This window comes from Streptomyces sp. NBC_00005, assembly GCF_045160215.1.
Classification (GTDB): Bacteria; Actinomycetota; Actinomycetes; order Streptomycetales; family Streptomycetaceae; genus Streptomyces.
In genome coordinates, this window is the sequence record NZ_CP108316.1 from 2,549,468 (window position 1) to 2,663,432 (window position 113,965).

Consider the following 113,965-nt stretch of genomic DNA (forward strand, 5'->3'; position numbering starts at 1 on the left):
CCAGCGCCGTGCCGTTCACGTGGGTGCCCCAGACGTCGGGGTGGAACGCGCCGTCCTCCACCTCGTCCTCGGGTGCGACCAGGACCGGCAGCCCGAGGGCCACCGCCATGCCCGCCTCCAGTTGCAGCCAGGGAGAGGTCCACCAGGCCGCCGACGGAGCCTCCTCCTTGGTGTCCGGACGCCAGACCGCCGTCCGTGCGTCGAGTTGTCTGAAGCCGAGCAACAACACGCCGTCGGCATGGGAGAGGAGCCGGGTCAGGACGCGCCAGGGGTCATCGCCGTAGCTGTCCCGGCCCAGGCGGACGACGTCGCACGGCCGACGCTCCAGCCAGGCCACCCACCGCTCCAGCTCCGACTGCTGCTCCGGGGTGAGGAGGGACGGCGTCCCGAGGAAGACGCGGGGGAGTTCGGTGGTGCTCATTTTCATACGGGTTCTTCGCTGACTACTCTGCCGTTCGAATCCATCAGACCCATTATGTTCGGCGGAATGTCCGAGGCCCCGGAGAACTGCGCGCCGTCGAGCCGTGCCGCGGAGAAGTTGGCACCGGCCAGCCGGGCTTCCCTGAAATCCGCACCGGTCAGGACAGCGTCGGACAGTACCGCGTCCACCAGAGTCGCGCGGTAGAAGACCGCCCCGGTCGCGACGACCCCTTTCAGGGAAGCGCCCGTGAGATCGGCCTCGAAGAGGTCGGCATGGGTGAGGTCGACTTTCTTCCTGTCGCCCTCCTTGCGACCGAGATAGGCGCGGGTCAGGTTGCAGCCCTGCAGGTCCGCCCGAGCCAGGGAGGGGGCGTAGCGCAGGCCGTCGGCGAGAACCTTCTGGATGTGGCCCGCCTCGGATTCCCTGAGCAGTCCGGTGATCACCGCGATCGCCTCGTTCGCGTAGGGGGTGCGGCCCGCGCCCTGTTCCGAGTTGGTGTCGAAGAACCGGCGCATCAGGATCGCCGCGGCCATCTGCTGGGTCGAGTTGTCCGACGCCAGAGCTTCCATGACGTCCCTGAACGCGGTCCCGACCGCTGCGGACCTGTCGCGCTTGCGCTGGAAGTTGAGCACTCCCAGCACACTGACGCCGACGGTGGCGAAGGTTCCGACGATTCCGGTCCATACCTGCACGTCGCTGCCCGCCATCTCACCCCTGTGGTCGAATGCCCCTCTTCACGCGCGTGACCATACAAGGTGCAGGAGGCCGAAGTACCGGTCTCGGGCCAGGGGTTCAGAAGAGGCCCGCACCTCGCTCGAGGTCCAGCAGCCGCTGCTTGCGTTCCAGCCCGCCGCCGTAGCCCGTCAGGCTGCCGTTCGCGCCGACGACGCGGTGGCAGGGCACGATGATGCCGATCGGATTCCTGCCGTTGGCGAGGCCGACGGCGCGGGAGGCGGACGGGTTGCCGAGGGCGTCGGCGAGTTCGCCGTAGGAGCGGGTCTCGCCGTAGGGGATTCGCTGGAGTTGCTCCCACACCGTGCGTTGGAACGGGGTTCCGTTCAGGTGGAGTTCGAGGGTGAACTCCTTCAACTCGCTTGCGAAATAGGCCTGTAGTTGGTCCTCCGCCTCGTCGAAGAGTGTGTCGTCGCGGGTGCCGAAGGTTTCCTCCGGTGGGCGGTGGCGTTGTTCGGTCATGTAGAGGCCGCACAGCACGCCGTCGTCGGCGACGAGGGTGAGGGGGCCGTAGGGGCTGGCGATGACCTTGTACTGCTTCATGGTCGTTGAACGTCCTTATACGGGAAGGAAGTTGATCGGGTGGCTCTCGGTCGCCCACAGGTACTGGACCGCGTACGCCCGCCAGGGGCGCCAGGCCGCCGCGCGAGCGGTGAGAGCCGCCGGGGTGGAGGGGAGGCCCAGCTCCTGGGCGGCGCGGCGGATTCCGAGATCGGTGGGGAGGAAGGCGTCGGGGTCGCCAAGGGCGCGCATGGCGATGGCGTCGACCGTCCAGGGGCCGAAGCCGGGGAGGGCGAGGAGTTGGGTGCGGGTTGCGGGCCAGTCGCTCTCCGGGCCCAAGTGGATGCTTCCGTCGGCGAGTTGGCGTACGAGGGTGGTGAAAGTGGTGCGGCGGGTGCGGGGCATCGCCAGGGTCTCGGGGGCGACGGCGGCCAGGGCCTCGGGGGTCGGGAAGAGGTGGGTGAGGCCGCCTTCCGGGTCGTCCACCGGATCGCCGTGTGCCGTGACCAGGCGGGCCGCGTGTGTGCGGGCCGCGGCCGTGGAGACCTGCTGGCCGAGGACGGCGCGGACGGCGAACTCCGCCTCGTCGACCGTGCGCGGGACGCGTCGGCCGGGAGCCTTGTCGACCAGCGGGGCGAGCAGGGGGTCGGTGCGGAGCTGGTCGTCGATCGCGACCGGGTCGGCGTCCAGGTCGAGCATGCGGCGGCAGCGGCTGATGGCGACGGGCAGGTCGCGCAGGTCGCTGAGGGTGAGGCGGCAGGCGATGTGGTCGGGTTCGGGGGTGAGGGACGCGATGCCGTGGCCGTAGGGGAGGCGGAGGGTTCGGCGGTAGGCGCCGTCCCGCCACTCCTCCACGCCGGGTACGGCGGTCGCCGCGAGGTGGCCGAAGAGGTTGTCGGGGTTGAGCGGGGTGCGGAAGGGCAGCCGGAGGGCGAGCGCGCCCGGGGTCGCGGCACGCGGGGTCGTCTTCGGCAGCCGGGCCCGCAGTTCGCTCGGGGCCAGGGCGAAGACCTCGCGCACGGTGTCGTTGAAGGTACGGATCGAGGAGAAGCCGGCGGCGAAGGCGATCTCCGCCATCGGGAGCAGGGTCGTCTCGATCAACAGGCGTGCGGTCTGGGCGCGTTGGGCGCGGGCCAGCGCGAGGGGGCCGGCGCCCAGCTCGGCGAGCAGCTGACGCTCGACCTGCCGGGTGCTGTAGCCGAGGCGGGCGGCGAGGCCGGGCACGCCGTCGCGGTCCACGACGCCGTCGGCGATCAGGCGCATCGCGCGGGCCACGAGGTCGGCGCGCTGGTTCCACTCGGGGGAGCCCGGGCTGGTGTCGGGGCGGCAGCGCTTGCAGGCCCGGAAGCCGGCCTGCTGGCAGGCGGCCGCGCTCGGGTGGAAGACCATGTTCTGGGGCTTGGGCGGTACGACCGGGCAGCTGGGGCGGCAGTAGATCCGGGTCGTCAGGACCGCCGTGAAGAACCACCCGTCGAAGCGGGCGTCCTTGGACTGGACGGCGCGTACGCAGCGCTCTCGGTCGGTGTGCATCCCGTTCTGCATGCGTCCAGCATCGGCGACGGGCCGGGCCGGAGCTGGCGAGAATCCGACATCAACCTCGCGTGTGCTGGACCGGCCCGGATTCCGGCCCGCGGTTCATCTCACACCAGACTGCCGCCGGGCGTCTGCTGCCGTGCGGCCAGCGACCAGATCACGAACACGTCGATCGCCATCATGACGACGGCCCAGACCGGCGCGTACGGCAGGAAAAGGAACTGGGAGATCAGGCTGAGCGAGACGAGGAAAATGCCTGTGAACCTGGCCCAGGACATCCCCTTGAGCACGCCCCAGCCGGTGACCGCGACCAGTGCGCCGAGGATGACGTGGATCCAGCCCCAGCCGGTGAGGTCGAGCTCGTAGACGTAGTTGCCGACCCGGCCGTAGACGTCGTCGTCGTTGATCGCCGCGATGCCCTGGAGGACGGCGAGGATGCCGCCGCACAGCATCAGCACCCCGGCGAACACGACACCGCCGGTCGACCAGCCGTGGCCGCCGTCCCCCGGGGGACGTGGAGGGCGGGCGGACCAGGCGCTGCCGACCTCGCCCGACGGGTTTCCGGACGGTTGTGCTGCGTGCTGACTCATGGGCGGTGATCCCTTCTACGGCCCCGCTGTCGGCTGACTCCGAGCCTTCGGGCACCGAGGGCGGGATGCCATCCCGGTTGCACCGACCGGGTGAAGGGGGCACACGCCGTTCCGTCAGGGACGGGACCGCCGGTGGTGGCCGCCGCCTCACGCCCCGCTCTCGCCGAGGAGTTCACGCAGCGCGGCCTCCTGCACCGGGCTCAGGCCCGTCACGAACTGCCGGAGGGCGGCGATCGGGTCGGGGCCGCGGTCAAGGGCGCGATGCATGGCCTCGGCGGTCATCTGGGCCGCGTTCTTCGCCGGGCGGTAGGCGCCGCGCCGGCCGCCGGCGTCCCGCAGGACGAGGCCCTTGTCGTGCAGTCGCCGCAGGATCGTGTGCACGGTGTTGTAGGCGAGGTCGCCGCGGAGCCCGGCCTGGACCTCGGCCGGCGTGAGCGCACGGTCCGTCGCCCAGAGGGTGGCGAGGACCTCGCTCTCCAGCTCGCCGGGGCTGCGTCGCTCGGCCCTGCCGCGAGGGGTCGTGCCTGCCATGGCCACCACCTTACGGTGCGTAGGGTCACCGAGGAACCGAGTGCCCGCACCGGCACGTCGACTGCCGCCAAGGCGCCCCCTCTCATACTGGAACGTGGACGGAACGGGCACGAATCCGAGCCGAGCGACTACAGTCACGTAGACCGTCTACTGCACTGTAGACGAATGACAGCCGAGGAGCGTTCCCATGCCCGAGGGGCAGAATGACGAGCCGGTCGGCGGGCGCGCGGACCGGCGGCCGGCCGGCGAGCTGGAGGCGAGCGTGCTGGCCGCACTGTGGGCCGCCGACGGACCGCGCACGCCGGGCGCCGTCCAACTGGAGCTCGGTGGCGGCCTCGCCCGCACCACCGTGACCACGATCCTCACGCGCCTGCACGCCAAGGGGGCGGTCACCCGCGCACGCTCGGGCCGCGGCTACGCCTATGCGCCGGCCCAGGACTCCCCCGGCCTCACCGCCCGCCGTATGCACGCCGAACTCGACAAGGACGAGGACCGCGGCACCGTCCTCGCCCGCTTCGTCTCCGACCTGAGCCCCGAGGACGAACAGCTCCTGCGCACCTTGCTGGACACCGGTCCCCCGGAGGGCGGCCCGGCCACCACGGGCGACACCCCGTGACCGGCACCGCGGGACTCCCCCACGGTCGGGCGGCCCGTGGAGGAACCCCGTGATCTACGCCGTGTGGCTCCCGCTGCTCATGCCATTGCTCGCAGTGCCCGTCGCCCGGCGCGGCGCCGAGCAGCTGCGTGGTCCTGTCGGCGGCCGCCACCGTCGACGCGGCCGCAGACCTGCACACTGGCATCGAGATCGCCCAAGGTGAACGGGGGCCAGTGCCCGGCGACGGCCACTGACCCGGGCGGGCTACCCGGTGAACTCCGTCGCCGTGGGCCGCCGCGAGACCGCCGTCGCTACGTCGACGTCGGTGAGCGGGCGCAGCCGGTAGGTGTACGCGTAGTCCCGGTCGGCGAAGAGCTTGTACTCGTCGTGCGTGTGCGCACCCCAGCTGTTGTCGCCGCCGACGCCCATCTGCCGGTGGTTCAGGCGCAGTACGACCTCTTTGCGGGGCGTGAGCTGGTAGTCGTGGCGGGCCCCGACCGACAGGTCCTCGGGGGTGAAGTGCGAGGCGTTGACCTCCAGGAGCGGTTCGCCGGAGACGAGCAGGCCCTTGCCGCGCCCGTCCGTCAGCGCGACCCAGCGGACGTCGGTCCTGTTGCCGTTCTCCTGCGGGCGCAGGTAGGAGGTCCACTGGCCGGTGACGGTGCCGGAGTACCGGCCCACGTCGGTGGCGTCGTTGCGGTCCCAGTGGTTCTCCTCGGGACCGCGGCCGTAGTAGTGCAGGTTCTCCAGCCGGCCGGGCAGCGACAGCAGCGTGCCGACCTCCGGGATGTACGGCAGCGAGGCGGCGCCCGGGTGCAGGGTGTTGTCGACCTTGATCTCACCGTTTCCGAAGACGGTGTAGGTGGTGGTGTACGTCGATTCCGTCGTCGTGGGCAGGGTGCCGGCGACCTTGATCTCCACGGCCCGGTCGCGCAGCGCCCGCACGCTCACGTCGGTCACCCTGCGGCGGGCGCCGGCGTCGCGCCAGGTCTGGTTGCGGGTGTGCTGGCCGTTGCCCCGGTCGTTGTCGGTGGGGGCACGCCAGAAGTTCGGGGCCGGTCCGGAGGCGATGAGTTGGGCGCCGTAGGCCTCGTACGAGGTGATGACGCCGGTCTTCTTGTCGACGGTGACAGAGAAGTCCTTGCCCTTGACGGTGACCGCCGCGTCGCCGTCCTGGTGGCTGAGCGCCGGGACACCGTCCAGCGGCACGGGCTTGACGGCGGGGCTGCCGGCGTCGACGGCGAGTTGGTGCCTGGCCACCTCGAAGCCGGACTTCGCCCACTTCGTCGACTCCCTGATGGTGAAGGAGAGTTGCAGGAAGTACTCCTCGCCCGGCGCCGGGTCGCCCGGCAGTGCGAACGGCACGGTGATGTCCTTGGCCGACAGCGGTGCCACGTCGAGCTGGGCACGGCTCAACTGTCCGCGCCGCACCACTTCTGAGTCGCGGACGAGCTCCCAACGCCCGTCGAATTCACGGAGGTTGGTGAAGAGGTACTCGTTGGTGAGGGTGACCGCCGCTCCGGGGGCGAGACGGTCACCGGAGGCCGGTGCGGCGTTGATCGCCTGGTAGATCCGCTTGACCTCGGCGGACTTGCCGGTGAGCCCTCGGTCGGCGGTGACGATGCCGTCGCCGGAGAACGCCCCGTCGTTGGGGTTGTCGCCCCAGTCGCCGCCGTAGGCGTAGAACGTCTTCTCGCGGGGCTGTTTCTCGGTGAGGCCGACGGTGGCGGCGTCGAACCAGAACCGTACGCCGTCGTCGCCGGGGCCGCGGCTGTCGGAGGCCAGTTCGGCGGCGGTCAGCGCCCTGGCGTAGACCCGGGCCCGTCTCACGGTGCCGCTGAACTCCCGGGTGGGGTTGTCGACATCGGTGGCCAGGGACAGGGGCGCGGTGTTGACGGCGGGGCGCACCGTGGTCGTCCGGGTGGCCCGGACCGAGCCGTCGACGTGCAGGGTCAGGGTGCCGGCCGCCGCGTCGAAGACACCCGCCACGTGGTGTTCGGTGCCGGTCCAGTCGTCCGGGAGCGCCCAACTCGCCGTGATCCACTGGCCGTTGCCGTAGATGAAGAACTCCACGGTCCTGTTGGTCTGCTTGAGGGCGTACTGGGTGTCGCCCTTGGCGAGGATCGGCTGGTGGTAGCCGGTCACGTGCGGCGTGACCCAGGCTTCCAAGGTGAGGGACCCGGTGAGGTCGAGCGATGTGTCACGGGCGAAGACGGTGCCGCCGGAAACACCCTTGTCGCGAGTGAAGGCGCCGCTGGGGGCGATGACTTCGCCGCGGAGTGCGGCGGGCCCGATCTCGGTGAGCAGCCGGCGGGTCGGGGTCGGCCAGTCGAGGGCCTGGTCGACGAAGTCCCAGATCCAGCCGCCCTGGAGCACGTCGTAGCGGCGGACGAGATCCCAGTACTTCTTGAAGTTCCCGCTGGAGTTCCCCATCGCGTGGGAGTACTCGATCATCACGTACGGCCGGGTGTCGGCGGTGTCCTTCGCCCGTGTCTCGACGCGGGAGGGGCTGTCGTACATCTCGGAACGGATGTCGCTGATCCCGGGGCGGTCGTCGCCCTCGTACTGGATGACGCGTGTGGTGTCGTAGGAGCGGATCCAGTCGTGCATGGCGGTGAACGTGGTGCCGCCGCCCGCCTCGTTGCCGAGCGACCAGATGACGACGGAGGCGTGGTTCTTGTCGCGGTGGACCATGTTCTGGGCGCGGGCCACGCACGCCTGCGTCCACTCGGCGTGGTTGCCGGGGTACTCGCCGCGGATGCCGTGGGTCTCGAGGTTGGTCTCGTCGACGAGGTACAGGCCGTACTCGTCGGCGAGTTCGAGCCACAGCGGGTTGTTGGGGTAGTGCGAGGTGCGGACGGTGTTGATGTTCAGCCGCTTGATGATGCCGATGTCCTCGACCAGGTCCGCGCGGGTGAGGGCCGAGCCGTGGACCGGGTGCATCTCGTGGCGGTTGGTGCCGCGGAGGGAGACCGGTCTGCCGTTGATGCGCATCAGACCGTCCTTGAGCGCGAACTCGCGCAGACCGACCCGGTGGGAGACGGTTTCGATCACCTGGCCTGCCGGGTCGCGCAGGCGGAGCACGGCCGTGTAGAGGTCCGGGTGTTCGGCCGACCACAGGCGTGGCGCGGGCACCGCCTTCGCCGCCTGTACGGTCTTCTCGCCGCCGGAGGCGATGTCCAGGGTCTGCTGCAGGGGCCGGGACCAGACCGCGTGTCCGCCGGCGTCGTACAGCTGGGTCTCGACGGAGTACCGGCCTGCGCCCTGTCCGCCGTAGTCCCGCACGCCGGCGGTGACCGACAGTTCGGCCGCCTTGTAGTCGTCGCTCAGCGGGGTGTCCAGCCTGAAGTCGCGCAGGTGCACGGACGGGGTGGAGTAGAGGTAGACCGAGCGGAAGATGCCGCTCAGCCGGATCATGTCCTGGTCCTCCAGCCAGTCGCCGTCGGAGTAGCGGTAGACCTCGACGGCGATCTGGTTGGTGCCCGGCTTGAGGTGCGGGGTGATGTCGTACTCGGCGGGGTCGTACGAGTCCTCGTGGTAGCCGGCCAACTCGCCGTTGATCCACACGTAGTGGGCGGACTTGACCCCCTCGAAGTGCAGGAACGTCCGCCGCCCCGCCCAGTCGCGCGGGACCGTGAAGGTGCGCCGGTACTGGCCCACGGGGTTGTAGCGGGTGGGGGCGGCCGGCGGCTGCGCCTCCTCGCCCAGGCCGTTGGGGCCCCACCACGGGTAGGTGATGTTGATGTAGATGGGGCTGTCGTAGCCGTGCAGCTGCCACGCGGAGGGGACGGGGATGGTGTCCCAGTCGCTGTCGTCGAGGTCGGTGCGGTGGAAGTCGACGTCCCGGTCGTCGGGGCGGTCGGCATGCGCGAACCGCCACTTCCCGTCGAGGCTGAGCCGGTACGGGGAGCGCGTGCGGTCGGCGGCCAGGGCCTGGCCGAGGTCCGCGTAGGGCATCAGCGTGGTGTGCGGCGGCTCGGTGCCCAGCCGGAAGACGGCGATCTTGCCGTTCCACTCGGGCGTGCCGTCCGCCGCCGCGCCCGGATCGGCCGCGTACGCGGTCCCCGACGGCGCGGACAGGGCGAGCGTGCCGAGGACGGCGGCCCCGCCTTCGAGGAGACGGCGACGGCTGACGAGCCGGTCGGCGGGGGACGGGTGCGCGTGGGGGTGCGGCATGATCGTGGCCTTCCTCGGGACGACAGTGCGGGTGCGCGTACTGAGGGTGCGTCAGATCTTGTCGGATGCTGTTGGGATACGGGAGTTGATTTGATCGCAGCGTGTCTGACGGTGACTGTGCGGCTACGGAGACAGCTGAACCTTAAGGACCCGGGCACAGTCGAGGCAATGATCCTGTCGGACTCTGTTCGGTCCTGGGGGCGCGCGGCGAGAGCGGGTGCGGTGTCACCCTCCGAAACGACGAGTGCGGCGACGCCGATGGGCGCCGCCGCACTGGACAGACCCTCGCGGGAGGCGGGGCATGTCTGTCAGGGCTCAGCCGTAGAGCGCCACTCTCGGGGCCACCGTGCCCTTGGCCTGCGGGTTGACGACGGTGAGCCGGTAGACCTGGGTGAGGGTGTCACCCGCGTGCAGGGTGCGCTGCGCGGTCGAGAGGTCGGTGAACAGCGTGCCGCTCTGAGTGCCGACCTGTACCGCCTCCCAGCAGCCGTGCGTGGTGCGCCGCTCCAGCTTGATGTCCGCCGGGGTCAGGAACGGCCCGGCGTCCGGGGACTCCACCAGGAGCTGGGGGGCGACGGTCCGGTCCACCGACGACTCGTTGCGGTAGGTGACGGTGAACTCGTGCGACGCGCTGTCGGCCGACAGAGGGCTCGTGGGCAGATCCACGAAGTCGGTGGGTATGGCGACTGCCTGCCCCTGCACACCCGCGGAGGCTCCCGCGACGGTCTGCTGCGTGGCAGCCACGGCGGGTCCCGCGGTGGCCAGGCCGGCGAGCGCCACGGTGACGGCCACGGAAGCAAGCCTGAGCCGGTTGTTCTTCAACGACACGTTCGCAGATCCTTCTGGTTCGCTCGGGTGAACTGGCCTGCCCGGTAGGGCAGTCGGCCACGGACGTCCTCGACGTTACGCAGTGCAGTCTAGGCACCGGACGGCGCCCGGCGGATCGGCCGAACGGCCGAGGCGGGCGCGGTCGATCTCCGACCGAACGGATGAGGGAGGAGCGTTCGACTTCTGGCCGAACGGGCGAAGCGGAACGCGTGAGCGCTGTGCTCCGACCGGATGCACATGTGAAGGCCGTGCGCAGAACGCACCGCAGCAGCCTCATGGACGACGAGCAGGACCTGTACGGCGTGGTCCTCTCGTGCCGGTCAGCCGAGTTGTCCGGCGAACGCCTTGTACGCCCGGTCGTCGAAGAGGACGAACCGCACCTCTTCGACCTTGGTCCGGGCCGCCCGCACCGTCTCCACCGCGATGCGCGCCGCGTCCTCGATCGGCCATCTGTACACGCCGGCGGAGATCGCCGGGAAGGCGACCGTCCGGGCACCCAGCTCGTCGGCCACGCGGAGGGACTCCCGGTAGCAGGAGGCAAGGAGCGACGGGTCGGCCCCGGAGACCTGCCAGACCGGGCCCACCGTGTGGATCACCCACTGTGCGTCCAGGTCGCCCGCGGTGGTGGCGACCGCCTTGCCCGTGGGCAGACCCTTGCCGTAGTGGGAGGCGCGGAGTCTGCGGCAGTCCTCGAGGATCGCGGGGCCGCCGCGGCGGTGGATGGCGCCGTCGACGCCTCCGCCGCCGAGCAGGGAGGAGTTCGCCGCGTTGACGATCGCGTCGGCCTTCTCGCGGGTGATGTCGCCGCGGGCGAGCGTGATGGTGGTCGTCATGTCTGCCTCAGCCTCCTCCAGACGGCCTTCGCCGCGTTGTGCCCCGACATGCCGTGTACCCCGGGGCCGGGCGGGGTCGCCGACGAGCAGATGAAGACCGCCGGGTGGGGGGTGGTGTACGGGGACAGGGAGAGCTTGGGGCGCAGGAGGATCTGAAGGCCACAGACCGCGCCGGAGCCGATGTCGCCGCCTACGTAGTTGGCGTTGCGGGCGGCGAGCTCGGGTGGTCCCGCGGTGGCGCGGGCGAGGACGCGGTCGCGGAACCCCGGGGCGAAGCGCTCCAGTTGGCGTTCCATGGCGTCCGTGAGGTCTCCGGTCCAGCCGCTCGGGACATGGCCGTAGGCCCAGAAGACGTGCTTGCCCTCGGGTGCGCGGGAGGGGTCGGCGACGCTGGGCTGGACCGTGATCATGAACGGCTTCTCGGGCGCACGGCCCGCCCGGGAGGCGTCGCGCAGGGCGGTGCCGATCTCCGCGCTGTCCGCGCCGATCTGCACGGTGCCGGCGGCGCGGGCCGCCTCGGCGGTCCACGGCACCGGGCCGTCCAGCGCGTAGTCGACCTTGAAGACGCCGGGGCCGTACTTGTAGCCCTCGTAGTAGCGGCCGAAGCCGGCGATGCGGGCCAGGGCGGTGGGTGAGGTGTCGAAGACGTACGCGCGCGCGGGCGGCAGGTCGTCGAGGCGCTTGACCTCGTAGTCGGTGTGGACGAGGCCGCCGAGGTCCTTCAGGTACGCGGTGAGCGCGTCGGAGATGGACTGGGAGCCGCCGCGGGCCACGGGCCAGCCGCGGGCGTGTGCGGCGAGGGCGAAGATCAGGCCGACGGCGCCCGTGGCGAAGCCGCCGAGCGGGGCCATCACGTGCGCGACGAGGCCGGCGAAGAGGGTCTTGGCCGGCTCGTCGTGGAAGCGGCGGGTCAGCCAGGTCGACGGGGGCAGGCCTACCAGGCCGAAGCGGGCGAGGGTCACCGGGTCGCGCGGGAGCGCGGTGAGCGGCAGGGACATGAAGTCGCGGGCCAGGGTGTCCCACTTGGGGAGGAACGGCTCGACCAGCCTGCGGTACGCGCCCGCGTCCCGTGGGCCGAACGAGGCTGCCGTCTCGGCGACCGAGCGGGACAGCACGGCGGCGGTGCCGTCGGTGAAGGGATGCGCCATGGGCAGCTCGGGGTGCATCCACTCGAGGCCGTACCGCTCCAGGGGCAGGGCGCGGAACGCCGGGGAGTTGATGCCGAGCGGGTGGGCCGCGGAGCACGGGTCGTGCCGGAAGCCGGGCAGGGTGAGCTCTTCGGTGCGGGCTCCCCCGCCGACGGTGTCCCGGGCCTCGAACACGGCCACGGAGAAACCGCGGCGGGCCAGCTCCACGGCGGCCGTCAGTCCGTTCGGCCCCGCACCCACTACGACAGCATCGAGCATCGACGGCACCTTCGGACCCCTTCGTCAGCCGATGGCCTGTACGGATCAGGATATGCCGCGGGACCGACAGTCTCCGGCGGCGGGTGGTCCACGTCTGAACCGTTTACCGGTTCAGGCTGTGCCCGACAGCAGCCCCCGCACCCGGTGGGCCGTCGCCTCGTCGCGGGCAACTGTGAACGGAAGCGCGTTGCCCCCCGTGATGCGGAAGGGCTCCCCGGCGACCGTCAGATGCGCGCCACCCGCCTCCTCGACCAGCAGGAGGCCGGCCGCGTGGTCCCAGGCGGCTTCCCAGGAGAAGGCCGTGGCGTCCAACTCGCCGCGGGCGATGGCGAGATACTCCAGGCCGGCCGAGCCGCAGGCCCGGGGCGCGATGCCGTCGGTCCACAGGCCGAGCAGGGCGCGCTTCTGCTCGTCGGTCGTGTAGTCCGGGTGCGAGGTGGCCACTTGGAGGTCGCGGCCGGGGGCGGGCGGCCCTGCGTGCAGCCGCTCGCCGTCGAGGAAGGCGCCCTGGCCCCTTACCGCGGTGGCGAGTTGGTCGCGGGCCGGTGCGTACGTCCACGAGGCGAGCAGGACTCCGCGCAGGGCGAGCGCGACCAGCGTGCAGAATCCGGAGTCGCCGTGCACGAACTGACGTGTCCCGTCGACCGGGTCGACTATCCAGACCGGTGCGTCGCCCTGTATCGCCTCGTACGTCGCGGGGTCGGCGTGCACCGCCTCCTCGCCGACGACGACGGAACCGGGCAGGAGGGCGCCGAGGGTTTCCGTGAGGTACTGCTCGGCGAGGCGGTCGGCGTCGGTCACCAGGTCGTGCGGTCCGCTCTTCTCGTCGACCTCGTGCGCGGCGAGCTGACGGAAGCGGGGCATGATCTCGGCCGCGGCGGCCTTGCGGACCGCCTCCTCAACGTCGGCCGAGTGGCGGGCGAGAAACTCGTCGATGGTTTCCTTGTCTTCGATCATGGCTCCATGAGAGCACGCACCACTGACAAACCCCACCCTGCCGGTGGAGTCCCGGTGGAATCGGCATGAACTCCGGGTGCGGGATCAGCGGCCCACCGCGTAGCCCTGCATGCCCCGCGGGTTCGCGGCCGCCGACAGGACGCCGGTGCGCGGGTCCCGGGCGACCGCGCACAGCCGGCCTTCCGACCAGGGATCGCCGACGGTCACGTCATGACCTCGGCGCCGCAGCTCCTCGACGACGTGGGCGTCCGTGCGGGACTCGACCGTCACGCGGCCCGGCCGCATGCCGCGCGGGTAGAACGATCCTGGGAAGCTGTCGTTGTGCCAGTTCGGGGCGTCGATCGCGCCCTGGAGGTCGAGGCCCCCGCGGACCTGCCCGCGCAGGGCGACAGCCAGGAAGAAGTGCAGCTGCCACTGGTCCTGCTGGTCCCCGCCGGGCGTCCCGAACGCCATGACCGGGACTCCGTCGCGCAGGGCGATCGAGGGGGTGAGGGTGGTCCGGGGCCGGCGGCCGGGCGTCAGCGAGTTCGGCAGGCCCTCCTCCAGCCAGGTCATCTGCAGCCGGGTGCCGAGCGGGAAGCCCAGTTCGGGCACGACAGGGTTGGACTGCAGCCAGCCGCCGCTGGGCGTGGCCGCGACCATGTTGCCCCAGCGGTCGACGACATCGAGGTGGCAGGTGTCGCCGCGGGTGGTGCCGTCGGCGGCGACCTCGGGCTCGCCCGGCACCGGGGAGACCGGCGGCTTGGCGACGGTCGGCTCACCGGCGCCCATCGGGTCGAAACCGGGGTCGTCGCCGATCACCACGTGCGCGTGCGCGCTGAGCCGCGGGGATCGCCCGCCGGGGCTGCCGGGGCGCAGCTCGTGCGAGGCCTTGTCGCCGACGAGCGTGCGCCGGGCCGCGTTGTAGTCCGCCGACAGCAGCTCGCCCAGCGGGACTTCGGCCGCGTCCCCGTACCAGGCCTCCCGGTCGGCCATCGCGAGCTTGCAGCCCTCGATCAGCAGGTGGACGTAGTCGGCGGACCCGTACGCGGGCAGTTCGGGCGGCAGCAGCGCGAGCTGCTGGAGGAGGACCGGGCCCTGGCTCCAGGGGCCGGCCTTGCACAGGGTCCAGCCGTTCCAGTCGTACGTCGCCGGTGTCTCGTAGGTCACGGACCAGCCGGCGAGGTCGGCGGCCGTGAGCGTGCCGGTGTGGCGCTCGCCGCTGGTGTCCATGGTGGGCCGCTGGGCCTGCCGCGCCAGGGCCTCGGCGATGAACCCGCAGCGCCAGACCTCCCGCGCGGCCTCGATCTGCGCGACCCGGTCCCCGGCCCCGGCGACCTCGGCGAGCAGTCGCTTCCAGGTGGCGGCGAGGGCGGGATTGCGCAGCAGCTCGCCGGGGCGCGGGGCCTTCCCGTCCGGCAGGTAGACGTCCGCCGAGGAGGTCCACTCCGTCTCGAAGAGCTCCCGTACCGCCTCGACCGTCGCGCCCACGTTCTCCACGGGCGCGTGCCCGTGCTCGGCGTATCCGACGGCGTACTTGAGGACGTCGGCGAGGGGCTTGGTGCCGTGGTCGCGCAGCAGGAGCATCCAGGCGTCGAACGCGCCGGGCACGGCGGCGGCGAGCGGCCCGGTACCGGGGACGAGATCCAGACCGAGTGCCCTGTAGTGCGCGACCGTGGCCCCGGCCGGCGCGACACCCTGGCCGCACAGCACCCGCACCTCGCCGCCCGCCGGGGCGAGCAGGATCGGCACCTCGCCGGCCGGCCCGTTGAGGTGCGGCTCGACGACGTGCAGCACGAACGCACCTGCCACGGCCGCGTCGTACGCGTTGCCGCCGTCCTCCAGCACGGCCATCGCCGACTGCGAGGCCAGCCAGTGGGTGGAGGACACCATGCCGAAGGTGCCCTGCAGAGTCGGCCGGGTCGTGAACTGCATCTCTCACCTCTCTGTTCGCGTGCCTCACTCGCTCCGAAGCATGCACAACTTCAGAGCATCGCATTCCGCGACGAGCACCCTACGAAGATTTTGCGAACTCGCGGGGACCGCATGAACCGCCTTCCACCTGCATGAAGTCCCCTATGTCCGGCCGAACCGCCGGGCGGTAATCCCAAGTTCACCGGGCTCCTCTTCCTCGGCGTTCTACGCGCGTGGTGTCATGCGCACGCTCACCACCCCCCACGTGGGCATCAACTCGACTAGGAGTCACGCATGCTGTGGAAGGTCATCGGCCGCGCGGGTGTCGCGCTGGCGGCCGGCGCCGCCGTCGTCGCCACCGCTGTTCCCGCGAACGCCGCGAGCTACTCCGCGTTCGCCTTCTCGCAGAGCGGCGGCCAGCCCGCCATCTACGACTTCATCGACTCGGCCACCAAGTCCCTCGACATGACCATGTACGAGCTCGAGGACACCACGGCCGTCAACGACCTCATAGCCCTGCAGAACAAGGGCGTCACGGTGCGGGTGGTCCTGGACCGCGCCCACCAGTCCGCCAACAGCTCGGCGTACAGCGCCCTGACGAGCGCGGGCGTCGGGGTGGTGTGGTCGCCGTCGAGCTTCGTCTACACGCACCAGAAGACGATCACGGTGGACGGCACCAAATCGCTGGTCCTCACGGGCAATCTGACCTCGCAGTACTACGCGACCGGCCGTGACTACGGCGTGTTCACCGACGACACCCGGGACGTCGCCGCGATCGAGAAGGTCTTCAACGCGGACTACGCCGGCACGTCGGTCACCCCGACCGACGGCGACCACCTGCTCTGGTCGCCCACCGACTCCCGCAACCGCCTGCTGTCCGTGATCAACGCCGCCACCAAGACGCTCGACGTCGAGGAACTGGAGTTCAGCGACAGCACGGTGGTCAACGCGATCGTGGCGAGAGCGAAGACGGGCGTCAACGTGCGGGTGGTCCTGGAGACCCCGGGCGACTACTCCAGCGAGGTGTCCGCGATCAAGGCGGCGGGCGGCACCGTCGTCGGCTACTCCGACCCCGACGGGTTCTACATCCACGCCAAGGCCATGGTCGCCGACTACGGGCTGTCCACCCAGGAGGTGGAGGCGGGCTCCATGAACATCAGCAGCAACTCGCTCTCCAACAACCGGGAGTTGGGCATCATCCTCACGGGAACGGGAGTGGCGCAGTCCGTGGCCACGACCGTCGAGACCACGTTCAACAGCGACTACGCGGGCGGTACGGCAGCCTAACCTCGCCGGGCAGACGGCCGCCTCGTCAGGGCCGCCGTCTGCCCACGGTGAGCAGGTGCCCGCTCGCGCCGAGAAGCGTCGGCTCCGACTCGATGCGTCGGCTCGCCGCCAGGACGACCTCGCGCCGCTCCGGATCGTCCAGCCAGTCCTCGACGCCGCCCATCAGCCAGGCGACGCCCTCCAGTCCGTACTGGCCCTCCGGGGCGAGCCCGGCGTCGGTGAACTCGCCCGGCACCTCCCCCGGTTGGGCGAAGTAGGCGACGGTGAACAGGCCGCCCTCGCCGCCGTGCCGGCCATGGTCGTTGACCGCATCGGTGCGGGCCCGCTGGGCGGGGTCGAAGTAGCGCTCCTCGCGCAGCAGGTCGTGCAGCCCCGCGAACCGGTTGATGGTGGCCGCGACGACGGGCCCGCCAGGCCGGACCACCCGGTGCGCCTCGGCCAACGCCCGTACCCGGTCGGCCCGTTCGGGCAGGTGGTACAGCGGGCCCAGCAGCAGCACCGCGTCGTACGCGGCGTCCTCCTCCGTCAGGGACCGGGCGTCCCCGGATCGCGCGCTCACTCCGGGCAGCCGGGCTGCCTGCTCGACGTGCAGCGGTACCGGGTCGACGAGTTGGACCTCGTACCCGTCCCGGGCCAGCCACTCCGCGTGCACCCCGCTGCCGCCACCGATGTCCAGCACCCGGGCGGGGGCCGCGGGCAGAACCCGCCGCAGCACGTCCTGCGTACGCCAGAACTCCAGCCGCCCGGCGGGCGCTCCGCCCTGTCTGAGACGGGCGTCCTCCTTGCCGTGTGCGTAGTAGGCGAGGATCTCCTCACGAACGGCCGGGCCCTGCGCGCGTGTCGTCTCCGTCATCACCTCATGGTGCTGACCTGCACGCACCCCCTGCAACGGGTTATGTGGCGCGCAGGGTCATCAGCCCCAACTCGTAGGTGAACAACACCAGTTGAGCCCGGCTCAGTGCGGCCGAGCTTCGTCATCGTCTCATGGTGCTGACCGCACGCACCCCCTGCAACGCGTCATGTGGCGCGCGGCGCCACCAGCCCCGACTCATAGGCGAACACCACCAGTTGGGCCCGGTCCCGTGCCCCGAGCTTCGTCATCGCCCGGCTGATGTGCGTCTTGGCCGTGAAGGGGCTGATCACCATGTGCGCGGCGATCTCCTCATTGCTCAGCCCCCGAGCCGCCAGGCCCGTCACTTCACGTTCGCGGCGCGTCAGGCAGTCGAGTCCGGGAGCCGTCGCCCGGTCCGGCGGCCGGGACACGAACTCACCGATCAGGGTGCGGGTCACCGACGGCGAGAGCAGGGCCTCGCCGCGGGCCACCACCTCGATGGCCTGGAGAAGGTCCGCCGGTTCCGTGTCCTTGAGCAGGAAGCCGCTCGCACCCGCACGCAGCGCCTCGAAGACGTACTCGTCCAGGCCGTAGTTGGTGAGCATCACCACGTGCACGGCCGCCAGCGCGGGATCCGCGGCGATCCGGCGGGTCGCCTCGATGCCCGTCATCACCGGCATCTGTACATCGATCAACGCGATGTCCGGCACCTGCGCGCGCACCAGCGCCAGACCCTGCTCGCCGTCCGCCGCCTCCCCCACCACCTCGATACCGTCCTCCGCCTCCAACAGCGCCCGGAAACCGGCCCGCATCAACGCCTGATCGTCGACAAGAGCGACCCTGGTCATCCCGCCTCCCCCAATGGCAGCCGGGCCCGCACCGCGAAACCGCCCTCCGCGCGCGGGGCGGCGTCAAGGGTGCCGCCGAGAGCCGAGACGCGCTCGCGCATGCCGGTGAGGCCCACGCCGGGGGTGGGCGGACGGACCGGGTCGGCGGTGCCGTCGTCCTCGACGCGTATCGTCAAGTCGTCCTCCCCATAGGCGAGTTGGACGCAGACCTGGGCGGATCCCGCGTGGCGGGCCGCGTTGGTCAAGGCCTCCTGGACGATGCGGTACACCGCACGGTCGACCGTCGCCGGAAGCGGCCGTTCCGCGCCGCTCACCGTGAGCTCGACGGCGAGGCCCGCCGCGCAGGCCCGCTCCACCAGCAGCGCCGGAGTGCCGGTCGGTTCGTCGCTGCGCAGAATCTCCAGGGTGGAGCGCAGTTCGCGCATGGCCTCGCCGCTCGCGTCCTGGATGGCGAGCAGCGCGGGCGGTATCTCCTCGCCGCGCTTGCGCGCCAGGTGCACCGCGACTCCCGCCTGGAGCTTGACGATCGAGATGCTGTGGGTGAGCGAGTCGTGCAACTCGCGGGCTATGCGCAGGCGTTCCTCGCCCGCGCGGCGCAGGGCCGCCTCCTCGCGGGTGCGCTCCGCCTCCAGGGCGCGCTGCTCCGTCTGGCGCAGATACGCCTGCCAGTTGCGGTCGGCCAGTCCCGTGACCAGCGCGCTCACGAACCAGCCGGCGAGCAGTGCCGTTCTCTCGAGCACCTCCTGGGTGGTCGGGCCGGTCGCGATGTAGGCGACCAGGAACACTCCGCTCGCCGCGGCCGCGAACCCGCGGTGGCCGACGCGGGACGCCGTGTGTACGGCGGCGAAGACGGGCAGCGCGGAGGCCGGTCCCGGCTGGGCGTGCAGGACGTATGTGCTGCCGCTCGCCGTCGCCACCGCAAGCACCGCCCGCGGAGCCGTACGGTAGAAGGCCACGGCGGCCGAACTCACCGCGATCAGCGCGTAGTCGACGGCTGTGGTGCCCGCCTCGAAGGCGGCCGTGGTCATGACGAGGGCGCCGACGACGACCGCGAGTGCCACGTCGGCGAGCCCTCTGCGTGAGACCGGGTGCCCGCTCATGCACGCACAGTAGACGGCCGCACCGACAACGGCGTCAGCCCTGTGGACGGCTCCCCGACTACTCCCCACGCAGTAGTTCCCGGGCCCGCCGTGCCCGGCGGTCGCAGCGCGGACTGTCTTCGGCCGTACGACGACCGCGCCCACCCCCGAGGCGCACGCTGCTGACCATGTCCACACCCTTCCGTTTCACCGCACCCCTGCCGCCCAAGGCGGCCACCGGCCGGGTCGCCGAGGTGTACGAGCAGCTCGCCCGCGACTTCGGCATCGACAAGGCGGTCACCTTCGTGGTGCTGTCCTCCGCGCCCGAAATCCTCGCGCCCACCTGGGCGTTGATGCGCGAGTCGCTGATCGCGGGCGCGGGTGACCGCACCGGCAAGGAGCTGGCTGCCTACGGTGTGTCGCTCGTCAACAAGTGCCCGTTCTGCGTGGACGCGCACACGGTCCTGCTGCACGCCACGGGCGACCACGCCCTCGCCGAACGGCTGGCCCGGGGCGAGCATCCGGACAACGCGGAGCACGCGCGCGTGCTCACCTGGGGGCAGCACACGCGCGTGCCGGGCGCCGGCCTGATGCCGTACCCGTTCCCGCTCGAGCACGCCCCCGGCTACATCGGCACCGCGCTCGCCTTCCACTTCATCAACCGGATCGTGTCGGCCCTGCTGACCGAGCAGTTGCTGCCGGGCAACGCCCAGCGGTGGCGGCCGGTACGGAGCCTCGCGGGCCGCGCGCTCGCCAGGACCGTACGCCGTACCGCCGTGCCCGGCGCGGCTCTCGCCCTCCTCGACGATCCGGCCCCGGGACCGGCGTGGGCGGCCGGCACGACCGTCGGCCCGGCCTACGCCGCACTCCGCTCGGCGACCGCGGCCGGCGAGGCGCTCCTCGACGCCGACGAGCAGGCCCTCGTACGGGAGACGATGTGGGAATGGGACGGGTCGCATCCGCCCCTCGCCTGGGCCGGGCTCCCGGACCGCCGCGAGCGCCCCGGTGCGCGCCTCGCCCTGCTGGCCGCCCTCGCGCCGTACCGCATCACGGAGGAGGACGTGACGGCCTGGCGCCGGCCGGAGCACACCGACCACTGCCTCGTCCACCTCGTCGCCTACGGCGCGTTCGCCGCCGTGGACCGCATCGAGAGCTCCTTCACCCTGCACGCCGCCCGGGAGGCGTCATGACCACGATCACCAACACCCGCCAGGCACACGCCTGGAACGGCCTCGTCGGCTCCCACTGGGCCACCCACCACCAGCGCTACGACGCCCTGCTCGCCGGCGTCGACGACGCGCTGTTCACGGCGGCGGCCATCACGCCCGCCGACCGTGTGCTCGACGTCGGCTGCGGCACCGGGGCCACGACCCGGACCGCCGCCCGGCTGGCCTCCCGCGGGCACGCGGTCGGCGTCGACATCTCGGGGCAACTGCTGCGCCGGGCCCAGGAGTTGACGGCCGTCGAGAAGATCGGGAACGTCACGTACAAGGAGGCGGACGCGCAGGTCCATGCGTTCCCGTCCTGCGGCTACGACGTGATCGTCAGCCGGGGCGGCGTGATGTTCTTCGCGGACCCGGCGGCCGCCTTCCGCAATCTGGCGCGGGCGCTGATGCCGGGCGGCCGACTGGCGTTCGTGTGCCCCCAGCCGGCCGGCCCGCACACCGAGGAGGCGCAGGCCTTCCGCCTCTTCGGCGAACTCCTCGGCGGACCGGACCCCGACACCGCCGCCGCGCTCGCGGCCATGCCGTCCCTCTCCGACCCCGACCGCATCCGGACGGTGCTGGAGGGCTGGGAGAACGTCGAGATCGAGCCGGTCGCCCTGCAGACGGTGTGGGGCCGGGACGCGGCGGACGCGGTCGACTTCGTCCTGTCCCGCACACCCGGCCGCCGTGTCCGCGCCGACACCCGCGCGGCCCTCGAGGACTCCCTGCGCCCGTACGAGTCGAGGCACGGCGTGCGGCTGCGCGGCGGCGTCCGGCTCGTGACCGCGAACCGGCGGCGCCGAGTGCCCGTCACCCCTTGAGTCTCAGTAACCGCACAGGCACGGAGCGAGTTGACACTTCCGTCTCACAGGGACTCATGTGAGACTGGCGCCCCGTCCGCAGTGCGGACCCCCTCCGCACACCGTCCCCCACCGAGAAGTGTGCCTGTGCGCGATTTTCCTCTGCCGCTCGCTTTGACCGCGCGTCTCTCCCCGGTCGTCGTACTGGCCGCGGCCGGCTGGGCGTTGACGTCCGGCCCGCTCGCCGCGACGCCGACCGCCGAGCACAAGGAGGCGCAGAAGACCGCCACCCAGTCGGCCACCGCCCCTTCCACGACCGCGGTGTCCAAGTCGTACGCCGCCGCCCCCGCACCGTGTGGCAGCGTGGCGACAAAGACGCTCAAGTCGCTCGTTCCGGGCGCCAAGACGGCGGGCAAGGAGATCGAGTCGACGGACGAGAAACTGCGCCGCACCTGCTCCTGGAACGCGCTCAAGGGCTACGACTACCGCTGGCTCGACGTCTCCTTCGAAGTCATGGACTCGGACGAAGCGGCACAGAAGGAGTACAAGGACAGGATCACGGAGAAGAGCGGCGGAGGAGCGGTTCCCGGACTCGGCAACTCGGCCTACTCCGTTGTGAACCTCACCACCGAGAAAAAGCAGCAGACGCGTGAGGGCGTGGTGATCGCCCAGGTGTCCAACGTGCTGGTGGTCGTCACCTACAACGGCAGCGACTTCGAGAACAAGAAGGCGCCCAGCACCGACGAGATCAACAAGGGTGCCATCAAGGCCGCCAGAGATGCGGTGGCGGCCTTGGGGGACGGCCAGAAGAACTGACCGCCCCCGGTCCCGCGGCTGTCGGTTCAGACCTCGAGGCGGTCCTTGCCGCGCAGCAGCATCAGCACCACGTACAGCACCATCGAGGTGCCGAGGCCGACTGCCCAGCCGTAGTCGGCGAGCGACCTCAGCGCCGGGATCGGCCGCCCGTCGATCAGCGGCTTGAAGCTGGCGCCGCCGACGGCCAGGACACCGCCGACCACGAAGGCGACGACGGCCCGCCAGTTCCAGCCGCCCTCGTACCAGTAGCGGCCGCCCGCCCGGTACAGGTCGACGAGATCGAGCTTGCCGCGGCGCAGGATCCAGTAGTCGGCGATGAGGATGCCGGCAACCGTGCCGAGCAGACCGCCCACCAGACCGAGCCAGGTGAAGATGTAGCCCTGCGGGTCGGAGTACAGCTTCCACGGGAAGATCAGCACGCCGAGCACACAGGTGGCGAGGGCGCCGGTGCGGAAACTGACCTTCCGGGGCGCGATGTTGGAGAAGTCGAAGGCCGGCGAGACCAGGTTGGCCGCGATGTTCACGGACAGGGTCGCCACCAGGACCGTCACCAGCGCGAACAGCAGACCGAAGACGTTGTCCGTCTTTGCGGCGAGCTGTACCGGGTCCCAGATCGTCTCGCCGTACACGGCCTGCGAACCGGAGGTGACCATCACGGACAGCAGCGCGAACAGCGTCATGGTCGTGGGCAGGCCGAGGGCCTGCCCCCAGGTCTGCGCCTTCTGCGACTTGCCGTAGCGGGTGAAGTCGGGGATGTTCAGCGACAGCGTCGACCAGAAACCGATCATGCCCATCAGCGACGGCCAGAACAGCTTCCAGAAGTCACCGCCCCAGCCGAGCTTGGAGGGCTGGTCGAGCAGCGGGCCGAAGCCGCCGGCCTTGTTGCTCATCCAGATCAGCATCACGACCGCGCCGACGATGACGAAGGGCGCCGCCCAGTTCTCGAAGCGGCGGATCGTCTCCATGCCCCGGTAGATGATGGCCACTTGGATGACCCAGAAGATCGCGAACGACAGCCACATCGTCCAGGGGTAGCCGCCGACCTTCCCGGCGTCGCTCCAGCCGTTGCCGATGAGCTTGCCGGCGAGGAAGTAGATGGCCTCGCCGCCGATCCAGGTCTGGATGCCGAACCAGCCGCACGCCACCAACGCCCGTACGACAGCGGGGAGGTTGGCGCCGCGGACACCGAAGGAGGCGCGGGCGAAGACCGGGAAGGGAATGCCGTACTTCGGTCCCGCGTGCCCGGTGAGCAGCATCGGGACCAGCACGATGAGGTTGGCCAGGGCGATGGTGAACACCGCCTGCTTCCAGTCCATGCCGACGGCGATCAGACCGGAGGCCAGGGTCCAGGAGGCCGTGTTGTGGGCCATGCCGACCCACAGTGCGGAGAAGTTGTACGTGGTCCAGGTGCGCTTCTCGACGGGGACCGGAAGCAGGTCCTCGTTGGCGTACGGACCGCTGGGCAGCGGGGAACCCGGGGCGATCTCCACGCGCCCGTCGTCGAGGGTGACTTGAGCGGTCGGCGGTATGGCCGTGGGAGCGGTGTCGGTCATGGGCAGGCCAATCAATGAGGGGTGGGTCCGGAAAGGCCGTGCGGGTCTCCGGTCCCCTCCCCCGGGACGGCGAGGGAGGGGAGAACTGGAGTGGGGGGACGGTGGGTTGAGCGGTTCCTCCGAGGTTTCCGCGAGCGTCAGGCGTTGATGGCCGGGATGACCTTCGTGCCGTACGCGTCGATCACGGTTTCCTGGGCGTCGTGCATGTCGTACACGGCGAACTGGTCGACGCCCAGCGCGCGCAGCGCGTTGAGCTTCTCGATGTGCTTCTCGACCGGACCGATCAGGCAGAACCGGTCGACGATCTCGTCGGGTACGAACTGGGTGTCGGGGTTGTCGGCGCGTCCGTGATGCGAATAGTCGTACCCCTCACGGGCCTTGATGTAGTCCGTGAGCTCGTCGGGTACGGCGGCGGAGTGCTCGCCGTACTTGGAGACGAGGTCGGCGACGTGGTTGCCGACCATCCCGCCGAACCAGCGGCACTGCTCGCGCGCGTGGGCGAGCGCCTCGGGCGAGTCGTCCTCGGTGACGTAGGCGGGGGCGGCGACGCAGATCTTGACGTCGTCGGGGTTGCGGCCGGCCGCGACCGCCGCGTCCTTGACGGCCTTGACCATGTACTCGGTGAGGTAGAGGTCGGCCAGCTGAAGGATGAACCCGTCGGCCTCCTCGCCGGTCATCTTCAGGGCCTTCGGGCCGTACGCCGCCATCCATACGGGGAGTTCGGCACCCGGCTTGATCCAGGGGAACTTGACGACCGTGCCGCCACCGAGGTCGGCCTCCTCGCCGCGCCCGAGGGCCCGGATGACCTTCATGGCCTCGCTGATGCGGGCCAGGGTGTTGGGCTTGCGGCCCGCGACGCGCATCGCGGAGTCGCCGCGGCCGATGCCGCAGACGGTGCGGTTGCCGAACATGTCGTTGAGGGTGGCGAAGGTGGAGGCGGTGACCTCCCAGGTGCGGGTGCCCGGGTTGGTGACCATTGTGCCGACCGTCAACTTCGTGGTGTTCGACAGGATCTGACTGTAGATCACGAACGGCTCCTGCCACAGCACGGCGGAGTCGAAGGTCCAGCCGTAGGTGAAGCCGTTGCGCTCGGCCCGCTTCATGAGGCTGACGACCTTCGAGGCCGGCGGGTCGGTCTGCAGGACGAGTCCGAAGTCCATGGGCGCCACTCCTAGTTGAGGTACTGACAGGTGGAGCGCGGGGTGTAGACGCCGTGGCCGGCGTGTCCGGTGTACTCCCGCTCGGTGATGACGAGTTCGCCGCGCGAGAGGACCGTCTCGACGCGGCCGGTGAGGCGCTTGCCCTCGTACGCCGAGTAGTCGACGTTCATGTGGTGCGTCTCGGCGGAGATGGTCTGCTCGGCGTGCGGGTCGTAGATGACGACGTCGGCGTCGGCGCCCGGTGCGATGGTGCCCTTCTTCGGGTACATGCCGAACATACGGGCCGGGCCGGCGCAGGCGATCTCGATCCAGCGGCGGCGGCTGATGTGCCCGTCGACGACAGCCTGGTGGAGCAGGTCCATGCGGTTCTCGACGCCCGGCAGGCCGTTGGGGATCTTGGAGAAGTCGCCCCGGCCGAGCTCCTTCTGACCCACGAAGCAGAAGGGGCAGTGGTCGGTGGAGACAACCTGCAGGTCGTTGGTGCGCAGGCCCTGCCACAGCTTGGCCTGGTGCTCCTTGGGCCGAAGAGGCGTGCTGCACACATACTTCGAGCCCTCGAAGTCCGGCTCGGCGAGGTTGTCGGTGGACAGGAACAGGTACTGCGGGCAGGTCTCGCCGAAGACGGGCAGCCCCTCGTCGCGCGCCCGCGCCAGCTCGGCCACCGCTTCCATCGCCGAGACGTGCACGACGTAGAGCGGAGCACCCGCGACCTGCGCGAGTTTGATGGCCCGGTGGGTGGCCTCGGCCTCCAACAGGGCCTTGCGCACCTCCCCGTGGTAACGCGGGTCGGTCTCGCCGCGGGCCAGCGCCTGCTCGACGAGGACGTCGATCGCGATGCCGTTCTCGGCGTGCATCATGATCAGGCCGCCGTTCTCGGCGGAGCGCTGCATGGCGCGCAGGATCTGGCCGTCGTCGGAGTAGAACACCCCCGGGTAGGCCATGAACTGCTTGAAGGAGGTCACGCCCTCCTCCACCAGCAGGTCCATCTCCTTGAGCGTCTCCTCGTTCACATCCGAGACGATCATGTGGAAGCCGTAGTCGATCGCGCAGTTGCCCTCCGCCTTGGCGTGCCAGGTGTCGAGGCCCTCGCGCAGGGAGTGGCCGACGCTCTGCACGGCGAAGTCGACGATCGTGGTCGTACCGCCCCAGGCGGCCGCCCGGGTGCCGGTCTCGAAGGTGTCGGAGGCGAAGGTGCCGCCGAAGGGCAGCTCCATGTGGGTGTGGGCGTCGACGCCGCCCGGGATCACGTACTTGCCGGTGGCGTCGATGGTGCGGTCGGCCGTCCAGGCCTCGGCGGCGGAGGTGCCTGCGGCAGCGAGGGCGGTGATGCGGCCGTCCTCGATCAGGACGTCCGCGTGGAGTTCGTCGGATGCGGTGATGACTAGGCCCCCGCGGATGACGGTACGGCTGCTCATGCTCCCTCTCCTACCTTGACGCTCCGCTGGGAAGCGGTCCGAATAGTGCGGGTGATCTGTGGCTGGTCGCGCCCTGCGGCGAAGCCGCCCATGGACGCTGCCCCGCGCCCCTGAAGGGGCGCGGGTACAGCCTGTTCCTACGGTGCGGTCAGCGGGGCGTACGCGTCCGGGCGGCGGTCGCGGTAGAACTGCCAGCGGTCGCGGACCTCGCGCAGTTTGGCCAAGTCGATGTCGCGGACGACGAGTTCGGTCTCCTTGTCGGAGGCCACCTCGCCGACGAACTGGGCCTCCGGGTCGACGAAGTACGTCGTGCCGTAGAAGTCGTTGTCGCCCAACTCCTCGACGCCCACCCGGTTGATCGCGCCGACGAAGTACTCGTTGGCAGCGGCCGCGGCCGGCTGCTCCAGCTGCCACAGGTAGGCGGACAGACCGCGCGAGGTGGCCGACGGGTTGAAGACGATCTCGGCACCCGCGAGCCCCAACGCCCGCCAGCCCTCCGGGAAGTGGCGGTCGTAGCAGATGTACACGCCGATCTTGCCGACGGCCGTCTCGAAGACCGGCCAACCGCTGTTGCCGGGACGGAAGTAGAACTTCTCCCAGAAGCCGGGCACCTGCGGGATGTGGTGCTTGCGGTACTTTCCGAGGTACGAACCGTCCGCGTCGATCACGGCCGCGGTGTTGTAGAGGATGCCGGGCTGCTCCTCCTCGTACATCGGCAGGACCAGGACGATGCCCAACTCCTTGGCGAGCGCCTGGAAGCGCTTGACGATCGGACCGTCCGGGATCTGCTCGGCGTACTCGTAGAACGCCTTGTCCTGGACCTGGCAGAAGTAGGGCCCGTAGAACAGCTCCTGGAAGCACAGGACCTGAGCACCCTGCGCGGCCGCGTCGCGGGCCGCCTGCTCGTGTACCTGGATCATCGATTCCTTGTCGCCCGTCCACGCGGTCTGGAAGAGGGCGGCACGAATCACTCTGCTCATCGGGACCTCCGGTCGCTGGGTGTGCGAGAAGACTAGGAAGTCCGAAATCAGGCTTTGAGTTGCACGGTGTCACGTCTGCGGGCATCCGGCGTGCCACGGTGTCACCCTCTCCCAGGCCCATGTTTCACCACCGTTTTCCCAGGTCGTGGCATGTTTCAGCCCTGTTGCGCGTCGTGTGCGAGGAGCGCGATGTGCACCGAGGCGGCCTGCTCGAAGTCGTCGAGGTCCACGCCGAGCCGACCCTGTATGGCCTCCAGGCGGCGGTACAGCGCAGGCCGGGAGACGTGGTGGAGCTGGGCGGTGCGGGACTTGTTGCGGCCGGTGGCGAGATAGGTGCGCAGCACGGACAGCAGGTCCTCGTCGGCCGCGCACAGCAGCCCGTCCAACTCCCGCTCGGCGAAGGACTGCACATGCGGGTCGTCCCGCAGCAGCCGGATCAGGCCGCGCAGATGTACGTCCCGGAGGCGTACGACGGCCGGGAGGTCGAGGGCGGCCGAGGAGTCCGCGACGGCGTCGGCGACGTGCTGGGCCTCGCGCAGACCGGCGGGCACGTCGTCCCAGGCGATACGCGGGTCGGCGGCGGCCACCACGGCCTTCAGCGAACCGGACTCGGTGCGCAGCCGGGCCGCGAAGTGCGCGGTGAGCGCCGCCGCGTCCTGGTCACGGGCGAGGCTGAGCAGGACGGCGGTGGCCTCGTCGGCGAGCTCGGCGACCAGCCCGGACAGGCCCAACATGCGCAGCACGCGGTCGAGTTGGGCGGGTTCGCCGTGGCGGACGACCAGCGGCACGAAGGTCCGCCGGTTGACCGGGAGTCCCGCCGCACGCGCGCGGGGCAGCAGCTGCCTGGCCGGTACGACACCGCTGACCAGGTCGGTGAGCAGGCTCTGCGCGGACTGTTCCTCCCAGGTGTGCGCGGAGTTGCCGCCGAGCATGCGGTGCAGGACGAGGGCCTCGGCGGCCCGGTCGGCGAGCAGGCGCCCGGTGGCGGTGTCGCCGCGGTGACCGCACAGCATGATCTGGCCCCAGCGCTCGCCGCGCCCGGCGAGTTCGGCGCGGATCCAGCCGTCGCCCTCGCTGCCGCCGGCCTGCCGGGCGATGCGCTCCCAGTCGCGCAGCACGTCGTCCACGGCGGGGCGCTCCCCCGCCGTGGCGAGGACGCGGTGGGCGAGGTTGGTGACGACGACCGGGCAGGCGCTGTGCTGGGCGATCTCGTCGAGCAGGCGTTGCAGCGGGGCGCCCGCGGTGATGAGCCCGGTGAGCGCCGTGCGTACGGACTCCGAGAGGCTGACGGCGGCGAACTTCCGCCGTACGAGCCGGGCTTGGACCTCCTCCGTCAACTCCGCGAAGGGGAAGGGCCGGTGCAGGACGATCATGGGCAGCCCGCAGCGCTCGGCGGCCCGGCGCATCACGTCCGGCGGGGCGGGGAAGGCGCGCCCGAGGCCGAGCACCACGGCCGCGGCCTCCGCGCGGTGCAGCGACCGGATGTACTCGGCCTGCTTCTCCTCGTCGCCGGCGAGCAGCACGCCGGTGGTGAGCACCATCTCGCCGCCGGTGAGCATCACGCCCACGTCGGGCGCCTCCGCGACATGCACCCAGCGCACCGGCCGGTCGAGCTGGGCCGCGCCGGCCACCACCTCGGGTTCCCCGGCGAGCACGCGTTCCAGGTTCAGCACCTGGCGCACGGACAGCGCGGGTTCGAGCGTCCCGAAGGTGGTGGTCATGGCGGTCTTCCCTTGCTCAGTTCACTACTGCGTCAGGCTCCTCAGAGCGCGTTCGAGGATCGCGGCGCCCTCCTCGGCCTCGGCGACCGTGAGGGACAGGGGTGGGGCGACGCGCAGGGCGCTGGTGTTGTGGCCGCCGCCCTTGCCGATGAGCAGTCCGCCTTCGCGGGCCGCTTCGAGCACGGCGGACGCGGCGTCCGGATCGGCCTCGTCCGTACCGGGCTTGACCAGCTCGACGCCGAGCATCAGCCCGCGGCCGCGCACCTCCCGTACGTGCGGAACCTGCGCCGCGACGGCCCGCAGCCGCTCGATGAGCAGTCCGCCGACGCGCCGGGCGTTGCCCTGGAGGTCGTGTTCCAGCAGGTACGTGAGGTTGGCGAGGCCGGCGGCCATGGTGATCTGGGTGCCGCCGAAGGTCGAAATGCTGTTGGAATCGAGGCAGTTCATGATCTCGGCGCGGGCGACGACCCCGCCGATGGACGTGCCGTTGCCGATGCCCTTGGCGAAGGTGAGGATGTCCGGCGGGCCGCTGCGGTCGTGTGCCTGCCAGCCCCAGAAGTGGTCGCCGGTACGGCCCCAGCCCGTCTGCACCTCGTCGGCGATCCAGAGGATGCCGCGCTCGGCGAGGACGTCGCGGAAGGCCGCGTACAGGCCGTCGGGCGGGGAGGTGAAGCCGCCGACGCCCTGGATGGGCTCGGCGATCAGGGCCGCGGGCGGGCGCGTGTGGCCGAGCAGGTCCTTGAGGTCGTCGACGCAGGCCGCGATGAAGTCGGCGTCGCTCAGGGAGGCGTACGGGCCGCGCGTGCGGACGCCTCCGTGGACGTACATAGTCTGGAGCGGTGACAGCGAGGTGGGCGACCAGCCGCGGTTTCCGGTGATGCCGACCGCGCTGAAGGAACGGCCGTGGTAGCTGTTGCGCATCGCCAGGATCGTGTTGCTGCGCCGGTGGGTGGTGGCGAGCAGCAGGGCGGTGTCGTTGGCCTCGGTGCCGGAGGTCGTGAAGAAGACGCGGGCGTCCGGGATGCCGCTCAACTGGGCGATGCGCTCGGCCAGTTCGACCATCGGCCGGTTGAGGTAGAGGGTCGAGGAGTGGATGATCCGCCCGGCCTGCTCGCTGACCGCCTTGGTGATCTCGGGCAGGGCGTGCGCGGTCATCGTCGTCAGGATGCCGCCGAAGAAGTCGAGGTACTTGTTGCCCTCGGCGTCCCAGACGTAGCGGCCCTCGCCGTGCGTGATCTCGAGCGGGTCCTCGTAGTAGAGGGCGAGCCAGTCGGGCAGGACCGAACGGTGGCGTGCGTACAGGTCGTTCACGGCTGCACCAGCCCCTCGTAGGCGTCGGGCCGTCGGTCGCGGTAGAACGCCCACTGCTGCCGTACTTCCTCGATCAGGTCGAAGTCGAGGTCGCGGACGACGAGTTCCTCGGCCTTGTCGCTGGCGGTCTCGCCGACGAACTGCCCGCGCGGGTCGACGAAGTACGACGTCCCGTAGAAGTCGTTCTCGCCGTACTCCTCCTGACCGACCCGGTTGATCGCGGCGATGAAGTACTCGTTGGCGACGGCGGCGGCGGGCTGCTCCAGCTGCCAGAGGTGGGCGGACAGGCCACGCGAGGTGGCCGACGGGTTGTACACCAACTGGGCGCCGTTGAGCCCGAGTTGACGCCAGCCCTCCGGGAAGTGACGGTCGTAGCAGATGTAGACGCCGACCTTCCCGACGGCCGTGTCGAACACGGGCCAGCCGACGTTGCCGGGCTTGAAGTAGTACTTCTCCCAGAAGCCCTTGACCTGCGGGATGTGGTGCTTGCGGTACTTGCCGAGGAAGGTGCCGTCGGCGTCGATCACGGCCGCGGTGTTGTAGTAGAAGCCGGACTGCTCGACCTCGAAGACCGGCACGACGATCACCATGCCGGTTTCGCGCGCGAGCTCCTGCATACGACTCACGGTCGGCCCTTCGGGCACCGGCTCGGCCCAGCGGTAGTGCTCCGGTTCCTGGACCTGACAGAAGTAGGGGGCGTTGAAGACTTCCTGGAATCCGATGACCTTGGCACCCTGGCGGGCCGCCTCGCGGGCGTGCTCCACGTGTTTCGCCACCATGGACTCGGTGTCGCCGGTCCAGGTGGCCTGGACCAGAGCGGCACGTACGACGTTGGCCATGAGCTGCTCCTTCGGCGGGACGTCAGAGCCTCTACGCCCGTAGATGAGGCCGTAGAGGGATGAACGTAAGCCTCCGGGAGAGCCTTGCCAAGACCATCGCCGTTAACCCGCGGAGTCGATCACGTTTCGCACTCCGGTGGGTGAGCGGAGGGGCCGGTGGGAGGAGTGGTCCGGGGTGTGTCAGGCGGCGAATCCGGCGACCCGGAGGGCGTGCACCAGGTCCCAGTGTCGCTCTTCGGAGACGCCCTGTGCGGCCTCCAGCAGGAGCGGTACGAGGGTCTGGGGGTCGGGCTCGGCGCTGCGGGCCGCCTCCTCGGGGGTGCGGACGCGGACGTACGCGTCGAGCAGCGCGCGCACCTCGCGGCGGCGCCCCTCGCCGGTCAGCCCCAGCACGGCCTGCCCTATCTCGGTGGCGGGCCGTGCGACACCCTGCCGCAGGATCTTCTCCCCGTCGGGCCCGCGCCCGGCCGCGACCAGCGCGTCCGCGGCGGCCACGAGCTTGTCGGCGGGCAGCGAGGCGGCCTCCCACAGGAGGGTCGCCCAGTCGGCGCCGAGCCCGGCGCGCTGCAGTTCGGCGGCGAGCAGCGGGAAACGGGCGGCGGGCCAGTGGGCGGCCTCGACGAGCAGGGCGTGCGCCTCACCGCTCCGCCCCTCGGCACGCAGCCGCACCAGCCCCTCGACGGCCCCGACGACCGCCCGCGCCCCGTCCGAGTCCAAGGGCTCTTCCTTCACCTGCCGGGACTGCGCAGGGACCTCGGCGGCTCCGGCGAACCGGGCTCCGCGCGGGGTACGACCGGTCACTTCCGGAGCGGGCAGGGTGGGTGCGGCGGTCGGCGCCACGACCGGGGCGGCCTCCTCCTCGGCCATACCGGCGAAGCGGGCACTGCCTCGGCGGCGCTTGCGCTGCTTGGGGGCGGGGGCGGTTTGCTCCGGGGCGGACGCTTCCGGAGCGGAGTGCGGGGCGAGCCCGGGACTCGTGCCGTGCGCGTCGCCCTGCCGGGGCGGGCTCGGGAAGCCGACGTCGTACGAGGCAGGGCGCATCGCCCCGCCCGGGTTCGCGGCCTCGAACGGCGCGCGGTGCTGCCGCGCGCCGGTCTCGTACCCCCACTGCCCGTCGCCGGACTCGGAGTCGTAGAGCCCGCTCTGCGTCCCGGCAGGGCTGCGGCCGTACGGGTCGTGCGACTCGCCTGCGGCATCGACCTCGTAGGGGCCCCGCTGCGCGGCCGCGGACTCGGGGGCATACGAGCCATCCCGCATCCCTGCGGAACCAGAACCGGGGCCCGGACCGGGACCGGGCGAGCCTTGTCGCGTCCCCGCAGGGACGCGGCCGTACACGTCGTGCGACTCGCCTGCGGCATCGGCCTCGTACAGGGGCCGCTGCCCGTCTGCGCCGCCAGGGGCATACGAGCCGCTCCGCATCCCCGCGGAACCGGGGCCGGCCGAGCCCTGCCGCGTCCCCGCAGGGGCACGGCCGTACGGATCGCGCGGCTCGCCTGCGGGATCGGCCTCATACAGGGGCCGACGCCCGTCTTCGCTGCCGCGGTCGTACGCGTACGAGTCGCGCTGCTGCGGGAAGCCGGAACCGTGGGTTTCCCGGCCGCCCGCGTGCGTTTCGGCCGGTGGGAAGTTCCTGTCGATGCGGAACACGGCGCCTTCCCCGGCGGGCCCGCGGCGGATCGCCGCTGCCTGGGCGCCCGTCTCGTGGTGGTCCAGCTCGGCCATCCGGGAACGGAGTTCCGCGCACCGGGCGGTGGCCCGTTCGTGGTCGTCGCGGGCCCAGGCGAGGTCGAGGCGGTGGGCGTCGGCCTCCTGCTGGGTGGCGGCGGAGGCGAGCAAGTGGCTCAGTTCCGCCTGGCGTTCGGCGGCATAGCGCTGCTCGCGGAGCATGACGTCGAGCCGGTCGCCGAGGGCCTCCCGGCCGCCGGGCCGGGCGTCGTACGCGGTGAGCGCGGCAGCGTGCAGCGCGCGGGCCCGTTCCTTCTCCTGGGCCGCGACACCCGGTCCGTACTGGGCGGCGAGATCCTGCAGAACCGCCTCCACCACGTCCCAGGGCGGCACTTCGCGCCCTTCGAGACAGGCCCGCATGCCGTCGGGGTCGCGCTGCCAGAACACCGCGCACCAGCCGACGCCCTGATCCAGGCGCGCCAGCAGGTCGTTCAGGTAGTTCACGAACTCCCGCATCCGGCCCGGGAGTTGATCCACAGCCATTGCCCAACTCCCGCCAGACCGGAGCACTCCGGTCCGTAAGACAACACGAGCCGTGTTACAGGAGCGCTACGAGAAGTTTTCCGACTGGCCGCAGAGTACGCCCTCCGTGCCGGAACGTGACGTGCGCGGGGACCGCCCGTCGGGACTCACACCGCAAGCGGCGCGCAGGCGCCGGCGATCTCGTCCATCGACAGGCCGAGGGCCCGGGCCAGCGCGGCGACCGTGAAGAAGGCCGGCGTCGGGGCCCGGCCGGTCTCGATCTTCCGCAGGGTCTCGGCGGAGATGCCGGCGTCCGCAGCGACGTCCGTCATGCTGCGGCCGCCACGGGCCGTGCGGAGCAGCCGCCCGAGCCGTTCGCCGCGTTCGCGTTCTTCGGGAGTGAGAGGGGTGCGCACCATGCCGTCATTCTAATACCGGTATAGTAATTGGCATGGTGGAGCTGAAGACAGACACATCGATCGACGCCATGTACGCGGCCGGGCAGGTCGTCGGACAGGCCCTGACGGCCGCACGACAGGCCGCTGACGTGGGAGTTTCCCTGCTGGAGCTGGACGAGGTCGCACGCGGGGTGCTGCGCGCGGCGGGGGCGACCTCCCCCTTCCTCGGCTACCGCCCCTCCTTCGCCCCGGTCCCCTTCCCGGCCGTCATCTGCACCTCCGTGAACGACGCGATCGTGCACGGCATCCCGACCGGCCACCGGCTGCGCGACGGCGATCTGGTCTCCCTCGACTGCGGCGCCGAACTGGCCGGCTGGGTCGGCGACTCGGCGATCAGCTTCGTCGTGGGCGAGCCGCGCCCGGCCGACGTACGACTGATCGAGACGGCGGAGCGCGCACTGGCGGCAGCCATCGAGGCCGCGGTGGTCGGCAACCGCATCGGCGACATCGCCCACGCGATCGGCACGGTGTGCCGATCGGCGGGGTACGGCATCCCCGAGGGTTTCGGAGGACATGGCATCGGGCGCCGTATGCACGAGGACCCGGGCGTCCCGAACGAGGGCCGTCCGAGGCGCGGCCTTCCCCTACGCCATGGCATGGCCATCGCCATCGAGCCCATGCTCATCGCGAGCGGCCGGGACGACTATCACGCGGCAGCGGACGGCTGGACCCTGCGCACGAACGACGGGTCACGCGCGGCCCACGTGGAGCACACGGTGGCGATCACGGACGCCGGTCCGCGCATCCTCACCGAGCGATCCGACGGGTAATTCAAAGCATTGCCACAGCTCGCTCTTGAGTATTTCTTAAAACGGCATGCCCGCCTGTGCGTCACCCCATGAATTGTCCGGACCGCTGAGCAGCCGCCGCGCGCCGCCCGTATACACATCCGAGACGGGCGGAGAAATAGCCGCCGGAAATCAGCGAAGGAGTTTCAGATGGAAATCGTGCGCATGCGAGTACCCGTCCCCCGGCCTCCGCGGCGGCGGCCCGTTCCGCCTCCGCCGCCCCCGCAGGGCCCGCGCCCGCCACGGCCGAATGCCGCCGGACGTTAGTCCGCGCTGACGCCGATCGCGCCGACTCCGGTCGCGTGACGCGGCAACTTCCCGTGTGGCGCGGGCCGAGCGAAGGGTGCCCGCCTTCGCCGGTCCGCGCTCCGGGGCAGGCGGGACAGGCAGCGGACGCGGAGGGGAAGGCGGGACGTGCACCACAGTGTCCTCAGCTCACTGCTGAGTCCGGCCGGATTCCGGATCCGGCGGCACGCGAAGATCTCACCGGCCACCGCATTTCGGCGACTGTGGCCGCTCACCCGGCCGGAAAGAGTTCATCTCTGGACCGCTGTATTGTGTCAGACGATATCCGTCGGATGCGATACGGCGGCAATTCAGGTGTTCTCCTATTTGACCGACACGGTTCTCACCTCGGCCGAGCCGGCGAAATTCTGGAAACCCGCGGGATGGTGGTTCGCGGTGGCTCTGCTGGGTGCGGCCGTGACGTTCGCGGCCCATCAGCTGACCAGCCGCGCCGAGGAGGGCTTCCGGCTGCGCTGCCGCGACGAGGTGTTCCAGCACGCGCAGCGGCTGCCCCCGCACTACTACGAGAACAACCCGCCCGGTGACCTGCTGGCCCGGTTCACCGGTGACATCGACGAGGCGGAGCACGTGGTCGCCTCGGGCCCGCTGCAGTTGCTCAACACCGCCGTCAGCCTGGTCTTCTTCGCGGGCGCCGCGCTGTGGCTGCGCTGGGAGCTGGCCCTGCTGACCTTCGCCGCGACCCCGGTGCTGTGGCTGGCCACGCGCCGCCTGTCCCGCCCGATCAGGGCGCTGTCCCGTACGGAGCGCGACCGGTACGGCGAGCTGGTCGACGCGCTCGACGAGAACCTCATGAACATGCCCGTGGTGCAGGCCTACAACCGGCAGGAGACCGAAAGCCTGCGGGTGCACCGGCGGGGCGCCGCCCGGATGCGCAGCAGCCTGGACCGCGCCCGGCTGGCCAACGCCTACCAGCCGCTGGCCAACGTCGTCGAGTCGGTGACCGTCCTGGCCGTGGTCGGGGCGGGCGCCTGGGAGATCGCGGAGGGACGGCTGACCGTGGGCGGACTGCTGGCCTTCGCCGCCTACCTCGGCTACCTCTACCCGCAGGTGCAGTCCCTCGGCTCACTCGCCGTGAGCGTCTCCTCCGCCACGGCGGCCTGCGAACGGCTCTTCGAGGTGCTCGACACCCGCCCTGCCGTAAGCCGCGCCGCGCCGCGCGCCGACACCGCCACGGCGCCGCCGCACGCCGGCGGGCCGGGCGTGGTGACCCTGGACAACGTCGGCTTCACCTACCCCGGCGGCAACCGGCGGATCGTCGACGGCCTCGACTTCACCGCGTACCCCGGCCGGCTGGTCCTCGTCGCCGGTCCCAGCGGGGCGGGCAAGTCCACGCTGGCCAAACTGCTGCTGCGCTTCTACGACCCGACCGAGGGCCGGATCCTCCTGGACGGCCGGGACATCGCCGGGATCCCGCTGCGCAGGCTCCGCGAGATGATCACGCTGGTGCCGCAGGACCCCATGCTGCTGGACGGCACGATCCGCGAGAACATCGCCTACGGCCGCCCCGGCGCCGACGAGCGCCGCATCCTCGCCGCGGCAGCGGCCGCCGACGTGGACGGATTCGCCCGCCATCTGCCCCACGGCTACGACTCCGCCGTGGGACCCGGGGGACGGCAGCTGTCGGGCGGACAGCGCCGCCGGGTGGCCATCGCACGGGCGCTCGTCCGCGACACCCCCGTCCTCGTGCTGGACGAGCCGACGACGGGCCTGGACGGCGAATCCGCCCGACGGGTGATGGATCCGCTGCGCCGCCTCATGGCGTCCCGCACCACGTTCCTCATCACGCACGACCCCCGACTGGCTGCTCAGGCCGACGTCGTCCTGTCCGTGGGACAACTGCCCGAGTTCCTGGACGTGCCCCCTTCCGGCGGTCGTGCGAAGGTGGTGTGACCGGGCCCTGTTGGGGCACCCGCGTGGGCCAGCACGTCGATCAGCGAGCGCGTCCCGGGCCGCCCGTCGGGATGCCGGAACGGAAGGCCATGACCAGCGGCTTCAGTGGCTCTGAGGGCTACGACCCCTTCGGTGAATTCCTCGCCCGCTTCTTCGGGGGCCCGCGCACGGGCCCCCGGCAGATCGACATAGGGAGGCTGCTCAGTCAGCCGGCCCGGGAACTGGTCCGCGGGGCCGCCCAGTACGCGGCCGAGCACGGCAGCCGCGACCTCGACACCCAGCATCTGCTGCGGGCCGCGCTGGCCGCCGAGCCGACCCGGAGTCTGCTGAGCCGGGCCGGCGCGGATCCCGACTCGCTCGCGTCGGAGATCGACGAGCGTTCCGGCCCCGCCCAGCACACGCCGGAGGAGGCGCCGCCGCCCACCTCGCTCTCCCTCACCCCCGCCGTCAAGCGGGCCCTGCTCGACGCCCACGACCTGGCGCGGGCGAGCGGCAACGGCTACATCGGCCCGGAGCACGTGCTCAGCGCCCTGGCCGCGAACCCCGACTCGGCCGCGGGACACATCCTCAACTCGGCCCGTTTCGCGCCCCCCGGGCTGCCGCCCGAGGCACCGGACACCGCGCAGAGCCGTACCGAGCAGTCCCGCGCCACGGGCACGCCCACCCTCGACAAGTACGGGCGCGATCTCACCGACCTGGCCCGGCAGGGACGTATCGACCCGGTGATCGGCCGCGACGAGGAGATCGAGCAGACCATCGAGGTGCTGTCGCGGCGCGGCAAGAACAACCCGGTGCTCATCGGGGACGCCGGCGTCGGCAAGACCGCCATCGTGGAGGGGCTCGCGCAGCGGATCACCGACGGGGACGTACCCGACGTGCTGATCGGGCGGCGGGTCGTCGCCCTCGACCTGACGGGTGTCGTCGCGGGCACCCGTTACCGCGGTGACTTCGAGGAACGCCTGAACAACATCGTCGGTGAAATCCGCGCCCACTCCGACCAGTTGATCGTCTTCATCGACGAGGTGCACACCGTCGTCGGCGCCGGTGGCGGCGGCGAGGGCGGCGGGACGATGGACGCCGGCAACATCCTCAAGCCGGCCCTCGCCCGCGGCGAGCTGCACATCGTCGGGGCCACCACGCTGGAGGAGTTCCGCCGGATCGAGAAGGACGCGGCGCTGGCCCGCCGCTTCCAGCCGATCCTGGTGCCCGAACCGACCGTGCCCGACACCATCGAGATCCTGCGCGGGCTGCGCGACCGCTACGAGGCCCACCACCAGGTCAGTTACAGCGACGAGGCGCTGGTGGCCGCCGTGGAGCTGTCCGACCGCTATCTCACCGACCGCCGGCTGCCCGACAAGGCCATCGACCTGATCGACCAGGCCGCTGCGCGGGTACGGCTGCGCGCGCGGACCAAGGGCACGGACGTACGCACTCTGGAACGCGAGATCGGGCAGCTGACCTGTGACAAGGACCAGGCGGTCGCGGACGAGCAGTACGAGCGGGCGACCCAACTGCGCGACCGCATCGCCGAGTTGAATCAGCGGATCACGGACACCACCGGCGACGAGGAGGCCGACGAGGGGCAGCTGGAGGTGACCGCCGAGGCGATCGCCGAGGTCGTGTCCCGGCAGACCGGCATCCCGGTCAGCAGCCTCACCCAGGAGGAGAAGGAACGCCTGCTGGGCCTGGAGGAGCACCTCCACGAGCGGATCGTCGGTCAGGACGAGGCGGTGAGCGTGGTCGCCGAGGCGGTCATGCGCTCCCGTGCCGGGCTCGCCAGCCCGGACCGGCCGATCGGCAGCTTCCTCTTCCTCGGGCCGACCGGCGTCGGCAAGACCGAGCTGGCCCGCACCCTCGCCGAGGCCCTGTTCGGCAGCGAGGAGCGCATGGTCCGCCTGGACATGAGCGAGTACCAGGAACGGCACACCGTCAGCCGCCTGGTCGGCGCCCCGCCCGGCTATGTCGGCCACGAGGAGGCGGGTCAGCTCACCGAGGTCGTCAGGCGACACCCGTACTCGCTCCTGCTGTTGGACGAGGTGGAGAAGGCACACCCGGACGTCTTCAACATCCTGCTCCAGGTGCTCGACGACGGACGGCTGACCGACTCCCAGGGCCGCACGGTCGACTTCACCAACACGGTCATCGTGATGACCAGCAACCTCGGCTCCGAGGCGATCACCCGGCGCGGCGGGGGAATCGGGTTCGGGGCGGGCGGTGCCGACGCGGACGAGGAGGCGCGGCGCGAGCAGATCCTGCGGCCGCTGCGCGAGCACTTCCGGCCGGAGTTCCTCAACCGCATCGACGAGGTCGTCGTCTTCCGTCAGCTCACCGGCGACCAACTGCGCCGGATCACCGACCTGTTGCTGGAGAAGACCCGCCGCCTGCTGCACGCGCAGGGCATCACAGTCGAGTTCACCGCACCGGCCGTCAACTGGCTGGCCGAGCGCGGCTACCAGCCCGAGTACGGCGCCCGCCCCCTGCGCCGCACCATCCAGCGCGAGGTCGACAACCAGCTGTCCCGGCTGCTGCTCGACGGCACGATCACAGAGGGCACCGGTGTGACGGTGGATGAGGAAGACGGCCGCCTGGCCTTCCGCTCGGACAAGGCGCCCCTGTAGGGGCGCGGGGCTGTATCGATATGCGGCTCCGCCGCGTGCGCGCGACCAGCCCCCGCGCACCCGCAGACGACTACGGCGCCGGGTACACCACCTGCGCCGACCCACCACCCCGCCGCACGGTCTCGGCGGCGGCCAACCACTTGCCGTCAGGCAACCGCTGCACGCCGGTCGCCGCACCGATCTCCGGATTCAACGAGAACGAGTGACCGATGGCCTCCAACTGCGCCCTCAACCCCGTCGCGCTAGTGTCGTTGTAGAGCGCCGGTTCCATCTCCGTCTTGGCCGCGTTGCGCTGGCTGACCCGCGGCGCGGCGATCGCGTCGACGAGCGGCAGCCCCCGGTCCAGGAACTCGGTGAGCGTCTGCAGGACAGTGGTGATGATGGTCGCTCCGCCGGGCGAACCGAGCGCCACCACCGGCTTGTTGTGCCGGTCGAGCACGATCGTCGGAGAGATCGACGACCGCGGCCGCTTGCCGGGACCCGGCAGGTTCGGGTCGTGCACGGCCGGGTTGGCCGGGGTGAAGGAGAAGTCCGTCAGCTCGTTGTTGAGAAGGAACCCGCGGCCGGGCACGGTGATCGCGCTGCCACCGGTCTGCTCGATGGTGAGCGTGTAGGAGACGACGTTCCCCCACTTGTCGGCGACCGTGAGGTGAGTGGTGTTCTCGCCCTCGTACGTCGTGGGGGCCGCCGTGCCGCCCGTGTTGCAGGCCGCCGGATGGCGCGGATCACCGGGCGCCACCGGGCTGGTGAGAACCGCGTCGTCCTTGATCAGGCACGCCCGCGAGTCGGCGTACTTCTGCGACAGCAGTTCCTTCGTCGGTACGTCCTCGAAGGCGGGGTCGCCGACCCAGCGCCCGCGGTCCGCGAACGCGATGCGGCTGGCCTCGATGTAGTGGTGCAGGTACTGGACCTCGCTCGCCTTCGAAAGGTCCGTCTTCTCAAGGATGTTGAGCGCCTCGCCGACGGTCGTGCCGCCCGAGGAGGAGGGCGCGATGGAGTAGACGCCGAGACCGCGGTACGAGGTCTTCGTGGGCGCCTGGAGCTTGGCGCGGTAGACCGCGAGATCCTTGGCGGACAGCTTGCCCGGACGCGCGTTCCAGCCCGAACCGGGTTCCACCGGCGGGTTGTTCACGGTGCGGACGATGTCCTTACCGAGGTCGCCGTGGTAGATCGCACCGACGCCCTTCTTCGCCAACTCCTCGTAAGTGCGGGCGAGTTCGGGGTTCTTGAAGGTGGAGCCGACCGCCGGGAGCTGTCCGCCCGGCAGGAACAGCTTGGCCGTGTCCGGGAAGTAGCGGAAGCGCGTCTCGTTCGAGGCGGTCTGCGAGCGGAAGGTGTCGTCCACGGTGAAGCCGTCGCGGGCGATCCGCTCGGCGGGCTTCAGCACCGTGCCGAGTCTCCTGCTGCCCCAGTTGTCGAGCGCCGTCTGCCAGGTGGCCGGTGTACCGGGCGTGCCGACGCTCAGGCCGCTGCTGACGGCGTCGGCGAAGGCGAGCGGCTGACCGTTCTCCACGAACAGGTTGGAGTCCGCGGTCAGCGGTGCGGTCTCGCGGCCGTCGATGGTGTGCACCGTACGGGACTTGGCGTTGTAGTAGACGAAGTAGCCGCCTCCGCCGACGCCGGAGGAGTAGGGCTCGGTGACGCCGAGAGCGGCCGCTGTGGCGACGGCCGCATCGACCGCGTTGCCGCCCTTCTTCAGGACCTCGATGCCGGCGGCGGAGGCGTCCGCGTCGACGCTCGCGACCGCGCCGCCGTAGCCGACGGCGACCGGGACCTTCGCGGGTGTGGCACCGGCACTGCTCTGGGCGGCGGGTGGCGCTGCCGCCCCCACCGACACCACGGCGGCCGAGACCGCCAGGACCGACAGTTTCCGTGCGACAGGGCGACGCATCCGTACCTCCAGTGAACAGGCCGTTCGCGCAGCCTATGCCATCACCATGGCCACGTCAGGAATGCCACGGGAAGGCCGGCTCGAACACGGGTTTGCGTTCGCCCGCTACCATGCGCGCCCATGAATGACGACGTGCGCAACATCGTGCTGGGCGTGGCCGCGGCCGGCATCAGTGCCGCGCTGGGCTGGCTGGCCCGCACCTATTTGTGGAAGCGGAAGCTGCGGCGCAAGCAGGCGTTCTTCGGGCTGCCGGACAACTCGGAGTCGCTGCTCGTGGTGAACCGCGGTGCCGGCGGGCCCGAGTTGACGGTGATGCGGTACGACGTGTTCGCGCTCCTCGAACTCTCCGCCCTGATCAAGGACTGCAACGCCCACGCCCAGGTGCTCCCGCACGACGCGGCGCGTCAGGGCTTCGGCGAGCGCACCGAGTTCTGTGTGGGCGGCCCGGCGTCCAACCGGCGCATGATGGCGCACCTCGCCTCCATGCTCCCGGGAGTGCGGGTCAACGTCGACGCCGAACCCGGCCCGGACCGCGGTGCGTTCCAGATCGGCACGGAGCGCTACCGCGTGGAGGTGGGCAGGGAGGAGTACGCGCTTCTCGCCCGGCTCACGGTCGACCAGAGCCCGAACGCCCGTCCCGTCTTCCTCTTCTGCGGCCAGACCGCGATCACCAACCAGGCCGCCACCCGCTACCTCGCCCGCAACCACGAACGACTGTCCCGCAAACACGGCAACAACTCCTTCGCCCTGCTGCTGAAGGTCGTCAACTCACAGGCGTACGGCCCGGATGTGGTGGAGCTGGTCTCCGAAGTGACGCGGGAGGCAAAGACACCCCTGCCCGCGCCCGCGACTCCGCGCAACTCCCACCGCTCCTCCTGAGTTTCAACACATTCCAGCAATCGTTACTGGCACGTAACTTACCGACGGGTTACTTCCGGTAAGGCGCCGAGGTTACCGTCTGGTCACTTTGCACTTACACGAGTGAGGAGTGGCCCGTGGGACTCCACCGCAAGGCCCTGCGTACAACCGCCGTGGGCGCCGTTTCGGCGACGCTGATCGCCGGCAGCATCCTTGGGCTCGCGCCCACGGCACAGGCGGCGGACGCCGTCCGCTTCGTCGACATCACCGGCGACGGCGGCACCGTCCTCAAGGCGAACGTCATCACGCCCGCGGGCGCCGACGACACGCACCGCTACCCGCTCCTCGTGCTCCCCACGAGCTGGGGTCTGCCCCAGGTCGAGTATCTCGCCCAGGCGCAGAAACTCGCCAACTCCGGCTATGTCGTGGTCAGTTACAACGTGCGCGGATTCTGGCAGTCCGGCGGTGAGATAGAAGTGGCCGGGCCGCCCGACATAGCCGACGCCTCCAAGGTCATCGACTGGGCGCTCGCCAACACCCCGGCGGACTCGAAGCACATCGGCATGGCGGGCGTCTCGTACGGCGCCGGCATCAGTCTGATCGCCGCCGCGCACGACAAGCGCATCAAGGCGGTCGCGGCCCTCAGCGGCTGGGCCGACCTCATCGGCTCGATCTACTCCGGCCGTACCCAGCACGTCCAGGCGGCGGCCCTGCTGGACGGCGCGAGCCTGGTCACCGGCCGCCAGGACCCCGAGGTCCGGCAGATCTTCAACGACTTCTACGCCTCCAACCTGTCCAGGGAACAGGACATCATCAACTGGGGGAAGAAACGTTCGGCCGCTACATACGTGGACCAACTGAACAAGAACGGCGCCGCGGTCATGATGGCCAACGCCTGGGGCGACACGATCTTCCCGCCCAACCAGTACGCGGACTTCTACGAGAAGTTGACCGGCCCGAAGCGACTCGAGTTCCGCCCCGGCGACCACGCGACCGCCGAGCTGACCGGGCTGTTCGGACTGCCCAACGACGTGTGGACCGACACCGGGCGCTGGTTCGACCACTACCTCAAGGGCGAGGACAACGGCATCGACCGCGAACAGCCGGTCCAGCTCAAGTCCCGTTCCACGGGCGGCTACGAGGGCTATCCGGACTGGAAGTCGGTCGCCGCGACCGATCGGAAGATCGCCCTCGCCGGCTCGACCACGATCCACACGAACGTCGACTCCGGGGCGGACGGCGGCGTCGTCTTCCTGTCCAGCATCCTCGACCAGGTGGCCAAGATTCCCCCGATCGCGTCGATCCCCCTGCTCCCCCGCCGCTGGGCCGCCGTATGGCAGTCGGAGAAGTACGCCTCAGCCCAACAGATCCGCGGCACGGCCGAGTTGCACACCACGGTCACTCCGACCAAGGAGAGCGGCACCCTCGTCGCCTACCTCTACGACGTGGGGCCGCTCGGCCTCGGCAAGCTGGTCAGCAACGCGCCGTACACCTTCCACGGGCGCACGCCCGGAAAGCCGTTCAGCCTCGACCTGGATCTGTTCTCCACGGCCTACGACGTCCCGGCAGGGCACCGGCTCGCCCTGGTCGTCGACACGGTCGACCCGCTCTACGTCGAGCACAACCCGTCCGGCGCTCAGCTGACCTTCTCCTCGCCGGCGAACGACCCGTCGTACGTGTCGATTCCGCTGCGCGAGCAGTGATCTCCGGCTGCCGCCGGGCGGGTATGGCTCTGTGGCTCAGTGCTTGAGGATCTTGGACAGGAAGTCTTTGGCTCGCTCGCTGCGCGGGTCGGTGAAGAACTCTTCGGGGGCGCGGTCCTCGATGATGCGGCCGTCGGACATGAAGACGACGCGGTTCGCGGCGGAGCGGGCGAAGCCCATCTCATGGGTGACGACGACCATCGTCATGCCGTCGCGGGCCAGTTGCCGCATCACCTCGAGAACCTCGTTGATCATCTCTGGGTCGAGGGCGGAGGTGGGCTCGTCGAACAGGAGCGCTTTGGGCTCCATGGCGAGGGCGCGGGCGATGGCCACGCGCTGCTGCTGGCCGCCGGAGAGCTGCGCCGGGAACTTGTCCGCCTGGTCGGCGAGTCCGACGCGGTCGAGGAGGCTGCGTGAACGCCGGTCGGCCTCGTCCCTCTTGCGTCCGCGGACCTTGATCTGTCCCAGCGAGATGTTCTGCAGGACGGTCTTGTGGGCGAACAGGTTGAACGACTGGAAGACCATGCCGACATCGGCACGGAGCCGCGCGAGGGCCTTGCCCTCCTCCGGCAGCGGCTGCCCGTCGAGCAGGATCGTGCCGGAACGGATGGTCTCCAGCCGGTTGATCGCCCTGCACAGTGTCGACTTTCCCGACCCGGACGGGCCGATGACCACGACCACCTCCCCCTTGCCGACGGTGAGGTCGATGTCCTGCAGGACATGCAACTCCCCGTAGTACTTGTTGACGTCATGCAGCTCGATCAACGGATCGACGGCCATACGCAGCCCTACTCACTCTCAGCTGTGTCGTGGTTGCCGAAAACTATCCGGACAGAAGTGGACTTACCGCACGACACGCACCTTTCGGGCATTAGCCGTATTTACGTCGATCTTAGGTTCCTGACCTCATGCCTCCGCGACCTCGCCGTACAGCTGCGAGAGCTCGGGCACCCCACTGGAGGCCCACTCGTGCCCGGAGGTCACGACGTCGAACTCACGGCCGGAGGCGAGCCGTACGACGGGCTGGCCGCTCGGCCAGATCTCCCAGGAGGCACCGGGCACGGTACGCACAATGACGGTGCCCAGGTAGAGGCCGGCGTCGTTGCCGAGCCAGTGCAGCACCTCGGCGTCGTCCCGCCAGCGGGGCAGCAGTTGATCGAGCGCCTCCAACGAGGCGGCGGAGTCGTCGAGTTGGACGCCCTCCTGGGACGCCTGGGAGCGGAGCAGTTCACACTCGGCGAGGAGTTCGGCGATGCCCTCCGGGTCGGGGATGCCGTGCTTCTCATGCCGGTGGCCCAGAAAAGGGATCTTCATACACCCAGCGTGTCATTCGCACCGGCGTGCGCACCACAGGCGCGCGCGGACGGTCACTTCGGGGCGATTTCACGCCGAGCCCTCGCATGGCGCGTTGACGGGTCCCTGCCGTCTCTCTAGCTTCGCGATGCGTGTTTCGTCCCACCGGTGAGCGGGAGGAGTCGGCCATGCGTCGACGGGTCCGGGGATTAGCAATTGTCATCGTCTCGTTCGCGTTCCTGGTGCCGGCCGCATCGGCACGGGCAGCCGCCGACGAGAGGGCGGAACCACCGCCGCTGGAGCGGCTCTTCGACAGCACGGCGGTCAGCGACGACGCCCGCCCGGACCTGGCGGACTTCGACGGCTCCGGCGCCTCCCTGTCGGCGCAGGACCTGACGGCCGCGGGCTGGACGCCGGGCCGCGCGCTCACCGTGCAGGGCGCCCGGTTGGCATGGCCGCGTCGGCAGCCGGGCGAACCGGACAACGTACGGGCCGCCGGGCAGACCGTGCGCGTCGGCGGGCGCGGTGACGCACTCGCCTTCCTGGTGGCGGGCACGGGCGGGGCCGAGGTGAGCGGCAAGGGCTCGGTCTCGTACCTGAACGGCACCCGCTCCCCGTACCGGCTGACCGCCCCCGACTGGCGCACCGGTCCGCTCGCCACGAAGGCGGTGGCACTGCCGCACATCAACACACCCGGCGGCCAACTCGCCCAGCAGGCGCGGCTGTACGTCGTGACGGTGCCGTTGGTGCCGGGGCGCCAGGTCGCCTCGGTGCGGTTGCCGCGTGCTGCCGGTCTGCATGTGTTCGCGCTGGCGGTGCGGCCGTCGGCCCGGGGCTGGACCGGCAGTTGGGCGGCGGCGAGCTCCGGTTACGCGGCCGTGGGGCCGTGGAGCGACCGGACGGTGCGACTGGTGGTGCACACGTCGGCGGGCGGGCCGCGGGTGCGGCTGCGGTTCGACAACACGTTCTCGGCGGCGCCGGTAAGGATCGGGAGCACGACGGTGGCCGTACAGGCGTCGGGGGCTTCGGCGCGGGACGTGCCGGTCGCGGTGTCCTTCCAGGGGGCCGCGGGCGTGGAGATCCCGGCCGGGGCGCAGGTGTTCAGCGATCCGCTCGCCTTCGCGGTGCCCGAGGACGCCAACCTGCTGGTGAGTTTCCATCTGCCGGGCACGGTGGCGGCGGCGCCGCTGCACCGGCTCGCGATGCAGCGGTCGTATGTGAGCGAGCCGGGCGACCACGCGGCGGACGGCTCCTCGGTGGCGTACACCAGGATCGTGACGAGCTGGCCGCTGCTGACCGGTGTGGACGTGGGCGGCGGGCCGGGGTCGGTGGTGGTGCTCGGGGACTCGATCACCGACGGGGACAGGTCCACGACGGACGCCAACCGGCGTTGGCCCAATGTGCTGGCCACACGTCTGCTGAAGCAGAGTGTGGTGCCGCGCTATGGGGTGCTCAACCAGGGAATCTCGGGCAACCGTGTGGTCAGCGACCGGTATCCCGGCGACGGGCCCTCCACGGACATGGCCGGGGTGAGCGCCCTGCACCGCCTGGACCGCGATGTCCTCGCCCAGACCTCGGCACGTACGGCGATCGTCTTCGAGGGCGTGAACGACGTGCGGTGGCAGGCCGCGGCAGGGCAGGTGATCGCGGGGCTGCGGGAGATCGCGGACCGCGGGCATGCGCGGGGGCTGCGGGTCCTGGCGGCCACGATCCTGCCCTGTGAGGGCGAGGCCCTGTGCACGGCCGCCGTCGACGCGGAGCGCTCCGCGGTGAACGCGTGGATCCGGGACTCCGGGGTGTTCGACGGCGTGCTCGACTTCGACGGCGTGGTGCGGGATCCCGCGCATCCCGCGCGGATGCTGGCCGCCTACGACAGCGGGGATCACCTGCATCCGGGAGATGCGGGGCTCACCGCTCTGGCCGAGTCGGTGGATCTGCGGGCTCTGGTGCCGTGACCGTCTGGGGGCGGCAGCCCAGACCCCCGCTTCGGCCTGAGCGGCCTCGTCCTCAAACGCCGGACGGGCTGAAAGGGTTGCCCTACACGTCGAGGTCGACGACCACCGGTGCGTGGTCCGACGCGCCCTTGCCCTTGCGCTCCTCGCGGTCCACGTAGGCGTCGGTGGCGGCCTTGGCGAAGGGCTCGTTGCCGTACACCAGGTCGATGCGCATGCCGCGGTTCTTGGGGAAGCCGAGCTGGCGGTAGTCCCAGTACGTGAAGGGGTGGTCGTACTTGAGGGGGCGCGGGACGACATCCGCGAGGCCGGTCTCGCGCAGGGACGCGAGGGCGGCGCGCTCGGCCGGGGTGACGTGGGTGAGGCCCTCGAAGGCGGCCACGTCGTAGACGTCGTCGTCCGTCGGGGCCACGTTGTAGTCGCCCAGAACCGCGAACGGGCGGCCGCCCGCCGCGTCGCCGGCGACGGCCGCCTTGAGGGCCTCGAACCACTGCAGCTTGTAGGCGTAGTGGGGGTGGTCGACCTCGCGTCCGTTGGGCACGTACACCGACCAGATGCGGACCGGGCCGCAGGTCGCCGAGATGGCGCGGGGCTCCTCGCCGCCGTCGTATCCGGGGTCGCCGGGCAGACCCTTGACCACTTCCTTCAGGCCGACGCGGGAGAGCACCGCCACGCCGTTCCACCTGCCCGTCGCGTTCACCGCCGCCTCGTAGCCCAGTTCGCGCAGCTGGTCGAACGGGAACTGCTCCTCGGCCAGCTTGGCCTCCTGGAGGCAGAGCACGTCCGTGCCGCTGCTCTCCAGCCAGGCCAGGAGCCTCGGCAGACGGGCGGTGATCGAGTTCACGTTCCAGGTCGCAATGCGCATGCCCGACAACCTACCGGGCGGGTCTGACAACGCGGTCCCGCCCGGTTCTCCCGAAGCCGGGCTCTCAGACCTCGGCCGACGAACCCGGCGCCAGCCGCAGGTGCTCCGCGCCGCCCAGGGCGCCGATCTGGCGGTCGTAGATCGGCCGGGCGAGGTCGGTGAGCAGGGCGTCGTGGATGTCGTAGGCGCGCTGCGGCTTGACCTCGCGGACGTACTCGATGACCTCGGAGATCTTGTTCCAGGGGGCCATGACCGGGAGCATCAGCGTCTCGACCTGGTGGTCGGGGACGGTGAGCGCGTCGCCGGGGTGGAAGACCTTGCCGCCATCCACGAGATAGCCGACGTTCGTGATGCGCGGGATGTCCGGGTGGATGACGGCGTGCAGCTCGCCGTGGACCTGGACGTCGAAGCCCGCGGCGGTGAACGTGTCGCCGTGGCCGACGGTGTGCACGCGCCCCGGGAAGGCGGCCGAGATCTGCTCCGCGACGGACTTCAGGGTCCAGATCTCGGCGGCCGGGTTGGCCTCCAGGGCCGCCCGCAGCCGGCCCTCGTCGAAGTGGTCGGCGTGCTCGTGCGTGACGAGAATCGCATCCGCGCCGATCGCGGCGTCCTCCTCGGTGAAACCGCCGGGGTCGAGGACGAGCGCGCGCCCGTCCTTCTCGAGGCGGACACAGGCGTGCGACTTCTTCGTGAGCTTCATGGCTCCCATCCTGCCGCGTCCCGCGGATGCTCGGGCGGCTGAGACTGGTGCTCTCGCTGCCCGGCTGACGATCACCCGGTGATCAGACGGTGATCACTCGGTGGGGGTCGTCTCCTCTCTTATGACCTGCTGGGCCACCTTGAACGCGCTGTTCGCCGCCGGTACGCCGCAATAGACGGCCGCCTGCAGCAGGACCTCCTTGATCTCGACGGGGGTGAGGCCGTTGCGCAGGGCGGCGCGGGTGTGGAAGGCCAGCTCGTCCAGGTGGCCGCCCGCGACCAGAGCGGTGAGGGTCACGCAGCTGCGCGCACGCCGGTCGAGACCGGGGCGGTCCCAGATCTCGCCCCACGCGTACCGGGTGATGAACTCCTGGAAGTCCCCGGAGAACTCGTCCGCCTGCGCCAGCGCCCGGTCGACGTGCGCGTCGCCGAGCACCTCGCGGCGCACCTTGATCCCGGCGTCGTAGGGGTCGGGCCGCCCGTTCGCCGGTGGGGGCACGACGACGGCCGGGGCGATCTCGGCGATCGGCGCCGGCAGCTGGGGCTGCGGGGATGCCGCGAGTACGGGCTTGATGGGCGCCGCGGGAATCGCGATCTGGCCGGTGGACGACTCGACGTAGCCGGGCTGCCAGGCGGTGGAGAAGTGCCGGACCAGCAGGTCGGTGACGGCGGCGGGCTGCTCGACCGGCACCAGGTGGGAGGCGCCGGGGACGACGGCGAGGCGGGCGTCGGGGATGCCGGCGACCAGGGTGCGGGCCGCGGCGGGGCCGGTGACCCGGTCGTCCGAGCCGACGAGGACGAGGGTCGGCACACCCACGCTGTCGAGCTCGGGCCGTACGTCGAACGTGGCCAGCGCTTCGCAGGCGGCGATGTAGCAGCCGGGGTCCGTGGTGCGCACCATCTGTACGGCCCAGTCGGTGATCGCGGGCTGCGCGGCGGCGAACCCGCCGGTGAACCAGCGGTCCGGGGAGGTACGGGCGATGGGGTCGAGCCCGTTCGTCCGCACGATCACTCCGCGCTGCCGGAACTCGTCCGCCGTGCCGAAGCGGGGCGAGGCGGCGATCAGCGTGAGCGAGGCGACCCGCCCCGGGTGACGCAGCGCCAGCTCGAGACCGATCGCGCCGCCGAGCGCACAGCCCGCGTAGCCGAAGCGCTGTACGCCGAGCCCGTCGAGCGTGGCCAGCAGCCGGGAGGCGAGCTCGCCCACCGAGCCCATCGGGTACGCGGGCGCGCCGCCGTGCCCCGGCAGATCGAAGCGGAAGACGCGCCACTGCTTCGCCAGCTCGGGCACCTGGCGATCCCACATGTGCCACGTCGTGCCGAGCGAGGGACCGAGGATGAGGACCGGGGCGTCTTCCGGGCCGTCGAAGCGGTACTGGAGGGCAGGGGTCTTCGTGTCACTCACCGCTCCACGCTAACCGCCTTTTCTTGCCTCCCGTACGTGGGGCCCCACGTCCTTACACCTCACTCCCGCGGATCACCGGTGAACCCTCACACCACCTTCACCGGATGCGGCCCCCGCGATCCGCGTCGCGCGCGTGCGCGAGGTTCAGGGGCTGACGATCAGACGGAGCGCGCCATCGAACTCCGGCTGCGTACGGTGGCCGCCGTACCGCTCGTCCCACGTGCCGGAGGCGAGGTCGGCGGCGAGGGCCTCCATGGCGCGCTCCTCGACGCCGGGTTCGAGGAAGGTCCACGCGGACTGGGCCCGGCGTACGGCCGGGTCGAGGAAGGACTCCGGGCGGGCGTAGTACGCCTCGGTGAAGCCGTCCATGCAGTCGATGGGGACCCGCACCGGGTGCACCCGCGTGCCGGGGCCGAGGGCGTCGGTGATGGTGGCGACGGCCGGAAAGCGGGCGGCCTCCGCGGTGCGCAGTTCGGGGACGTAGTCCATCAGCCACAGCCGGTCCAGTTCGTCGCCGTCGAAGGTCAGCACGACAACCGGTCCGCGCGCGACGCGCCGCATCTCGCGCAGTCCGGCCACGGGGTCGGGCCACTGGTGCAGGGTCACCATCGCCATGGCGGCGTCCACCGCGTCGTCGTCGAAGGGCAGGTGCTGGGCGACGCCGTCGATGGCGGGGGCCAGGTGCGCCGGGCGCTGGGCGCGCATCGCCGGGGACGGCTCGACGGGCAGGACGTGCCGGTCGAGGGGTTCGTAACTGCCCGCGCCCGCACCGACGTTGACGACGGTCCGGGCGACGCCGAGCGCGTCGTGGACCAGGGCGGCGATTCGGGGGTCGGTGCGGCGGATGCGGCTGTAGGCGGTGCCGACCAGGTCGTAGTCCGTGTCGCCCATGACGTGAGACATGTGGTTCTCGGTCCTTTCGAGGTCTCGTGGGATGGCAGGTTCGTCTGTCGCGGGATGCCGGCTCATCCGCCGGCGCGGACCGCGCGGGTCAGGAAGTGGTGCCGGGCGTCCTCATAGCGGGTGAGGTCCCAGCCGGCCGCCCGCAGGGCGGGGCCCAGGTGCTCCTCGGCCATGGGGTCGTCCGGGTCGAGGGGGCGGCCGTGGCGGGCGGCGCGTTCGGCGCGGCCGGAGGGGTGGAACGCGTTTGAACACGCCGTCGCGGTGACGTGCCAGGGCGGCCAGTTCCGCGGAGCGGACTCCACCAGGCCGGGCGCGGTGGCCGCTTCCTCCGGGAATGCCTGGGCGAACGCCTCGACCGCCGGCTCGTCGACCTCCAGATGGAACTGCATGCCCCATGCCCAACCGCCGATCCGGAACGCCTGCACCGGGTGGCGGTCGCGGGACGCCAGCAGCGTCGCCCCGGCCGGCAGGTCCATCGTGTCGCTGTGCCAGTGCAGCACCCGCACCCGCTCGGGCACAGCGGCGAACAGCGGGTCGTCGTGCGCCGCCTCGTTCATCCGTACGTCGCGCCAGCCGATCTGCGCTCCGCCGCCGGGCCGCGCGGCACCACCCGCCGCGACCGCCGGCAACTGCGCGCCCAGACACACGCCCAGCACCGGCACTCCGGCCTCCAACGCGGCCCGCAACAGCACCAGTTCCGCCGTACGGCTCGGGAAGTCCTCGTAGGCGGCCATCGCACCGCCCATCACCACCAGGGCCACCAGGTCGTCCGCCGTGTCCGGCACCGGGTCGCCGGCCCAGGTACGGCAGACCCGCACCGGCAGACCGGCCGCCGCGAGCGCGGTACGGATGGCGTACGGCCCTTCGTGCGGTGCGTGCTCCACGATCTGGATCACGGGCCACCACCTCCCGCACGACCGTACCCGGACAGCAGTCGCGGACAAACGCAGATACGGGAGCAGGTGCTCTGGCCAGACTGTATTTGCGATCCCATTTCCTCGATCGCTACCGCAGATGCCGTCCCGTGGACGGGGCTGCGGGATTCCGGTGGCCGAGGACGCCGTTTCGCGGGCTTCTCCGATTTACCAGGGCCGAGCGAACTCGCAGGTGGCGGATGAGACGGGGTGCACAACCGGCGCTGCCAAACCGGCTAGCTTGTGGACGCATGGTCGACACAAGTCCGGCAATCCACCCTTTTCTCCCTCTTCTCTCTCTGTGAGGCGTCTCATCATGAGCCTGAGCATCCGCAACCAGCTTCCCGGCACCGTCACCGCTGTGACCCCTGGTGAGGTGATGGCGACCGTGAAGGTGCGCCTCGACAGCGGCCAGGACCTCACCGCGGCGATCACCCTGGAGGCGGTCAAGGACCTGGGGCTCGCCGAGGGCTCGGCCGTCCGCGCCATGGTGAAGTCCACCGAGGTCGCCCTCGCCACCGGCCCCGTGGCGGGGCTCTCGATCCGCAACCAGCTGCCCGGAACGGTCGGCGACGTCGCCACCGGCGGGGCGATGGCCACGGTCAAGGTCGCGGTCGACGGGGGCGAACTCACCGCGGCGATCACCAAGGACGCGGTCACCGACCTCGGTCTGTCGGCCGGTTCGACGGTCGTGGCACTGATCAAGTCGACCGAGGTGTCCCTCGCGACCAGGTGACTCCCGGCCACCCGGGTCACGCGTCGATCTCCCCTACGGCTACAAGAGCCCCCAGTGGCTGCGCGGCATCGAGTACATGACGGCCGACCGCCGCGGCTTCTGGGAGGAACGCGGCTACCACAACATCGCCGACCCTTGGCAGGAGCAGCGCTACTCCTACCAGGAAGAGGCAGACGACGGCCCGCACCTTCCCGCTGCCCAGTCCGCTGCGGGAAAAGCCGTTGCCCCTCCGATTGCGCTCCTGGACGATCTCGGACCGTGACGACAAGCACCGGTCGAGAACAGCCTGACCACGGTCAGAACCGCCCATCCACCCGCCCACTCGCTCTGATCACCGGGGTGGGCCGCACGGTCGGCCTCGGTGCGGGCATCGCCCGCCAGTTGGCGGCGTCCGGATGGGACATCGCCTTCACGTACTGGACTCCCTACGACGAGCGCATGGCCTGGGGCAGCGAGCCGGGAGCGACCGAGGCGATCACCGGCCTCCTCACCGAACGGGGTGCCGCCACCACGGCCGTCGAGGCGGACCTTGCCGACCCGGACACCCCGGCCCGTGTCTTCGACGAGGTCGAACGGGCGCTGGGCCCGGTCACCGCCTTGGTGATGTGCCACTGCGAATCGGTCGCCTCCGGACTGCTCGACACCACCGTCGAGAGCTTCGACCGGCACTTCGCGGTCAACAGCCGTGCCACCTGGCTGCTGATCCGCGAGTTCGGCCGGCGATTCGCCGCCACCCCGGGCAGCGGGCGGATCATCGGCCTCACCAGCGACCACACCGTCGGCAACCTCCCCTATGGCGCGAGCAAGGGCGCCCTCGACCGCATCACCCAGGCCGCCGCACACGAATTCGCTCACCTCGGCATCACCGCCAACGTCATCAACCCGGGGCCGGTGGACACAGGCTGGATGAACGACGAAGGGCGCACCTTCGTGCTCCGTCAGACCCCGCTCGACCGCCTCGGCACCCCACAGGACACCGCACACCTCGTCGACTTCCTCTGCTCACCACAGGGGCAGTGGATCAACGGCCAGCTGTTGATGAGCAACGGCGGATTCGCCTAGCCCGTCGAGGAGTTCGCGGAGATGAGGAGTTCGACGGGTTCGAGGAGTTCGAGAGATCAGTGGGCCGCGTTTCCCCGGCCTGGACGGCGGGGTGGTGGGTGGATGGATGTGGTCCGGCACGGCTCGGGGGAGCTTACGGGCGTAGTGCCTGACGTAGGGTCAGGCCGTGGCCGCGCAGCCGGCGCATCTCCCACCAGGACAGTGCGGTCACGGTGGCGGGGGCTCCCATGATGAAGAGTGCTCTGGCGAGCAGGGGGACCCCGGGGTAGGCGCCGGTGATCAGGTCGATCAGCGCCAGCTCCCACGACAGGACGATGGCGAGGCTCGGCGGCACCAGTTCGTGGATGTCCGCGGTGCGCAGGACGTGAACGAGTGCCAGGCCGATGCCGTAGAGGGCGAATCCGGCCGACCACAGACACATGAGCCCGAGGACGATCTTGCCGGGCAGTCCGATGAAGTCCCGAAATCCCTTCGTGACCGGGTCCGGCGCCATGGCCAGCGGGAAGGTGGCCATGGCACCCATCAGGGCCCCGATCGAACCCAGGGAGCGCAGGGCGCGGCGCAGATACAGGCGTCGCTGCTCACCTTGGGCGGCGACCACGAACGCGCCGACCACCACGGGGAACGTGCAGATGAGCACCAGGACGCTGATCCAGCTCTGGCTGAACCGGTCCGAGAGAGCACCCTTCACGTCCCCCTCGTCGCTGACCAGGCCGTACGTGACCGCGAGCCACACCCAGGCAGCGATGCCCAGCAGGGTCCGCCACAGCTGCAGCCGGCCGACGGAGGGGTCCTCGACGCGGCCCGGGCGCGAGGGGCGGAAGACCAGTTGGGCGGTGTACAGCGGATTGCGGACGCAGCGCAGGATTCTCTGGCGTCGTGTCGGTTCCGGGGCGGGCGGCACGGGCGGAATGCCCGGCGGCGGCCACCCGCCGTGCGGGTGCGGGTGCGGCGGGTGGGGGCCCCAGCCCGGTGGCGGCTGCGGCGGATAGGGGCCGACCTGCGGCGGAACGGGTGGAGGGGGATAGGGGCCCGTCGGTCCAGGTCCCGGCGGCCATCCGTTCGGGCCGAATTGCGGGGCTCCGTTGCCATTTCCGCCGTATGCGTTCACGCCATGCCCCCGTGGTTTCTGTGCGGTTGAGCGCGGCGGAGCCTACCCGAGTCAGGCGGCGGAGATGCATCGGACGTGGCCCGGAGCAGCTCATTGCCGGTCAGAAGTCGCTCGGTGTGCCCAGGCCCGTGAGGGCGCCGACCGGGTCCAGGTCGGGGGTGCCGCGGGGCCACCAGTCGTCATCGCCCGGTTCCGACTCGTACGCGTACCACAAGCCGTCCCGGCCGAGGCGGAGTTGGACGTGGCCGCGGGGGTGAGTGAGGTGGTTGCGCGAGGGGCGGAAGGCCGGGAGGTCGGCGGCCAGGAGGAGGGGGCGGGCGCGGTCGAAGCGGCCGGCCGGCGGGTCCCAGGGTTCCTCGAGGACGGCGAGCCCTTCGAGGCCGCCCTGCCGCCAGGCGGCGACCGAGCGGGCCAGCTCGGCGGAGCTGCGGCCGGCGGCGGAGGCGAGCGAGGCGTAGAGCGCGCGGGTGCCGGCGGTGAGGCCGGAGCCGGGGCGGGCGGCGGCGAGCCGGACCGCGTCCTGCCACAGCGTCAGCTCCGCCACCGGGTCGTGGCCGGTGCCGAGCAGGGCGTGGGCGCGCGCGGCGGCATCGGTCGCCAACTGGTCCAGCGCGAAGGGGTCGGGGCCGCCCGGGGCCGCCGGGTAGACCGGGGGCTGCTCGGGGTGCGCGGGCACGGGCAACGGCACCGGGAGCGGCGGGAGTCGGCGGGGCGCGAGGGCTTCGGTGGCGCGCACGCCGGGAAGCGGCGCCGGTTCCTGCTCCTGGGCGGCTCGGGCCGCGCGGGCGGCGCTCAGCCGGGAGAGCGCGTCGAGCAACTCGCGTTCCCCGCGGCCGCGCAGCAGGAGCAGCACGAAGGGGTCGGCGTCGAGCAGGCGTGCCGTCTGGTAGCAGAGGGCGGCGGCGTGTTTGCAGGGATGACCGCGGTCGGGGCAGCTGCAGTGCGGGTCGAGGTCGCGGGGCCCCGGCAGCAACGGCACTCCGCAGTCGGCGAGCGACTGGGGCAGCTCCTTGTCGAGGAGCGCGGCGATGTGTCCCGGCCGCTCGGCGGCGGCGTCCAGGAACCGCGCCCAGTCGGCGTCGTCCAGCGTGCTCAACCGCACCTGCACGCGATACGGGCGAGGGCGGCTGCCCTGCACGTACGCGAGCACGAGTCCGGGTGTCACCGTGATGGCGTCCACGTTGCCCTGCTCGGCGTAACTCCGCCCACGCGCCAGCCGCTTGGCGTCCAGCGCCCCTTCTTCCAACGCCGTGACCCACGCGTTGCCCCACCACGTCTCCGCGAAGCGGGCATCGGCCGGGGAGAGCGAGGCACGGGACGGGAACGCGGGGAAGGTGCGCCGCAATTCGCCGTCGCGGGCGGGGGCGGCCATCGAGTGGGGGCGGAGGGCGGCTGGGCTGGTCGCGGGGTCGATGCCGGGTAGGGCCGGGGAGTTGGAGGTTGGGGAGTGGAGGGCCGGGGAGTTGGGGGCTGGGGAGTTGAGGGCTGCGGCCTTGGACGCTGGGAGGTTGGGTGCGGAGCGTGCGGTGCCGAGGTTGTGCGCTTGGGCAAGAGGCTGCGTAGGGCCTGCCTGCTCCGGACCTTCGCTCGACGTGGACGTCCGGGAACTGGAACCCGAACTCCCCCTCCGCGCACTCTCGTTGTCGTCGTGCGCCTCTCCCGGCTCGTCCGTCGAGGAAGGCATACGGAAGGCGTAGCCAAGCAACTCCCGCAGGTCACGCGCCTGGACGCCGGCAGCACGGCGGGGCGCACCGTCGCGCGCCCTGTCGGCCGCCGGTGCCGGACGCCGCGGCCGCCGCCCGGCCTCGGCTCCCGCGCGCTCTGCGTCCATCCGAGCCTGACGCGATTCCGCTCGCGCGGCACGCAGCGCCTCGCGCGCGACATCAGCGGGCCGCCCACCCGCAGGGCCGGCATCTCCACCCCGGGTCTCCACCTCTGGCCCCGGCATCGTCCCCCTCGCCTCCGGCGCGACGTCCGGCAGCGCGGAAGCAGAACTCGTCGTCTCACCGAGCCGGTTCGACGCGGTGGGCCTCACTGCCTCCCCCGACGAGGCCGGCGTGGCGAGCTCCCGATCCTCACTCTGCCTGTCCGGCGGGGCAGCCCTCCGTGCCTCGCCGGGCCGTTCCACCTCCGCCGCCACGCCGACGGCGGTGTCGGATGTACCCCCGGGCGACGTGTCGCCCGCCGCGTCGCCCGGCGCAAAACCGGAGTCCACGGCGTCCGCGCTCCGACCCGCAGCACCTCCACCTCCACCTCCGCGTCCACCTGCACCAGCACCACGCCGGGACGAGCCTGCCGCCCGACCGGGCTCGTCCACGCAGGCCTCCCCGCCGGACGTCACATCCGATGGGCCCCCACCCAAGCCTCCCGACGGCGAACCAGACGCCACGATGTCCGCAGTCCGAACCGCGACACCTTCATCCACTCCACGCCGACCGGAGCCTGCCCCCTGACCGGGCTCGTCCACCCCGGCTTCCGCGCTCGACGTCACGCCCGATGCGCCCTCACCCGAGCCTCCCGACACCGAACCAGACGCCACCGTCTCCGCAGTCCGTGACGGATCACTTCCCTCCACGCCACGCCGGCCGGAGCCTGCCGCCCGAGCAGACTCGTCCCCGTCGGCTACCCCACTGAGCGAAGTAACCGGAACCTCCCCGACTGCCCCTTCCGACCCCGAAGACTCCGAAGGCCTCGAAGACCCCGGCAACCCCCAACTCCCGGACACGGGACCGGAGGACACCGCCTCCGTCCCCCGGCCCGAAGCGCTCGCGCCACGCCTGGCCGCGATCGCCTGACGCAGCGCCGCGCGGGCGGCGTCAGCGGGTCGCGCCTCGGCGCCTTGGGGTACGCCGGGTTCCTCGGCGGCCTGCTCCCGCTCGGGCGGCCTCTCCGCCACCGGCTCCTCAGCCACCTGCCGCCCCGGCGTCAGCTCTTGCCCCACCCCCTCATCCGGCGCCGACTCATCCCTCGCAGCCCTCCCGCGCGCCGAGTCCTGCCCCGCAGTCCTCCCCCGCGGGAACCCCCCGCTCCCGGGCATCTCAGCTCCGCGTTCCTCCCGCTCCCGCGCCTCCCGCAGTGCCCGGCGGGCCTCGTCGGCGGGGCCCGGGGTCATGTCGGCCTCCGGAGGGACACCAGGTCGGAGAGGTCGCGGTCGGTCAGTTCCGTGAGGGCCGACTCGCCGGAGCCGAGGATGGCGTCGGCCAGGGCGCGCTTGGACTCCAGCATTTCGGCGATGCGGTCCTCGACCGTGCCCTCGGTGATGAGGCGGTGGACCTGGACCGGCTGGGTCTGGCCGATGCGGTAGGCACGGTCGGTGGCCTGTTCCTCGACGGCCGGGTTCCACCAGCGGTCGAAGTGGATGACGTGGCCCGCGCGCGTGAGGTTCAGGCCGGTGCCGGCCGCCTTGAGCGACAGCACCAGGATCGGGGTCGAACCGCTCTGGAAGCGGTCCACCATGCGTTCGCGCTCCGGTACCGGTGTGCCGCCGTGCAGGAACTCCACCGGGACCGCGCGGGCGGCCAGGTGGGCGGTGATCAGGCGGGCCATCCCGACGTACTGCGTGAAGACGATCGCCGAGCCGTCCTCCGCCAGCAGCGTGTCCAACAGCTCGTCCAGGAGGGCGAGTTTGCCGGAACGGGCCAGGAGCCGTTCCCCCTGGGCCGCCTCCTCCTTGAGATACAGCGCGGGGTGGTTGCAGATCTGCTTCAGCGCGCCGAGGAGCTTGAGCACCAGGCCCCGGCGGGCGATGCCCTCGGAGGTCTCGATGGTCAGCATGGACTCCCGCACCACCGCCTCGTACAGCGCCGCCTGTTCGCGGGTGAGCGGTACCGGGTGGTCCGTCTCCGTCTTGGGCGGCAGTTCGGGGACGATGCCGGGGTCGGACTTCTTGCGGCGCAGGAGGAAGGGACGGACCAGGCGGGCCAGGCGGGTCACCGCCTCCTCGTCCTCGCCGTTCTCCACCGCGCGCGCGTGCCGGGCGCGGAAGGACTTGAGGGGGCCGAGGAGTCCCGGTGTCGTCCAGTCCAGGAGGGCCCAGAGTTCGGAGAGGTTGTTCTCCACCGGGGTGCCGGTGAGGGCCACGCGCGCGGGGGACGGGATCGTGCGCAGGGCCTTCGCCGTCGCCGAGTACGGGTTCTTGACGTGCTGCGCCTCGTCCGCGACGACCATGCCCCACCGCTGGTCGGCCAGTCGCGGTGCCGTCGTCCGCATCGTGCCGTACGTCGTCAGGACGAAGCCGCCGGTCAGATCGTCCAGAGAGCGCTCCGGACCGTGGAAACGGCGGACCGGGACGCCGGGCGCGAACCGGTTGATCTCCCGCTGCCAGTTGCCGAGCAGGGAGGCCGGACAGACGACCAGGGTGGGTTCGCTGCGGGCGCGCTTGAGGTGCAGCGCGATGACGGTGATCGTCTTGCCGAGCCCCATGTCGTCGGCGAGGCAGCCGCCCAGGCCGAGGGAGGTCATGAGGTCCAGCCAGGCCAGGCCCCGGAGTTGATAGTCGCGGAGGGTGGCCCGGAGGGCCGCCGGAGGCTCGGCGGGGCGGACCCCCGTCGTGAGGCGGTCGCGCAGGGCGGCCAGGGCGCCGACCGGCACCGCCTCGACCGTCTCGCCGTCCACCTCCGCGCTGCCGCTGAGCGCGACGGAGAGCGCGTCGACCGGGTCCAGCAGGCCCAGTTCGCGCTTGCGGGCCTTGCGGACCAACGCGGGGTCGACGAGCACCCAGCGATCCCGCAGCCGCACGACCGGGCGGTGGGCCTCGGCGAGTGCGTCCATCTCGGCCTCGCTGAGCGGGTCGCCGCCGAGCGCCAACTGCCAGCGGAACTGGAGGAGTTCCTCGCTCTCGAAGAAGCCCGTGCCGTCGGTCGCCGAGCCCGGCGCGGACCGGACCACCGCCGCTGCGCTGAGGTCCTGGGCCAGGTCCCGGGGCCAGTGCACGGCGACCCCGGCGGCCGCGAGCCGCGTCGCCGCCACCCCGAGCAGATCGCCCAACTCCTCGTCGTACAGGGCCAGGACGTCGGGCACGTCCTGCTCGGAGAGCCGGTCGAGCGGCGGCCAGATCCGGGCCGCGCGCCGCACGGCGAGGGCAGCGTCCACGCGTGCGCGTGGGCCGAACGCCGCGTCCGCCTCGCCCGCCCACAGGGCCGCCGCGTCGGCGATCACCGTGGGATCAGCGAGGCTGTGCACCTGGACGATCGCGGCGCCCGCGGTGCGCACTCCCTCGTCCCGGTCGAACAGCTCGTACGCCGACAGGTCGAGGCGGAGCGAGATGCGCACGCCCGCGTCCATGCCGGCGGCGACCTCGGCGGCCCAGTCCTGGGCGTCGGGCAGGCGCTGCGGGCGGCGGTCGGCGAACGGCTTCCCGGAGGCGTGCGGCGCGGCCGGGGTGCGGGGCAGGGTGTCCGCGACCGCGTCCAGGAAGGCGCGCATCAGCGCCTCCGGCTCGGGCAGCCGGAGCGGGCCCGGTCCGGGCAGCGGGACCGCATGGCCCTCGTACGGCAGGGCCGCGGCGACCGCGCGGATGTGCGCGATGTCGTCCGGGTCCAGGGGGCCGGCCCGCCAGGCGTCGTGGCCGGTGGCCGTCAGGCCGGGCAGCAGGCGTCCCCGCGCGGTGAGCCGCAGCGCGTGCAGAGCGGCCGCGCCCCAGCAGGCGGTGGCGGGGTGGGCGGCCGGGTCGCGCCGGGCGCGGACGAGGAGGGGCAGGGCATCGCCGACCGGGAGGGACAGCGCGGGGGCGGTCTTCCGCCGCACGCCCGCACCATGTCGTCGTACGACTGTGAGCTCGGTGTCCCCAGTGGGCAGCGGGCCGTCCTCCGGGTCCCAGAAGGCGATCCGGCCGTCCCGCGGCACAGGAGCGGGCAGGAAGACGGCCGCGAGCCGGACGGGCACGGACTCCCCCGCGCCCGGCTCCCGCTCCCCCGCTCGCCCGGCCACCGCAGCCTTGTCACTCATACGAACTGTCACCTCCCGCCCGTGTGTCGGATCAGACGTCTTCGACTCTACGGGCGGGGTCTGACAATCGGCCCCGGCGACGGCTCCGGGGCCCGCCCCGTCACGGCACCGTGCGGGAGACGACGTAGAAGAACGGGTTCTTCGGGTCGGACATGTTCACGACGATGTCCTGCGTCGGCTTCGGGTTCTTCTGCTTGTGGACGAGGCCGTACCAGGGACCGGGCCGGGTGAACTTCCAGCCGGTGATCTTCTGGTCGCGGGCGCTGATGGTGATGTCGCCGCGCTTCAGGTCGGACCGGTTGACGCCCATGTCCTTGAGGAAGACGTCCAGGTTGGCCTTCGGCGTCTGGAACTGGACGTAGAGACGGCTGGTCTTCCAGTTGTTCGTCTCGTAGTACGCGACCTTGCCCGACGGGTGCGGCATGGGCACCTGGTAGAGGCGGCGCTGCACCTTCGACGGCCAGCCCTTGGTGAGGCCGGTGGCCGCCCACTTGTCCTCCTTGTCCTTGCCGCTGTTGCGGCTCTGGTTGGCGGAGATCACCAGATAGCCGGCCGGGACGCCGATGAGCAGCCCGATGATGAGCAGGGTGAGCGCCCTGCGGCGGATCTTGTGACGGCGGTCCTCGGTCGGCCCGGCCGGCTCGTCCGGGGGCGCGGCCTGGCGTGGCAGTGAAGCGGTCATGCAGTGTCCTGGGTGGAGCGGCGGGTCTGTGCGTACCGCTCGTAGCGCTCGTAGCGCTCGACCCGGCGGCGCTTGGCGCGGCGGAAGCGGCGGGCGACCAGGCGGGCGAGGTCGGCGGCGCCCACCATACCGGCCTCGGGGCCGAGCTGGGCGCGGGCGATGCGGGCCTCGGGGCGGTAGCCGCGGCCGGTGAGCTGGCGCTTGAAGGCGTCCCGCGCGGGGCCGATCAGCAGGTCGTCGGCGGCCGAGACGCCACCGCCGATCACGAAGCAGGACGGATCCAGGGCCGCCGCCAGGTTCGCGATGCCGACGCCGAGCCACTGGCCGATGTCCTGCAGCAGCTCGATGCACATCGCGTCGCCCTCGCGGGCCAGCTCGGTGATCATCGGCCCGGTGATGTCGTCGATGTTGCCCTTGACGTGCTCGATGATCCCGTACGCCACCGGGGAGTCGGCGGCGGCCAGTTCCTTGGCCTCGCGGACCAGCGCGTTGCCGGAGCTGTACTGCTCCCAGCAGCCGCGGTTGCCGCACGGGCAGCGGTGACCTGCGGGCACGACCTGCATATGGCCGAACTCGCCCGCGACGCCGTACTTGCCCCGCTTGACCTGGCCGTCCTCCAGGATCGCGCCGCCGATGCCGGTGCCCAGCGTGATCATGACCAGGTGGTCCTCGCCGCGGCCCGCGCCGAAGCGCCACTCCGCCCAGGCGGCGGTGTTGGCGTCGTTGTCGACCAGTACGGGCACGGAGAGCCGCCCCGAGAGGCGGTCTCGCAGGGGCTCGTTGCGCCAGGACAGGTGGGGTGCGAACAGGACGCGGTTGCGGTCCGCGTCGACCCAGCCGGCCGCGCCGATGCCCACCGCGTGCACGTCGTGCCGGTCGGAGAGGTCCAGGACCAGTTCGACGATGGTGTCCTCGACGACCTTGGGGCTCTTGGACTTGTCCGGGGTCTCCGCGCGGAGCTTCTCCAGGATGTTGCCGTCGGCGTCGACGACGCCCGCCATCACCTTCGTGCCGCCGATGTCGATCCCGACCGTGGGCACACGGGGTGCGGTCAGGTGCGAGCGGCGCTCCCGGGTGCCGACGGTACGGAGCGCGGGGGCGCGCCTGGAGCCTATGGGGGCGCTGAAGTTGCCGTAGGTGCTCATCAATGCCCGATTCTGCCTCACCGTGACTCACGGTGCCGTGCGGGGGAGTAAAGGCGGGTCCGCGGATCGTCGAACACAGGAATCAGTGGAAGGACTCGGTGCCATTGTCCTGACATTGCGACGAATCGGACCCCCGCGAATGTCGCTTTCAGGACCGTAGGGGCGCGGCGCTCATGACCGTACGAGCAGCTGGAACTCGAAGGAGTAGCGCGACGGCCGGTAGGTGTGGCTGCCGTACTCGACCGCGCGGCCGGTGTCGTCGAAGGTGACGCGTTGCATGGTGAGCAGCGGGGCGCCCTCGGGCTCGGCGAGCCGTTCCCCCTCGGCCGCGGTGGCACCGCGGGCGCCGATCGTCTGGCGGGCGCTGTGCAGCGTGATCCCGACGGCGCGCATCATGCGGTACAGGCCGGTGGCCTCCAGCTGCGCGGTGTCCAGGTCGAGCAGGCCGGGCGGGATGAAGTTGCACAGGTACGCCATCGGCTCGCCGTGCGCGAGCCGCAGCCGCTCCACCCGGTGCACGTCGCTGTCCTCGGCGACGTTGAGGGCGGCGGCGACCTCGGCGGTCGCCGGGACCAGGGTGTTGACCAGCACCTTCGTCGCGGGGCGCTGACCGGCCGCCTCCAGGTCGTCGTAGAGGCTGGAGAGCTCGAGCGGGCGTTTGACCTGGCTGTGCACCACCTGCGTGCCGACTCCGCGGCGGCGCACCAGGAGGCCCTTGTCGACGAGCGACTGGATGGCCTGGCGGACGGTGGGCCGGGACAGGCCGAGCCGTGCGGCCAGTTCGATCTCATTGCCCAGCAGGCTGCCGGGCGTGAGCGCGCCATGCTCGATCGCCGCCTCGAGCTGCTGCGACAGCTGGAAGTACAACGGCACCGGAGAGCTCCGGTCCACACTGAGCTCGAGCGACACGGTCGGGTCCACTTCTGGTTTCGGCACGGGCCGAGCGTAGCTCCGTGAGTTGTTGACGGGAAGTCGTGTAGTTCGATTGTCCGGACATATGCATTGACAGCGTACGCACTGAACCCGCACTTTGTTTCCATGCGCATCGGGGTCATCGGTACAGGCCGCATCGGCACCATTCATGCGAACACGCTCAGCCGCAATCGTGAGGTGGGTTCGCTGATCCTCACCGATGCGGACCCGACGCGGGCCCAGGAGCTCGCCCACCGCCTCGGAGAAACAGCGGCTCCGGGGGTGGACGAGATCTTCAAATGGGGCGTGGACGGCGTGGTGATCACCACGGCGACGGCGGCCCACGCCGAACTGATCGGTCGGGCAGCGCGCTCCGGACTCCCGGTGTTCTGCGAGAAGCCCATCGCGCTCGACCTGCCCGGCACGCTGCAGGCCATCGCCGAGGTCGAGGCGGCCGGGACGATCCTGCAGATGGGGTTCCAGCGGCGCTTCGACGCGGGCTACACGGGCGCGCGGGACGCGGTGCTCTCGGGCCGGCTGGGGCGGCTGCACACCGTACGGGCGCTGACGTCCGACCAGGCGCCTCCCGCGCCCGGGTGGCTGCCGCTGTCCGGCGGGCTGTACCGGGACACGCTGATCCACGACTTCGACGTCCTGCGCTGGGTGACGGGGCACGAGGTCGTCGACGTGTACGCGGCCGGGTCCGACGCGGGGCCCTCGATGTTCCGCGAGGCGGGCGACGTCGACACGGGAGCCGTGCTGCTCACGCTCGACGACGGCACCCTCGCCACGGTCACGGCGACGCGGCTCAACGGCGCCGGCTACGACGTCCGCATGGAGCTGGCCGGGGAGCGCGACCAGGTCGTGGTCGGCCTGGACGACCGTACGCCGATCGCGTCCACGGAGCCGACCGGGCCGCCGGCCGCGGACAAGCCGTGGACCGGCTTCCTGGAGCGCTTCGGGCCCGCCTACGAGGCCGAACTGTCCGCGTTCGTCGAGGTGGTGCTCGGTCAGCGGGCCAATCCGTGCGACGGTCGCGAGGCCCTGCAGGCACTGCGGATCGCCGAGGCCTGCGAGGTGTCCCGACGCAATCGCAGACCGGTCGCGCTCGCGGAGATCCCGGGCGGGGTGGAGTCGGCGTTCAGGTAGGACCGCCGTACGGCCCCCGCTCGGCCAGGACACGGTCGTACAGCCACAACCGTCGTACGGACAGCCGGACTTACCAGCGCACCGGCAGGGTGCGCACTCCGCGCATCAGCATGCCGGGAAGCCAGTCGCCGGGCGGGCCGTCGAGGGTCAGGCCGGGGGCGCGCTCCAGCAGGGTGCGTATCGCCGTGCGGGCTTCGAGGCGGGCCAAGGGGGCGCCCAGGCAGTAGTGGATGCCGTGCCCGAAGGCCAGGTGGCTGCGGGTGTCGCGGCGGATGTCGAAGTGGTCGGGGGCGGGATAGCGCAGTCCGTCGCGGTCGGCGGCGGTGAGGCCGATCATCACGAAGTCGCCCTTCTCGACCTGGGTGCCACCGATGTCGAGGGGTTCGACGGCGAACCGGAACGTGGCGTTCTCCACCGGTCCCTCGTAGCGCAGCGTCTCCTCGACCGCGCCGTCGACGAGGCTCATGTCGGCGCGCAGGGCGGCGAGTTGGTCCGGGTGGGTGAGCAGCGCGTGGACGGCGCCGCTGATGAGGTTGACCGTCGTCTCGTGCCCGGCGATGAGCAGGATGAAGGCCATGCCGCGCAGTTCGCCCGGGGAGAGCCGGTCGCCGTCCTCGGCGGTGGTGCGGATCAGGTCGCTGAGCAGGTCGTCGCTCGGTCCGGCGCACCGCTTGTCCTCGATCAGCTCGGTCAGGTACTCGGCGAGCCGCACGAACGCGGCGTGCTCGCTGTCCGCGCCGGTCGGCGCGACCGCCTCCGTCGACATCTTGCGGAACTCCGAGCGGTCCATCTCCGGTACGCCGAGCAGCTCGCAGATCACGGTGATCGGCAGTGGATACGCGAACGAGTCCACGAGGTCGGCGCGGCCGTGCGGCAGCATCGCGTCCAGCAGCTCGTCGGTGATCTCCTGGATCCTGGGCCGCAGTTCCTCCACGCGACGCATGGTGAAGGCCTTCGAGACCAGTGCGCGCAGACGCGTGTGCTGGGGCGGGTCGCTGCCCAGCAGATGCTTGCCGATCAGCCCCTCGTCGAGGAACGGCATGCCGATCCTGGCGGCGTCCTTGGCCAGCCGCGGATCGGCGAGCGCCGTGCGCGCCTCCTCGTACCCGACGACGAGCCAGGTCTCGTGGTGCTCGTCGGGCGCGGGCAGCCGGACCCGGTGCACCGGTCCGCGCTCGCGCAGCCGCGCGTAGACGGGATGCGGGTCCATGCGGAACCCGTCGCCGAACTCCCCCAGGTCGATCACTTCCGCCATGCGCTCCCCGTCCCGCCCCGTCCCCCGTCCGGATTTCTCCCGGTGCATCGACAACGCACGGCGGGCGTCGCTAGTGCCCGTCCCCGTCCGGTTCCTCCAGAAGTCCCGCGTCGTACGCCAACAGGGCGACCTGCACACGGTTGTTGAGGTCGAGCTTGGCCAGGGTGCGGGACACGTGGGTCTTGACGGTGGCGACGCTCATGAACAGCGTGGCGGCGATCTCGGCGTTGGAGAGGCCGCGGCCGACCGCGACGGCGACCTCGCGTTCGCGGTCGTTGAGGGCGGCGATGCGCACGCGCGCGTGCGTGCGCCGCGTGTCGGCGCCGGAGCCGACGGCGTGCTCCATCAACTGCCGTGTGACGGTGGGCGACAGCACGGGGTCGCCGACCGCGACCCGGCGCACGGCGTCGACGATCTCGGCGGGCGGGGTGTCCTTGAGGACGAATCCGGCGGCACCCGCGCGCAGGGCGCGCAGCACCTGTTCGTCGGCGTGGAAGGTGGTGAGGACCACGACCTGCGGGGCGTCCTTGCGGGCCCGCAGCAGCTCCGTGGCCGTGAGGCCGTCCACCGACGGCATCCTGATGTCCATGAGGACCACGTCCGGGCGGGTGCGGTCGACGAGTGCCTCGACCTCGGTGCCGTCGGCGGCCTCACCGACGATCTCGATGTCGTCGGCGCCGCCCATCATCAGGGACAGCCCTGCCCGAACCAGGGGGTCGTCGTCGACGAGGAGCAGTCTGATCGCAGTCATGGGCCTTACGTAATCACGGTGGGCAGGTGCGCCGCGCCCGGTCGCCTCATCCCCAGGGCAGCCAGGCCCGCACCCGGAATCCCCCGCCCGCCTCCGCCCCGTGCTCCAGCCGGCCGCCGGCCAGCGTGGCCCGTTCCGTCAACCCGATCAGGCCCTGCCCGGAGCCGGGGACGGACGGAACTTCGCCCTCCGGAGCGGGATTTCGTACGTCCACGACGAGGCCGTCACCCGGGGCGCCCGTGACGGAGACCGCGACCTCCGTGCCGGGGGCGTGCTTGCGGGCGTTGGTCAGGGCCTCCTGGGCGATGCGGTACGCGGTGCGGCCGACGGAGGCGGGGACGGCGGCGGGGTCGGTGACGCGGTTCGCGAGGGTGACCTTCATGCCGGCCTCGCGGCACTCGGTGACCAACGCGTCCAGGGCGGCGAGCGTCGGCTGCGGCCGGCCCGCGTCGTCGGACTCGCCCGCGCGCAGGACGCCGATGATCTCCCGCAGGTCCTGGAGGGCCTCGTGCGCACTCTCGCGGATGACTCCGGCCGCCCGCGCGATCTCCTCCTGGGGTGCGTCGGGCCGGAACTCCAGGGCACCCGCGTGCACGCTCAGCAGCGTCAGCCGGTGCGCGAGGACGTCGTGCATCTCGCGGGCGATGGCCTCGCGGGCGAGCCGCTGCGCCTGCTCGGCGCGCAGCTGCGCCTCCGTCTCGGCGCGCCGGGCGCGGTCGCGCAGGCTCAGCATGAGCTGGCGCTTCGACCGTACGAACATGCCCCAGCCGATGACGGTGAGGGTGAGCAGCTCGGTGAACGCGACCGCCCCCGCGTACGGCAGGTCGGGGTCCGGGCGCAGCCAGAAGAGCAGAGGGAACAGCGCGAGCGAGACGCCGCCGATGCAGGCGACGTACCGGAAGGGCCGGTGCACGGCGAGGGTGAACAGCACGACGATGCCGGCGCCGCCCGACGTGTTCGACACCAGGCCGACGGGGAGCATCGCGATGGCGAGCCCGAGCGGCCAGCGGCGGCGCAGCCACACCGCCCCGCAGGCCAGCGCACCGAGCAACTGGTCGACGACGGCGAGGGCGTGCGGGGTGTGGGCGTCGTGGCTCAGGGTGTCCGCGGCCGCCACGCCCAGGCCGACGGCGAGCAGGAAGCAGGTGAAGTCGACGATCCAGTCGCGCGCGGTGCGCCGGGGCCGCCCGGATCGGCCCGACCGCCCGGCGTCGGGGTCGAGTTCGTGGAGCAGGGCCGACGGAAACAACCATCTGCGCCCGATGACCCCCGTTGCGGCAGGCGTCGGCTTGTCATCACTCACGGTCGACAAATCTACGCAGTGATGGCGCCCGTCAGCCCTCCACGCGAGGGGATCCCCGACCAAAGTCGCACCACCGGAGACTTTCGGCTCACCCGGTCCCGCGGGACGGGGAACTTCCGTCGGGCACGACTCGCCCCGCGGCCGATGTCTGTGGGGGGTCCGCGGGGCGAGGGTCGTGGCATGAAGCAGCTGCTGGAGGTACTCGGACTGATCGCCCTGGTACAGGGCGTGCTGGGCCTGCTCCACGAGTTCACCCACTGGCATGTGGGCCTCGTGCAACGGCTCGGCTTCCTCGACGGCTACGGGATCTACGCGAGCGTCGCCCTGGTGGTGCTGGCGTTCGCGCTGTTCGCCGCCGCGGAGAGCCGGAAGCCCGGATGAGCGCGTACCGGACTTCCGGCTGGTCGCACCGTTCCCTCGGCGACCGTGATCACTTCGGCCCCTTCACTGCGGAAGGGAGACTCGCTCAGCGGGGGAAGTCGCTCAGCAGCCGAAGTCGATCAGGTCGAACGTGGCGTAGTGGTCCGAGGTGTAGTAGTCCTCCTGGGTCTCCTCACCAGTGACGATCCGGCGAGCTCCGCGCGTGGACGAGCCAGGAGTCTTGACCGTGTACTCGTGGTAGTAACCGGACGCCTGACTGGGGAGGACGCCTTCGCGGTTCGAGAAGACGGTGCCGTCCTGCGAGTACGGGTAGGGGCCGCCCTGCGCGATCAGGTCGAGGGTGTCGTACGCCTGCGAGGGCAGGGTGCTGTAGCAGATGCTGCCGACGGAGGTGGCAGCGGCGTCCGCCGTGGTGGCGGAGACGGTGCCGCCCACGACCAGGGCGGACAGGAGAGCGGCAGCTGCGCCAATGCGTGTTGCACGTGGGGGGAATCTCATGAACCTCATAATGACGCGCGTAGACAGTGGCATGTCAATGACAAGCCCGCAGATTTTCCCGTCAAGTCCGATGAGTTTTCCGCGAGTTAACCTGCCGCCCTGCGTCCCCACGCGGTCCCCACCAGTACCAGCGCACCGCCCGCCAGCCCGAGCGCCCCGAACCGTTCACCGCCGAGCGCGATGCCGGCCGCGGCGGCCCACAGGGGCTCGGTGCCGAGCAGCAGGCTGACGCGTGAGGGGGAGGTGCGGCGCACGGCCCACATCTGCACGAAGAACGCGAACAGCGTGCAGAACACGGACAGGAAGATCAGCCCCGCCCACTCGCGCACCCCGAAACCGGCCGCCGTGCCCCACGGGGTGGTGTCGGCGCCGGCCGACAGGACCGCGAACACCACGACGGCGGCGCCCAGTTGGACGGTGGTCAGCGGCAGCGCGTCGGCGCCCTGGACGGCCTTGATGCGGGACATGGCGAGGACGTGCAGGGTGCGGGCGAGGGCGGCGAGCAGCATCAGCAGGTCGCCCAGCGAGGGACGGGTGAAGCCGCCGCCCTGGGTGAGCAGGACGACGCCGAGCACGGAGAGGCCGGCCGCCGCGAGGAACGCGCGCGGGGGCCTGACGCGGGTGGCGGCGGCCTCGGCGAGCGGGGTGAAGATCATGGTGAGGCTGATGATGAGGCCGGCGTTGGTCGCCGAGGTGTGGACGACGCCGTACGTCTCCAGCAGGAAGATCCCGCTGAGGATCAGCCCGAGCAGACCGGCGCCGCGCCACTGGGCGGCGGTGAGGGCGCGCAGTGAGCGCCGGCCGACGGCCGCCAGCACGGGCAGGACGAGGGCGAAGCGCAGCACCAGGACCGCGACGACGGTCCGTGCGGTGGTGATGTCCTTGGCGGCGAGATAGCTCGCGCCCCACACGACCGCCACGAACAGCACGGGCAGGTCGGTGAGCCAGGCTCGGCGGGGCGCGAGGGCGCCCGGTACGGCGATCGAGGACATCAGGGCGGCGCTCCCGGTCTCCCTCTGTGATGTGGAGACATCGGCGGCTCGCACGCGGAGCGATCACCGTACCGGCGCCGCCGATCCTCGGCTAGGCGTTTTCGGGGAGCTCGTACGAGCCGTATTCCGGCCGTCCTGCCAGGTCGTACGTCTGGATGGAGACGCCCGTCGAGGTGATGAGCCCGCCGCGGTGTTTGAAGGCGGTCGGTAGGCCGCCCTCGGCGAAGAAGCGGCGGCCGGCGCCGAGCACGACCGGGAAGGTCATCAGGTGGAGCGTGTCGACGAGGCCGAGGGCCAGCAGGGACTGCACGAGGGCCCCGCTGCCGTGGAGCTGGACCTCACCGTCGGTGCGCTCCTTGAGGGCGGTGACCTCCTTGGCGAGGTCGCCGCTGATCACGGTGGTGCCGGCCCACTCGGGGGCGGTGAGGGTCGAGGAGGCGACGTACTTCGGCAGGGCGTTGAGCTTCGAGGCGACGGGGTCGGCCGGGTCGGTCACCTTCGGCCAGAACGAGGCGAAGATGTCGTACGTACGGCGGCCGAGGAGGAACGCGCCGACATCGCCGAACACCTCGGTGACGAACCGGCCGAAGTCCTCGTCGCTGTACGGGACGGTCCAGCCGCCCTGCTCGAAGCCGCCCCGCGGGTCCTCCTGGGGGCCGCCGGGCGCCTGGTAGACACCGTCGAGGGAGACGAACATCTGGGAGACGAGCTTGCCCATGGCGGGTCCCTGCTTCCTGGTGTGGGGTCTGCTGTCATCACCTCAGACCCCACCGGCTCCCGCAACTCATCGGTCGGCCGTACGGGCCGTACGGCGCCTCACCCGGCGTTCGTCGAGAAGAGGCCGCCCGTCGGGCCCTGCTTGTCGCCGCCCTGGGCCTTCTTCAGGGCGTTCGCCAGGCTTTCGATGGTGAGGGACTGCAGGATCACCCGGCCGTTGCCCTCCAGGGTGGCCAGGGACAGGCCCTCGCCGCCGAAGACGGCGTTCATCATGCCCTGGCGGTTGAGGCCGCCGATGCGCTGGACGCCGTACTGGATGCCCTCCTCGAAGGCGACGACGCAGCCCGTGTCGACCTCGATGCGGCCGCCGAAGTCGGCCGGGTTGAGGTCGATGAAGTTGCCGGCGCCCGCGATGATCACCGTGCCGTGCCCGGTGAACTTCTCCAGGATGAAGCCCTCGCCGCCGCTCCTGCCGGTGCGGCCGCCCTGGAAGGCGATGCCGAAGTCGACGGAGGACTCGGCGGCGACGAAGGCGTCCTTCTCGGCGAACCACGCGCGCGTGCCGTCGAGTTCAAGGGCGCGCATCTCGCCGGGGAGCACGCCCGCGAAGCCGACGGTCCCTTCAGCGCCCTGTGCGCTGAAGTACTGGAACGCCAGCGACTCGCCCGCGAGCATGCGCTGGCCGGCCTGCATGGCGGTGCCCATGGCCTGGCGCAGCATGCCGCCCATGCCGCCGCCTCCGCCCTGCGCCTGCCCGCCGCCGCCCGACGGACCGGAGAGGCGGGTCTCCATGGTCACGTTCGTCGTCTTGAACAGGAACTTGCCCGCCTCGCAGTACACGGTCTGGCCGGGGCGCAGGTTGACGATCGCCATCTGCATGGCGTTGCCGACGATCTCTTGCTGAAGGGTCACGTGGGGAGAACGCGGGAGGTGGAGGAAAGAGTTCCGGCCGGATCCGGAGGGTTTCAGGCCACTCGGTCTCCTTGACCTCCGCGGTCTCCTCGGTCTTCTCGATCTCCGTGTCCGTTCGCCGCCAGCACGGCGGTGCGTCGGCCGCTGGGATGGGTCCATGACGACTTTCAGCGAACCCATGACGACCACTCACGCAGCCCTGCACGGCAAGGTCGCCCTGGTCACCGGCGGCAGCCGCGGCATCGGCGCGGCGACGGCACTGCGGCTCGCCCGGGAGGGTGCGGACGTGGCCGTGACGTATGTGAACGGCAAGGAGGCGGCCGAGGACGTCGTACGGCGGATCGAGGCGCTGGGACGGCGGGCCGTGGCCCTGCGCGCGGACTCCTCGGACGCGGACGAGGCGGCGGGGGCGGTGGAACGTACGGCGGAGGCGCTGGGCGGGGTCGACGTGCTGGTGAACAACGCGGGCGTCGGCGTGCTCGGTCCGCTGTCCGACCTGTCGCTCGCCGACGTCGACCGCGTCCTCGCCGTGAACGTCCGTGGCGTGTTCCTCACCTCGCAGGCCGCCGCCGCGCGGATGCCGTCCGGTGGGCGGATCATCACGATCGGCTCGTGCATGACGCAGCGGGTGCCGGGGATGGGCGGGGTGTTGTACGCGACGAGCAAGTCGGCGTTGATCGGTCTTACGAAGGCCCTGGCGAGGGAGCTGGGCGGGCGCGGGATCACGGCGAACGTCGTTCATCCCGGTCCGATCGACACGGACATGAATCCGGCGGACGGGCCGTATGCGGGTGGGCAGGCGGCGATGACCGCGGTGGGGCGGTTCGGGACGGTGGAGGAGGTCGCGGGGATGGTGGTGTATCTGGCGGGGGCGGAGTACGTCACCGGGGCGGAGTTCTCGGTGGACGGGGGGTATGCGGCGTGACGTCGCCGTGGTGTTCTCGCCCCCGCCGCCCCTACCCGTCCCGAGCCCCCAGGGGACGGGAATGGGAAGGGGCGGCGGGGGCGAGAAAGACCCTGCCTCAGCCACCCAGCTCCTGATGCCGAGCCGCCAGCCCCGCCGCACCGCTCTCCGTCAGCGAGCCGAACAGCCGCAGCCGCGAGATCCCCCCGTCGGGATAGATGTCCACGCGCGCGTGGGTGCCGACCGCCGAAGTCGGCAGCACAAAGCGGTGGTTGGTGTCGGGCTGGAGCCGCGTACGCGGAAGGACCTCGCGCCAGTCACCGGTCTCCCCGTCCTTCACCGCCACCGACGCCCACCCCGCACTGTTCCCCTTCAGATACGCCGTGTCGATCTCGATCGCGCGAATCTCGGACTGAGCAGCGAGGCGGTACCGGATCCAGTCGTTGCCCTGGTCCCGCCGCCGGCGGGTCTCCCAGCCGTCGTCCATCTTGCGGGAGCGACCCGGCTGGATGGTGTTCGTGGCCGGGGAGTAGAAGAGGTTGGAGGCGTCCTCGGCCTGCCCGCCGTTCTCCAGGGCTACGACGTCGAAGGTGCCCAGCGTCGCCAGCCACCCCGGGTCCGGGACGACCTCGCCGTACACCCGCAGGCGCGCGATGCCCCCGTCGGGGTGCTGGTTGACGCGCAGGTGCGTGAAGCGCTGCTCGACCGACACGGCGAAGCCGTTGGCCGCGTGGCCGCCGACCGGTGTGCGCGGGACCAGCGTCGTCCACTTCACGTCGTCACCGAGGAGTTCCGCCGGCGACGGGGAACCCGGCACCGATGTGCCCTCGACCGACACCGCCTGCGGGTAGTTGCCGCGGAAGTGGGCCGTGTCGACGACGATGCCCCGTACGACACCCGGCGCGCCCAGCCTCACCAGCGCCCAGTCGTGGTCCTCGGCCGTCGGCCACGGATGGTCGGCCGAGGCCCCGCGGCGCCGTCGCGTCTCCCAGCCGTCCATGATCTTGCCCTTGTGCCCGAAGTGCTCGGGGTCGAACTCGGCGCGCTCGGGAACCAGCAGGTTCTCGCGCTGGGCGAAGAACTCGTCGTTGGCGGCGATGACTCCGGCGCCGAGCTGCCGGTCGGCGAGGTTGGCGTACTGGGTGAACGGGAGGTCGGCGGTGCGGTAGTCGGCGTACGGGTCACCGCCTCCGTAGGGGTTCGAGTCGCCGGTGAAGCTCGGAATCGCCGTCACGATGATCAGGGGTTCCTTTCGGGAGTCGGCCGCTGCGGGTGCGGGAGAAGCGGAGGGATGGAGAAGCGGAGGAGTGCCGGACTACAGGAGCGGAGGAGTGGAGGTATGGATGAGGGGAGGGTGTGGAGGTGTGGATCAAGGGGTGCGGGTGAGGAGTTGACCCTTCGGGTCCGTGAACTCGCCGTCCGCCACGATGCGTTCGCCGCGCAACCAGGTCGACTTCACCACGCCGTAAAGGGTCTTGCCCGCGTACGCCGTCACGCGGTTGCGGTGCTGGAGGGCCGCCGGGTCCACGGTGAACGTCTCGTCGGGCGCGAGGACCGCGAAGTCGGCGTCGCGGCCGGCCTCGATGGCGCCCTTGCGCGCGTCCAGGCCCACGAGTTCCGACGTCCGTGAGGACATCCAGCGCACCACGTCCTCCAGGCCGTGACCGCGCCTGCGGGCCTCCGTCCACACCGCCGCCAGGCTCAGCTGCAGACCGGAGATTCCGCCCCAGGCGGTCGCGAAGTCGTCCGTCTTCAGGTCGGCCGTGGACGGCGAGTGGTCGGTGACCACGCAGTTGATGGTGCCGTCCGCCAGTGCCTGCCACAGCAGGTCCTGGTTGGCGGCCTCGCGGATGGGCGGGCAGCACTTGAACTCGCTCGCCCCGTCCGGGACTTCCTCGGCGGTGAGGGTCAGGTAGTGGGGGCAGGTCTCGACCGTGATGCGGACGCCCTCCGCCTTGGCCGCGGCAATCAGCGGCAGCGCGTCGCTCGACGACAGGTGCAGCACGTGCACGCGCGCGTTCAGGCGCTTCGCCTGGGCGATGAGCTGGGCGATCGCCGTGTCCTCGGCGTCGCGCGGGCGGCTGGCGAGGAAGTCGGTGTACTTCGGGCCGCCGTGCTGAGGGGCGGCGTCCAGGTGGTGCGGGTCCTCGGCGTGCACGATCAGCAGACCGTCGAAGGAGGCGATCTCGGCCAGGGACTGGGCGAGTTGGTCCTGACCGAGGTGCGGGAACTCGTCCACGCCGGACGGCGACAGGAACGCCTTGAAGCCGAAGACGCCGGCCTCCTGCAGCGGGCGCAGGTCCTTGACGTTGTCCGGCAGGGCACCGCCCCAGAAGCCCACGTCGATGTGGGCCTTGTCGGCCGCGACGTCCTTCTTGGTACGGAGGTTGTCCACCGTCGTCGTCGGCGGGAGGGAGTTGAGCGGCATGTCGACGAGGGTGGTGATGCCGCCGGCCGCCGCCGCGCGCGTGGCGGTCCAGAAGCCCTCCCACTCGGTGCGACCCGGGTCGTTGACATGCACGTGTGTGTCCACCAGGCCGGGCAGCAGGACGTCGTCGCCGAAGTCCTCCACACGGGCACCGGACGGCACTTCGGCGTCGTACGGCTGGACGGCCGTGATCCTGCCGCCCGCGACCGTGACCGAGGCGGCACGCGTCCCCTCGGGCGTGATGACGCGTGTCGAGCGCAGCACCAGTTCTACGTCGGACACCCGGACCCCTCTCAGCCGCCGCGATCTACTTCCGCGTACGCGATTTACTTCCACGTAACGGAATTCAACTTTCTGTTGAAGGAGTCTTCACTCCCACTTCCGCGCCGTCAAGGGCACACTTCTCCACAGTGCACCCTCCGCATCCACTCTGGACGTTTCCACAAAGCGGAATTAGAATTCCATCAAGCAGAACGTAGCTACGTACAAGCAGGGAGTCAACCGACTGCCGGGTAGGCTTCTGCCCTTCCTGCCAGTCCCGAAAGGAACGCGCCGTGCCGACGTCCAGCGCCAGCACCACCGACTCCGCGAAGTCCGCCAGCGGCGGAGTCCAGTCCCTCGAGCGCGCCTTCGACCTGCTCGAGCGGATGGCAGATGCGGGCGGCGAGGTCGGACTGAGCGAGCTCTCCGCGAGCAGCGGACTGCCGCTGCCCACCATTCACCGTCTGATGCGCACGCTCGTGGCCTGCGGGTACGTCCGCCAGCAGCCCAACCGCCGGTATGCGCTCGGCCCGCGCCTGATCCGCCTCGGCGAGTCCGCCGCGCGGCTGCTCGGCACCTGGGCCCGCCCCTATCTGGCCCGTCTGGTCGAGGAGACCGGCGAGACGGCGAACATGGCGCTGCTCGACGGCGACGAGATCGTGTACGTCGCCCAGGTGCCGTCCAAGCACTCGATGCGCATGTTCACCGAGGTCGGCCGCCGCGTCCTGCCGCACTCCACGGGCGTCGGCAAGGCCCTGCTCGCGAACACCCCGGACGACGAGGTGCGCGCCCTGCTCTCCCGCACCGGCATGCCGGCCGCGACGGAGAAGACGATCACCACCCCGGACGGCTTCCTGGCCGCCCTGGAGGACGTACGCCGGGCCGGCTACGCGATCGACGACAACGAGCAGGAGATCGGCGTCCGCTGCCTCGCCGTCTCCGTGCCCAACTCCCCCACCGCCGCGGCCATTTCGATCTCCGGTCCCGCGGGCCGGGTCACCGAGGCGGCGACGGACAAGATCGTCCCCGTACTGCAGCAGGTGGCGTCGGAACTGTCGGTGGCACTGGCGACCTCGGGGCCGGCAGTCCAGTAGTACGTCTAGTACGTCGCCAGGTGCGCCCCGGGCGCGGTGCGGACCCCCGGGGCCCAGCCTGGAGGCAGGGGGACCGGCGGTGGAACGCCCTCGTGCCACGGTTCAGCGGCGCGGCGGCTCCCCGAACAGGTCCACCGCGTTGCGCACGTCGGTCAGTCCCCGGGCGAGTGCGCTCACGGACCCGATCGCCCCGGCGATCAGCAGCAACGACCGTCGCAGGCGCGGGATTTCGGGGGCTCCCTCGATCGTCATCGCGGCGAGAGCGGCCAGTTCGTCCTCGGCGATGCCGCGGTCGGGGAACTCGGCGGGGTGCGCGGCGAGTTCGCGGCGCAACCGGGACACCGCGGTCCGCAGTTCCGTCACCCTCAGATCCTCGTCGCTGCCGGTCACTGGCCTCTGCCCCAAGCTCCGCAACACAGCTCTCCCCCCTCGCACATCCTTGTGCGCAGTCCCTACGCGATCCCGCAACGCACCCCCGTGGCACTGGTCGGGCGCCGGGGGACGCGGGTCAGTAAACGCCACCCGATACCGGGTGCGCCACTCCGCGGACCGAAATTCAACCGTTGGAAACCGGGCACTCGCCCGGGCGTCAGGTATGCAGGACGCATGACGGAGAACAAGGACGTCGAAAACGCCGTCGCCGGGCTGCTCCTCGCCGCGGGGGGCGGGCGACGGCTCGGCGGGCGGCCCAAGGCACTGCTGGAACACCGCGGGCGGCCGCTCGTCGAGCACGCGGTCGGTGTGCTGCGCGCGGCCGGCTGCACCCGCGTCCACGTGGTCCTGGGGGCGCGGGGCGACGCCGTACGGGAGCGGGCACGGCTGGAGGGGTGCGTGCTCGTGGAGAACCCGGAGTGGGAGCAGGGCATGGGCAGTTCACTGCGGGCGGGGCTGGACTCGCTCGCCGGGACAGGGGCCGGCGCCGCCCTCGTCTCGCTCGTCGACCAGCCGGGGATCGGACCGGAGGCGGTCGGACGGGTGCTGGCCGCGTACCGGGACGAGACCTCGCTGGTGTCGGCCGCCTACGACGGTGTACGCGGCCATCCCGTCCTGTTCGGCAGCGTGCACTGGGCGGGTATCGCCGAGACCGCGACGGGGGACCGCGGCGCCCGCGCCTACCTCACGGCGCGCGAGTCGGCGATCACACTCGTCGAGTGCGGGGACGTGGCACGGCCGTACGACATCGACACGGCGGCCGATCTGATCCACCTTGAGTGAGCATGGTGGCACCGAGCGCCACCTTCCCTCGACCCGGAGAATCTCGACATCAACAAACTATTGAAGTTCCACGATGAGGAAACTAGTATCCACTGTTCAGAAGCGCCCTCCCGCTCCAGGGGTGCTCCTCGCCGTACCCGGTTCGACTGGCACCCGGTGCCACCGCTGAAGGAAGTGACAGCTCATGTCCGCACCAGCGCCGTCCCCGCTGGCCATCGTCGACGCCGAGCCGCTGCCGCGGCAGGAGGAGGTCCTCACCGAGGCTGCCCTCGCCTTCGTGGCCGAACTGCACCACCGGTTCACGCCCCGGCGTGACGAGCTCCTCGCCCGCCGCGCGGAGCGCCGCGCCGAGATCGCCCGCACCTCCACGCTCGACTTCCTCCCCGAGACGGCCGCGATCCGCGCGGACGACTCCTGGAAGGTGGCCCCCTCCCCCGCGGCCCTGAACGACCGCCGGGTCGAGATCACCGGCCCCACCGACCGCAAGATGACCATCAACGCCCTCAACTCGGGCGCCCGGATCTGGCTCGCGGACTTCGAGGACGCCTCCGCGCCGACCTGGGAGAACGTCGTCCTCGGTCAGGTCAACCTGGCCGACGCGTACACCCGGAACATCGACTTCACCGACCCGGTGAGCGGCAAGTCGTACGCCCTCAAGGCCGATGAGGAACTCGCCACCGTCGTCATGCGGCCGCGCGGCTGGCACCTGGGCGAGCGGCACCTCGTCGACGCCGACGGCACCCAAGTGCCCGGCGCCCTGGTCGACTTCGGCCTGTACTTCTTCCACAACGCCCAGCGTCTGCTGGACCTGGGCAAGGGCCCGTACTTCTACCTCCCGAAGACGGAGTCGCACCTGGAGGCCCGCTTCTGGAACGACGTGTTCGTCTTCGCGCAGGACTACGTCGGCATCCCGCAGGGCACCGTCCGCGCCACCGTCCTGATCGAGACGATCACGGCCGCGTACGAGATGGAGGAGATCCTCTACGAACTCCGCGACCATGCCTCGGGGTTGAACGCCGGCCGTTGGGACTACCTGTTCTCCATCGTGAAGAACTTCCGTGACGGCGGAGCCAGGTTCGTCCTGCCGGACCGCAACGCGGTCACGATGACGGCCCCGTTCATGCGCGCGTACACCGAACTCCTCGTCCGCACCTGCCACAAGCGCGGAGCGCACGCGATCGGCGGCATGGCTGCCTTCATCCCGTCCCGCCGCGACGAAGAGGTCAACAAGGTCGCCTTCGAGAAGGTCAAGGCCGACAAGGACCGCGAGGCGAACGACGGTTTCGACGGCTCCTGGGTCGCCCACCCCGACCTGGTCCCGATCGCCATGGAGTCCTTCGACAAGGTTCTCGGCGACAGGCCGAACCAGAAGGACCGGCTGCGCGAGGACGTCCACGTCGAGGCCGCCGACCTCATCGCCGTCGACTCTCTGAAGGCCGTGCCGACGTACCCGGGCCTGGTCAACGCCGTCCAGGTCGGCATCCGTTACATCGAGGCCTGGCTGCGCGGGCTCGGCGCGGTCGCCATCTTCAACCTCATGGAGGACGCGGCCACCGCGGAGATCTCCCGCTCGCAGATCTGGCAGTGGATCAACGCGGGCGTCGAGTTCGAGAACGGCGAGAAGGCCACCCCGGAACTGGCCCGCAAGGTCGCCGCCGAGGAACTGTCCGACATCCGCCAGGAGATCGGCGAGGAGGCCTTCGCGGCCGGACACTGGCAGCAGGCCCACGACCTGCTGCTCCAGGTCTCCCTCGACGCCGACTACGCGGACTTCCTGACGCTGCCGGCGTACGAGCAGCTCAGGGGCTGACGTCCTCCTGCGCGACCTTGTCCGAGTGGCCCAGGGACCTTCCCGGGGCCACTCGGTCGCGTACGGCCTGCTTCACAGCCGTCGGTTCCGGGAAGCCCTGTTCGCGGCGGTCCCAGACCACCTCGCCGTCGACCCGCACGACGAAGACGCCGCCGGTGCCGGGCTTGAGCGACAGCTCGCCCAGCTCCGCCTCGAAGGTGGTGAGCAGCTCCTGCGCCAGCCAGGCCGCGCGGGGCAGCCAGCGGCACTGGGTGCAGTACTCGATCTGTACGACGGGACTCATCCGAGGTGCACCGACCAATCCTGTTCCGCCGCCGGTTCGCCGTGCAGGTCGGGGACCCGCTTCAGCCAGTTCGGACGGCCCTGCTGTGTCTTCGCCGCGCGATGGGCTTCCTCGGCGGCGAGTTCCTCCCGGGTGGGGAAGTCGGTGGGGAGCCAGTCCGCGGAGGCCCGCACGCGCGCGTGCAGGTAGTCCACGTACGCCGTCCGGACGTCGTCCGGGGTCGCGAAGCCCTCCTCGTCGGCCAGCCAGCCGTCGGGGACCTCCGCCGCGATGTCCCGCAGCAGCTCCCGCGTCACCTTCGGCGCCAGTTCCGCGTCGGCCGCCCGTACGTCGGGGGCGTAGTGGCCTAGGGCGTGATGCCTGAAGTCGTACCGCTTGCCGGGGTCCGACCCGTCCCAGCGGTGGTGGAAGACGAGCGCGGCGCCGTGGTCGATGAGCCACAGGTGCGGCGGCACGGTGCCGAGCGTGGGCCACACCATGAGGTTCGAGCTGTGGACCGTGCGGTCCACGTTCACGGTCAGCGCGTCGAGCCAGACGATCCGGCCCGCCTCCGCCGAGTCGACCGGGAACCTCTTCGCGACCTCCGGCGTGAAGTCCTTCGCGCCCGGCAGGAAGTCCATGCCGAGGTTGAGTCCCGCGCTCGCCAGGTGGAGTTCCCGCACCTCCTGGTGGGGTTCGTCGTCGGCGATCGCCGGGTCGAAGTGGACGAGGACCAGCTCGGGGAAGCGCAGCCCGAGGGCGCGGGCCAGTTCGCCGACGATCACCTCGGCGACCAGCGCCTTGCGGCCCTGCGCGGAGCCGGTGAACTTGACGACGTACGTGCCCAGGTCGTCGGCCTCCACGACCGCGGGCACGGAGCCGCCGGCCCGCAGTGGGGTCACGTATCGAACAGCAGTCACATCGCGCAGCACACCCGCCAGGGTAAGTCAGCGCTCACCCGGCCAGCGGGTTGGGCAGCGGCAGATAGCGGGCCTCGGCGCCGTCCGCCCCCGTCCAGCGCAACAGCAGGTTCGTCTTGCCGGGGAGCGTCGGCGAGGTGAGCAGCCCGGCGATCTCGGGGAGGTCGTGCCGGGTGAACTCGCGGCGTGCGGCGGGCCAGGGGTCGAGGCCGGGGTGGTGTTCGGCCAGGGCGCCGGCGATCTCGGTGAGGTGGTTGACGACCAGGCAGTACACGAGCCGCTCCCAGCCGGCGGCGCGGGACACGTCCGGCAACAGCTTCACGCCCTCGGCGTCCCGGAACAGCGCCTGCACCGGGGTGCCGTCGGCGTCGACGGCGACCAGCGTGTTCTGCAGATGCGCTTCGAGGACGACGCCGTGCTCGGCGAAGGCGGCCAGGGCCGGAGGTACGACCGCCCCGAGATACGCCTCCCACCAGGCCGCCGGGTCGGCGGTGCTCGCGAGCGGGCTGCCCTCGAACCCCTCCACCAGGGCCGCGGCGAGCAGCGGGGTCGCGCCGGGCAGCAGGTGGCCGTGCAGTCCGTCGCGGACCAGGACGGCGAGCTCCTCGAACGCGAAGTCCGCGGTGCGGTGGCCACGGTCGCTCAGCCAGGCCGCGGGTCCGCCCATCGAGGCGAAGGCGGCGGCCGCCGCTCCATTCGTACGGCCGAGTTTCAGCAGGTCGTGGCGCCACAGCCGGCGGATGTCGTTGGTGATGCGCACGTCGAGGCTGAACTTCAGGAACAGGTCGCGCTCGGGGGCGTACAGCGTGCGGACCGCGGCCGTCGGCCAGGCGTCGAAGGCGGTCGTGCCCAGCCGGATCAGGCGCCCGTCGGCGAAGGCGGGCGCGAGGTCCACGAGGTCCAGCTGCCAGGGGTGGGCGGGCAGCAGCCGGTAGCCGGGCGGGGCCTCGCCGAGGGCGTCGAGCGCCGAGGTGTCGCCCTCCTCGACGACCGTGTCGGCCCGCACGCCGAGCAGCACCAGCGGGAAACGGGCGTGCGCCTCCGGGGCGTAGGGCAGCCAGCCGGCGACCGGGCCACCGCCGCGCGCCTTGGGGGCCGGGTGGTAGGGATGACCGGTGATGAGGGACTGCTCCGAGCGCTGATACGGGTCTTCGGGCGCCGTCGCACGCGCGCGGGCGGCGAGCAGCGCGGCCACCGCGTCGCGGCTGTCGATCATCTCGGCGGGGAGCTCGTGGTTGGACAGGCCCGTGTGGCGGCGCAGTTCCTCGGCCACGAGCTTGACGAGTTCGGTGTGGCCGATGTGGTGCCAGTGGCCCGCCGCGTACACCTCGGGTTCGGCGGGCCGCCGTTCGCCCCGCACGCGCAGCAGGCGGTCGACGCCGCGCAGCCGGTACATCCTGCGGGCTCCGCACCCGCCGAGTGGCTGAGCCACCTCGCGCAACAGACAGTTGAGGAGCGGGGCGGCCGCGTAGGCGTCGGCGCGGTCCGGCACGTCGTCGCGCGCGGTGGCGTCGGCACCGGCGGGCGGGGGCATGAGGTCCAAGCGATCCACTCGTTCCCTGAAGATCCGTACGGGCGGAGACGATCAGTATGGATGCCGTCACCCCCGGTCCATGACGCACTACTCGTACCCGAGGAGCCCGCCCGTGCACCGTCCCCACCCCGCGGAGGCCGAGGTCGCCGAGGAACTCGCCGCCGTGCGCCCGGCCCTCCTGTCACGGTACGCGGCCGAGCTGCCGGGCGCCCGCGCCGCCGTGCTGAGCCGGCTGTGGCGGGCACTCACCCATGAGCCGCTGCCGTGGATCACGGGCCGGGATCCGGGCCGGGACGGCCTCACCCTGCGCCTGCGGGACGGCCGCCGGCTGCACGGGCCGGCCCCGGATCCGTACGCCACCGCCGCGTACGTCACCGTCGTGCGGCTCGACGACGTGGACTACGACCATCCGGCGCGGCTGATGACCGACCTGGCCGTACCCCACTGCGTCGACTTCGCGGCCGAACTCGGGCACAGCGTCGCGTCGTTGGCGCTGTCGCGGGCGGGACAGCCCGGCCCGGCGGATCACCCGGAGGAGTGGCCCGCGGTCGACTGGGAGTGGGAGCAGCGGATCGTCGACGGGCACCCGTATCACCCCAACTGCCGTTCCCGGCCCGGCTTCTCGGTGGCCGAGCAGCTCGCCTACGGGCCCGAGCACCGGTCGCCGGTCGAGCTGGGGATGCTGCCGGTCCGGGCGGGCGAGTGCCTGGTGACGGGGGTGTGGCCGGACGAACTGCGGGACGGGGAACGGCTGCTGCTCCCGGTGCATCCATGGCAGGCAGTGCACGTGCTCAAGCGGACGTGCGAGGAGAAGATCACCGCGCATCCACTGATGTCCCTGCGCACGCTCGCGGTGCCCGGCGGGCCGCACGTCAAGACCGCGCTGAGTGCCCGGCTGACGTCCTCGGTGCGGGACATCTCGGTCTACTCGATCGGGCTGTCGGCGACCTTGTCGTCCTTCGCGGAGTCTCTGGCGGCGCGCACGGACGGACTGCTGCACGTCACACGGACGTTGGGCGCGGCCACGGCCGACTCCCCCGACCTCGCCACCGTGCTGCGGGAGTCCCCGCAGACGTACGCCTCGACGGAGCGCGGCGAGCGGGTCGTGCCGGTGGCCGCGCTCGCGACCACCGCGCTGCCCGAATCCCCCGCCTGGCTCGCCGACTTCACCCGCCTCACCCTCACCGTCGGCCTGCGCCTGCTTGAGCTGGGAGTGGCTCTGGAGGCGCACGGCCAGAACCTGCTGGTCGTCCTCTCGGCGACGGGTGCCCCGCTGCGGCTGGTCTACCGCGACCTCGCCGACATCCGCGTCAGCCCGGCGAGGCTGGCCCGGCGCGGCATCCCGGTTCCGGATCTCTCCGGACGGATCGTCACGGACGACGTGGTGACGCTGCGGCGCAAGCTGTTCGGGTCGCTGGTGGCGGGCGCCCTCGCGGGTACGGCGGGTTCGCGGGCGGCACTCCGGGGGGCGCTGGAGACGGCCGTAAGCGATCTGCCGCGCACCCCCGACCTGGTCGCGCTGGTCGAGGAGCCGCTGCCCACGAAGGCGTTGACGCTGATGCGGATGTCGCCGGGGATGCCCGGGGACCAGTGGGCAATGCTGCCCAACCCCCTGCGCGGGCAGGCACGGTGACGGCTCGTTTTGGAGCCCGGCGCATCTGATCAATAAGATCCGCCGATGATCAGAACACAACGGCTGGCGGCAGGAGTGTGTGCCCTGCTCGCCGCCCTGGCGGCCGGGCTCGCCCACCCGGTCGCGGCGAGTGCCGGCGAACCCACGGGCGAGGCCACCGCGAAGGTGGACCTCGTCCTCGACGTCAGTGGGTCCATGCGGGCCCGGGACATCGACGGCGGCACCCGGATGGCCGCCGCGAAGCAGGCCTTCAACGAGGTGCTGGACGCGACGCCCGAGGAGGTCCAGCTCGGCATCCGCACGCTCGGCGCCAACTACGCGGGCGACGACCAGAAGACGGGCTGCAAGGACACCGCGCAGCTCTACCCGGTCAGCACGCTGGACCGCACCGAGGCCAAGTCGGCGGTCGCGACGCTCTCGCCCACCGGCTGGACGCCGATCGGCCCCGCCCTGCTGAAGGCGGCCGACGACCTGAACGGCGGCGACGGCTCCAAGCGGATCGTGCTGATCAGCGACGGCGAGGACACCTGCGCGCCGCTCGACCCCTGCGAGGTGGCCCGCGAGATCGCCGCCAAGGGCATCGGGATGACCATCGACACGCTCGGCCTGGTCCCGAACACCAAGATGCGCAAGCAGCTCAGCTGCATCGCGGAGGCGACCGGCGGCACGTACACCTCGGTCGAGCACACCGACGAACTCACCGACAAGGTCAACCAGTTGGTGGACCGCGCGGCCGACCCCGTGGTGACGCCGGTCGCCACCGAGGGCGCCGCGCAGTGCACCGACGCACCGACCCTCAAGTCCGGTCTGTACACCGACCGCGAGGAGTTCGGGCAGCAGCGCTTCTACCGTGTCGACGTGAACCCCGGTCAGGAGCTGCGGGCTTCGGTGAGCGTGGCGGCCGACCGGGCCGTGAGCCTGGACTACGGCGTGCTGCTCAGGGCGGTGACCGTGCACGGCCGCGAGATCGTACGCGGCGAGGCGACGGGCAACGGCCGTACGGACGTGGTGTCCACGGGCCTGCGCCACCCGACGGCGGAGAGCGACGAGGACGACGCGCCGGCCGAGACCGTGTGCCTCCAGGTCACCAACTCCTTCTCGGCGGCCTCCGGTGTGAAGACCACGCCCGGCCTGCCGCTCGAACTCACAGTGGACGTGGTCGACGGTCCGTCGCAGGCGAGCGACGTGGCCTCCTTCGGCCTCGGGCGCGGCTGGTGGCTGCTCGGCGTACTGGTGCTGGTCGGCTTCCTGGCCGGTCTGCTGTGGGGCTGGGTGTCACGCTGGCGGGTCGCGGTCTGGAGGACCAACTGATGCGGATCACACATGTGTTGAGCGCGGCCCTGCTGACGCTGGGGCTGGCTGCCGGTCCCGCGGCGGCCGACTCCTCGCCGTCGCCCAGCGCCTCGGAGGACAGCTCCGCGCCGACCAGCGCGGGCACGTCCTTCCGTACGGCGACGGAGATCGAGCAGGGGCAGCAGGCCACGGCGAGCGGTTCCACGGGTGACTACCTGTACTGGTCGTTCCCCGCGGACGCGGGACAGCGCCCCACCGTGAAGGCGACGGTGAAGCTTCCGGACGCGCACGCCGCCCAGACCTGGCAGATCGACGTGTACGACGGGCTGCGGCGCCGCCAGGCCTGCCAGTACGGGACGCAGACGCGCACCGCGGCCCAGGGCTCGGCCTCGGTCGGCCTGTCCTGCACCCTGCGCACGGTCCGCTCCTGGTCCGAGCAGTGGGCCGACGATCCGCTGCCGGGGACGTACTACATCCGGCTGACCGTGGTGAATCTGGCGACGGCCGACCTGGGGCAGCCGATCGACAGCTCGGTCCAGGTCGGCTCCAAGGACATCGGCGGCTCGGCGGCGGTCGACGGTTCGCTGGCCGAGCCCCTGGTGCCGGGGATCGCGGTGACCTCCAAGTCCGATGAGAGCGACGGGGATTCGAAGTCCGCCGTGCTGTCCCGCATCGAGCCCGAGGACGGCTGGGAGTCCGGCTGGTGGTCGGACCGCTGGGTGTGGACCGCGCTGGGCGGTGTGCTGGCCGCGCTGGCCGGGGTCGGCGGCTACGCGCTGACGCGAAATTCGGGGCGACCCGCACGGATCCCGCCGGGCGCCTGACAACTCGTCAAAGTCCGCAGCCGGGAGGCCCGTCGGAATCCGGAGCCGGGAGGCCCGTCGCGCATCGGCGCGGCGGGCCTGCGTCATGCCTCCCGGAGCGCCTTCGCGAGTGTGCCGTCCCCACTCACCTCGACTCGCCCGCTCCGCACCGCCTCGGCGAGGCTCAACTCCCCGCGGCTGACGGCCGTACACGTCTCGGCGTCCAGGACCAGGCGCGCGTCGGGCTCCGAGGGAGCGGGCCCGTCGCCGTACACCGGACCGTCGACGGCACCGGCGTACAGGTGGAAGTCCCCTTCCTCCAAACAGACTTCGACGAGCCCCTCCCCCTCCAGCGAGCGCAGCACAGGCAGCGCGAACCAGTGCGCCCGCAGGGCGTCCGTGGGCCGGCGTTCCGCCAGCTCCGCCTGCCCCCACACGCTCAGCGCCTGCAGCACGGGCAGCAACTCCCGCCCCCGCTCGGTGAGTTCATACACATACGCCGCACCGGGCGGCGGCAGCCGGCGCCGCGTCGACAGCCCGTCCCGTTCCATGTCCTTCAGCCGCGAGGCGAGTACGTCCGTGCTCACGCCCGGCAGGTCCGCGTGCAGGTCGGTGTAGCGGCGTGGACCGGCCAGCAGCTCCCGGACGATCAGCAGGGTCCAGCGGTCGCCGACGAGGTCGAGGGCGCGGGCGGCGGAACAGTACTGGTCGTAGCTTCGGCGTCGTGACATGCGACGCAGTCTAGACATGTTGTTGGACTTTCCAAGCTCGAACTTGGTAAAACCAAGCAACACACGAAACCGGAGGGGCGAGCGCGCATGGAGTTCCGGCAGTCGAACAAGCTCAGCGAGGTCTGTTACGAGATCCGCGGTCCGGTGATCGAGCACGCCAACGCGCTGGAGGAGGCGGGCCACAGCGTGCTGCGCCTGAACACCGGCAACCCCGCGGCGTTCGGCTTCGAGGCGCCGGAGGAGATCCTCCAGGACATGATCCGGATGCTCCCGCAGGCGCACGGCTACACGGACTCGCGCGGCATCCTCTCCGCCCGCCGGGCCGTCGCCCAGCGCTACCAGGCGCTCGGCCTGGAGGTCGGCGTGGACGACGTGTTCCTCGGCAACGGCGTGTCCGAGCTGGTCTCGATGGCCGTACAGGCGCTGATCGAGGACGGCGACGAGATCCTGATCCCCGCCCCGGACTTCCCCCTGTGGACCGCGGTGACAACTCTCGCCGGGGGCAAGGCGGTTCACTACCTCTGCGACGAACAGTCCGACTGGTACCCGGACCTGGCCGACATGGAGTCGAAGATCACGCCCCGCACGAAGGCGGTCGTGATCATCAACCCGAACAACCCCACCGGCGCGGTCTACCCGAAGGAGATCATCGAGGGCATCCTCGACCTCGCCCGCCGGCACGGCCTGATGGTCTTCGCCGACGAGATCTACGACCAGATCCTGTACGACGACGCCGTGCACCACTCGGCCGCCGCGCTCGCCCCCGACCTGGTGATCCTGACCTTCTGCGGCCTGTCGAAGACCTACCGCGTGGCCGGCTTCCGCTCGGGCTGGCTGGTCGTCACCGGCCCCAAGCAGCACGCGCGCGACTACCTGGAGGGCCTGACGATGCTGGCCTCCATGCGCCTGTGCGCCAACGCGCCCGCCCAGTACGCCATCCAGGCCGCGCTCGGCGGCCGCCAGTCCATCCGCGATCTGACCACCCCGGGCGGCCGCCTCCACGAACAGCGCAACGTCGCCTGGGAGAAGCTGAACGAGATCCCCGGGGTGTCCTGCGTGAAGCCGAAGGGCGCTCTGTACGCCTTCCCGCGCATCGACCCCAAGGTGCACAAGATCCACGACGACGAGAAGTTCGTCCTGGACCTGCTGCTGCGGGAGAAGATCCAGGTCGTCCAGGGCACGGGCTTCAACTGGCCCACCCCGGACCACTTCCGCATCCTCACCCTCCCCCACGCGGACGACCTGGAGGCGGCGATCGGGCGGATCGGGCGGTTCCTGAGCGGGTATCGGCAGTAGCAGGGAGACCCCCCACCGCATCAACGGTGGTGCGTGACACCCCAGTTCAGTGGTGGTCACCCAGTAACCTGGCGTAGTGAGGGATGCTCCGCCAGGTGAAGGAGTCCATGTGTCGGTGCGGTACTACGTCTACATCAGCGATGCCAAGGTCGACATGCTGCTCCCGCAGGTGGACGCGGGGTTCTCGCGCCGGCGCACCACCGAGGTCGGCTTCAGCCTGAAGTTCGTCAACGCCAGGCACAGCGTGGAGGCAGAGGCGTCGGACCGGGTGACACGTCTGGAGCGAGTGGTCCGGCATCTGGACGACTTCGGCGACGTGGGCACCGTCGACGAGCCCGGCCAGTACTTCCGGGGTCGGCTACTCATGCGGTGGGGGCCCTTGTCCCCCGGCGGAACGCCGCTGGTCTACTTCGGCGGCCACACCGAGCACACGATCGTCGGGCTCGGCGGCGCGAGGGGCCATGTCTTCGGCACCCCCACTTCGGCGTCGGCCGAGCAGGACCAGGCGTTCGCACCGTCGACCATGCCGGGAATGCTCGCGGCGCTCGCCGCCCTGGGAACCCCGGGCGAGGAGGCGGTGTCTCCGGAGGCACTCGCTTCGGTCCACCGGGCGAACCGAATGATGCGCGGCACCGATCAAGAAGTCGAGTTCCTCGCCAAACGCCTGCTGCACGGGCCGAGTCCGTACCCCGAACTCGACGCGCACCACGGCATGACGGTGCTGCTCGGCAGCCCGCTCTTCGTCGCGCTCGCCGACTGAGGCCGTGGCGGGCGAGGCGGGCGAGGCGACTCCGGTCTGGGAGCCGGGTGATGTCGTACTCGGGCTGTACGAGGTGCTCGACGTGGTGCACAGCGGGGGCATGGGTCTGGTGCACCGGGTGCGGCACCGCGGCTGGCAGGTGGACCTGGCCGTGAAGACTCCGCGGCCCGACCTGGTGCGCACGCCGGACGGCCTCGGCCGCTTCGAGACCGAGGCCGGTACATGGGTGGGACTCGGCCTGCATCCGCACACGGTCAACTGTGTGTACGTCCGCACCGTCGACGGGGCGCCCCGGGTGTTCGCGGAGTGGGTCGACGGCGGCAGCCTGGCGCAGGCCGTACGCAGCGGGAGTCTCTACGAGGAAGGCCACCGGGCGGCACTCGGTCGCATCCTCGACATCGCGATTCAGATGGCATGGGGACTTGAGTACGCACACGCCAGTGGGCTCGTCCACCAGGACGTCAAACCGGCGAACGTCATGCTCGAACCGGACGGTACGGCCAAGGTCACCGACTTCGGCCTGGCCGGAGCACGGGCGGCCGACGAAGAACTCACGGCGCAGCGTCCGCGAGAGGACCCGGGCACGGTCAGCTTCCGCGGGAGGACGCGCGCCTACTGTTCTCCGGAACAGGCTGCCGCCGCGGCTGGGCACCGCACAACGCGCCTGACCACGGCGACGGACGTGTGGTCCTGGGCGGTGAGCGTGCTCGAGATGTTCACGGGGCGCCTGCCGACCCGCTACGGCCAGCTCGCCGGGGAGGTGTTGGAGAACTTCCTGCGCGAAGGCGGCGCCGACGACGCGCGCGTCCCGGCCGTCCCGCCCACGGTGGCGGCCCTGCTGCGCCAGTGCTTCGCCAAGGACCCGGCGGACCGTCCGTCCGGGCTCGGCGAACCGGCGGCCACGCTGCGCGATGTGTACCGCGAGGCCCTCGGCACCGACCATCAGCGGCCCGCGCCCAAGGCTGCGCAGTTGCTGTCCGACGGCCTGTCGAACCAGGCTCTCTCCCTCCTCGACCTCGGCAGGACCGAGGACGCCGAGGAACTGTGGCGACGGGCGGTGGCAGCCGATCCGCACCGCCTGCCGACGGTGTACAACTTCGGCCTGCACCGGTGGCGTTCGGGAAAGTGCACCGGCGAGGAGGTCGTCTCGGACCTGGAGGCCGCCCGCACGGCCGACACCGACGCCCCGGCCGGACTCGGCGCCCTGCTCCTGGGCTCCGTACAACTGGAGCGCCACGAGAACGAGCGGGCCGGGGAACTGCTGCGGGAAGCGGTCGCCGCCGATCCGGACTCGACCGACGCCGCCGCGGCGCTCGCCGAGTGGGAGCGTCGCCCGCCGCCGATCCGCGCGGACCTGGACGGGCACACCGGGCCGGTGTCGGCGGTCGCGGTCAGCGCGGACGGTAACCGGGCACTGGCCGGCGACCGTGCGGGCGGGCTGCTGCTGTGGACGCCGGGCGAGCGTCAGCGACGGCGCGTGCGACGCACGCTGACCCGGCGCGGGCTGCCGGTCGACGTCGTCGCCATGGACGCGGCGGGCGCGCTCGGCGTGACCGTCCGGCGGGACGGAATCGTCGAGTTGTGGGACCTGGACCGGGCCCGCCGTGGAGTTGGATTGCCGCACGGAGACGGGGGGCCCGCGGTCAGCGCCGCGGTGAGCGGCGACGGCCGGTACGTGGCGACGGGGCACCAGGACGGCCTGATCCGGGTCTGGGAAACCGAGCGGGGGCAGCTGGTCACCGCCTGGCAAGGTCACCTCGGGACGATCACCTCGCTGGCGCTGAGCCGTGACGGCCGCAGGGCCCTGTCCGCGTCGTTCGGCGACGGGGGCCGGGACGGCAAGGTCCGCACCTGGGACGTGGCCGGCAGGCGCTGTGTCGCCACGCTCACGGGGCCGATGAGGGGAACGCTGCACGGCGAGCCGGTGCACACCAGCCCGATGGATATGGCGGCCGTCTCCCCCGACGCCCGGTGCGCGGTGGTCGCCTGGTGGGAGGGGCCGCTCACCCTGTGGGACGCACGGCAGGGCACCGTCGTGAGCGAAGTGCCGCACCATTTGCGCCACGTGATGTCCATGGCGGTCGCCTCGGCCGGACCGGTCTTCCTGACCGTCCAGGACTGGGGAGATCCGACCCAGGTGTGGCACGCGCCGACAGGTCGCAGCCTGCGCACGCTCGACCCGCCCGCCGGCCGGGTATACGCCACGGCGGTCAGCGCGGACGGCCATGTCGCCGTGCTCGGCAGGGGTCACGGCTGGTCCCGGAGCGGACAACTGGGTCAGGTCACGGTGCGGTCAATTCCCGCCCCCGACTATCACGCACCGTGGTGCTACGCGCGGCCCAGACCCGCCCGTGAACTCACCACTGCGGCGGACGTGTTCGGCGAACTGATGGACCGTGCGCACGACCTCACGGAGCAGGGCAGGTTCGCCCCCGCCGCCGACGTCCTGAGGTCCGCCCAGGAAGTGCCCGGCTTCGCCCGTCACCCGCGGCTTCGGGGGACGTGGGCCGAAGTGGGCGCGCGCGGCCGCAGGTCCACCATGTTCGGCGCGTGGCCGCTGTACACCTACGACGGACATGGGGAGTTCACCCAGCCGACGACACTGGCCCTCCGGGAAGACGGCGCCATCGCGGCGACCGGCCGCTGGACCGGCGAGGTGGACGTCTGGAACTTCCCCGACGGCGAGCGACTGCACACCTTCGACCACGGTGAGGGCGGCAGCGCGCGGGACATCCAATTCGCCCTGCAGGGAAACCTGTTGGCAGTCCGGACCACCCGGGGCACGATCCGGCAGCTGAGCCTCGAGGACGGCAGCAAGCGCCTGTTCACGGACGAGACGGGCCCCGCCAGCACGTTTGCTCTCACCCCCGCGGGCGACCGGATCCTGATCGGCGACGAGACCGGCACCCTGCAGCTGCGGAACCTGCCCGCGGGCCAGATCCTGCGCACGCTACGAGCGCACGGCGGCAAGGTCGGAGCGGTGGCGCTCAGCTCCGACGGCCGGTACGCCGCCTCGCACGGTGGCACGCATCCGCAGGCGAACCATTTCGGGAGGCCGTCCAACGAGAACGAGGTCCATCTGTGGACGCCGGACTCGGACCGCCCCGCGTGGACACTGACGTCGCGCACCAGCAGGGAACGCCCGGACTTCAGCGCGGACGGTCAGACCCTCTTCCTCTCCTCGAACATGTTCGTCACCGCGTGGGACGTGGCCACCGGCACGTTCCGGTATTCGATCCGCACCATGGGCACGTTCATCGGCTCGTCCCTCGGCCATCCGATCGTCGTCTTCAGCGCCGACCGCCGATACGCCGCATCGCCGGGCGACAAAGCCCTGAACGTGTGGGAAACCGCCACCGGGCAGGTGCTCCACTCACTGCCACTGCCACTGCCGGGCCTCTTCCGCTCCTTCGCGCTCAGCGCCGACGCCACCTTCGCGGTCACCGGCGGCACCGACCGCCTGGTACGTGTGTGGGAGGTGAGCTCCGGGCGCTGCCTGCGGACGCTGGACGGCCACCGAACAGCCGTCAGTCACACACTGCTGAGCCGGAACGGCGCCCTGCTCGCCACCGGGGACCTGGGCTCGGGCCTGGCAGCTTGGGAATTGGCCTGGGACTTCGACTTCCCGCCGGCGGACGGTGGGTGACCGGTGACCTGGTCCTTGGCGCTCGTCGTGGTCACGGGTCGAGCCGATGACGATGCCGAGATCACCGACGAGTACGTGTACACGGACCGTGCGTCCCGCGCACTCGGACGCGGGCCGGAGTGCGAGATCCGTATCGCCGGCGAGCAGCGCAAGGTCTCCCGTCGGCACTGCCAGGTCGAGGTCAGGCCACCGCATGCGTACGTACGCGATCTGGGCAGCCGCAATGGCACGTACGTCAACGATGAACGCCTGGGCGAGGCGTTCGGGGAACGAGAGCTGAAGGACGGGGACGAACTGCGGATCGGCGAGACGACCGTGCGGATCGCTCTGGGCACCGACGACCGCACCGAACTCCAGCCCGGGCTGCGCACTCTGCGGGAGCTGGGGCGCGGTGCTCAGGGTGTGGTTCATCTTGCCCGGCACACGGCGTCGGGCAGACTCGTCGCCGCGAAGACGCTGACCCACGACGGCCACCTCGACCCGGCCGCACGCGACGCGTTCCTGCGCGAGCTCGACTGTACGAAGGCTCTACGGCATCCGCACATCGTCCGGTACCACGGCAGCGCCGCCCACGACGGCACGGTCTGCTTCACCTGTGAGTACTGCGCCGGAGGCAGCGTCGCCGACCTCGTTCTGCGACAGGGTGGGCGGCTCGCCGTCGACGAGGCCGTGCCGCTGGTGCTCCAAGCCCTGGACGGCCTCGCCTACGCGCACGAGGCGGAGATTCCGGTGCGGCTCGCCGACGGGCAGCTCGCGGCCGGGCGCGGTCTGGTCCATCGCGACGTCAAACCGCAGAATCTCCTGCTCACCGGGACAGGCCGCGAACGGGTCCTGAAGATCGCTGACTTCGGGCTCGCCAAGGCCTTCGACAAGGCAGGCCTGTCAGGACGTACGCGGACAGGCGCGATCGGCGGGAGCCTGGCCTTCATGCCGCGTCGCCAGCTCATCGACTACAAGTACGCGCGGCCCGACGTCGATCTGTGGGCGGTCACGGCGAGCCTGTACTGGATGCTGACCGGCGCCCTGCCCCGCGACTTCCCTCCCGACGCGGATCCCGTGGACGTCGTACGGGACAAACCTCCGGTTCCCGTACGCGAACGCCTCCAGTCGATTCCCCGACAACTCGCCGAGGTCATCGACGCCGGCCTCGACGAGGTGACCGACACCGCGCCGGCCTCGGCGTCCGTCCTCTCCCGGCGGTTGCGGCAGGCACTGTGACACCGCGCGTATCGGTACCGCTTCCCTCGGTTCCTGGAGCAGCCTCCCGCCGGACCACCCACGCCGCGCCTGGAGGTCGACGCCCGAAAGGAACTGCGCGAGCGTGACCTCACGGAGTTTGGAGCGCTGGGCCCATAGCCTGTGACCCATGGGTGATGTCTTCCTCGTCCGGCACGGCCAGACCGAATGGTCGCGGTCCGGACGGCACACCGGCTGGACCGACATTCCGCTCACCGAGCGCGGCCGCGAGGAGGCTCGGCGGCTGGCGCCGCTGATCCGCTCGCACCGGATCGGGGCGGTGTTCGTCAGTCCGCTGGAGCGGGCACGCGAGACGGCGGAACTGATCGGGCTGCGCGAGGTGCAGGTCGACCCGGACCTGCGGGAGTGGGACTACGGCGGCTACGAGGGCATCACGACCGTCGACATCCAGCGCACCCGGCCGGACTGGTTCCTGTTCCGGGACGGGGTGGAGCCCGGTCCTCCGGACCACCCCGGGGAGAGCGCCGAGCAGGTCGGCGAGCGCGCGGACCGCGTGCTCGCCAAGGTGGGCGCGGCGCTCGACAACACCGAGGGGTCCGTGGTGCTCGTGGCCCACGGTCATTTCCTACGGGTGCTCACGGCCCGGCGGCTGGGGCTGCCGGCCTCGGGCGGGGCGCTGTTCCAGCTGGCGACGGGGACGGTGTGCCGGCTCGGCACGGAGCACGGGCGGCCGGTGATCGCGGGGTGGAACGTGCGGCCCGAGGCGTGAGCACCGGGCGACGCCCGGCAGGCGGGGAAGCGTCGGCCAGGATCTGAGGCTCGGACAAGCCCTGAGACACGGGGCGCACCGGCGTTGTCAGACCCGCGTCGTAGCCTTCTGAGCAGGTGGGACCAGGAGGTCCGGCGCCGGGGAGGAGCACGCCATGTCACGACCGCCGACCGCTGCTCAACGGCGTGTGATCGATGCCGCCGATCCCGTCACCGGGCGGCTGAAGGGTACGCAGCCGCAGCTCGCGGCGCTGGTGAAGTGGGGGTTCGCCTTCCGGCATCCGCGGCCTCCGCACGACCACTTCCTGACGCCGGCCGGGCATCGCATACGGGAGGCCGAGCAGCCGGCGACGCCCACGCCCGAGACCGGGACTCCTGCCGCCCCCGGCGTGTTCGCCGCGCGCGTCGGCGGTGAGGAGGAGCCCCCGGACACCGGCCCCGCTCGCGCGCGCGAGGTGCGCAGTGCCTGGCAGGGGCTGCTGGAGCTGCGTCGGATGACCAGCGCGGACGGTGTCACGGACCGGCCGTGCGGCTGGGAGCGCACGCATCTGGTGCAGGCCGCCGCGCTCGCCCTGGAGGCGGCCGGCCACCGTCCGGCCGGCCCGGACCCGGCGGGCTACCGGGTGCGCGGGACCCCGCAGCCGGAGGCCGTCTCCGTGCACGAGCCGGATCCCGAGGCGCTGCGGGCCTGCGCGGCCACCTTGGAAGGGGCTGGGTGGCAGGTCGGCGAGCACACCGAGCCGCGGACGAGAGCGCGCTATCTGCTGGCATCCCCACGCCGGGCATGACAACCGTGCCAAGATCGGTGGCCGCCGCATCGAATGCGAGATCGATCGAATGCGGGATCGAACGCGAGAAGGGGAAGCAGTGAGCGAAGCGTTTTCCGTTCCGGTGACCGTCCGCGGGTACGAGACGGACGTCCAGGGTCACCTCAACCAGAGCGTGTACATCAACTACGCGGAGCACGCCCGTTGGTCGTTACTCCGCGCGGCCGGGATCAGCCAGTCGGGCCTCATAGACAGGGGCGTGGGCCCGGTGGCCCTGGAGACGACCATCCGCTACCGGCGGGAGCTGATCGCGGGCGACGAGGTCGAGGTGACGTGCAGCTTCGACTGGGGCGAGGGCAAGACGTTCCGCATAGAGCAGACGATCCGCAAGACGGACGGCACGGTGGCGGCCGAGATCACGGCCGTCGGCGGCCTGTTGGACCTCAAGGAGCGGCGCCTGGTCCCCGAACCGCACGCGTACTTCAAGGAGTTGGCGACGGAACCGAGCCTGTTCGGGTTCTGAACCGCGTCAACTCTCCCGCGCCCGCACCTGAACATGGCCGTCGAGCGGGAAGGCGGGCGGGGCCGCGGGCGTGGGCGTGGGCGGCGGTCCAATAGCCGACCCCGGCCGACGGGGGGCGGGATCGAGGCGTTCGAGGACGACATGGCCGACGGGCGGTCCCTCCCGTGCGTCGGTGGGGGATTCCTCGACGGCGGAGGCGAAGCGGGTGCCCGTCTCCCCGCCCCGCTGCTGGTCCCGCACCCAGCGGGCGGCATCGTCCTCGTGCTCGTCCTCGACGGCCCAACTCGTCCGGCGCCGCAGGGTCTTGTCACCACGCAGGCCGCCCAGCGCGAGCACGTCGGCCGGTTGCCACGGTCGCAGCTCCGGAGCAGGGGCGAGGGTGTGGCGGGTGCCGCCAGCCGTGCAGTGATCTTCTCCCTACGACGAACCTACGCCGAACTCCACCCGACCACCGGAGACCTACGCGTCGGCCGGCTGGGGCTCGCGCTCGCCGTCGTAGGCCGCGCGGGACTCGGCGATGTAGACGCGGTTGCGTTCGGCCCAGTCGGTCAGGCGTTGCAGGGTTTCGTGCAACTCCCGGGCCACCGGCGTGAGTTCGTACTCCACCTTCGGCGGGACCGTCGGGTGGACGGTGCGGGTGACCAGGCCGTCGCGCTCAAGGTTGCGCAGGGTGAGCGTCAGCATGCGGCGGCTGATGCCCTCGATGCTGCGCTCCAGTTCAGTGAAGCGGATCGGGCCGTGCGCGGCGGCCACCAGGATCTGGACGCTCCATTTTCCGGAGACCCTGTCAAGAACTTCGCGGACCGGGCACGCGTGCGCGTTCACGACCTGGGCGGTAACACCGGTGTTCCTCTGGGACATGGGACTGCCTCCTTACGCCGCTCTCCAGGGTCACTCACGATGGCCTCTGTTACAAGTCGTGCACCTTTGGAGATCGCGGAGGTCAACCCGTCATGTCGTCCCTCATCGAGTCACCGGCTCGCCCGCTGCCACGAACGTACTCCCGCTGGGCGTCCCTCGTCGTGCTGTGCGCGGGGACCCTGATGACGATCCTGGACGGCAACATCGTCACGGTCGCCATGCCGGCCATCCAGAGCGACCTCGGGTTCTCGGGGCCGGGGCTCGCATGGGTCGTCAACGCGTATCTGATCCCGTTCGGCGGGTTGCTGTTGCTGGTCGGGCGGCTCGGCGACCTGGTGGGCCGCAAGCGGATGTTCGCCGCGGGGCTCGCCGTGTTCACCGCGGCGTCCGTGCTGTGCGGGGTGGCCACCAGCCAGGGCCTGTTGATCGCGGCGCGTGCCGTGCAGGGTGTCGGCGGGGCGATGACCTCGGCCGTGGTGCTCGGCATGCTGGTCGCGCTGTTCCCCGAGCCGCGTGAACAGGCCCGGGCCATCGCGGTGTTCAGCGCGGTCGGCGCGGCGGGCGGCGCACTCGGCACGTTCCTCGGCGGGGCGCTCACGCAGGCCCTGAACTGGCACTGGATCTTCCTGATCAACCTCCCGATCGGCGTCGTCGCCCTGCTGGCGGCCCTCCGCGTCCTCGCCCCGGAGAACGGTGCCGGTCTCGGCCGGGGCGCCGACTACCCGGGAGCGGCGCTGGTCACCGGCGCGTTGATGCTGACGGTGTACGTCATCGTCGGCGTCGGATACCGCGGCCTGACCGCCACCCTGCTGCTGGCCGCGCTCGCCCTTGCCCTGTTCGTGGCGTTCACCGTCCGCCAAGCCCGTGCCGCCCGGCCGCTGCTGCGGCTGCGCCTGTTCCGCTCGCGGTTGCTGAGCGGCGCGAACGGCGTCCAGGTACTGATGATCGGGACGATGTACGGCTTCCAGTTCATCGGCGCGCTGTACCTCCAACGCGTCTTGGGGTACGGCGAGTTGCTCACCGGCACGGCGTTCCTGCCGGCGCCGATCGCGATCGGGGCGCTGATGCTGGGGCTGTCGGCGCGGACGATCGGGCGGTTCGGCGCGTACCGGGTGCTGCCGGCCGGACTGGTGCTCATCATCGCCGGAATGGCCCTGCTGAGCCGCGCCCCCGTCGACGGCTCGTACGTCACCGACGTACTGCCGCCGCTGCTCCTGCTCGCCACCGGGTTCGCCGCGGCGATGCCCGCGCTGACCGGGCTGGCGATGTCGGGGGCGCGGGAGGAGGACGCGGGGCTGGCGTCGGGGTTGTTCAACACCACGCAGGTGGTGGGGGGTTCGCTGGGGCTGGCGGTGCTGACGACACTGGCGGCGAGTCGCACCGACGACCTGCTCGGCCGGGGCACGGAGCTGGTCGAGGCAACGGCCGGGGGATACCAACTGGCCTTCCGCGTGGCGACGCTGATCGCAACGGGGGCACTCGCCCTGGCGGCGATCACACTCCGCCCCCGGCACGACTGAACCGGCGCGCCTGCCCCGGGGCGACTGGCTCGACACGGCTGACGCATGGGCGACTGCCCCGGCACAACCAACCTGGTACGGCCGGCTCGGCACGACCGACCTGGCAAGACTGGCTCAACACGGCCGACCCGGGGCGGCCGATCCGGCGCGGCTGGCTCGGCGCGGCTGCCCCAGGGTGGTGGGCTGCGGAGACCGCCGCCCGTCCTCGCGTCTCAGGCCTCCCCGAACTCCCCCTTGTGGTCCTCGGCCCACTCCCGGTAGGTCCGCGCCGGCCGGCCCAGGACCTGCCGTACGTCGTCGGTGACGACGTCGTTGCCGCCGTCCTGGATGAAGCGGGCGGTGACCAGGAGGCCGTCCGCATAGGACTCGCTCAGGCCGGTGGTGAGAAGCTGTTCGCGGCGCTGCTCCGGTGTCAGGTCGCGGAGTTCCACCGGCCGGCCGAGGATCTCGCCGAGGACGGCGGCCTGTTCGCGGGCGCTGAGCGTCTCGGATCCGGTCAGGGTGTACGTGCGTCCCGAGTGCCCCGGCTCGAGCAGCGCGGTCACCGCGATGTCGGCGATGTCCCGCGGGTCGACGACGCCCTGGCGTCCGTCCCCCATCATGTTGGGCGCGGGAATGCCCTCCCGGAGGGCCTGGGCCCAGGTCAGCGTGTTGGAGGCGAAGGCGGAGGGGCGCAGGACCGTCCACTCCAGCCCGCTCGCGCGGACCGACTCCTCGCCGTGCAGATGCCAGGTCCCGAAGACGCCGAGCCGGGGGTCGCCGGTGCCGATGGCGGACAGCTTCACGATCCGCCGTACTCCCGCCGCCCGCGCCGCCTCGACCAGGCCGCGGTCGTGCTCGGCGTCGTCCGGCCCGAACACGCCCACCAGGAAAGCGGCCCGCACGCCCGCCATCGCCGCCTCCACCGACGCCCGGTCGCGAGGGTGGCCGCGCATGCTCTCCACCTCCGGGGGCAGCTGGGCCTTCGCCGGGTCCCGGCTCAGGGCGCGGACCTTCTCACCGCGCGCCACGAGCTGTCGTACGACTTCACTGCCGATGGTGCCGGTGGCACCCGTCACGAGGATCATGTCCACCACGGTGGCCGCCGCACGGCCCGGATCTCTTGGAGATTCCGGCACGGTTCGGGGGCCCGGACGGCCGGGCGGCGCGCTTACGGTGGAGGGGTGACGAACGCCGCCGTGTCCCGCGAGGTCCTGCCGACGCCCGAGTCGCTGCGCCCCTGGATCGCGGACGTCGGGTCGGTGTCGGTCGGCGATGTGCCGACGGAGCCGTTCGTGCATCTCCCGGAGCCCGCCACCAAGGTGGTCGTCCGCACGGGGGAGAACGGCAGCCGCAGCACACTGATCGTCGGCCCGCGCGCCCGCGCCTCGTACCACCGTGGCAAACGTCGCGCGTCCTGCGTGGAGTTGCGGCTCGCGCCCGGCACCGTCCGTCCTCTGCTCGGCGTCCCGGCCGTCGACCTGCTCGGCCGGGCAGTGCCGCTGGCCGACCTGCCCGGCCCGGACGCCCGTCGACTCGCCACCGAACTGCGGTGGTTGGAGCCCGAGGAAGCCCTGGCCCACCTCGCGGACGTGCTGCCCGAGCGGCTCGCCGCCGCCGCGGACCGTTCACGCACCGAACTCGTGCGCGCGGGCGTCGACGCGATGTCCCTGCACAGCGGCCGTGTCCCGGGGCAGGTGGGCGACGTGGCCCGCGATCTCGCCGTCAGCGAGCGGCAGTTGCGCAATCTGTTCGCCGAAGGCGTCGGCCTCTCCCCCAAGCACTACGCCCGGATCAACCGGGTGCGCACGGTACTGGACCGGGCCACCACGCACTCCTGGGCGGAACTGGCCGCCGCCACCGGCTACTACGACCAGTCCCACATGACGACCGACTTCCGCACCCTGATGGGCGTCCCGCCCCGCTCCTACTTCACCGGCCGCCTTCCACAGGCCACGCCCTGCCAGGCGATCCGCCCGGCCTGAAATCGGATGCGGGCGACCGCGTCCGCCTGCGATGCTGCACGCTCATGGCAGTACGACGCATCAAACCCAGTCGCTACATCTCCGTCGACATCGAGGCGGACGGCCCCATCCCGGGGCCGTACTCCATGCTCAGCCTGGGCGCCGCCGTCGCCGGTACGCACGACGCCGACGGATTCACCGCCGCCGACCCGGAGCAGAAGACCTTCTACCGCGAACTCCGCCCGATCAGCGAGGAGTTCGTCCCGGAGGCGCTGGCGGTCAGCGGGTTGGACCGGGATCGGCTGAGGACCGAGGGCAGCGAACCGGCCGTCGCGCTGGACGAGTTCAGCGACTGGGTCCGCGAGGTGAGCACCGGGGCTCAGCCCGTGATGTGCGGCTACCCGGCCTCGTACGACTGGACCTTCCTGTACTGGTATCTGATCCGCTTCACCGGGGCGAGCCCGTTCGGGCACTCGGGCTGCCTGGACATGAAGACGCTGTACGCGACGAAGGCGGGGCTGCCCCTGCGGGCCGTCGCCAAGGGGACGATGCCGCGGCACCTGCTGTCGCGGCGACGGCACACGCATCATGCTCTCGACGATGCGATCGAGCAGGCCGAGTTGCTCGCCCATCTCATGAACTGGCCGGGTCCTCATGAGTCGGCACCGGTACCTGGTTGAAGCCGTAGTACAGGGCGATCAGTCCATGGGCCGCCAGCGTGAGCGGGGCGGAGACGAAGGCGAGGCCCACGGTGACGGGGTATGCCAGGGAGCCCAGGGCGAAGCGGGCGCGGGTCGCGCGGGCCGCCGGGATGTCGACGCGGCTGTCGAAGAGGTGGCCGGTGCGGGTCAGGTGCCACCACAGGGCCTGGAAGGTGAGCGCCATCAGGACCATGACCAGGCTGTAGACCGCTGCGGCCACATGTGAGGCCGCGTCCTGGCGGAGGTACTCCGCGAGCAACGCGGTCGGCCAGGGCACCGCGGCCACCACCATCAGGACCAGCAGGTTCAGGAACATCAGAGTGCGGTCGACGTGGGCGACGTAGCTGAACAGCTGGTGGTGGTTGATCCACATGATGCCGATGACCAGGAAGCTCACGACATAGGCCGCGTAGGAAGGCCACTGGGCTCCCAACGCGTGCCACAGGCCGCCGTGTTCGCCCACCTCCGGGACCTTGATCTCCAGGATGAGCAGGGTGATGGCGATGGCGAAGACGCCGTCGCTGAAGGCCTCGACACGGCCCGACTCGTTCATGACGCTCTCCCCCGTTGACCCGGACGCCGACTCGGACGTCGACTCACAGTGACTTCCTAACGTCGCCCCACGGCTTTCCCAAGAAGGCGCGCGACCCTCTACTGCCTTTGACAGCGCCTTCCTTGGAGATGACGTGCCGATCTTCCACAGAACCGCCGCCCGTCGCACCCTGATCGCCGCCTTCGGCGCGGCGATGCTGACCCTGCAACGCACGGCGGCGGACGGGGCGTCCGCCGGGACCGGGCTCGACGACCCGGACAAGAAGGACATCGCGATGCGGCTGGTCAGCAGCGCGGAGAACTCCTCCCTGGACTGGAAGGCGCAGTACAAGTACATCGAGGACATCGGCGACGGACGCGGCTACACCGCCGGGATCATCGGTTTCTGCTCCGGTACGAGCGACATGCCGGCGCTGCTCGAGCTCTACACGAAGCGGGACCCGGGCAACGTTCTGGCCGCGTATCTGCCGGCCCTGCTGTCGGTCGACGGCACCGACTCGCACCAGGGCCTGGATCCCGGCTTCCCCGCCGCCTGGCGGAGTGCGGCGAAGACGGCCGCGTTCCGCAAGGCCCAGCGCGACGAGCGGGACCGCGTCTACTTCGACCCGGCCGTCGAGCGCGCCATGAAGGACGGCGTCGGCACGCTCGGCCAGTTCGTCTACTACGACGCGATGGTCATGCACGGCCCGGGAACGGACGCCCTCAGTTTCGGCGGCATCCGCAAGCGGGCGCTGAAGCACGCGGACAGCCCGGCGGACGGCGGCGACGAGACGACGTATCTGCACGCCTTCCTCGACGCCCGCGTGTGGGCGATGAAGCAGGCGGCGGCGCACAGCGACGTCAGCCGGGTGGAGACGGCCCAGCGGGTGTTCCTCGACGCGGGCAACCTCGATCTCGACACACCCCTCAAGTGGAAGGTGTACGGGGACAGTTACCAGATCGTGTGACGCGAGGGGCGCGGCACCGGTCGGTGCCGCGCCCCGGATTCCACGGACGGCCGGCTCAGTGGACGGCCGCGATCTCCTCGCCCGCCTCCATCGGGTGGGTCACGTCCTGTGCCTCCCGTCCCCGGCCGAGGTGGTTGAAGACGAGGTTGAGTGCCACCGCGGCCACACAGCCCGTGGAGATGCCCGAGTCGAGGACGATCTTCGCCGTCTGTGGGAACGCGTGGTAGAAGTCCGGTGCGGTGATCGGGATGATGCCGACGGCCAGTGAGACGGCCACGATCAGGACGTTGTTGTCCTTGTCGAGGCCGGCCCGGACGAGCGTCTGGATGCCGCTGGCGGCCACCGAGCCGAACAGGACCACGCCCGCGCCGCCGAGCACCGGGCGCGGTACGACGGCGATGAGCGAGGCGGCCATCGGGCACAGGCCCATCAGGACGAGGAAGCCGCCGCCGGTGGCGACGACGTACCTGCTGCGGATCCGCGTCATGGCGACCAGGCCGATGTTCTGGGCGAACGCGCTGCACATGAAGCCGTTGAAGAGGGGGCTGAGGGCCGAGCCGAGGGTGTCGGCGCGCAGCCCCGCGGCGATGGTTTTCTCGTCCGCCGGGCGCTCGACGATCTCGCCCAACGCCAGCATGTCCGCGGTCGATTCGGTCATCGACACCACCATCACCACGATCATCGAGAGGATCGCGGCGACCTGGAACTGCGGTGCGCCGAAGTGGAACGGGGTCGGGAAGCCGATCACGTCAGCGTCGGCGACCGGGCCGAAGTCCGTGACGCCGAAGGGGATCGCGACGAGCGTGCCGATCACCAGGCCGAGCAGGACGGCGATCTGCTTGACGAAGCCGCGGGTGAAGCGGCGCAGGACGAGGACGATGACGAGCGTCGCGGCCGCGAGGCCGAGGTAGGTCATCGAACCGTAGTCGTCCACGGCCGGGTCGGGGCCCTGCGCCCAGCCGAAGGCGACCGGCAGGAGCGAGACGCCTATCAGCGTGATGACGGTGCCGGTGACCACCGGCGGGAAGAAGCGGACCGCCTTGCTGAAGAAGGGGGCCGCGACGAAGCCGAGGAGGCCCGCGACGATCACCGCGCCGAAGATGATCGGCAGCGCGTCGGACTTGTCCTTGGTGGAGGCGACGACCGCGGTCATCGGCGCGACGCCCGCGAAGGTGACGCCGTTGACGAAGGGCAGCCGGGCGCCGATCTTCCAGATCCCGAGGGTCTGCAGGAAGGTGGCGAGGCCAGCGGTGAACAGGCAGGCACCGGTGAGGAAGGTCAGTTCGGTAGCGGTCAGGCCGATGGCCGCGCCGACGATCAGGGGTGGGGCGACCACACCCGCGTACATGGCGGCCACATGCTGAAGGCCGGTGGTCGCCATCTTGAGGGCGGGGAGTTTCTCGTCGACGGGGTGGGTCTCGTCGACTGTACGGGCGACAGTCACGGCGGCTCCTCCGAGCAGCTAACACGTCGGCTCTGACGTGGGTTTCGGGAGGTGAAGCGTGTGGTCGTGCGGGACCGGGACGGGCCGTTCCCGGGGCGGGGAACAGTGACCGTTCCGGGGCGCGCGCGTCCACGCACGCCCCGGCGACGGCCGCCATGGACCCTGTTGGGGTCCATGGCTGCCGACCGGGAGCCGTCCCTCCCGGCCGGAGATCAAGTGCCGTACTGCGAAACGGAGTTACTGGGCGGCGATCCGCGCGAGGCGCTGGGCCTGGTCCCGGGTGGAGCGGGCGATGGCGTCCTCGTCGACGTGCAACAGGCGGTTGTCCTCGACGATCTGACGGCCGTTCACGAACGATGCCGTGACCGGGGCGGCCGCGCCGAAGACCAGCGCGGTGACCGGGTCGGCGATGGAGGCGTGCGCGAGGGTGTCCAGCTTCCACAGCACCAGGTCGGCGAGCTTGCCCGGCTCCAGGGAGCCGATCTCCGCGCTGCGGCCCAGGACCTGGGCGCCGCCGTACGTCCCCAGGCGCAACGCCTGCCGGGCGTTCAGGGCGGCCTCCCGGTGGGCGCCGAGGCGGTTGATGAGGAGGGCGTTGCGCAGCTCGGTGTGGAGTTCGCCGGACTCGTTGGAGGCGGTGCCGTCGACGCCGAGGCCGACCGGGACGCCGGCCGCCAGCATGTCGGGGACGCGGGCGATACCGGCCGCCAGACGCGCGTTGGACGAAGGACAGTGGGCGACACCCGTCTTCGTACGGGCGAAGGCGGCGATGTCGGAGTCGTTCATGTGGACGCAGTGCGCCATCCACACGTCCTCGCCGAGCCAGCCGGTGGACTCGAAGTAGTCGGTCGGGCCCATGCCGAACAGCTCCTTGCAGAACTGCTCCTCCTCGACGGTCTCCGAACCGTGGGTGTGCAGGCGCACGCCGAGCCGACGGGCCAACTCGGCACCCTCACGCAGGAGTTCGGTGGAGACGGAGAACGGCGAGCAGGGAGCCACGGCCACCTGGGTCATCGCGTCGAAGGAGGCGTCGTGGTGCTCCTTGACGGTCGCCTCGGTCGCGGCGAGGGCGCCCTCCAGGGTCTCGACGGCGAAGTCCGGGGGCAGGCCGCCGTCCTTCTCGCTGCGGTCCATGGAGCCGCGGGCGAGGGTGAAGCGGACGCCCATCTCGCGAGCGGCGCCGATGATCGAGCCGGACAGGTCGCCGGAGTTCTTCGGGAAGACGTAGTGGTGGTCCATGGCGGTGGTGACGCCGCCGCGGGCCATCATGCCCAGCGAGCCCTGCGCCGCCGCGTGGACCATCGGCTCGTCGATGCGCGCCCAGGTCGGGTACAGCGCGACAAGCCAGTTGAAGAGGTTGTGGTCGGTGGCCAGGCCCCGGGTGATCCACTGGTAGAAGTGGTGGTGGGTGTTGACCAGGCCGGGAGTCACCAGGTGGCCGGAGGCGTCGAGACGGCGTACGACGTTCTCCAGGCCTTCGGGGGCCCTGCCCGCGCCGAGCGCCTCGATGCGGTTGCCGGCGACGACGACGTACCCGTGTCCGTACTCGGTGTCGTTCGCGTCGACCGTGGCGATCGAACAGTTCTCGATGACGGTGCGCTGAGCTGCTGCCATGATGCGTCCTTTTCGCTCTGGACTGTTCGCAGAGGGCACGGCAGGACCCGGGGAATTTGAGTGCCGTGGCCGGAGGGGGAATCTCCGGCCACGGGTGCCGCAAAGAGAGTTGATCAGAGGTTGGTGAGGTCCACCGGGATCTTCGGCTCGCAGCCGTCCCGCAGGATGGTCGCCTCGATCAGGCCGTAGGGGCGATCGGCGGCGAAGTACACCTCATTGTCGTTCTTGAGCCCGAAGGGCTCCAGGTCGACGAGGAAGTGGTGCTTGTTCGGCAGCGAGAAACGGACCTCGTCGATCTCGCTGCGGTTGTTGATGATGCGCGAACCCATTTGGTACAGGGTCTGCTGGAGCGAGAGGGAGTACGTCTCGGCGAAGGCCTGCAGCATGTGCTTCTTCACCTGCTCGTAGGACTTCTCCCAGTGGGGCATCTTCTGCTCGTCGTCGGACCAGTTGAAGCGCCAGCGGGCCGCGACCTGGGTGGCCAGGATCCGGTCGTACGCCTCGGGGAGCGTCGTGTACTTGTCCTTGACGTAGCCCCAGAACTCGGAGTTGGTCGAGTTCATCACGACCAGGTCCTTGAGGCCGGAGACGACCTCCCACGACGAGCCGTCGTAGGTGATCTGGGTCAGCCGGGTCTCCTGGCCCTTGCGCACGAAGGAGTGCTTGACCTCGTCCGCGCCGATGAACTGCGAGTTGGCGTCGGACGCCGCGATCCGCTCCCAGGCGTACTCCTCGATGCGGATCCGGGCGGTCTTGATCGGCTCCTGGCTGGTCACGAAGTGCCGGGCCAGGTGGATGCCGAACTGCTCGGCCGACTCGATGCCGTGCTCCTTGGCGAACGCGTACACCGTGTTCTTGGTGGTGTCGGTCGGCAGCACGTTGGCGTTGGAGCCGGAGTAGTGGACCTCGTCCATGTCGCCGGAGAGCGCGACCGAGACGTTGAGGTCCTTGATGTGGTGGGTGGCGCCGTCCCGCGTGATCTTGACGACTCGGTTCTCGGCCTTGCCGTACTGGTTCTGTCCCAGGATCGTGGGCATGTCTGCTAGCTCCCTCGGTATACGGAGTAGCCGAACGGGTTGAGCAGCAGCGGTACGTGGTAGTGCTCACCGGGCCTGACGGCGAAGGTGATCGCTACCTCTGGGAAGAACGCACCGCTGTCCCGATTCGCGGGGGCATCCTGCTGCGCATCGGCTTGCTTCTTCTCGAAGTACGGTTCGACCGCGAAGTCGAGCCGTACGTGTGTGGTGCCTTCCGGCAGGGCCGGCAGGTCCTTGCACCGCCCGTCCGCGTCGGTCGCGGAACCGCCGAGCGCCTGCCATTCGGCGTCACGGCCACCGCGGGCCGCGAGCTGAACGGCGACACCCTCGGCAGGGCGGCCGACGGAGGTGTCCAGGATGTGTGTGGACACGGAAGCGGTGGTGCTGGTGCTCATGGTGTCAGGCTTCCTCTTCGACGAGTCGGGCCAGTCGGATGCGGTTGATCTTGCCCAGCTCGGCGCGGACGATCTCGCGCTCCTGCTCCGGCGAGTTGCCGATCCGTTCCTTGACCGCGTCCCGCATCTGCTCGCCGGTCCTGCCGGTGGCGCAGATGAGGAAGACATGGCCGAACCTGTCCTGGTAGGCCAGGTTCAGTTCGAGCATCTCCTCCTTGAGTTCCTCGGAGGCGCCGGCCATACCGCGCTGCTCCCGGGCCGAGGTGGGATCCCCCGGCTTGGGGCGGCCGATCGGCGGGTGCCCGGCCATGGCTTCCGCCAGGTCCGCGGTGCCCAGCTCGGCCATCGCCGCGTCACTGGCGGTGAAGAGGTCCTCGGTGGTGGCGTACGGGCGGGCGGCGAGCAGCCGCTTCGCCCATGCCGTGGAGGCACACGCCTCGCGGAGGGCGGCGAAGGCCGCGAACTCCTCCAGTACGTTGAACCGGGCCAGGCCCGGGGGCGTGGAAGTCGTCACGGGTGCCTCCGTGGCCGCGAAGGGCCATCGTGCTGAACGGGCTGCGGACAGCTAACGCCTTCCGGCAACACGCCGTCAACACTTTGTTGAAAATTCGCGGTGACGAAACCCGGCCCCGGGTCGCTTCCTCGCGCCGTCCACGTCCCGGCGCTCAGGCCTCTTTCTCGCGGTTGAGGTAGTTGTAGACGGTGAACCGGCTGACGCCGAGCGCGCCCGCGACGGTCTCCACGCCGTGCCGTACGGAGAAGGCGCCGCGCGCCTCGAGTATCCGTACGACCTCCTGCTTGGCCTTGCGGTCCAACTCGGCGAGGGGCTTGCCCTGCTTGCGCTCCATCGCGGCCAGGATGTGGTCGAGGGAGTCGGCGAGCTGGGGCAGGCGTACGGCGACCGCGTCGACACCCTCCCAGGAGAGCACGACGTCGTCGGGGCCGGCCTCGTCGGGCGGGAGCATCTCGCCGCCCATGGCGTCGACCAGCGGCTTCACGGCCGTGATGAACGGCTCGTCCCCGGTGCCGGTCACGCGTCGCCCTCCCCGGCCGCGTCGACGACGTTGAGCTGCAGCGAGACCCGGGTGGCACCGGCCTCCAGCGTCTTGCGCAGCAGGGTGTCCACGGCGCTGAGCACGGCGTCGGCGCCGCCCTCGACCGTGTTGCCGAACGGGCCGACGTCCACCGCATCGAGTTCGGCCGCCTCGACGACCTGGCGGGCGACCACCGCGTGCGCGGGTGCCTCGTCAAGGTCGAAAGGCTCGGTCGTGAACTCCACTCTCAATCGCATTGTGCCCCCAAACACCTTTCTGACCTGCGCTTTTACCTGGATCACCCATCGCGAGGGCATATCAGGGCACAACGGGGGTGCATCCACCGACTGCTCCACAGTCGCGATGCACCGCAGGTCGATCAATTGCACTGCGCCATGGCCGGTACGTCCACCACGAGGCGACCCTAACCGACCCGAGGACCCCCCGGCCCTGCTCGTGACCAAGCGGCCCGAGTACGGCGTCACGGCCCGCCGGCCGATGGGCGCCCTTTCCGCAAAAAGCCCCGCAACCGCCGCTCGGGCCAGGTGTTGATCACGTCCTCCTTGGTGAGCCAGCCGCGTTGGGCCGTGCCGATGCCGTAGCGCATGTTGGTCAGGTGGGGGACTGCGTGGGCGTCGCTGTTGATGGCGAAGCCGACCCCGTGCCGTCTCGCCCGGAGGATGTCCTCGTCGCGGAGGTCGAGGCGGTCCGGGTGGGCGTTGATCTCCAGGGCCGTACCGGTGCGGGCGCAGGCGGCGAAGATCGCGTCGAGGTCGGCGTCGATGCCGGGCCGCTTGCCGATGAGGCGGGTGGTGGGGTGGCCGATGATGTTGACGTACGGGTTCTCGCAGGCCCGCACGATCCGCCGGGTCAGCGCGTCGGGCCCCTGGTTGAAGTGCGAGTGCACGGAGGCCACGCAGAGGTCGAAGCCGGCGAGGAACTCGGCGGGCCAGTCGACCTCGCCGTCCGGGGCGATGTTCAACTCCGCGCCGTGCAGCAGGCGCAGGCCGCCGCGGGCGCCCCGGGTGGCGTACCTGCCGTCGAGTTCGCGCACGCGCGCACGCTGGGCCAGCATCCGCTCGTCGGTCATGCGCTGCATGGCCATGTCCGGGCCGTGGTCGGTGATCGCGTAGTAGGCGTAGCCCAGCCCCGCGGCGGCCTCGGCCATCTCCTCCAGCGGGGCGAGCCCGTCGGTGAGGTCGGTGTGGGTGTGCAGGTCGCCGCGGAGGTCCGCCTCCGTCACCAGGTCGGGCAGCTCGTCGCGCAGCCCGGCCTCTATCTCGCCGCGGTCCTCGCGCAGCGTCGGCGGGATCCACGGGAGGCCGAGGCGGGCGTACACCTCCTCCTCGGTCTCGGAGACGATCTTCTCGCCGCTCTCGACGTCGAAGAGCCCGTACTCGGAGAGCTTCAGCTTCTGATGCACGGCCCGCTCCCGGGTGCGGATGTTGTGCGCCTTGGAGCCGGTGAAGTACTGCAGTGCCGCGCCCCAGGAGTCCGGCGGTACGACGCGCAGATCGACGTTGAGGCCCTTGCTGGTGCGTACGGACGTCTTCTTCCCGCCCTGCCCGATCACCTCCGTGACGTACGGCAGCTCGGTGAACGCCCGCATGATCGGCGCCGACTTCCTCGCCGCGGCGAGGATGTCGATGTCACCGATCGTCTCCCGCACCCGGCGCAGCGATCCGGCGTACGCGCACCGCAGGCAGCCCGTGACCCGGGACAGCCGGCCGACGATGTCCTCCGCCAGGTCCATGGCGACGTCGAGCTGGACGCGGTTCCCGGCGGACTGCAGGAGTTCGATGCCGTGGAGGATGTTCTCCTCGGTCCTGGGCCCGAAGCCCTTCAGGTCGCGCAGCCGCTCGTGGCGGATGGCGTCGGCCAGTTCGTCGACGGAGGAGATGCCCAGCTCCTCGTACACCGTCAGCGCCTTCTTCGGGCCGAGCGTGGGGATGGCCGTCAGCCGGCGGACTCCGGCGGGAATCTTCGCCCGCAGTTCCTCGACGGCGGACACGCTGCCGCTGTCGAAGTACTCGAGGACCTTCTGGGCGATCGACTTCCCTACGTTCGGGATCTGTTGGAGGCCCTTGAGGTCGAGCGTGGAGACGTCGGCGTGGTGGCCGCCGACCGCCCGGGCGGCCTTCTCGTAGACACGCGCCCTGAACGCGTCTCCTCCGGTGATCGAGATCAGGTCCGCGTACTCCTGGAGCAGCGCGGCGACCTCGTCGTTGGGCCGGGCCACCCCTTCAGGGTACTTGACAGCCCTCCCCGACCACAGGCACTCTTCCGTTAAGCAGAAATCAACTTCCACTATACGGAATACATCGAGTCGCACGGAAGGGAGCGCCGACCCAGATGCCAGGCTTTGAAACGGGCACAGCCGCAGACCAGCGCTTCAACGTCAACCTGTCGATCCTCTTCACGGAACTCCCGCTCCTGGAGCGCCCCGCGGCCGCCGCCGCGGCAGGCTTCACCGCGGTCGAGCTGTGGTGGCCCTGGGTCGACTCCCCCACCCCCGAGCAGTCCGAGCTCGACGCCCTGAAGCAGGCGATCGAGGACGCGGGCGTCCGGCTCACGGGCCTGAACTTCTACGCCGGTCAGCTGCCGGGCCCGGACCGCGGCGCCCTGTCGATCCCCGGCGCGGAGTCGGAGAGGTTCCGCGCCAACATCGACGTGGTCGCGGACTTCGCCGCCTCCCTGGGCTGCAAGGCGCTCAACGCGCTGTACGGCAACCGCGTCGAGGGCGTCGACCCGGCCGAGCAGGACGCGCTCGCCCTGGAGAACCTGGTCCTCGCGGCCCGGGCCGCCGACCGGATCGGCGCGATCCTGCTGATCGAGACGCTCAACAAGCCGGAATCGCCGCTGTACCCGCTGGTGAGCGCCCCGGCCGGCGTCGACATCGTCGACAAGGTCAACGAGGCGACCGGGCTCGGCAACGCGAAGTTCCTCATGGACCTCTACCACCTGTCCATGAACGGCGAGGACCTGCCGTCGGTGATCGAGCGGTTCGCGGCCAGGACCGGCCATGTACAGATCGCCGACAACCCGGGCCGCGGCGCGCCGGGCACCGGCTCGCTCCCCCTCGCGGACCTCCTCGACCAGCTGAAGAAGGCGGGTTACGAGGGCTGGGTCGGCCTGGAGTACAAGCCGGGCGACCGCCCGAGCGCCGAGGCCTTCGGCTGGCTGCCGGTGGAGCACCGCGCCGCCCGCTGAGCCGCAGGGCGCCCCGACGCGGGCGCCAACTCGTAGACGTAGCAAAGCAGTCAGAGAGGTACCCCGATGAGCAACGCCCTCCCCAAGATCGCCTGGATAGGCCTCGGCATCATGGGCTCCCCCATGTCCGAGAACCTGATCAAGGCGGGTTACGACGTCACCGGCTTCACCCTGGAGCAGGACAAGCTGGACCGCCTGGCTGCCGCCGGCGGCAGCGTGGCCGGGTCCATCGCCGAGGCCGTCCGGGACGCCGACGTGATCGTCACGATGGTGCCCGCGTCACCGCAGGTCGAGGCGATCGCGTACGGCCCCGACGGCATCCTGGAGAACGCGCGCTCCGGCGCGCTGCTGATCGACATGTCGTCCATCACGCCGCAGACCTCGGTCGACCTGGCGAAGGCCGCCGCGGACAAGGGCGTTCGCGTGCTGGACGCGCCGGTGTCCGGCGGCGAGGCCGGCGCGGTCGAGGCCGTGCTGTCCATCATGGTCGGCGGCGAGCAGGCCGACTTCGACATCGCGAAGCCGATCTTCGAGGCGCTCGGCAAGACCATCGTGCTGTGCGGTCCGCACGGCTCGGGTCAGACCGTGAAGGCCGCCAACCAGCTGATCGTGGCCGTGAACATCCAGGCGTGCGCCGAGGCCGTGGTCTTCCTGGAGAAGTCGGGCGTGGACCTGAAGGCGGCCCTCGACGTCCTCAACGGCGGGCTGGCCGGCTCGACCGTGCTGACGCGGAAGAAGGACAACTTCCTCAGCCGCGACTTCAAGCCGGGCTTCCGGATCGACCTGCACCACAAGGACATGGGCATCGTCACCGACGCCGCCCGCAACGTCGGCGCCGCCCTGCCCGTCGGCGCCGTGGTCGCCCAGCTGGTCGCCAGCCTGCGTGCGCAGGGCGACGGCGGCCTGGACCACTCGGCCCTGCTGCGGGCGGTCGAGCGCCTCTCGGGCGCTCAGCTCTGAGACCTCCGGGCCGCGGCGCCGCTGACATCTGTCCTGTCGCGCCCAGGCGGCGCCGCGGCCCGGAATCACTTCACCGAACCGTCGATCGAGTTCAACAAACTGTTGACGTCTCGATCGGCCCACTTCTAAGCTCCACAAAGCGGAAACAGTTTTCCGCTGACACCCGCACGGAAGGTCCACGATGTCGAAGCGCGTGCTCACGACCGAGTCCGGCGCCCCGATCGCCGACAACCAGAACTCCGCCTCCGCCGGCCTCGGCGGCCCGCTCCTCCTCCAGGACCAGCACCTCCTGGAGAAGCTGGCGCGCTTCAACCGCGAGCGCATCCCGGAGCGCGTGGTGCACGCCCGCGGCTCGGGTGCGTACGGCTACTTCGAAGTGACCGACGACGTCACGCCGTTCACGTATGCCGACTTCCTGAGCACGGTCGGCCGGCGCACCGAGGTGTTCCTGCGCTTCTCGACCGTGGCGGACTCGCTGGGCGGTGCGGACGCGGTGCGCGACCCGCGCGGCTTCGCGGTCAAGTTCTATACGGAGGACGGCAATTACGACCTCGTCGGGAACAACACCCCGGTGTTCTTCATCAAGGACCCGATCAAGTTCCCGGACTTCATCCACTCGCAGAAGCGCGACCCCTTCACAGGCCGCCAGGAACCGGACAACGTCTGGGACTTCTGGGCGCACGCCCCCGAGGCCACGCACCAGGTGACCTGGCTGATGGGCGACCGGGGCATCCCGGCGTCGTACCGCCACATGAACGGCTACGGCTCGCACACCTACCAGTGGACGAACGCCGAGGGCGAGGCCTTCTTCGTCAAGTACCACTTCAAGACCAACCAGGGCGTTCGCAGCCTGTCCTCCGAGCAGGCCGCCGGGATCGCGGGCAAGGACCCGGGCTCGCACCAGACGGACCTGCTCCAGGCGATCGAGCGGGGCGTGAACCCGTCCTGGACGCTGTACGTGCAGGTCATGCCGGCGGCCGAGGCGGCGGACTACCGCTTCAACCCGTTCGATCTCACCAAGGTGTGGCCGCACAAGGACTTCCCGCTGCAGCGCGTGGGCCGCCTGGTCCTCGACCGCAACCCGGACAACGTCTTCGCCGAGGTCGAGCAGGCCGCGTTCTCCCCGAACAACTTCGTGCCCGGCATCGGCCCGTCGCCGGACAAGATGCTCCAGGGCCGGCTGTTCGCCTACGCGGACGCGCACCGTTACCGCCTGGGCGTCAACCACACCCTGCTCGCGGTGAACGCCCCGAGGGCGACGACCGCGCAGAACTACGGCCGCGACGGTTTCATGGCGTCCAACTCCCAGGGCCGCGCGGCGAAGAACTACGAGCCGAACTCGTACGACGGCCCGGCGGAGACCGGCCGCTCCCTGTCGGCCCCGCTGGCGATCAGCGGCTGGACCGGCACCCACGAGGCCCCCCTCCACACCAAGGACGACGACTTCTTCCAGGCCGGTGAGCTGTACCGCCTGATGTCGGCCGAGGAGAGGTCCCGCCTGATCGCCAACATCGCCGGCGGCCTCTCGCAGGTCTCCCGCGACGACGTGATCGAGAAGAACCTGGCCCACTTCCACGCCGCCGACCCGGAGTACGGCCGGCGCGTGGAGGAGGCGGTCCGCGCCCTGCGCGAGGACTGACCCCACAGGCGGCCCGCGTCAGCCGATCGGCCCGGATGAGGGGTGGCCGGTCGGCAGGGCGCGGGCAGGCCGAGGACCGCGGCGGCGTGCGAGCCAGTGCGGTGGTGAAGGTCCGGGCTCTCCTTCTTCGACCTGAGGGAAGGAGCGCCGCGGTTCCGTCGCATCCGCCGCGGTCCGAGCCACACCTCCTGGAAAGAACACGCAGGATCCGCAGACTCCGTCCGGCGGCGCGAATGTTCTGTCGCGCCCAGCCTCGCACCGCCGGACGGCCACAACCGAACATCTCACCGGCCGAGCGGCGCCGGATGCGGACGGTCCCGCATCCGGCGCCGCTCGGCGTTCGTGGGGGTGCGGATCGGCGCCGCCCGCAGGACGCTGAAGGCATGGCACATCCAACGGAGCATCCGCACATCGTGGTGCACTCGCCGGCCCTGGACGGCTCCCGGCGGGTCACCGAGGGCGACCGGACGCTGGGCATCGCCACGCACGTGGACGACGTGGGCGAGATCCTGCGGCTGGCCGACCTGTACGTCACCGACGTCGGGGAAAGCGGCCTCATCGAGTGGCAGGGCGGCGGGCCGGACGACTGGCCGGGGCTGTCCGAGCATCACGGGGAGACCTGACTACGCGCGTACCCCTGGGGACGTAGAACGTCTACGCAATCCTCAAATCCAGCTCTGAATATGGTTCAAGAGGCTTCAACCGTCCCCGCACGTGGGCACATTCACCTCACGCGGGGCCCGCCGACACGGGGGCGGCGGGCCTCACGCACCAAGAGAGCGGCTCACCCCAGTGGGGTGAGCCGCTCTTGCGTGGGCGGTAGTGCCTCAGACCTTCAGCGTCCTGATCGAGGTCGGGGCGTGGCCCGGCTCGGTCGCGATCTCCTCGAACTCGACGACGTTGCCGATGTCGTTGGTGGTCGACATGGAGATGTTCGTGACGCGCTCCAGGATCGCCTCGACCACCACCGGGACCTGGTACTCCTGCGCGAGCTTCTTGGCCTGCTCGAAGGCCGCGCCCAGTTCGGCCGGGTCGGTCACCCGGATCGCCTTGCAGCCGAGGCCCTCGGCGACCTTGACGTGGTCGACGCCGTAGACGCCCAGTTCCGGCGAGTTGATGTTCTCGAACTCCAGGTTGAC

Annotated in this window: 102 protein-coding genes and 1 pseudogene (2 of these 103 cut by a window edge); 38 read left to right on the forward strand and 65 right to left on the reverse strand. The window is 71.1% G+C overall.

Translation table 11 applies throughout. The annotated features are described in order from the left end of the window. The 6 genes from OG303_RS12120 to OG303_RS12145 all read right to left on the reverse strand — a co-directional run. Positions 1-421, reverse strand: the 5' portion of a protein-coding gene (locus OG303_RS12120) for a hypothetical protein (RefSeq protein ID WP_405867711.1). It extends 86 nt beyond the left edge of the window; only the first 421 of its 507 coding nucleotides appear in the window; the start codon lies at positions 419-421; its stop codon lies off the left edge, out of view. 2 nt (positions 422-423) lie between these two features. Next, complete coding sequence (locus OG303_RS12125; protein ID WP_405867713.1) at positions 424-1,128, reverse strand: pentapeptide repeat-containing protein; 705 nt, start codon at positions 1,126-1,128, stop codon at positions 424-426. Positions 1,129-1,213: 85 nt separating this feature from the next. Beyond that, entirely contained in the window at positions 1,214-1,696 is a 483-nt protein-coding gene (locus OG303_RS12130) for a methylated-DNA--[protein]-cysteine S-methyltransferase (RefSeq protein WP_405867715.1), read from the reverse strand. Between the two features lie 15 nt (positions 1,697-1,711). Beyond that, positions 1,712-3,196, reverse strand: a complete 1,485-nt coding sequence (locus tag OG303_RS12135; protein ID WP_405867717.1) for an AlkA N-terminal domain-containing protein — start codon at positions 3,194-3,196, stop codon at positions 1,712-1,714. 98 nt (positions 3,197-3,294) lie between these two features. Further along, the gene (locus OG303_RS12140; RefSeq protein ID WP_405867719.1) at positions 3,295-3,777 is read right to left on the reverse strand and encodes a hypothetical protein; all 483 of its coding nucleotides are present in this window, start codon (positions 3,775-3,777) and stop codon (positions 3,295-3,297) included. A 147-nt stretch (positions 3,778-3,924) separates the two neighbouring features. Then, the gene (locus OG303_RS12145; protein WP_405867721.1) at positions 3,925-4,308 is read right to left on the reverse strand and encodes a BlaI/MecI/CopY family transcriptional regulator; all 384 of its coding nucleotides are present in this window, start codon (positions 4,306-4,308) and stop codon (positions 3,925-3,927) included. Positions 4,309-4,495: 187 nt separating this feature from the next. Here OG303_RS12145 and OG303_RS12150 point away from each other — a divergent pair, with 187 nt between their 5' ends. Next, positions 4,496-4,924, forward strand: coding sequence for a BlaI/MecI/CopY family transcriptional regulator (locus OG303_RS12150; RefSeq protein WP_405867723.1), 429 nt, complete (start codon positions 4,496-4,498; stop codon positions 4,922-4,924). Between the two features lie 243 nt (positions 4,925-5,167). On the opposite strand, the gene OG303_RS12155 is transcribed toward OG303_RS12150, so the two are convergent. From OG303_RS12155 to OG303_RS12180, 6 genes are all read right to left on the reverse strand, one after another. Then, on the reverse strand, positions 5,168-9,079 hold the full coding sequence (locus OG303_RS12155; RefSeq protein WP_405867725.1) for a glycoside hydrolase family 2 TIM barrel-domain containing protein: 3,912 nt from the start codon (positions 9,077-9,079) through the stop codon (positions 5,168-5,170). Between the two features lie 315 nt (positions 9,080-9,394). After that, positions 9,395-9,907: a signal peptide protein gene (locus OG303_RS12160; RefSeq protein ID WP_405867727.1), complete on the reverse strand. Its 513-nt coding sequence runs from the start codon at positions 9,905-9,907 to the stop codon at positions 9,395-9,397. Positions 9,908-10,227: 320 nt separating this feature from the next. Then, positions 10,228-10,740 (reverse strand): O-acetyl-ADP-ribose deacetylase, encoded by a 513-nt coding sequence (locus tag OG303_RS12165; protein ID WP_405867729.1) that lies wholly within the window; start codon positions 10,738-10,740, stop codon positions 10,228-10,230. Then, a complete protein-coding gene (locus tag OG303_RS12170) occupies positions 10,737-12,146 on the reverse strand; it encodes a phytoene desaturase family protein (RefSeq protein ID WP_405867731.1) in 1,410 nt (469 codons plus the stop codon). Before OG303_RS12170 ends, OG303_RS12165 begins: the two co-directional genes overlap by 4 nt. A 111-nt stretch (positions 12,147-12,257) precedes the next feature. After that, a complete protein-coding gene (locus OG303_RS12175) occupies positions 12,258-13,103 on the reverse strand; it encodes an inositol monophosphatase family protein (protein ID WP_405867733.1) in 846 nt (281 codons plus the stop codon). Between the two features lie 84 nt (positions 13,104-13,187). Continuing rightward, on the reverse strand, positions 13,188-15,017 hold the full coding sequence (locus tag OG303_RS12180) for a gamma-glutamyltransferase family protein (protein WP_405867735.1): 1,830 nt from the start codon (positions 15,015-15,017) through the stop codon (positions 13,188-13,190). 273 nt (positions 15,018-15,290) lie between these two features. On the opposite strand from OG303_RS12180, the gene OG303_RS12185 reads away from it, so the two are divergent. After that, entirely contained in the window at positions 15,291-16,283 is a 993-nt protein-coding gene (locus OG303_RS12185; protein ID WP_405867737.1) for a phospholipase D-like domain-containing protein, read from the forward strand. A 25-nt stretch (positions 16,284-16,308) separates the two neighbouring features. Here the strand turns inward: OG303_RS12185 and OG303_RS12190 are convergent, their stop codons facing one another. The 3 genes from OG303_RS12190 to OG303_RS12200 all read right to left on the reverse strand — a co-directional run bounded on the left by OG303_RS12190 (position 16,309) and on the right by OG303_RS12200 (position 19,063). Next, positions 16,309-17,136 carry a class I SAM-dependent methyltransferase gene (locus tag OG303_RS12190; RefSeq protein ID WP_405867739.1) on the reverse strand — a complete coding sequence of 276 codons (828 nt, stop codon included), beginning with the start codon at positions 17,134-17,136 and terminating at the stop codon, positions 16,309-16,311. A gap of 164 nt (positions 17,137-17,300) precedes the next feature. Continuing rightward, positions 17,301-17,963 carry a response regulator gene (locus OG303_RS12195; RefSeq protein WP_405867741.1) on the reverse strand — a complete coding sequence of 221 codons (663 nt, stop codon included), beginning with the start codon at positions 17,961-17,963 and terminating at the stop codon, positions 17,301-17,303. After that, positions 17,960-19,063: a sensor histidine kinase gene (locus OG303_RS12200; RefSeq protein ID WP_405867743.1), complete on the reverse strand. Its 1,104-nt coding sequence runs from the start codon at positions 19,061-19,063 to the stop codon at positions 17,960-17,962. Before OG303_RS12200 ends, OG303_RS12195 begins: the two co-directional genes overlap by 4 nt. Before the next feature lie 167 nt (positions 19,064-19,230). On the opposite strand from OG303_RS12200, the gene OG303_RS12205 reads away from it, so the two are divergent. The 3 genes from OG303_RS12205 to OG303_RS12215 all read left to right on the forward strand — a co-directional run bounded on the left by OG303_RS12205 (position 19,231) and on the right by OG303_RS12215 (position 21,863). After that, positions 19,231-20,232 (forward strand): carboxymuconolactone decarboxylase family protein, encoded by a 1,002-nt coding sequence (locus tag OG303_RS12205; protein ID WP_405867745.1) that lies wholly within the window; start codon positions 19,231-19,233, stop codon positions 20,230-20,232. Beyond that, a complete protein-coding gene (locus tag OG303_RS12210) occupies positions 20,229-21,068 on the forward strand; it encodes a class I SAM-dependent methyltransferase (RefSeq protein WP_405867747.1) in 840 nt (279 codons plus the stop codon). The genes OG303_RS12205 and OG303_RS12210 overlap by 4 nt, the downstream gene beginning before the upstream one ends. Positions 21,069-21,194: 126 nt before the next feature. Then, on the forward strand, positions 21,195-21,863 hold the full coding sequence (locus OG303_RS12215; RefSeq protein ID WP_405867749.1) for a hypothetical protein: 669 nt from the start codon (positions 21,195-21,197) through the stop codon (positions 21,861-21,863). A 26-nt stretch (positions 21,864-21,889) separates the two neighbouring features. Here the strand turns inward: OG303_RS12215 and OG303_RS12220 are convergent, their stop codons facing one another. The 9 genes from OG303_RS12220 to OG303_RS12260 form a co-directional block, all read right to left on the reverse strand. After that, positions 21,890-23,416: an NCS1 family nucleobase:cation symporter-1 gene (locus OG303_RS12220; RefSeq protein WP_405867751.1), complete on the reverse strand. Its 1,527-nt coding sequence runs from the start codon at positions 23,414-23,416 to the stop codon at positions 21,890-21,892. 137 nt (positions 23,417-23,553) lie between these two features. Then, positions 23,554-24,576 carry a TIGR03842 family LLM class F420-dependent oxidoreductase gene (locus tag OG303_RS12225; protein ID WP_405867753.1) on the reverse strand — a complete coding sequence of 341 codons (1,023 nt, stop codon included), beginning with the start codon at positions 24,574-24,576 and terminating at the stop codon, positions 23,554-23,556. 11 nt (positions 24,577-24,587) lie between these two features. Then, positions 24,588-25,991, reverse strand: coding sequence for a dihydropyrimidinase (gene hydA, locus OG303_RS12230; RefSeq protein ID WP_405867755.1), 1,404 nt, complete (start codon positions 25,989-25,991; stop codon positions 24,588-24,590). A gap of 137 nt (positions 25,992-26,128) precedes the next feature. Then, complete coding sequence (locus OG303_RS12235) at positions 26,129-26,971, reverse strand: nitrilase-related carbon-nitrogen hydrolase (RefSeq protein WP_405867757.1); 843 nt, start codon at positions 26,969-26,971, stop codon at positions 26,129-26,131. A 155-nt stretch (positions 26,972-27,126) separates the two neighbouring features. Continuing rightward, on the reverse strand, positions 27,127-28,692 hold the full coding sequence (locus OG303_RS12240) for a PucR family transcriptional regulator (protein WP_405867759.1): 1,566 nt from the start codon (positions 28,690-28,692) through the stop codon (positions 27,127-27,129). A 24-nt stretch (positions 28,693-28,716) separates the two neighbouring features. After that, positions 28,717-30,003: an aspartate aminotransferase family protein gene (locus OG303_RS12245; protein WP_405867761.1), complete on the reverse strand. Its 1,287-nt coding sequence runs from the start codon at positions 30,001-30,003 to the stop codon at positions 28,717-28,719. Then, a complete protein-coding gene (locus tag OG303_RS12250; protein WP_405867763.1) occupies positions 30,000-30,842 on the reverse strand; it encodes a nitrilase-related carbon-nitrogen hydrolase in 843 nt (280 codons plus the stop codon). Before OG303_RS12250 ends, OG303_RS12245 begins: the two co-directional genes overlap by 4 nt. Before the next feature lie 180 nt (positions 30,843-31,022). Then, positions 31,023-33,050, reverse strand: a complete 2,028-nt coding sequence (locus tag OG303_RS12255) for a hypothetical protein (protein WP_405867765.1) — start codon at positions 33,048-33,050, stop codon at positions 31,023-31,025. Between the two features lie 146 nt (positions 33,051-33,196). Further along, positions 33,197-33,448 (reverse strand): helix-turn-helix domain-containing protein, encoded by a 252-nt coding sequence (locus tag OG303_RS12260; protein ID WP_405867767.1) that lies wholly within the window; start codon positions 33,446-33,448, stop codon positions 33,197-33,199. Between the two features lie 32 nt (positions 33,449-33,480). On the opposite strand from OG303_RS12260, the gene map reads away from it, so the two are divergent. The 3 genes from map (at position 33,481) to OG303_RS12275 (ending at position 39,089) form a co-directional block, all read left to right on the forward strand. Continuing rightward, a complete protein-coding gene (gene map, locus OG303_RS12265) occupies positions 33,481-34,257 on the forward strand; it encodes a type I methionyl aminopeptidase (protein WP_405867769.1) in 777 nt (258 codons plus the stop codon). 432 nt (positions 34,258-34,689) lie between these two features. Next, complete coding sequence (locus OG303_RS12270) at positions 34,690-36,471, forward strand: ABC transporter ATP-binding protein (RefSeq protein WP_405867771.1); 1,782 nt, start codon at positions 34,690-34,692, stop codon at positions 36,469-36,471. A gap of 89 nt (positions 36,472-36,560) precedes the next feature. Continuing rightward, positions 36,561-39,089 carry an ATP-dependent Clp protease ATP-binding subunit gene (locus OG303_RS12275; protein WP_405867773.1) on the forward strand — a complete coding sequence of 843 codons (2,529 nt, stop codon included), beginning with the start codon at positions 36,561-36,563 and terminating at the stop codon, positions 39,087-39,089. A gap of 70 nt (positions 39,090-39,159) precedes the next feature. On the opposite strand, the gene ggt is transcribed toward OG303_RS12275, so the two are convergent. Beyond that, positions 39,160-40,980 carry a gamma-glutamyltransferase gene (gene ggt / locus OG303_RS12280; RefSeq protein WP_405867775.1) on the reverse strand — a complete coding sequence of 607 codons (1,821 nt, stop codon included), beginning with the start codon at positions 40,978-40,980 and terminating at the stop codon, positions 39,160-39,162. Positions 40,981-41,100: 120 nt separating this feature from the next. Here ggt and OG303_RS12285 point away from each other — a divergent pair, with 120 nt between their 5' ends. Beyond that, the gene (locus OG303_RS12285; RefSeq protein ID WP_405867777.1) at positions 41,101-41,859 is read left to right on the forward strand and encodes a hypothetical protein; all 759 of its coding nucleotides are present in this window, start codon (positions 41,101-41,103) and stop codon (positions 41,857-41,859) included. Positions 41,860-41,975: 116 nt separating this feature from the next. Beyond that, positions 41,976-43,541 (forward strand): CocE/NonD family hydrolase, encoded by a 1,566-nt coding sequence (locus tag OG303_RS12290; protein WP_405867779.1) that lies wholly within the window; start codon positions 41,976-41,978, stop codon positions 43,539-43,541. A 36-nt stretch (positions 43,542-43,577) separates the two neighbouring features. Here the strand turns inward: OG303_RS12290 and OG303_RS12295 are convergent, their stop codons facing one another. Both OG303_RS12295 and OG303_RS12300 read right to left on the reverse strand, forming a co-directional pair. Then, the gene (locus tag OG303_RS12295; RefSeq protein WP_405867781.1) at positions 43,578-44,321 is read right to left on the reverse strand and encodes an amino acid ABC transporter ATP-binding protein; all 744 of its coding nucleotides are present in this window, start codon (positions 44,319-44,321) and stop codon (positions 43,578-43,580) included. A gap of 126 nt (positions 44,322-44,447) precedes the next feature. Beyond that, a complete protein-coding gene (locus tag OG303_RS12300) occupies positions 44,448-44,855 on the reverse strand; it encodes a DUF6278 family protein (RefSeq protein WP_405867783.1) in 408 nt (135 codons plus the stop codon). A gap of 167 nt (positions 44,856-45,022) precedes the next feature. On the opposite strand from OG303_RS12300, the gene OG303_RS12305 reads away from it, so the two are divergent. Further along, complete coding sequence (locus OG303_RS12305; protein ID WP_405867785.1) at positions 45,023-46,789, forward strand: GDSL-type esterase/lipase family protein; 1,767 nt, start codon at positions 45,023-45,025, stop codon at positions 46,787-46,789. 82 nt (positions 46,790-46,871) lie between these two features. Here the strand turns inward: OG303_RS12305 and OG303_RS12310 are convergent, their stop codons facing one another. The 5 genes from OG303_RS12310 to OG303_RS12330 all read right to left on the reverse strand — a co-directional run bounded on the left by OG303_RS12310 (position 46,872) and on the right by OG303_RS12330 (position 51,554). Beyond that, a complete protein-coding gene (locus OG303_RS12310; protein WP_405867787.1) occupies positions 46,872-47,651 on the reverse strand; it encodes an exodeoxyribonuclease III in 780 nt (259 codons plus the stop codon). 64 nt (positions 47,652-47,715) lie between these two features. Then, positions 47,716-48,351, reverse strand: a complete 636-nt coding sequence (locus OG303_RS12315) for an MBL fold metallo-hydrolase (RefSeq protein WP_405867789.1) — start codon at positions 48,349-48,351, stop codon at positions 47,716-47,718. Between the two features lie 93 nt (positions 48,352-48,444). Further along, on the reverse strand, positions 48,445-49,755 hold the full coding sequence (gene pcaC, locus OG303_RS12320) for a 4-carboxymuconolactone decarboxylase (RefSeq protein WP_405867791.1): 1,311 nt from the start codon (positions 49,753-49,755) through the stop codon (positions 48,445-48,447). Between the two features lie 144 nt (positions 49,756-49,899). Beyond that, on the reverse strand, positions 49,900-50,658 hold the full coding sequence (locus OG303_RS12325; RefSeq protein ID WP_405867793.1) for a class I SAM-dependent methyltransferase: 759 nt from the start codon (positions 50,656-50,658) through the stop codon (positions 49,900-49,902). Between the two features lie 62 nt (positions 50,659-50,720). Next, positions 50,721-51,554: a type 1 glutamine amidotransferase gene (locus tag OG303_RS12330; protein ID WP_405867795.1), complete on the reverse strand. Its 834-nt coding sequence runs from the start codon at positions 51,552-51,554 to the stop codon at positions 50,721-50,723. A gap of 334 nt (positions 51,555-51,888) precedes the next feature. Between OG303_RS12330 and OG303_RS12335 the strand changes: the two genes are divergently transcribed. From OG303_RS12335 to OG303_RS12345, 3 genes and pseudogenes are all read left to right on the forward strand, one after another. Continuing rightward, positions 51,889-52,308, forward strand: coding sequence for a molybdopterin-binding protein (locus OG303_RS12335; RefSeq protein WP_405867797.1), 420 nt, complete (start codon positions 51,889-51,891; stop codon positions 52,306-52,308). A 34-nt stretch (positions 52,309-52,342) separates the two neighbouring features. Then, positions 52,343-52,498: pseudogene (locus tag OG303_RS12340) on the forward strand (sulfite oxidase-like oxidoreductase); the annotation flags it as partial. Positions 52,499-52,566: 68 nt separating this feature from the next. Beyond that, on the forward strand, positions 52,567-53,370 hold the full coding sequence (locus OG303_RS12345) for an SDR family oxidoreductase (RefSeq protein WP_405867799.1): 804 nt from the start codon (positions 52,567-52,569) through the stop codon (positions 53,368-53,370). Positions 53,371-53,503: 133 nt separating this feature from the next. Here the strand turns inward: OG303_RS12345 and OG303_RS12350 are convergent, their stop codons facing one another. From OG303_RS12350 to OG303_RS12375, 6 genes are all read right to left on the reverse strand, one after another. Continuing rightward, entirely contained in the window at positions 53,504-54,274 is a 771-nt protein-coding gene (locus tag OG303_RS12350; protein ID WP_405867801.1) for a hypothetical protein, read from the reverse strand. A gap of 307 nt (positions 54,275-54,581) precedes the next feature. Beyond that, positions 54,582-56,609 carry an SWIM zinc finger family protein gene (locus tag OG303_RS12355; protein WP_405877217.1) on the reverse strand — a complete coding sequence of 676 codons (2,028 nt, stop codon included), beginning with the start codon at positions 56,607-56,609 and terminating at the stop codon, positions 54,582-54,584. 980 nt (positions 56,610-57,589) lie between these two features. Next, positions 57,590-60,427 (reverse strand): SNF2-related protein, encoded by a 2,838-nt coding sequence (locus OG303_RS12360; RefSeq protein ID WP_405867803.1) that lies wholly within the window; start codon positions 60,425-60,427, stop codon positions 57,590-57,592. A 100-nt stretch (positions 60,428-60,527) separates the two neighbouring features. Continuing rightward, positions 60,528-61,109: a sugar kinase gene (locus tag OG303_RS12365; protein ID WP_405867805.1), complete on the reverse strand. Its 582-nt coding sequence runs from the start codon at positions 61,107-61,109 to the stop codon at positions 60,528-60,530. Continuing rightward, a complete protein-coding gene (locus tag OG303_RS12370; RefSeq protein ID WP_405867807.1) occupies positions 61,106-62,254 on the reverse strand; it encodes an ROK family glucokinase in 1,149 nt (382 codons plus the stop codon). Before OG303_RS12370 ends, OG303_RS12365 begins: the two co-directional genes overlap by 4 nt. Before the next feature lie 171 nt (positions 62,255-62,425). Continuing rightward, complete coding sequence (locus tag OG303_RS12375) at positions 62,426-63,163, reverse strand: GntR family transcriptional regulator (protein WP_405877219.1); 738 nt, start codon at positions 63,161-63,163, stop codon at positions 62,426-62,428. Between the two features lie 129 nt (positions 63,164-63,292). Between OG303_RS12375 and OG303_RS12380 the strand changes: the two genes are divergently transcribed. Beyond that, the gene (locus OG303_RS12380) at positions 63,293-64,315 is read left to right on the forward strand and encodes a Gfo/Idh/MocA family oxidoreductase (RefSeq protein ID WP_405867809.1); all 1,023 of its coding nucleotides are present in this window, start codon (positions 63,293-63,295) and stop codon (positions 64,313-64,315) included. Positions 64,316-64,385: 70 nt separating this feature from the next. Here OG303_RS12380 and OG303_RS12385 read toward each other — a convergent pair whose 3' ends face one another. From OG303_RS12385 to OG303_RS12395, 3 genes are all read right to left on the reverse strand, one after another. Then, positions 64,386-65,570, reverse strand: coding sequence for a cytochrome P450 (locus OG303_RS12385; protein ID WP_405867811.1), 1,185 nt, complete (start codon positions 65,568-65,570; stop codon positions 64,386-64,388). Positions 65,571-65,640: 70 nt separating this feature from the next. Further along, complete coding sequence (locus OG303_RS12390; RefSeq protein WP_405867813.1) at positions 65,641-66,321, reverse strand: response regulator; 681 nt, start codon at positions 66,319-66,321, stop codon at positions 65,641-65,643. Between the two features lie 46 nt (positions 66,322-66,367). Next, positions 66,368-67,624 (reverse strand): sensor histidine kinase, encoded by a 1,257-nt coding sequence (locus OG303_RS12395; RefSeq protein WP_405867815.1) that lies wholly within the window; start codon positions 67,622-67,624, stop codon positions 66,368-66,370. 180 nt (positions 67,625-67,804) lie between these two features. On the opposite strand from OG303_RS12395, the gene OG303_RS12400 reads away from it, so the two are divergent. Then, positions 67,805-68,005, forward strand: coding sequence for a hypothetical protein (locus OG303_RS12400; protein WP_405867817.1), 201 nt, complete (start codon positions 67,805-67,807; stop codon positions 68,003-68,005). Between the two features lie 102 nt (positions 68,006-68,107). Here the strand turns inward: OG303_RS12400 and OG303_RS12405 are convergent, their stop codons facing one another. The 4 genes from OG303_RS12405 to OG303_RS12420 form a co-directional block, all read right to left on the reverse strand. Beyond that, positions 68,108-68,503 (reverse strand): ribonuclease domain-containing protein, encoded by a 396-nt coding sequence (locus tag OG303_RS12405; RefSeq protein ID WP_405867819.1) that lies wholly within the window; start codon positions 68,501-68,503, stop codon positions 68,108-68,110. An 86-nt stretch (positions 68,504-68,589) separates the two neighbouring features. Continuing rightward, positions 68,590-69,495, reverse strand: a complete 906-nt coding sequence (locus OG303_RS12410; RefSeq protein WP_405867821.1) for a DMT family transporter — start codon at positions 69,493-69,495, stop codon at positions 68,590-68,592. A gap of 91 nt (positions 69,496-69,586) precedes the next feature. Continuing rightward, positions 69,587-70,213, reverse strand: coding sequence for a dihydrofolate reductase family protein (locus OG303_RS12415; RefSeq protein WP_405867823.1), 627 nt, complete (start codon positions 70,211-70,213; stop codon positions 69,587-69,589). A 98-nt stretch (positions 70,214-70,311) separates the two neighbouring features. Continuing rightward, positions 70,312-71,124 (reverse strand): AIM24 family protein, encoded by an 813-nt coding sequence (locus OG303_RS12420; protein WP_405867825.1) that lies wholly within the window; start codon positions 71,122-71,124, stop codon positions 70,312-70,314. 178 nt (positions 71,125-71,302) lie between these two features. Here OG303_RS12420 and OG303_RS12425 point away from each other — a divergent pair, with 178 nt between their 5' ends. Next, positions 71,303-72,049 (forward strand): 3-oxoacyl-ACP reductase family protein, encoded by a 747-nt coding sequence (locus OG303_RS12425; protein WP_405867827.1) that lies wholly within the window; start codon positions 71,303-71,305, stop codon positions 72,047-72,049. A 97-nt stretch (positions 72,050-72,146) separates the two neighbouring features. On the opposite strand, the gene alc is transcribed toward OG303_RS12425, so the two are convergent. Then, positions 72,147-73,262, reverse strand: coding sequence for an allantoicase (gene alc / locus OG303_RS12430; RefSeq protein WP_405867829.1), 1,116 nt, complete (start codon positions 73,260-73,262; stop codon positions 72,147-72,149). Positions 73,263-73,397: 135 nt separating this feature from the next. Next, a complete protein-coding gene (gene allB / locus OG303_RS12435; RefSeq protein ID WP_405867831.1) occupies positions 73,398-74,738 on the reverse strand; it encodes an allantoinase AllB in 1,341 nt (446 codons plus the stop codon). Between the two features lie 272 nt (positions 74,739-75,010). On the opposite strand from allB, the gene OG303_RS12440 reads away from it, so the two are divergent. Further along, positions 75,011-75,811: an IclR family transcriptional regulator gene (locus OG303_RS12440; RefSeq protein ID WP_405867833.1), complete on the forward strand. Its 801-nt coding sequence runs from the start codon at positions 75,011-75,013 to the stop codon at positions 75,809-75,811. A 102-nt stretch (positions 75,812-75,913) separates the two neighbouring features. Here the strand turns inward: OG303_RS12440 and OG303_RS12445 are convergent, their stop codons facing one another. Beyond that, on the reverse strand, positions 75,914-76,201 hold the full coding sequence (locus OG303_RS12445; protein WP_405877221.1) for a DUF5955 family protein: 288 nt from the start codon (positions 76,199-76,201) through the stop codon (positions 75,914-75,916). A gap of 216 nt (positions 76,202-76,417) precedes the next feature. Here OG303_RS12445 and OG303_RS12450 point away from each other — a divergent pair, with 216 nt between their 5' ends. Together OG303_RS12450 and aceB are read left to right on the forward strand one after the other, a co-directional pair. Then, positions 76,418-77,026 (forward strand): NTP transferase domain-containing protein, encoded by a 609-nt coding sequence (locus tag OG303_RS12450; RefSeq protein ID WP_405867835.1) that lies wholly within the window; start codon positions 76,418-76,420, stop codon positions 77,024-77,026. Positions 77,027-77,210: 184 nt separating this feature from the next. Next, positions 77,211-78,836 (forward strand): malate synthase A, encoded by a 1,626-nt coding sequence (gene aceB, locus OG303_RS12455; protein ID WP_405867837.1) that lies wholly within the window; start codon positions 77,211-77,213, stop codon positions 78,834-78,836. Here the strand turns inward: aceB and OG303_RS12460 are convergent. Genes OG303_RS12460 through OG303_RS12470 form a run of 3 tightly spaced genes read right to left on the reverse strand, consistent with a single transcriptional unit; the run spans position 78,826 to position 81,570 of the window. Next, positions 78,826-79,119, reverse strand: a complete 294-nt coding sequence (locus OG303_RS12460; RefSeq protein WP_405867839.1) for a SelT/SelW/SelH family protein — start codon at positions 79,117-79,119, stop codon at positions 78,826-78,828. The two genes, aceB and OG303_RS12460, sit on opposite strands and share 11 nt — an antisense overlap. Continuing rightward, positions 79,116-80,030: a HipA family kinase gene (locus OG303_RS12465; protein ID WP_405867841.1), complete on the reverse strand. Its 915-nt coding sequence runs from the start codon at positions 80,028-80,030 to the stop codon at positions 79,116-79,118. Before OG303_RS12465 ends, OG303_RS12460 begins: the two co-directional genes overlap by 4 nt. Before the next feature lie 22 nt (positions 80,031-80,052). Next, complete coding sequence (locus tag OG303_RS12470; protein WP_405867843.1) at positions 80,053-81,570, reverse strand: IucA/IucC family protein; 1,518 nt, start codon at positions 81,568-81,570, stop codon at positions 80,053-80,055. A 94-nt stretch (positions 81,571-81,664) separates the two neighbouring features. Here OG303_RS12470 and OG303_RS12475 point away from each other — a divergent pair, with 94 nt between their 5' ends. Genes OG303_RS12475 through OG303_RS12485 form a run of 3 tightly spaced genes read left to right on the forward strand, consistent with a single transcriptional unit; the run spans position 81,665 to position 85,302 of the window. Continuing rightward, positions 81,665-83,185 (forward strand): IucA/IucC family protein, encoded by a 1,521-nt coding sequence (locus OG303_RS12475; RefSeq protein WP_405867845.1) that lies wholly within the window; start codon positions 81,665-81,667, stop codon positions 83,183-83,185. A gap of 45 nt (positions 83,186-83,230) precedes the next feature. Then, positions 83,231-84,496, forward strand: a complete 1,266-nt coding sequence (locus OG303_RS12480) for a VWA domain-containing protein (protein ID WP_405867846.1) — start codon at positions 83,231-83,233, stop codon at positions 84,494-84,496. Then, positions 84,496-85,302 (forward strand): hypothetical protein, encoded by an 807-nt coding sequence (locus OG303_RS12485; protein WP_405867848.1) that lies wholly within the window; start codon positions 84,496-84,498, stop codon positions 85,300-85,302. The genes OG303_RS12480 and OG303_RS12485 overlap by 1 nt, the downstream gene beginning before the upstream one ends. Before the next feature lie 83 nt (positions 85,303-85,385). Here the strand turns inward: OG303_RS12485 and OG303_RS12490 are convergent, their stop codons facing one another. Further along, positions 85,386-86,012 (reverse strand): winged helix-turn-helix transcriptional regulator, encoded by a 627-nt coding sequence (locus OG303_RS12490; protein WP_405867850.1) that lies wholly within the window; start codon positions 86,010-86,012, stop codon positions 85,386-85,388. Positions 86,013-86,099: 87 nt separating this feature from the next. On the opposite strand from OG303_RS12490, the gene OG303_RS12495 reads away from it, so the two are divergent. The 7 genes from OG303_RS12495 to OG303_RS12525 all read left to right on the forward strand — a co-directional run bounded on the left by OG303_RS12495 (position 86,100) and on the right by OG303_RS12525 (position 94,969). Beyond that, positions 86,100-87,308, forward strand: a complete 1,209-nt coding sequence (locus tag OG303_RS12495; protein ID WP_405867852.1) for a pyridoxal phosphate-dependent aminotransferase — start codon at positions 86,100-86,102, stop codon at positions 87,306-87,308. Between the two features lie 109 nt (positions 87,309-87,417). Further along, the gene (locus OG303_RS12500; protein ID WP_405867854.1) at positions 87,418-88,068 is read left to right on the forward strand and encodes a DUF7019 family protein; all 651 of its coding nucleotides are present in this window, start codon (positions 87,418-87,420) and stop codon (positions 88,066-88,068) included. 4 nt (positions 88,069-88,072) lie between these two features. Beyond that, entirely contained in the window at positions 88,073-91,714 is a 3,642-nt protein-coding gene (locus OG303_RS12505) for a protein kinase domain-containing protein (RefSeq protein ID WP_405867856.1), read from the forward strand. Between the two features lie 3 nt (positions 91,715-91,717). Continuing rightward, positions 91,718-92,932 (forward strand): protein kinase domain-containing protein, encoded by a 1,215-nt coding sequence (locus tag OG303_RS12510; protein ID WP_405867858.1) that lies wholly within the window; start codon positions 91,718-91,720, stop codon positions 92,930-92,932. A 148-nt stretch (positions 92,933-93,080) separates the two neighbouring features. Further along, on the forward strand, positions 93,081-93,680 hold the full coding sequence (locus OG303_RS12515) for a histidine phosphatase family protein (protein ID WP_405867860.1): 600 nt from the start codon (positions 93,081-93,083) through the stop codon (positions 93,678-93,680). A gap of 154 nt (positions 93,681-93,834) precedes the next feature. Then, the gene (locus tag OG303_RS12520; protein ID WP_405867862.1) at positions 93,835-94,467 is read left to right on the forward strand and encodes a hypothetical protein; all 633 of its coding nucleotides are present in this window, start codon (positions 93,835-93,837) and stop codon (positions 94,465-94,467) included. A gap of 79 nt (positions 94,468-94,546) precedes the next feature. Next, on the forward strand, positions 94,547-94,969 hold the full coding sequence (locus OG303_RS12525; protein ID WP_405867864.1) for an acyl-CoA thioesterase: 423 nt from the start codon (positions 94,547-94,549) through the stop codon (positions 94,967-94,969). Positions 94,970-94,975: 6 nt separating this feature from the next. Here the strand turns inward: OG303_RS12525 and OG303_RS12530 are convergent, their stop codons facing one another. Beyond that, positions 94,976-95,305 (reverse strand): hypothetical protein, encoded by a 330-nt coding sequence (locus tag OG303_RS12530; RefSeq protein WP_405867866.1) that lies wholly within the window; start codon positions 95,303-95,305, stop codon positions 94,976-94,978. Positions 95,306-95,428: 123 nt separating this feature from the next. Next, positions 95,429-95,830 (reverse strand): winged helix-turn-helix transcriptional regulator, encoded by a 402-nt coding sequence (locus tag OG303_RS12535; protein ID WP_405867867.1) that lies wholly within the window; start codon positions 95,828-95,830, stop codon positions 95,429-95,431. Positions 95,831-95,922: 92 nt separating this feature from the next. On the opposite strand from OG303_RS12535, the gene OG303_RS12540 reads away from it, so the two are divergent. Then, a complete protein-coding gene (locus tag OG303_RS12540; RefSeq protein WP_405867868.1) occupies positions 95,923-97,350 on the forward strand; it encodes an MFS transporter in 1,428 nt (475 codons plus the stop codon). Positions 97,351-97,562: 212 nt separating this feature from the next. Here the strand turns inward: OG303_RS12540 and OG303_RS12545 are convergent, their stop codons facing one another. After that, the gene (locus OG303_RS12545) at positions 97,563-98,417 is read right to left on the reverse strand and encodes an SDR family oxidoreductase (protein WP_405867870.1); all 855 of its coding nucleotides are present in this window, start codon (positions 98,415-98,417) and stop codon (positions 97,563-97,565) included. Between the two features lie 96 nt (positions 98,418-98,513). On the opposite strand from OG303_RS12545, the gene OG303_RS12550 reads away from it, so the two are divergent. Further along, a complete protein-coding gene (locus OG303_RS12550) occupies positions 98,514-99,314 on the forward strand; it encodes a helix-turn-helix domain-containing protein (RefSeq protein WP_405867871.1) in 801 nt (266 codons plus the stop codon). A gap of 44 nt (positions 99,315-99,358) precedes the next feature. Next, positions 99,359-99,973, forward strand: a complete 615-nt coding sequence (locus OG303_RS12555) for a 3'-5' exoribonuclease domain-containing protein (protein ID WP_405867873.1) — start codon at positions 99,359-99,361, stop codon at positions 99,971-99,973. Here OG303_RS12555 and OG303_RS12560 read toward each other — a convergent pair. Next, positions 99,927-100,547 (reverse strand): TMEM175 family protein, encoded by a 621-nt coding sequence (locus tag OG303_RS12560; RefSeq protein WP_405867875.1) that lies wholly within the window; start codon positions 100,545-100,547, stop codon positions 99,927-99,929. The two genes, OG303_RS12555 and OG303_RS12560, sit on opposite strands and share 47 nt — an antisense overlap. 193 nt (positions 100,548-100,740) lie before the next feature. On the opposite strand from OG303_RS12560, the gene OG303_RS12565 reads away from it, so the two are divergent. Then, positions 100,741-101,493, forward strand: a complete 753-nt coding sequence (locus tag OG303_RS12565; RefSeq protein ID WP_405877223.1) for a chitosanase — start codon at positions 100,741-100,743, stop codon at positions 101,491-101,493. Positions 101,494-101,548: 55 nt separating this feature from the next. Here the strand turns inward: OG303_RS12565 and OG303_RS12570 are convergent, their stop codons facing one another. From OG303_RS12570 to polX, 8 genes are all read right to left on the reverse strand, one after another. Next, positions 101,549-102,937 (reverse strand): nucleobase:cation symporter-2 family protein, encoded by a 1,389-nt coding sequence (locus OG303_RS12570; RefSeq protein WP_405867877.1) that lies wholly within the window; start codon positions 102,935-102,937, stop codon positions 101,549-101,551. Positions 102,938-103,174: 237 nt separating this feature from the next. Then, positions 103,175-104,551, reverse strand: coding sequence for an 8-oxoguanine deaminase (locus OG303_RS12575; RefSeq protein WP_405867879.1), 1,377 nt, complete (start codon positions 104,549-104,551; stop codon positions 103,175-103,177). Positions 104,552-104,664: 113 nt separating this feature from the next. After that, positions 104,665-105,588 carry a factor-independent urate hydroxylase gene (pucL, locus tag OG303_RS12580; RefSeq protein WP_405867881.1) on the reverse strand — a complete coding sequence of 308 codons (924 nt, stop codon included), beginning with the start codon at positions 105,586-105,588 and terminating at the stop codon, positions 104,665-104,667. Positions 105,589-105,593: 5 nt separating this feature from the next. Continuing rightward, entirely contained in the window at positions 105,594-105,983 is a 390-nt protein-coding gene (gene uraH / locus OG303_RS12585; RefSeq protein WP_405867882.1) for a hydroxyisourate hydrolase, read from the reverse strand. 4 nt (positions 105,984-105,987) lie between these two features. Then, a complete protein-coding gene (uraD, locus tag OG303_RS12590) occupies positions 105,988-106,497 on the reverse strand; it encodes a 2-oxo-4-hydroxy-4-carboxy-5-ureidoimidazoline decarboxylase (protein WP_405867884.1) in 510 nt (169 codons plus the stop codon). Between the two features lie 151 nt (positions 106,498-106,648). Then, positions 106,649-107,017: a helix-turn-helix domain-containing protein gene (locus OG303_RS12595; RefSeq protein WP_405867886.1), complete on the reverse strand. Its 369-nt coding sequence runs from the start codon at positions 107,015-107,017 to the stop codon at positions 106,649-106,651. Then, on the reverse strand, positions 107,014-107,274 hold the full coding sequence (locus tag OG303_RS12600) for a thiamine-binding protein (RefSeq protein WP_405867888.1): 261 nt from the start codon (positions 107,272-107,274) through the stop codon (positions 107,014-107,016). The genes OG303_RS12595 and OG303_RS12600 overlap by 4 nt, the downstream gene beginning before the upstream one ends. A 224-nt stretch (positions 107,275-107,498) precedes the next feature. Further along, complete coding sequence (gene polX / locus OG303_RS12605; protein ID WP_405867890.1) at positions 107,499-109,256, reverse strand: DNA polymerase/3'-5' exonuclease PolX; 1,758 nt, start codon at positions 109,254-109,256, stop codon at positions 107,499-107,501. A gap of 113 nt (positions 109,257-109,369) precedes the next feature. On the opposite strand from polX, the gene OG303_RS12610 reads away from it, so the two are divergent. The 4 genes from OG303_RS12610 (at position 109,370) to OG303_RS12625 (ending at position 113,449) form a co-directional block, all read left to right on the forward strand. Further along, the gene (locus OG303_RS12610) at positions 109,370-110,227 is read left to right on the forward strand and encodes a TIM barrel protein (protein WP_405867891.1); all 858 of its coding nucleotides are present in this window, start codon (positions 109,370-109,372) and stop codon (positions 110,225-110,227) included. A 66-nt stretch (positions 110,228-110,293) separates the two neighbouring features. Beyond that, on the forward strand, positions 110,294-111,187 hold the full coding sequence (locus OG303_RS12615) for a 2-hydroxy-3-oxopropionate reductase (protein WP_405867892.1): 894 nt from the start codon (positions 110,294-110,296) through the stop codon (positions 111,185-111,187). Between the two features lie 181 nt (positions 111,188-111,368). Continuing rightward, entirely contained in the window at positions 111,369-112,826 is a 1,458-nt protein-coding gene (locus tag OG303_RS12620; RefSeq protein ID WP_405867894.1) for a catalase, read from the forward strand. Positions 112,827-113,209: 383 nt separating this feature from the next. Next, positions 113,210-113,449, forward strand: coding sequence for a hypothetical protein (locus tag OG303_RS12625; protein ID WP_405867896.1), 240 nt, complete (start codon positions 113,210-113,212; stop codon positions 113,447-113,449). A gap of 204 nt (positions 113,450-113,653) precedes the next feature. On the opposite strand, the gene gcl is transcribed toward OG303_RS12625, so the two are convergent. Next, a protein-coding gene (gcl, locus tag OG303_RS12630) for a glyoxylate carboligase (RefSeq protein WP_405867898.1) crosses the window boundary here: on the reverse strand, positions 113,654-113,965 show its final stretch. Its footprint extends 1,473 nt past the window's final position; the window shows 312 of its 1,785 coding nt (coding positions 1,474-1,785); its start codon lies beyond the right edge, outside the window; the stop codon is at positions 113,654-113,656.

Coding starts and splice junctions, on each gene's coding strand:
- OG303_RS12125 (WP_405867713.1), bottom strand. CDS start 1,128: ATGGCGGGCAGCGACGTGCAGGTATGGACCGGAATCGTCGGAACCTTC.
- OG303_RS12130 (WP_405867715.1), bottom strand. CDS start 1,696: ATGAAGCAGTACAAGGTCATCGCCAGCCCCTACGGCCCCCTCACCCTC.
- OG303_RS12135 (WP_405867717.1), bottom strand. CDS start 3,196: ATGCAGAACGGGATGCACACCGACCGAGAGCGCTGCGTACGCGCCGTC.
- OG303_RS12140 (WP_405867719.1), bottom strand. CDS start 3,777: ATGAGTCAGCACGCAGCACAACCGTCCGGAAACCCGTCGGGCGAGGTC.
- OG303_RS12145 (WP_405867721.1), bottom strand. CDS start 4,308: ATGGCAGGCACGACCCCTCGCGGCAGGGCCGAGCGACGCAGCCCCGGC.
- OG303_RS12150 (WP_405867723.1), top strand. CDS start 4,496: ATGCCCGAGGGGCAGAATGACGAGCCGGTCGGCGGGCGCGCGGACCGG.
- OG303_RS12155 (WP_405867725.1), bottom strand. CDS start 9,079: ATGCCGCACCCCCACGCGCACCCGTCCCCCGCCGACCGGCTCGTCAGC.
- OG303_RS12165 (WP_405867729.1), bottom strand. CDS start 10,740: ATGACGACCACCATCACGCTCGCCCGCGGCGACATCACCCGCGAGAAG.
- OG303_RS12170 (WP_405867731.1), bottom strand. CDS start 12,146: ATGCTCGATGCTGTCGTAGTGGGTGCGGGGCCGAACGGACTGACGGCC.
- OG303_RS12175 (WP_405867733.1), bottom strand. CDS start 13,103: ATGATCGAAGACAAGGAAACCATCGACGAGTTTCTCGCCCGCCACTCG.
- OG303_RS12180 (WP_405867735.1), bottom strand. CDS start 15,017: ATGCAGTTCACGACCCGGCCGACTCTGCAGGGCACCTTCGGCATGGTG.
- OG303_RS12185 (WP_405867737.1), top strand. CDS start 15,291: ATGCTGTGGAAGGTCATCGGCCGCGCGGGTGTCGCGCTGGCGGCCGGC.
- OG303_RS12190 (WP_405867739.1), bottom strand. CDS start 17,136: ATGACGGAGACGACACGCGCGCAGGGCCCGGCCGTTCGTGAGGAGATC.
- OG303_RS12195 (WP_405867741.1), bottom strand. CDS start 17,963: ATGACCAGGGTCGCTCTTGTCGACGATCAGGCGTTGATGCGGGCCGGT.
- OG303_RS12200 (WP_405867743.1), bottom strand. CDS start 19,063: ATGAGCGGGCACCCGGTCTCACGCAGAGGGCTCGCCGACGTGGCACTC.
- OG303_RS12205 (WP_405867745.1), top strand. CDS start 19,231: ATGTCCACACCCTTCCGTTTCACCGCACCCCTGCCGCCCAAGGCGGCC.
- OG303_RS12210 (WP_405867747.1), top strand. CDS start 20,229: ATGACCACGATCACCAACACCCGCCAGGCACACGCCTGGAACGGCCTC.
- OG303_RS12220 (WP_405867751.1), bottom strand. CDS start 23,416: ATGACCGACACCGCTCCCACGGCCATACCGCCGACCGCTCAAGTCACC.
- OG303_RS12225 (WP_405867753.1), bottom strand. CDS start 24,576: ATGGACTTCGGACTCGTCCTGCAGACCGACCCGCCGGCCTCGAAGGTC.
- hydA (WP_405867755.1), bottom strand. CDS start 25,991: ATGAGCAGCCGTACCGTCATCCGCGGGGGCCTAGTCATCACCGCATCC.
- OG303_RS12235 (WP_405867757.1), bottom strand. CDS start 26,971: ATGAGCAGAGTGATTCGTGCCGCCCTCTTCCAGACCGCGTGGACGGGC.
- OG303_RS12240 (WP_405867759.1), bottom strand. CDS start 28,692: ATGACCACCACCTTCGGGACGCTCGAACCCGCGCTGTCCGTGCGCCAG.
- OG303_RS12250 (WP_405867763.1), bottom strand. CDS start 30,842: ATGGCCAACGTCGTACGTGCCGCTCTGGTCCAGGCCACCTGGACCGGC.
- OG303_RS12255 (WP_405867765.1), bottom strand. CDS start 33,050: ATGGCTGTGGATCAACTCCCGGGCCGGATGCGGGAGTTCGTGAACTAC.
- OG303_RS12260 (WP_405867767.1), bottom strand. CDS start 33,448: ATGGTGCGCACCCCTCTCACTCCCGAAGAACGCGAACGCGGCGAACGG.
- map (WP_405867769.1), top strand. CDS start 33,481: ATGGTGGAGCTGAAGACAGACACATCGATCGACGCCATGTACGCGGCC.
- OG303_RS12275 (WP_405867773.1), top strand. CDS start 36,561: ATGACCAGCGGCTTCAGTGGCTCTGAGGGCTACGACCCCTTCGGTGAA.
- ggt (WP_405867775.1), bottom strand. CDS start 40,980: ATGCGTCGCCCTGTCGCACGGAAACTGTCGGTCCTGGCGGTCTCGGCC.
- OG303_RS12285 (WP_405867777.1), top strand. CDS start 41,101: ATGAATGACGACGTGCGCAACATCGTGCTGGGCGTGGCCGCGGCCGGC.
- OG303_RS12295 (WP_405867781.1), bottom strand. CDS start 44,321: ATGGCCGTCGATCCGTTGATCGAGCTGCATGACGTCAACAAGTACTAC.
- OG303_RS12300 (WP_405867783.1), bottom strand. CDS start 44,855: ATGAAGATCCCTTTTCTGGGCCACCGGCATGAGAAGCACGGCATCCCC.
- OG303_RS12305 (WP_405867785.1), top strand. CDS start 45,023: ATGCGTCGACGGGTCCGGGGATTAGCAATTGTCATCGTCTCGTTCGCG.
- OG303_RS12310 (WP_405867787.1), bottom strand. CDS start 47,651: ATGCGCATTGCGACCTGGAACGTGAACTCGATCACCGCCCGTCTGCCG.
- OG303_RS12315 (WP_405867789.1), bottom strand. CDS start 48,351: ATGAAGCTCACGAAGAAGTCGCACGCCTGTGTCCGCCTCGAGAAGGAC.
- OG303_RS12325 (WP_405867793.1), bottom strand. CDS start 50,658: ATGTCTCACGTCATGGGCGACACGGACTACGACCTGGTCGGCACCGCC.
- OG303_RS12335 (WP_405867797.1), top strand. CDS start 51,889: ATGAGCCTGAGCATCCGCAACCAGCTTCCCGGCACCGTCACCGCTGTG.
- OG303_RS12360 (WP_405867803.1), bottom strand. CDS start 60,427: ATGAGTGACAAGGCTGCGGTGGCCGGGCGAGCGGGGGAGCGGGAGCCG.
- OG303_RS12365 (WP_405867805.1), bottom strand. CDS start 61,109: ATGACCGCTTCACTGCCACGCCAGGCCGCGCCCCCGGACGAGCCGGCC.
- OG303_RS12370 (WP_405867807.1), bottom strand. CDS start 62,254: ATGAGCACCTACGGCAACTTCAGCGCCCCCATAGGCTCCAGGCGCGCC.
- OG303_RS12380 (WP_405867809.1), top strand. CDS start 63,293: ATGCGCATCGGGGTCATCGGTACAGGCCGCATCGGCACCATTCATGCG.
- OG303_RS12385 (WP_405867811.1), bottom strand. CDS start 65,570: ATGGCGGAAGTGATCGACCTGGGGGAGTTCGGCGACGGGTTCCGCATG.
- OG303_RS12390 (WP_405867813.1), bottom strand. CDS start 66,321: ATGACTGCGATCAGACTGCTCCTCGTCGACGACGACCCCCTGGTTCGG.
- OG303_RS12400 (WP_405867817.1), top strand. CDS start 67,805: ATGAAGCAGCTGCTGGAGGTACTCGGACTGATCGCCCTGGTACAGGGC.
- OG303_RS12405 (WP_405867819.1), bottom strand. CDS start 68,503: ATGAGATTCCCCCCACGTGCAACACGCATTGGCGCAGCTGCCGCTCTC.
- OG303_RS12410 (WP_405867821.1), bottom strand. CDS start 69,495: ATGTCCTCGATCGCCGTACCGGGCGCCCTCGCGCCCCGCCGAGCCTGG.
- OG303_RS12415 (WP_405867823.1), bottom strand. CDS start 70,213: ATGGGCAAGCTCGTCTCCCAGATGTTCGTCTCCCTCGACGGTGTCTAC.
- OG303_RS12425 (WP_405867827.1), top strand. CDS start 71,303: ATGACGACCACTCACGCAGCCCTGCACGGCAAGGTCGCCCTGGTCACC.
- OG303_RS12450 (WP_405867835.1), top strand. CDS start 76,418: ATGACGGAGAACAAGGACGTCGAAAACGCCGTCGCCGGGCTGCTCCTC.
- aceB (WP_405867837.1), top strand. CDS start 77,211: ATGTCCGCACCAGCGCCGTCCCCGCTGGCCATCGTCGACGCCGAGCCG.
- OG303_RS12460 (WP_405867839.1), bottom strand. CDS start 79,119: ATGAGTCCCGTCGTACAGATCGAGTACTGCACCCAGTGCCGCTGGCTG.
- OG303_RS12480 (WP_405867846.1), top strand. CDS start 83,231: ATGATCAGAACACAACGGCTGGCGGCAGGAGTGTGTGCCCTGCTCGCC.
- OG303_RS12485 (WP_405867848.1), top strand. CDS start 84,496: ATGCGGATCACACATGTGTTGAGCGCGGCCCTGCTGACGCTGGGGCTG.
- OG303_RS12490 (WP_405867850.1), bottom strand. CDS start 86,012: ATGTCACGACGCCGAAGCTACGACCAGTACTGTTCCGCCGCCCGCGCC.
- OG303_RS12495 (WP_405867852.1), top strand. CDS start 86,100: ATGGAGTTCCGGCAGTCGAACAAGCTCAGCGAGGTCTGTTACGAGATC.
- OG303_RS12515 (WP_405867860.1), top strand. CDS start 93,081: ATGGGTGATGTCTTCCTCGTCCGGCACGGCCAGACCGAATGGTCGCGG.
- OG303_RS12520 (WP_405867862.1), top strand. CDS start 93,835: ATGTCACGACCGCCGACCGCTGCTCAACGGCGTGTGATCGATGCCGCC.
- OG303_RS12535 (WP_405867867.1), bottom strand. CDS start 95,830: ATGTCCCAGAGGAACACCGGTGTTACCGCCCAGGTCGTGAACGCGCAC.
- OG303_RS12540 (WP_405867868.1), top strand. CDS start 95,923: ATGTCGTCCCTCATCGAGTCACCGGCTCGCCCGCTGCCACGAACGTAC.
- OG303_RS12545 (WP_405867870.1), bottom strand. CDS start 98,417: ATGATCCTCGTGACGGGTGCCACCGGCACCATCGGCAGTGAAGTCGTA.
- OG303_RS12555 (WP_405867873.1), top strand. CDS start 99,359: ATGGCAGTACGACGCATCAAACCCAGTCGCTACATCTCCGTCGACATC.
- OG303_RS12560 (WP_405867875.1), bottom strand. CDS start 100,547: ATGAACGAGTCGGGCCGTGTCGAGGCCTTCAGCGACGGCGTCTTCGCC.
- OG303_RS12565 (WP_405877223.1), top strand. CDS start 100,741: ATGCTGACCCTGCAACGCACGGCGGCGGACGGGGCGTCCGCCGGGACC.
- OG303_RS12575 (WP_405867879.1), bottom strand. CDS start 104,551: ATGGCAGCAGCTCAGCGCACCGTCATCGAGAACTGTTCGATCGCCACG.
- pucL (WP_405867881.1), bottom strand. CDS start 105,588: ATGCCCACGATCCTGGGACAGAACCAGTACGGCAAGGCCGAGAACCGA.
- uraH (WP_405867882.1), bottom strand. CDS start 105,983: ATGAGCACCAGCACCACCGCTTCCGTGTCCACACACATCCTGGACACC.
- OG303_RS12600 (WP_405867888.1), bottom strand. CDS start 107,274: ATGCGATTGAGAGTGGAGTTCACGACCGAGCCTTTCGACCTTGACGAG.
- OG303_RS12610 (WP_405867891.1), top strand. CDS start 109,370: ATGCCAGGCTTTGAAACGGGCACAGCCGCAGACCAGCGCTTCAACGTC.
- OG303_RS12615 (WP_405867892.1), top strand. CDS start 110,294: ATGAGCAACGCCCTCCCCAAGATCGCCTGGATAGGCCTCGGCATCATG.
- OG303_RS12620 (WP_405867894.1), top strand. CDS start 111,369: ATGTCGAAGCGCGTGCTCACGACCGAGTCCGGCGCCCCGATCGCCGAC.
- OG303_RS12625 (WP_405867896.1), top strand. CDS start 113,210: ATGGCACATCCAACGGAGCATCCGCACATCGTGGTGCACTCGCCGGCC.